Genomic DNA, 115,343 nt, shown 5'->3' on the forward strand with positions numbered 1-115,343 from the left:
CCGAACCGTCGTCTGCCCGCCGTCGCTCGCGCAGGCCGACCGCGACCGCCAGGAACGCGACGCTCGCACCGGCCGTGACGACGATCATCGGGTGCGCGGTGCCGTCCGACAGCCACGCCAGCACGCCGCCGCACGCGGCCGTGATCGCCATCTGGATAAAGAAGAACAGCCCGGACGCCGTCCCGGCGATCGCCGTGTACGGCTGCATCACCGCAAACTGGCAGGCCGGGATCGCGATCCCGACGGCGATCATCACGAAGAACATCGGGACGACCAGCGCCGCGACCGCCGTCGGCGCGATCGCACCACCGATCCACAACCCGGCGGCGCTGGCCAGATTGACGCCCGCCGCCGCCGCGATGACCGAATCGGCCTTCCAGCGGGTACCGGTCCGCGCGAACAGGTTCGAGCCGATCAGGTAGCCGAGCACGGTCAGGCCGAAGATCGCCGCATACACCGGGCCGGATACGCCGCGTTGCCGCTGGAACAGCGTCGACGATTCCGCGATGAACGGGTAGTACGTGCAGTACGCGAAACTGATGGCGAGCGAGTAGCGCAGGAAACTGCGCTCGCGCAGCAGGCCCGCGTACGTCCGCAGTAGCCCCGCGCCCGGTGCTGGCCGTGCGTCGCGTTCACGCGTCTCCGGCAGGTAGCGCAGCACCATCGCCATTGCGATCAGCCCGCCCCCGGCCAGCAGTCCGAATACGCCGCGCCAGCCGAGCCATTCGGCCACCGCGCTGCCGGCCAGCGGTGCAATCACCGGCGACAGCGCCATGCCCGCCGAGATCCGGCCCAGCATCGTGGCCTGCATCGCGGTCGGGAAGCGCTCGCGCACGATCACCCGTCCGATCACCGTTCCGCTGCAGCCGCCCAACGCCTGGAAGATGCGGGCGGCGACGATCGCCGTGATGCTGGCCGACCACGCGCAAGCGACGCTCGCGACCACGTAGAGACACAGGCCGCCGAGCAGGACGGGACGGCGGCCGTAACGGTCGGACAACGGCCCCGACACCAGCATCGACAGCGCATAGCCGACCATGTACAGGGTCAGCGTGAGCTGCAACTGGGCGTCGGTGCCGTGCAGCGCGTCCGCCATCGCCGGCAGCGACGGCAGGTACGCATCGATCGTGACCCGCGGCAGGCACACGACGAGCATCAACAGGAACAGCCAGCCCCACTGGGGTAATGAACGCGTTTTCATGCGGTGAGCCCGTCTCCGGTCGGATTGATGTGGTCGACAGCAATCTAAGGTCAAAGTGATATAAGCTGAAGGGCCATTAAATCCGCAACTGAATAGACCACTATGCCGCGAGGCAAAGCCGCGATTCCGCTTGATCTGCCGTGCCCGGCCGGGCTGTCCACGGGCAGTCCGCAGTCGAAGCAGGAGTGCATCGCCGACGCGCTGCGCGACGCGATCCTGAAGCGCCTGCTGCCCGGCGACAGCCCGCTGCCGTCCAGCCGCACGCTTGCCGCGCGCTGGGGCGTCGCGCGGGGGACCGTCGAAGCGGCGTACGACCGGCTGTGCTCCGAGGGCTACATCGCCCGCACGCAAGGGTCGGGGTCGCGGGTATGCGCGGTGGTGCCGGACAGCTACTTGCGCGCGGCCGCGCAATCGCGCGACACCAACGACCTTCCCCCTTCCGATGTGCGCCCTGCACCGGCGCGCACGACCGACGCCGCCGCGCCGGAACAAGGCGTGCGCCCGGGCGTCCCGTTCGTCGCGCGGCTTGCCGATCCCGGCCTGCTGCCGATGCAGCAGTGGAAGAAGGCACTCGGGGCCAGCCTGCTTGCCGCGACCGCGAACGACCTCGGAGCCACACCGGCACAAGGCGTCGAGAGCCTGCGCGACGAAATCGCCGCCTACCTGCGCGAATACCGCGGCATCCCGTGCGACGCCGGCGACATCTTCATCACGACCGGCATCCGCCATTCGATCGATCTCGTCGCGCGCACGCTGCTCGCGCCCGGCGCGACGGTGCTGATGGAGGATCCCGGCTATGCGTCGGCATGGCAGATCTTCACGATCGCGGGCGCGACGGTGATCGACGTGCCGGTCGATCGGGAAGGCATCGACACGGCGTCGCTGGACCGCTATCCCGACGCGCGCGCGGCCTACGTGACGCCCGCCCATCAGGCGCCGCTCGGCGTCACGATGTCGGTGTCGCGCCGGCTCGAACTGCTCGACTGGGCGCAGCGCACCCGCGCGTGGATCATCGAGGACGACTACGACGGCGAATTCAGCTACCAGACCGCCCCGCTGCCCGCGCTGAAATCGCTCGACGCGTGCGATCGCGTGATCTACTGCGGCTCGTTCAACAAGACGCTGTTCTCGGGGCTGCGCATCGGCTTCATGGTCGTGCCGGCGGAACTGCGGCCGGCGCTGTCGGCCGTGTGGCATGCGACCGCGCGCTCGGTCGGCGTGGCGCCGCAGCTGGCGCTGGCCCGCTTCATCGGCCACGGTGATTTTGCGAAGCACCTGCGTGCCGCGCGTCACACGTACCGCCAGCGGCGCGACCTCGTGCTCGACCAGCTGGCGAAACACGCGGGCGGGCGGTACGCGGTGTCCGGCGAGCACGCGGGCTTTCATTTCGTGCTGTGGCTGCCGCCCGGGATGGACGACGCGACGTATGTCGCACAAGCCCGGGCGGACGGCATCGAATTACAGCCGATCCGCGAATTCTGCCGAAGCGCCCGGTGCGAAGCGGGCGTCGTCGTCGGGTACGCCGCGTTGACGGCCGCGCAAGCGCGGCATGGCGGCCGGCTGCTCGGCAAGCTGCTCGCGCACCCCGCATAACCGCTCCTGTCATCGTTGCCGCACCCCGCGGCAACCCGCCGCGCTCCCTTGTCCGACCACGCCGCACGCTGCAAAACGCGCGGCCGCCGCCGCTTCGACCTCGGGAAATCCATGATACGAACGACGCGATTGTGAACAGAAATGAAAGCGGGCTGAAAGTGCGCCGCAATTAACATCCGCTCCACTCGAACAACACTGGACGTAACTGGAGGAAGACATGCCGTTTGCACCGAAGCACCTCGCCGCCGCGCTGGCGGTCGTTCTGGGCACTGCCGCCGGCAGCGCCGCCGCGCAGGTTCCGGCCGGCTACCCGGGGAACTACCAGGGCGTGATCGACGCCGCGAAGAAGGAAGGCAAGCTGATCGTCTACTCGACGACCGACACGGGCCTCGTGCGCCCGCTGATCAAGGACTTCGAAAGCCTGTACGGCGTGAAGGTCGAGTACAACGACATGAACAGCACCGAGCTGTACAACCGCTACATCAGCGAGAACGCGGCGAGCAGCACCAGCGCCGACGTGCTGTGGAGCTCGGCGATGGACCTGCAGGTCAAGCTCGTCAATGACGGCCTGATGGCGTCGTACGATTCGCCCGAGAGCGCGAACGTGCCGCAATGGGCGCAGTACCAGAAGCAGGCGTACGGCACGACGTTCGAGCCGCTGGCGATCGTCTACAACAAGCGCCTGATCCCCGAGAACGAAGTGCCCAAGACGCGCGCCGAGCTGATCAAGCTGCTCGCGTCGCAACCGGACAAGTTCAAGGGCAAGCTCACGACGTACGACGTCGAGAAATCCGGCGTCGGCTTCAACGCGCTGACGCAGGACGCGCACCTGAACGAGAAGGTCACATGGGAACTCGTGAAGGCGATCGGCGCGACCGGCCCGAAGCTGCAGTCGAGCACCGGCGCGATGATGGAGCGCATCTCGTCGGGCGAGAACCTGATCGGCTACAACATCATCGGTTCGTATGCGTACGCGAAGGCGAAGAAGGACAAGTCCATCGGCTACGTGTTTCCGAAGGACTACACACAGATCGTGAGCCGCCTCGCGACGATCTCGAAGAAGGCGAAAAACCCGAACGCCGCCAAGCTGTGGGTGGACTACCTGCTGTCGAAACGCGGCCAGACCATGATCGCAAACCAGGCGAACCTGTACGCGATCCGTACGGACGTGACCGGCGAGACGTCGGCCGCGAGCCTCACGAAGGAACTCGGCGATTCGCTGAAGCCGATCCAGATCGGCACCGGCCTGCTCGTCTATCTGGACCAGTCGAAGCGGCTCGCGTTCCTGAAGCAATGGCAGCAGGCGATCAAAAGCTGATCCGCTGATCGGCTTCGGCCGGCCAACGGCCGCCCGCCACGTCGCGCGGGCGGCCCCTTCCCCATACCGACTTCCTAGAGGCGGCCATCCGGATGGCCGCAGGGGCGAACTCATGCTTTCAACCAGCACACGCGGCACGGCACCGGCCGTTCCGCCCGCCACCGGCCCGCGCGACGCGATTTCCGCGCTACCGGTCAGCAGCCTGCAGCCGCTCGCCGGCATGCTGCGCTGGATCGTCGTCGCGGTACTGACCATCGCGGTCGCGCTGCCGCTCGGCTTCATCCTGTTCCAGAGCCTGCTGTCCGCGCCGTTTTTCGATGCGAACAAGACGCTCGGCATCGAGGGCTTCCGTTTCGTCTTCAGCGATCCCGATTTCTGGTCGGCCGTGAAGAACTCGTTCATCATCGCCGGCGGGATGCTGTTCATCTCGATCCCGCTCGGCGGCATCCTCGCGTTCCTGATGGTGCGCACCGACCTGCCCGGCCGCCGCTGGCTCGAACCGCTGCTGCTCACGCCCGTGTTCGTGTCACCGATGGTGCTCGCGTTCGGCTACGTGGTCGCGGCCGGCCCGGTCGGCTTCTACTCGGTGTGGTTCAAGGCACTGTTCGGGGTGCAAAGCGTGCCCTGGAACGTGTACTCGATCTTCGCGATCACGGTGATCGTCGGCCTCACGCACGTGCCGCACGTGTACCTGTACTCGTCGGCCGCGCTGCGCAACCTCGGTTCGGACGTCGAGGAAGCCGCCCGCGTGACGGGCGCCCGCCCGTTCCGCGTCGCGCTCGACGTCAGCCTGCCGATGACGATGCCCGCGCTGCTGTTCGCCGGCGTGCTCGTGTTCTTCCTCGGCTTCGAGGTGTTCGGGCTGCCGCTCGTACTCGGCGACCCGGAAGGCCACCTCGTGCTCGCGACCTACCTGTACAAGCTGACCAACAAGCTCGGCGTGCCGTCGTATCACCTGATGGCCGCGGTCGCGGTGTGCATCGTCGCGATCACGTTCCCGCTCGTGCTGCTGCAGCGCCGCCTGCTGAAGACCGCCAACCGCTTCGTCACCGTGAAGGGCAAGGCCGGCCGCGCGACGGTGCTGCCGCTTGGCGTATGGCGCTGGGTCGCGCTCGCGATCGTCGCGCTGTGGCTGATGCTGACGGTGATCGTGCCGATCTCGGGCATCGTGCTGCGCGCGTTCGTGACCAACTGGGGCGAAGGCGTCGCGCTCGCCGAGGTGCTGACGCTGTCGAACTTCATCGAACTGTTCGAGCAGGACAACCTGGTGCGCGCGATCATCAATACGCTCGGCATCGGCGTGATCGGCGGCGCGCTGGCGATCGGCCTCTACTCGCTCGTCGCGTTCGCCGGCCACCGCCGCCCCGACTGGGCCACCAAGCTGCTCGACTACCTCGTGCTGCTGCCGCGCGCGGTGCCCGGCTTGCTCGCCGGTCTCGCGTTCCTGTGGATCTTCCTGTTCGTCCCGGGTCTGCGCGAGCTGAAGAACTCGATGTGGAGCATCTGGATCGCGTACACGGTCGTGTGGCTCGCGTACGGGATGCGGCTCATCCAGAGCGCGCTGCTGCAGGTCGGCCCCGAGCTCGAGGAAGCCGGCCGCAGCGTCGGCGCGACGCGCAGCCGCGTGTCGCTCGATGTGACGCTGCCGCTCGTGCGTTTCGGCCTGCTCGCCGCGTGGCTCCTGATCTTCATGATCTTCGAGCGCGAATACTCGACGGCCGTCTACCTGCTGTCGCCCGGCACTGAAGTGATCGGCGCGCTGCTCGTGTCGCTGTGGGCGACCGGTGCCGTCGACCAGGTCGCCGCGCTTTCTGTCATCAACATTGCGATGGTCGGCGCCGGTCTCGGCGTGGCCCTGCGTTTCGGAGTGAAACTTCATGGATAAGCTCATCGTCGACGACCTGCACCTCAGCTACGGCACCAATCCGATCCTCAAGGGCGTGTCGTTCGAACTGAAGGCCGGCGAAGTCGTGTGCCTGCTCGGCGCATCGGGCAGCGGCAAGACCACGCTGCTGCGCGCGGTAGCCGGCCTCGAACAGCCGTCGGACGGCCGCATCCAGCTCGACGACCGCGTGTTCTTCGACGGCGCGCAGCGCGTTGACCTGCCCGTCGAGCAGCGCTCGCTCGGCCTCGTGTTCCAGTCGTACGCGCTGTGGCCGCACCGTACCGTCGCCGACAACGTCGGCTACGGGCTGAAGCTGCGCCGCGTCGCACCGGCCGAACAGAAGCGCCGCGTGCAGACCGCACTCGACCAGCTCGGCCTCGGCCATCTCGCGGAACGCTTCCCGCATCAGCTGTCGGGCGGCCAGCAGCAGCGCGTCGCGATTGCGCGCGCGCTCGTCTACAACCCGCCGGTGATCCTGCTCGACGAACCGCTGTCGAACCTCGACGCCAAGCTGCGCGAGGAAGCACGCGCGTGGCTGCGCGAACTGATCGTGTCGCTCGGGCTGTCGGCCCTGTGCGTGACGCACGACCAGACCGAAGCGATGGCGATGTCCGACCGCATCCTGCTGCTGCGCAACGGCCGCATCGAGCAGGAAGGCACGCCGGCCGAGCTGTACGGCGCGCCGCGCTCGCTGTATACGGCCGAGTTCATGGGCAGCAACAACCGGATCGATGCGCGCGTCGCGGCCATTGACGGCGAACGCGTGACGCTCGCCGGCGACGGCTGGGAACTGCAGGCGCTCGCCCGCGACACGTTCGCGCCGGGCCAGGACGCGCAGGCCGTGATCCGCCTCGAGCGCGTGCAGGTCGCCGACGGCCCGGGCGCGAACCGGCTGCAGGCCGATCTCGTCACGTCGATGTATCTCGGCGACCGCTGGGAATACCTGTTCCATTGCGGCGAGATGCGCCTGCGCGCATTCGGTCACGTGCCGCGCGCAGCGGGCAAGCACTGGATCGAATTCCCGACCAACGACTGCTGGGCGTTCGCGAAAGCGGGCTGACCCACGCGGCGCGCTCCGCCCCCCACTGCGCGCTTTCCGTCGTGTCACGACAGGCCTGTCCGGCGGACGTCTTCTGGCGTTCGCCGCGGCGTGCTGCGCGCCGCATTCGCTTTACCCCGTTTCACCCACTCACAAGAACCAAGGAGACACCGTCAATGAAGTCACGCGCAGAACGCTCCCTTCGCGCCGCAGTCCTGACCGGCTCGGCCGCCGTCGCCGGCCTCGCGGCAAGTGCCGCGCACGCGCAGTCGTCGGTCACGATGTACGGGATCATGGATGCCGGCATCGAGTTCGCCAACCACGCGGCGCCGCAAGGTGGCAATTCGTACAAGCTCAAGTCCGGCAACAAGAACACGTCGCGCTGGGGCTTGCGCGGCGTCGAGGATCTCGGCGGCGGGCTGAAGGCCGTGTTCCGCCTCGAAAGCGGGATCGACCTCGCGAACGGCGCGTCCGACGACGGCCCCGATTCGATCTTCGGGCGCCGCGCGACCGTCGGCCTGAAGGGCAAGTGGGGCGAGATCTCACTCGGCCGCACCTTCACCGTCACCTACGACTACATGCTGCCGTTCGACCCGATGGGGTATGCGCAGAACTACTCGTGGGCGACGTCGTCGATGGCGACCGGCGGCCGCAAGGACGGCATGTTCACACGCTCGTCGAATGCGGTGCGCTACGACGGCGAATTCAGCGGCTTCAAGTTCGGCGCGATGTACGGCTTCGGCAACGTGCCGGGCAGCGTGAAAACCAGCTCGAAGTACGACGCGGCGATCGGTTACGAGGGCGGCCCGTTCGCTGCGGTGGTCGCATTCGACCGGCAGAACGGTGCGTCCGACAGCGTGACGCCGGCCGATCCGGTCAACTACATCCAGGGGATTCATGCGGGCCTGAGCTACGACTTCGGTAACCTGAAGACGATGGCCGGCTACCGCAACTACAAGCGCACGTATCGCACGAGCGCCGCGAACCAGTTGAGCGACATGTACTGGGTCGGCGGTTCGTATCAGTTCACGCCGACATTCTCGTTGATCGGCGCCGTGTATCACCAGAACATCAAGGGCGGCACGGATGCCGATCCGACGCTCGTGTCGATGCGTGCGAATTACGCGCTGTCGAAGCGCACGGTGCTGTACGCGGCGGGTGCGTTTGCGATCGGGAAGCATGGGCAGAAGGTCGGTGTATCGCGCGATTTCAATGGATACGGCACCACGCAGGTCGGGGTGACGGCCGGGATTCAGCAGCGGTTCTGAGTCTGATGCGGCGGGTGGCGGCGGGCGCGTTGTGCGCCGCCGCCCGCCCGTTCGCCCGTTCGCGACGGGCCACCCTACCCTTGGTCGTTGCACGAACCGATTCGTAGGACCCGTCGGTATCCTGACGAGATCGTGTGCGCAAACGGCCCCAGCCGTGCGTGCGGACAGGCGGTGCGCTGCCTGTTCGTCATCCACCTTCGCGCATCGTGAACACCGGGCGCACGAGACTGTTCACATCGCCCCAGTGTTCGCTGACCGCCGACAGCGGCACCATGCGCGTCTCGATATCCAGGCGCGCCGGCCCTGCCGCGTCGAATACGCCGCCCACCGAGGCCAGCAGGCGTGGCAGCGACACACTGCCGAGGCCGCTGCCCATCAGCTCGATGGCCGTCGCCCGCAACACCGCGCCCGGCAACAGCACGTCCGCGCCGCCGATCGAGCCGATCTGCACGAAACGCAGCCGCCGGCCATCGGGGGTCGCCTTCGCGGCGGCAACCAGTAGCGTCTGCGCGCTGCGCCCCCACAGATAGTCGAGCACGACATCCACACCGGCGCGGAAATGCGGTTCGAGCGCGCGTGCCAGTTGCGCGTCGTCCTGCTGCAACGACACGACGGCATCCGCGCCCGCGTGCAGCAATGCTTGCAACGCCGCCGCGTTGCGGCCCGTCGCGATCACCTTCGCAGCGCCGAGATGCTTCGCGATCCGCACCGCCAGCCGCCCCGACGTACCCGTCGCGCCGTTGACGAGCACCGTCTCGCCCGCGACGAGCCGCGCACGTTCGGTCAACGCGGCCCACGACGACATCCCGGGAATCGCGATCGCCGCGGCCGTGACGTCGTCGAGCGCATCGGGCAGCGGCACGCACCGCGTATCGGGCACGATCGTGCGCTCGGCCATCGCGCCGAACGGTGCGGGTGCGCCGAAGAAATAGACGCGCTGCCCGTCGTCGAGGCGGCCGACGCCGTCGACGCCGACGACGAACGGATAACGCCCGTCCGATGAGTAATGCGTGCCTGACGCACGCCCCTGCGCGATCCGGCTCAGTGCGGACGCCGTCACGTCGATCAGGCGATGGCCCGGCATCGCGCGCGGCGCTTCGAATTCCATATGGACGGGACGCTCGCCGGCGCCCGTCACGACTGCTGCTTTCATGGTTGCTCCTTGAATCGGGGATCCCGATCGACAATGCATGTCATTGCGCGTCGAGCCACGTGCGCAGCGCGGGATCGCGTACGTCCAGCACGTCGAACAGCCCAAGCGCGCGCAACGCGGGTAATGCATCGATCGTGTCGGCTTCCGCGCGCGCCCGGTCGGCAGGCGCGGCGTTCGGGTCGGTCAGCACCCGCGCGTTGACCAGGAACGCGCCGACGGTGCCCTTGCGGATCGTCGTTCCGTCGGCCTCGATCCGGTCGGCATGGTCGGGAAGCATCTGTTCGGCTCGCATCGTGTCGTACTCCGGTTGTCATCGATGGACGCAGTGTAGGCGTGCGATTTCGGCCGATCTCCGGTATAACGGCCATTCGATACCGATATCCGGCCATGTCCGATCCACTCCTGCCCGCCCGATTCGTCACGTCCGACGACGGCCCGTTCGTCGTCGCGGCCGTCCTGTCGCAACGCGACCCGCGCGTGACGCCACCTCACTCGCACGGGCGCGGCCAGCTCGTCGGCGCGCTGAGCGGGCTGCTGACGATCGGTCTCGACGATCAGGATTGGGTCGTGCCGGCGATCCATGCGATCTGGATTCCGCCGCATTGCCGGCATTCGCTGCGCTCGTTCGGGCCCATTTCCGGCTGGTCGGCGTTCGTCGCGGAAGCACGCTGTGCGGCCCTGCCGGATACGCCGCGTGCGATCCGCACGACGCCGCTGCTGCGCGAAGCCGTGCAGCGCGCCGCGAGTTGGGAGGGTTCGGCGCTGGATGCCGCTCGGACGCGGATTGCCGACGTGATCCTCGATGAAATCGCGTCGTCGGAAGTCGAGGCGCTGGGGCTGGTGCGGCCGCAAGATCCGCGGTTGATGAAGATCACCGATGCGCTTGCCGCGGATCTCGCGGACAACCGGCGGCTGGAGGAATGGGCCGAATGGGCCGGCATCAGCGCGCGGACGATGAGCCGCCGCTTCGTCGCGGAGACCGGGTTGACGTTCGCGCAGTGGCGTCAGCAGGCCAGGCTGTTGCGGGCGCTGGAGCGCATTGCCGACGGCGTGCCCGTGACCACGATCGCGCTCGATCTCGGGTACGAAAACGTGAGCGCGTTCATCGACATGTTCCGGCGCGCGTTGGGGACGACGCCGGGGAGGTATATGGAAACAGGGCGCCGTGGAGAGGAATAAGCGTGGCGACTTGCAAATGTGAATCCGCCGTGCGGAAGGCTGGCGCCCGGTAGACGGAAAACGCCAGCTCCCGCCATTGGCTCAATACGTCCCATCCCCCTTCTTCACGGCTTCGCCACCCTTCCCCTTGAACAACGCAGCCAACCGCTCCGCACTCCTCGCCAGCAGCGTCGTATCGACACCGACCGCAACGAACGACGCCCCCGCCTCCAGATAGCGCCGCGCGGCTGCCTCATCCGCGCTCAGGATGCCCGGCGCCTTGCCGGCCGCCTTGATCGCCCGGATCGCGCCGTCGATCGCCGCCTGCACGTCCGGGTGCCCCGGATTGCCGAGATGCCCGAGATCAGCCGCGAGATCCGCTGGCCCGATGAACACGCCGTCCACACCTTCGACGCGCGCGATCGCGTCGATCGCATCAAGCCCCGCCCGCGTCTCGACCTGCACGAGCACGGCCATCTCGTCGTTCGCGCGATGCAAGTAATCACCGACGCGATTCCACCGCGACGCACGCGCCAGCGCGCTGCCCACGCCACGAATCCCATGCGGCGGATAACGCGTCGCCGCCACCGCCGCGCGCGCCTCGTCGGCACTCTGCACCATCGGCACGAGCAGCGTCTGCGCCCCGAGGTCGAGCACCTGCTTGACGATCACCGGATCGTTCCACGGCACGCGCACGACCGGATGCGACGGATACGGCGCGATCGCCTGCAGTTGCGCGAGGATCGTCGGCACCGTATTCGGCGCATGCTCGCCGTCGATCAGCAGCCAGTCGAAACCGGCGCTCGCGACCACTTCAGCGCTGTACGGATTCGCGAGCCCGAGCCACAGCCCGATCTGCGCATCGCCGCGCGCGAGCGCGGCCTTGAAGACATTCGAAGGCATCTGCATCGTTCGCTCACCTCATTCGAAGTAGCACTGGATCGTCCCGAGCGGGCCATAGTCGACGCTGAACGTGTCGCCCGGCCGCGCCGCGCACGGCCGCGTGAACGAGCCGCCGAGCACGATATGCCCCGGCTCCAGCGCGACGTCGAAGCGAGCCAGCCGGTTCGCGAGCCACGCAACCCCGTTGGCCGGATGGTTCAGCACGCCGGCCGCGACGCCCGTTTCCTCGACCACGCCATTACGCGACATGATCGCCGCGACCCAGCGCAGGTCGACATCCTGCGGCTTCACCGGCCGCCCGCCGATCACGACGCCCGCGTTCGCCGCGTTGTCGGCGATCGTGTCGAACACCTTGCGCGGCCGCTTTGTGTCGGGGTCGATCGACTGGCTGCGCGCGTCGATGATCTCGAGCGCCGGCACCACGTAGTCGACCGCGTCGTACACGTCGAAGATCGTGCAGTCCGGGCCGCTCAGCCGCTTGCCGAGCACGAACGCGAGCTCGACCTCGACGCGCGGCACGATGAAGCGGCCGGTGGGAATCGTGCCGCCGTCGGCGAAGAACATGTCGTCGAGCAGCGCGCCGTAGTCGGGCTCGTCGATCTGCGACGTGTTCTGCATCGCCTTCGACGTCAGGCCGATCTTGTGGCCCTTCAGCGTGCGGCCTTCCGCGAGCTTGAGGGCGACCCACGTGCGCTGGATCGCGTACGCGTCGTCGATCGTGATGTCGGGATGGTCGAGCGAGATCTGGCGGATCTGCTTGCGCTCGCGCTCGGCGTCGTGCAGACGCTGCGCGAGCTGGTCGATGATGGCGGGTTCGAGCATGGTCGGATCGGGAATGGGGTTCAGCCTGCCCGCTTGTAGCGGGCATGGATGTTGTTGTGCTTGTACGAGCCGCTTTCGCTGAACTCGGTCAGTTCCATCGACAGCGCCAGGTAGCGTTTCGCGTACAACGCCGCGAAATGCGCCTTGATCGCGTCGAACAGTGCGTCGCATGCAGCCTTTTTCTGCTCGTCGGTACGGCCCGAGCCGATCTTGAGCGTCACGTGGACGAACGCGTCGTCCTCCGTGCCGTCGGCCACGCAGTAGTCCTGCAGTTCGATCGCGCGTGAGCGGATGCCGCCCGTCGGGAACACGCCGCCCTGCGCGATCAGCGTGGCGTTGATCGTGCGCAGCAGCGCGGGAATGCGCGCGTCGTCGCGGATGTTCGCGGTGTATTCGACGACGATGTGTGGCATGGCTAGCCTCCTGTCGAATGCGTGGCGCAGCGCTCAGGACAACGGAAAGATCGCATTGATCTGCCCGGTGCCCGAACTCGCGAAATAGTCGGTGACGATCTCGACAGGCTTGTCGTAGCGATCCCAGCCGAGCAAGCCGAGCAGCATCGCCGTGTCGTGCATCCCGCCTTCGCCGTGGCAATGCGTGTTGTACTCGGGCAGCATCGCGCAGAAGGTCTTGAAATCGCCCTGCTTCCACAGCTCGACCACGCGCAGGTCGACCTGCCGGAAGAATTCGCGGCTGATCTCGTGGATCGATTCCTCGGGGCTGCCGTTGTCGTTGAAGCGGTGCGACAGCGACCCGCTCGCGAGGAACGCGACGTTCGAATCGCTTTTCTCGATCGCTTCGAGCAGCGCCTCGCCGAAGCGCCGGCTTTCGTCGAGCTGATGCCACATGCACCAGCCGGCGATCGACACGACCTTGAAGTGCTGGTCGGCGTTCATGTAGCGCATCGGCACGAGCGTGCCGTATTCGAGTTCGAGGCTGTCGATCTCGTGCGCGCGCGTCGCGATCCCGCGCTCGGTGGCCGTCTCGGCGATCAGCCGGCCGAGCGCCGGGTTGCCCGGATAGGCGTACTGCATGTCGCGGATGAAATGCGGCAGCTCGTTGCTCGTGTATGTGCCCGAGAACTGCGCATTGCAGTTCACGTGATAGCCGGCGTTGACGAGCCAGTGCACGTCCGACACGACGATCGTGTCGACGCCGAGCGCGCGGCAGCGTTCGCCGATCAGTTGGTGGCCGCGGATCGCTGCTTCGCGGCAGCCGTGGTGCCTGCCGGGCATTTCCGACAGGTACATCGACGGCACATGCGTGATCTTCGCGGCGAGGGACAGCTTGCCCATCGTTCAAGTCTCCGTATGGTTCTTTCGTACAGCCAGACGACCCGCGCCCGTTACACGCCCCAGCGCGGAATGTGGTGCGAACCCATCGAGATGCACACGTTCTTGATCTCCGCGAACACCTCGAAACTGTACTCGCCGCCCTCGCGCCCGGTCCCCGATTCCTTCACGCCGCCGAACGGCTGGCGCAGGTCGCGCACGTTCTGGCTGTTCACGAACACCATCCCGGCCTCGATGCCGCGCGCGAGGCGATGCACCTTGCCGACATCCTGCGTCCAGATGTACGAAGCCAGGCCGTACGACGTATCGTTCGCGAGCCGCAGCCCTTCTTCCTCGTCCTCGAACGGGATCAGGCACGCGACCGGCCCGAAGATCTCTTCCTGCGCGACGCGCATCCGGTTGTCGACGTCGGCCAGCACGGTCGGCCGCACGAAGTTGCCGTTGCGCAGATGGTCGGGCAGGCCCGCCGGCTTGTCCGCGCCACCCGCGACCACGCGCGCACCCTCCTGCTCGCCGATGCGGATGTAGCCCGTGACCTTCTCCCAGTGCTGGCGCGTGATCATCGCGCCGAGGTTCGTGGCCGGATCGGACGGATCGCCGACCACCAGGTTGTTCGCGCGGCGCGCGAATTCCTGCACGAAGCGGTCGTAGATCGTGCGCTGCACGAAGATCCGCGAGCCGGCCGTGCAGCGTTCGCCATTGATCGAGAAGATCGTGAACAGCGATGCATCGAGCGCGCGGTCGAAATCGGCATCGTCGAAAATCAGCACCGGCGACTTGCCGCCAAGCTCCATCGAATACTTCTTGAGACCGGCACGCTCCATGATCCGCTTTCCGGTGACGGTGCCGCCGGTGAACGACACCGCGCGCACGTCCGGATGGCGCACGAGTGCATCGCCGGCCGTCGCGCCATAACCCTGCACGACGTTGAGCACGCCCGGCGGGATACCGGCTTCGAGCGCGAGGCGGCCGAGCTGGTCCGCCGTCAGCGGCGACAGTTCCGACATCTTCAGCACGGCCGTGTTGCCGAGCGCGAGGCACGGCGCCGTCTTCCACGTCGCGGTCATGAACGGCACGTTCCACGGCGACACCAGCGCGCACACGCCGACCGGCTGGTACAGCGTGTAGTTCAGCATCTGGTCGTCGACCGGATAGGTGCGGCCGTTCATCTGCACGCACACTTCCGCGAAGAAGTTGAAGTTCTCGGACGCGCGCGGAATCAGCTGCTTGCTCGTCTGCGCGATCGGCAGTCCGGTGTCCTGCGTCTCCAGCGCCGCGAGCATCGGCACGTTCTTCTCGATCAGTTCGCCGAGCTTGCGCATCAGCTTCGCGCGCTCCTTGGCGGGCGTGTTCGCCCATTTCGGGAACGCTTCCTTCGCCGCGCGCACGGCCGCATCGACTTCGGCCTCGCCGCCCGATGCGACGTCGGTGATGACTTCGCCCGTCGCGGGATTCAGCGTCGTGAACGTCTCGCGGCTCTCGACTTCCCGGCCGTCGATCCAGTGCTTGATGGTCATGCTCTCTCCTTGGGCGACGGGCTCAGCCGGCGCGATAGTAGTCTGCTTCGCCGACGATCGTGTTCACGAGCCGGCCAATCCCTTCGATCTCGGTGACGACCTCGTCGCCCGGCTTCGTGTCCGCCAGCCCCTCGGGCGTGCCGGTCAGGATCAGGTCGCCCGGCGAGAGCGTCATGAAGCCGCTGATGTGCTCGATCAGCGCGGGCACGTCGAAGATCATGTCGCGCGTGCTGCCGCGTTGCGTCTCCTGGCCGTTCACCGTCGTGCGCAGCGTCAGGTCGCCCGCGTCGCCGATCTCGTCGCGGCTGACGAACCACGGCCCGAGCGGCGTGCAGGTGTCGCGGTTCTTCACGCGCAGGTTCGGGCGGTAGTAGTTCTCGAGATAGTCGCGGATCGCGTAGTCGTTCGCGACCGTGTAACCGGCCACGTAGTCGAGCGCCTGCGCGCGGCTCACGTTGCGCGCGGGCCGGCCGATCACGACGGCCAGCTCGCACTCGTAATGCATGTGGGTGGCATCCGCCGGGCGCACGGTGCGCGACCGGTGGCCGATGAACGTGTTCGGCCCCTTCAGGAAGATCAGCGGCTCGCTCGGCGCCTTGAACGCGAGCTCCTTCGCGTGGTCGGCGTAGTTGAGGCCGAGCGCGAACGTCGTGCGCGGCGCGACGGGCGGCAGCCATTCGACCCGCTCTTCCGCGACGATTCGCCCCGTATCGAGGCGGATCGCACCGTCGCCGGCCGGTTCGGCCGCATGCAGTGCGCCGTTGTAGATCACGCGCGCCGTCTTCATCGTGCCTCCTCTGCAATCAGCGTGTGCCGCAACGTGCCGATGCCGGCCGCGGCGATCTCGATCGTGCTGCCCGCGCGGGCGCGCGGGGCGCCGCCGGCAACACCGAGCAGCAGCACGTCGCCCGCGTCGAACGACATGAAGGCCGTCACGTCGGCGATCAGCTCGCGCACCGGGCGAATCAGCGTGGCCGTCGAAGCGGACACGGCCACCTCGCCATCGATCCGCACGGTCAGGCCGATCGCGTCGATATCGTCCAGCGCGGCCACCGGCACGATGACCGGGCCCAGCGGGCAGAAACCGTCGCGGCACTTGAAGCGCACGGCCGGACGGTAGTAATCGGGATGTGGCACCGACACGTCGCTCGCGAGCGTGAAGCCGTGAAGGTAGTCGAGCGCCTGCGCGGCCGGCACGCGCGTCGCGCGGCGGGCGAACACGACGGCCACCGACGCACCGATCTCCAGCGCATCGACGCCGGCCGGCACGACGACGGCCGCGCCGTCGCTCGCATGCGTGTTGGCGGGCTTGATGTACAGGATCGGCGCCTGCGGCGGGCGCCCGTAAGGCGGTGCGTTCACGGCGTCGCCGAGCGCGTCGAGCGCCGCGCGCTCGTTGAGCAGCGCACCGTAGACGGTACCGATGGCGACCGGCAACGGCGGCGCCGCGGCGGTCGTGCAAGACAGCTCCATGCGTCATTCCCCTGCCGCGCGTCGCGGCGCATCGTCAATAGTTAATATCTTAAGTAAACAATCGAACGCTGGCAACCTCGATTACCCTGATATGCGAAATTCACTCCCCGCGGCTGTTAAGATTGATGCGTCCCCGTCCTCTGCCCTCCCCGATGAACCGTACGCTCGACCACCGCAACCTGGCCATGCTGCTGCTCGAGGCCCGCGAAACGCTGATGGGTCTGTTTCGCCCCATTCTCAAGGAATTCGCGCTGACCGAACAGCAATGGCGGATCATCCGCGTGCTCGACGGCGAACCGGCGCAGGCGCTCGAAGCGGGACAGATCGCGCGACGCTGCTGCATCCTGAGCCCGAGCCTCACGGGCGTGCTGGAACGGATGGAGCGCGACGGCCTGATCACGCGCACGCGCGCGCAGGAAGATCAGCGCCGGCTGTTGGTCAGCCTGACGCCGCAAAGCAGGAAACTGGTCACGGAAATCGGTCCGCGGATCGACGAGCAGTACCGGCAGCTCGAATCACGGTTCGGCCAGGACGGCCTCGAAGACATCTATCGCGCGCTCGACCGGCTCATCGAGCTCGGCGGCAACACGTGAAAACGGCGCCCGTTCCCGCCAACCGCGGGAACGGGCGCCCGTGCGGCGCGGGCGGTCAGTGCGCCGTGCCGCGGATCAGCTCGGTCACGGCCACGCCGCGCGACGTGCGCATGCATTCCTCGACGTAATCGATGAACGGCAACGGCTCGAAATCGATTTCGTCGCGCACGCGGCGGTTGTCGAACACGCGATCGACCGTCGCGAATTCCCCGCAGCGCTGCAGTGCCCGGCCGATCACGCGTTCGAGTGCCGGATCGGTCCGCCCCAGCACATCGCGCACCACGAGCGGCAACTCGGCCGGCGCACACGCCGCATAGCGCGGCGCGCCCGTCATGCCCGCCGCCTCGTCCATCGCACGCACGATCTGCGCGACCTGCGGCGCCTCGTCGCCGGCCGACACGTGATACAGGTCGTGCGCGAGCGTCGGCTTGACGGCCAGCAGCATCGTCGCACGCGCCACGTCGTCCACCGACACGATGTCGATGCGCGTCATCGGCCGCGCGGTGAAGCGGCGCGCGGCATGCGCGAGCCGGAACATCCAGAACGAATTCGGCGCGGGCCGCGTACCGAGCACCGTGTGGCCGACCACATGCGACGGCCGCACCACGACGAGCGGCAGCCCGAGCGCCCGCAGGCGCTGCTCGGTCTCGGCCTTCGCATGCAGGTAGTCCGCCGCGAGCACCGCACCCGGCAGGCCTTCTTCGTCGCGCGCGACGTCGTTCGCCGCATCGGCCGCGGCTTCTTCCTGCACGATCCCGCCGCGGCCCGCATGCGCATAGGCCGTGCCGACGTACACGAAGCGCTGCAGGCGCGGCGCCCGGGCGAAGCGTTCAGCGAAGCGCACTGCATCGGCGATGTCGGCCCGCAGGTGCGCGCCGTCGGCCGGCGACGCATGGCCTGCGCAATGAATCACGTGCGTCGCGGCGGCGAGGCGCGGCGCGTCGGCGCCCTGCCACACGTCGCCGAGCGCACCGACGATCACGTTCGCATCGGTCAGGCGCGACGCCCAGTACGGCGCCAGCCCCGCGCGCAGCGCCGCTTCGCGCAGCCGCGCGACGGCGTGGCCGCGATCCTGCGCACGCACGACACAGACGATGCGGTCGAGCAGCCCCGCATTGACGAGCGCCGTCAGTACGGTACTGCCGATGAAGCCGGTTGCGCCGGTCAGCACCAGCCGCCCGACGTTCGCCGCCGCGACCGGTGCGCTGGCCGGCGACACGAGGCTCGTCCGCCAGTTGAGCGACAACGCGGTTTTCCAGATCAGCACGATAGTCTCCTTCGAAGAGTCGGCCGGGCGGCGCGACGCCCGCGGTTGCGGGCTGCGCACGGCTCACCGGCCGGGCCGGGGCCTGACGCGCGCCCCGGCAGTCCCGATCGGGCGTGCGGCCCGCGATCGCGTCGATCGCGTCTCTGGCACGAGGCGGCGGCAGCCGCCGAGGACGGGCGTCCGCGGCACTGGATCGGGAAGATCCCAGTGTGGGGCCCGACCGCAGGCAAGTCTGTCCCGAAAGTTTCGTGAAAGTGTGCCGATTTGTACGGGATTGTCGGAGTCTGTCGTCCCGGGCGCGCCGTCAAGACGCCGCAACCTCCGGTCGGGCCGCTTTTCGGCGGTGCGGTACCGCCTCGGATCGGCCCGGTTTCCGCAGCCGGCCGCACGCGACAGATCGACGCGCCTCGCGGCCATGTCATCCCATGTCTCGATGATCGGCCCTGCCCCCTCGGCACCGCGATCGCCGGTACGCGCGGGTTTGCGCACGCTACCGGAATAACCATGCATCATCAGACGTCGTTCCATCTGAAATCGAAATGGACTCAATATGAATTTATTGCGGATTATCACTTGCGTTTCACACCAGTCTATCTAGACTGATCAAGTCAAAACGGTCGAACGCGTCATTTTTATAGGAGACGATCACAATGCGCCTCACCATTCGGATTAATGGCAGCGAATCGGCAACCCGGAACGCCTTCGCGGTACTGTGGGTCGATACCGACGAGGGGCTGTGGTCGCGCGAAGCACACCAAGGCATGGATCTCCCGACCTGGGGCAAGGTCCGCGACGTCGAGGGCGCAATGGCGCTCTGCGCGGCCGACAGCGGGAATGCCGTGTGCCAGTTGAAGGGACTGTCGTTCGATGCGACGCAGCGCGAACAGGGCCCCGCGGTGCTCGCCGGCAATCACCCCGCCGCGTGGCGACTGCAGGCTGTCGACCGCTGCACGAGTGAGCCGGAATACCGGGAATTCATTTCCGTCGACCGATAGAAATTATCGATGCAATTCGTCTGCGGTTTTCGGGTTTATTCCGGTTTCAGCGATATTTATTTCGATATTCAGCATTAACGGCGCCCCGTTTCGGGGCGCTTTTCATTTTCCGGTTTAAAGAAATAACCGCGAACCGATCAATTGATCGCCCACCGGCGAGGATCAGCATCGATCCGGACCTGAAATCGCCAGCCCTCCGATTTACAGGTCCCGAATCGCCCGCCTTTAATCGTCCGCTGCTTCCGTGTAATGCCGCTTCCCGCGTGCCTTTTCCGGCCTGTGTCAGCGCGCCGATACCGGCTTTTTCTCGGGGCCGGAACATACTTTCCCCACACGGTGTTTACTCATTTATTACAATTGCATTATTCAGACTGACTCACCGCCCTCGGGCGGCCCGACCCGGCCATTGCATGAGCGTGAAAAAGAAGACCCACCCCGCCGATCCGTACGCGGCCGCGACCAAGAATCCGATGCTCGCGTCACGCCTGCCGATGTGGCGCTCGAAGCTGATCGTGATCATCGTGTTCCTCGCGTTCGCCGCGCTGATCGGCCGCGCCTTCTGGGTGCAGGTCGCGAACAAGGAGTTCTACGTCGGCCAGGGTCAGAAACGCTACCAGCGCACGATCGAGCTCGACGCGACGCGCGGGCGCATCGTCGACCGCAACGGCGCGATGCTCGCCGTCAGCCTGTCGACCTATGAAATCTGGGCGAACCCGAAACAGGTCGCCGACACCGACTACCCGCAGATCTCGAAGCTGCTCGACATGCCGCTCGCCGAGGTCAAGCGGCGCCTCGGCAACGACAAGACGTTCGTGCTGCTCAAGCGGCAGGTCGACGCGGACACCGCGGGCAAGCTGGACAAGCTCGCGATCGACGGCATCACGCAGATCGCCGATTCGAAGCGTTTCTACCCGGAAGGCGAATCGGCCGCGCACGTGGTGGGCTTCACGAACGTCGAGGACAAGGGCCAGGAAGGCGTCGAACTCGCCGCGAATGCGCGCCTGGTGGGCACGTCCGGGCAGCGCGAGGTGATCCGCGACCGGCTCGGCCGCATCGTGTCGGACACGCGCCCGCTCGTCCCGGCGCAGCACGGCGCCACGATCGAACTGACGATCGACCGCCGCATCCAGCAGCTCGCGTTCAGCCAGCTCAAGGCGGCCGTGGTCGAGAACAACGCCGTGGCCGGCAGCGTCGTGGTGCTCGACGCGCAGAACGGCGAGATCCTCGCGCTCGCGAACTATCCGACCTTCGACCCGAACGACCGCGCGCGCCTCACCGGCCAGCAGTTGCGCAATCGCGCGGTGATCGACACGTTCGAGCCGGGCTCGACGATCAAGCCGCTCGTCGTCGCGCTGTCGATCGACGAGCGCAAGGTCACGCCGAACACGATCATCAACACGTCGCCGGGCACCTACAAGATCGGCCCGGCCGTGATCCACGACACGTCGAATCACGGGTCTCTGACGGTGTCGCAGGCGCTGCAGAAGTCGAGCAACGTCGCGCTCGCGAAGCTCGCGCTGAACCTGCCCGCCGAAACGATCTGGAACAAATACCAGGAATACGGGATCGGCCGCGCGCCGGAACTCACGTTCCCGGGCGTCGCGTCGGGCCGGCTGCGCGGCTACAAGCGCTGGCGGCCGATCGAGCAGGCGACGATGGCATACGGCTACGGGCTGTCGATGTCGCTGCTGCAGATCGCGCAGACCTACACGGCCTATGCGGGCGACGGCACGCTGCACCCGGTGTCGCTGCTGAAGAACGGCACCGACCAGCAAACGATCGACGCGCATCGCGGCCACCGCGTGACGTCGCCACAGACGGCCGCGGCGATCCGTTCGATGCTCGAGATGGCGGTCGGCGAAGGCGGCACGGGGCGCCGCGCGCGCGTCGACGGCTACCGGATCGGCGGCAAGACCGGTACCGCGCGCAAGCAGGTCGGCGCAACCTATGCGAAGGGCAAGTACCGCGCGCTGTTCGCCGGGATGGCGCCGATGAGCAACCCGCGCCTGATCGTCGCGGTGATGATCGACGAGCCGCGCGGCAAGGGCTATTACGGCGGCACGGTGGCCGGCCCGGTGTTCGCGTCGGTCACGAGCGGCTCGCTGCAGTTGCTCGGCGTGCCGCCCGACGCACCGGTCGAGCCCGAGAAAAACCCGCCGGCGAAAGCCGTTGCGCCGCAGAAGACGGTGGCGGCACCGAAAGCGGCGGCGACGCCGGCCAGGACAGCCGCTGGGCCGAAAACCGCCGCATCGCTGAAGACTGCCGCGCCGTCGAGAACACCAGTGCAGGCAAACACGGCGGCGGGGTAATCGACCCAGCCCGAGCGACGCGCCGCCCCGGCGTGTCGCACCCCGACAACCTCGTCGCCGCCTCACACTTCCCCGCCATCGGGCACCGTCCCACCTTCTAGGAACGCCGCGCATCATTTGAGCGTTTCCGCTGCCTCCTCCTACAATTTTTTGCGCGCGTCGGGCAGCCCTGCCCACGTGCGCGACTACAACAAAGGAGAGAGACGCATGCGATTCCACTGGAAGACGCTCGCACTGGCCATCGCGAGCGCGGCACTGGTCGTCGGGGCGCCCGCCCATGCCGCCGACCCCGCCGACGTGAAAATCGGCTTCCTCGTCAAACAGCCGGACGATCCGTGGTTCCAGGACGAATGGCGCTTCGCCGAGCAGGCGGCGAAGGAACGGCACTTCACGCTGATCAAGATTGCGACGCCGAGCGGCGAAAAGGTGTCGACCGCGCTCGACAGCCTCGCCGCGCAAAAGGCGCAGGGCGTGATCATCTGCGCCCCCGACGTGAAGCTCGGTCCCGGCATCGCGGCGAAGGCGAAGCGCGCGGGGATCAAGCTGATGTCGGTCGACGACCAGCTCGTCGACGGCCGCGGCGCGGCGCTCCAGGGCGTGCCGCACATGGGCATCTCCGCGTACAAGATCGGCCAGCAGGTCGGCCAGGCGATCGCGGACGAGACGAAGCGGCGCGGCTGGAATCCGGCCGAGGTCGGCATCATCCGGATCGCATACGACCAGTTGCCGACCGCGAAAGAGCGCACGACCGGCGCGGTGGACGCGCTCAAGGCCGCCGGCTTCCCGGCCGCGAACGTGATCGACGCGCCCGAAATGACGGCCGACACCGAAGGCGCGTTCAACGCGGCGAACATCGCGCTCACCAAGCATGCGAATTTCAAGCGCTGGGTCGCATTCGGCTCGAACGACGACACGACGGTCGGCGCGGTGCGCGCCGCCGAGGGGCGCGGCATCGGCGCCGACGCGATGGTCGCGGTCGGCATCAACGGCAGCCAGGTCGCGCTCAACGAATTCGCGAAGCCGAAACCGACGGGCTTCTACGGCTCGATCCTGCTGAATCCGCGCCAGCACGGCTACCAGACGAGCATCAACATGGTCGACTGGATCACGAAGAACCAAGTGCCGCCGCCGCTCGTGCTGACGTCCGGCACGCTGATCACGCGCGACAACGAAAAGCAGGCGCGCGCCGCGCTCGGCCTGTGAGCCGGTACAAGGAGCCGACATGACACGCACCACCCTCGTGACGGGCGCCGCCGGCGGCATTGGCCAGGCGCTGTGCCGCACCTTCCTCGCCGCGGGCGACCGCGTGCTCGCGCTCGATCGCGACCGCGCGGCGCTCGACCGCTTCCTCGAAACGCTCGACGACGCGCACGCGACGCCGCTCGTCGACGACCTGACCGACGTCGAGCAGCTGCGTTCGCTGCTCGAATCGCAGCCGCCGGTCGACGTGCTCGTCGCGAACGCGGGCACGGCGGCGTCGACCACGCTGCGCGACACGACGCCCGCCACCTGGCGCACGGATCTCGACGCGAACCTGACGGCCACCTACGTGAGCGTCGAAGCCGTGCTGCCCGGCATGCGGGCGCGCGGGCGCGGCGCGATCGCGATCATCGGTTCGGTCAACGGCGTGCATGCGCTCGGGCATCCGGCGTACAGCGCGGCGAAGGCCGGGCTGATCAGCTATACGAAATCGCTCGCGATCGAATTCGGCCGCGACGGCGTGCGCGCGAACATCGTGCTGCCGGGCACCGTGAAGACACCCGCGTGGGAAGCGCGTGTGGCGCGCAACCCGCAGGTGTTCGAGGCGTTGAGGAAGTGGTATCCGCTCGACGATTTCGCGACACCCGACGACGTCGCGCAGGCCGCGCTGTTCCTGTGCTCGCCGGCTGCACGGATCATCACCGGTGTGGTGCTGCCCGTCGATGGCGGCCTGCTGGCCGGCAATCGCGTGATGGCGCAGGAACTGACGCTGGAGACGTTCTACTGAAACGGAAGCACGCAGGGCCGGCGGCCGCCCGGGCCGCCGCGCCCCGCCCGGCACGCGGCGCGATGCCGCGCGCCGTCAATGCGCGGCGGCCGCAGCCGGCTTCGTCATCCTGCCGAGCACGTGCTCGGTCATTCCGCGCGCGAGTTCGGTCTCGCCCATGAACACGGTGCCGATACCCTCGTTCGACAGCAGTGCGGCCTCGTCGCCGCTGTTCGTGCACAGCACGACCTCGAGCGCCGGATTCAAGGTGCGCGAGATCTCGACGATCTGCCGCACGTCGAACACATCGGGCAGCGTGACGACCAGCATCCCGGCGCGCGCGATATGCGCCTGCACGAGCACGATCGGCTCGATCGCGTCGCCCGACACGGCCGCAACACCTTCTTCACGCAGCTTCTCGACGAGTTCGCGATTCTGCTCGACGACGACATACGCGATGCCGCGCTCGTCCAGCGCGTGCGCGATGCGCGTGCCGACCTTGCCGTAGCCGACGATCACGACCTGCCCGGTCAGGTGCGTCTGCGGCGTCGACATCGGCAGCGCGGCGAGCGGATCGTCGCGGGCCTCGAGCTTGCGCGCGAACGCCGAATGCTTGCGAATCCACGCGAGCGCCGGATCGATCATAGCGAACAGCAGCGTGTTCATCGCGATCGAGATCAGCGCGACGGCCAGAATCAGGCTCTGCCCCTCGGCCGACAGCAGGCCGAGCGCGCGGCCGAGCCCGGCGAGGATGAACGAGAATTCGCCGATCTGCGCGAGACCCGCACCGACCGTCAGCGCGGTATTCAGCGGATAGCGGAACGCGATCACGAGCGCGACCGCCGCGAGCGTCTTGCCGATCACCACGATCGCCGCGACCTCGATCACGTGCAGCGGCTCCGCGAGCAGGATCTTCGGGTCGAACAGCATCCCGACCGAAATGAAGAACAGCACCGAGAACGCGTCGCGCAGCGGCAGCGTCTCGTCGGCCGCGCGCCGGCTGAACTCCGACTCGCGCATCATCATCCCGGCGAAGAACGCGCCGAGCGCGAACGACACGTCGAACAGCTTCGCCGCGCCGAACGCGATGCCGACCGCCGCGGCAATCATGCAAAGCGTGAACAATTCGCGTGAACCCGTGCGCGCGACGAGCCACAGAATGCGCGGGAACACGCGCTTGCCGACCACCAGCATCAGCGCAATGAACGCCGCGACCTTCAGCATCGTGACGCCGAGCGTGCCCCACACGCTGCCGCCGGCCGCATGCGCGTCGCCGGGCGGCGTACCGCCGAGCAGCCCCGCGACGGGCGGCAGCAGCACCAGCACGAGCACCATCACGAGATCCTCGACGACGAGCCAGCCGACCGCGATGCGCCCGTTGACCGTCTCGACCAGCCCGCGCCCTTCGAGCGCACGCAGCAGCACCACCGTGCTCGCGACCGACAGCGCGAGCCCGAACACGAGCGCCGCGCCGATGCTCCAGCCCCAGGTGAGCGCGAGCCCGCCGCCGAGCAGCGTGGCCACCGTAATCTGGACGATCGCGCCCGGCAGTGCGATCTTGCGCACCGCGAGCAGATCGCCGAGCGAGAAATGCAGGCCGACGCCGAACATCAGCAGCATCACGCCGACTTCGGCGAGCTGCTGCGCGAGCGACAGGTCGCCGACGAAGCCGGGCGTGCCGGGGCCGATCACGATCCCGGCGAGCAGATAGCCGACGAGCGGCGGCATTTTCAACAGCGACGCGAAATAACCGAAGACCATCGCGAGACCGAAACCGGCCGCGAGCAACGCAATCAGGCTGACGTCATGAGGCATCCCCCCTCCCGAAGTTCTTGTAACTATTTAGTAAGGTTCAAGAATGAAAGGATAAGGGATGAGGCGGAAAAATGGCGCGCCGCCGCGAAAAATTCACGCGGTGGCGCGCCTTTGCGGGGTGCAACCCCGGCGAAAAGAAAGGCGCCGCGCGGATGCGGCGGCGCCCTGAAGCCCATCGGACAGGCGGGGCTGGCGCCCCGCCGCCCCGTCAACGCGACGCTTGCGGGAACCGTGCGCCCGGCGGCGCTTCGGGCCGGGTCGACGGCACGCTCTTGCGCACCTTCGCGACCTGCGCGGCCGTCACGGCAGCACCCGTGTTGCCCCAGCTCGTGCGCACGAAGTTGGACACGTCCGCGACTTCCTGGTCCGACAGGCGCCAGCCGAACGGCGGCATCGTGAACGTCGACGGCGCGGTGCGCGTCCCCTGCAGCGCGCTGCCTTCCAGCACCACGTGGATCAGCGAGGTCGGATCGTCGCCCTGCACGACCGGGTTGCCGGCGAGCGCCGGGAACACGCGCGTGTAGCCGTGGCCGTCGCTGCGGTGGCAGGCCATGCAGTTGTCGCGATAGACGGCCGCGCCCGGCTTGCTCGCGTCGCCAGTCTGCAGCGCCTTCGCGGCGGCCGCGTCGTACACGTGCGGCTGTTCGCCCTGCACGCGCGGCGGCAGCGTCTTCAGGTAGCGCGCGATCGCGGTCAGGTCACCGTCGGTCATGTGCTGCATGCTGTGGCCGACCACGTCCGTCATCCCGCCGAACGCGGCCGTGCGCAGCGTGCGGCCCGTCTTCAGGAACTGCACGATCTCGGTTTCCGTCCACGTGCCGAGGCCCGTGCGCGGCTCGCCGCGCAGGCTCGTCGGCACCCAGCCGTCGATCGCCGCGCCGCCGGCCAGGAAGTCCTGGCCGTCCGCGTCGGTCAGCCCGCGCTCCTGCATGGTCGGCGCACGCGGCGTATGGCATGCGCCGCAGTGGCCGAGACCCTGCACGAGATACGCACCGCGCGCGACCACCGGATTGGTGTACGGCGCCGCGTCGAACGGCTTCGGCGTCGGCGCGAACATCTTGCGCCAGATCCCGAGCGGCCAGCGCATCGACAGCGGCCACACGATGTCGACCGCGCGGTTCTCATGCTCGACCGGCGCGACGCCGTGCATGAAGTACGCGTACAGCGCCTTCATGTCGTCGTCGGTCAGGCGCGCATAGGACGGGAACGGCATCGCCGGATACATCGTGTCGCCGTTCTTGCGCACGCCTTCGCGCACCGCGCGCGTGAAGTCCTCGACGGTCCAGCCGCCCAGGCCCGTTTTCGGGTCCGGCGTGATGTTCGTCGAGTAGATCCCGCCGATCGGCGTGTCGAATTTCAGCCCGCCCGCGAACGGCTTGCCGCCGCTCGCGGTGTGACATGCGATGCAGTCGCCTGCCCGCGCGAGGTATTCGCCGCGCTTGATCAGGGCCGCGTCGGCGGATGGGGCCGCGGGTGCGGCCGCCGGGCCGGAAGCCGCCGCGGGCGCTGCCGGCTGCGCCAATGCCGCCGTGCCCGCGAAGCCGAACGCGGCCCAGGCCGCACCGGCCGCCAGCGCGCGCGTCATCCGGCGCGCGACGTTGTGGTTCATCGTCCTCTTCATACGGTCACCAGCGGGGCGGGATTTTTCAGGTATTGCTCGCGGATCGCACGTGCCGACCAGTAGGCCAGCGCCGCGATGATCCCGGTCGGGTTGTAGCCGATGCCCTGCGGCAGCGCCGATGCGCCCATCACGAACACGTTGTGCACGTCCCAGCACTGCAGGTAGCGGTTCAGCACGCTCGTCTTCGGGTCGGTGCCCATGATCGCGCCGCCGACGAGGTGGGTCGTCTGGTACTGGCGCGAGTCGAAGTGCTTGCCGAACTCGCGCGTCGACACGCCGATCGCCTTCGGCCCCATTGCTTCCGCGATCTTCTTCATCTGCCCGGTCACGTACTGCGCCATCTTGATGTCGTTGTCCTTCCAGTCGAAGGTCATCCGCAACAGCGGCTGGCCGTACGAATCGCGATAGGTCGGATCGAGGTCGAGATACACGTCGCGGTACGACATGTTGGTGCCGTGCGCGTCCATCGAGATCGTGTGCGCGTAGTTGTCCTTGACCGCCTTCTTCCACGCCGAGCCCCACTGCGGCGTACCGGGCGGCGTCGCGATGCCGCTGATCGGTTTCACGCCGGCCTGGTTCACCCACAGCGGCGAGCCGCCGACGAAGCCGAGCGGGCCGTGGTCGAAGTTGTCCGCGTTGAAATCGTCCACCGCGACGCCGTTGCCGCCCGCGCCGATGAACGGATTCGTGTAGGTGTCCTTGTCGAAGTACGCCTTGATCGTCGACAGGTTCTGGTACGCGAAATTGCGCCCCACGACGCCTTCGCCCGAGATCGGGTCGTACGGCTTGCCGATGCCCGACAGCAGCAGCAGATGCACGTTGTGATACTGGAACGCGGCCACGATCACGAGATCGGCCGGCTGGTGCACTTCGCGCCCGGCCGGGTCGACGTAGGTCACGCCCGTCGCGCGCTTCTTCGTATCGTCGAGGTCGACGCGCAGCACGTGGCACTTCGAGCGCAGCTCGAAGTTCGGCGCCTGCTTCAGCGCAGGCAGGATGTTCAGGTTCGGCGACGCCTTCGAGTACATGTAGCACGCGTAACCGCTGCAGTAGCCGCAGAAGTTGCACGGGCCCATCTGCACGCCGTACGGGTTGGTGTACGGGCCCGACGTGTTCGCCGACGGCAGCCGGTACGGATGCAGGCCGAGCGACTTCGCCGCATCGGAGAAGCGCTGCGCCGAATAGGTATTGAGCTGCGCGGGCAGCGGGAAGTTGTCGCTGCGGTTCGCTTCGAACACGTTGCCGTCGCCAACCACCTTGCCGCCGACCTTGTACGCCTGCCCCGACGTGCCGAACACCTTCTCGGCGAAATCGAAATGCGGCTCGAGCTCCTCGTAGGTCACGCCCGTGTCCTGGATCGTCATCCCTTCGGGGATGAACTTCTTGCCGTAGCGCTCTTCATAGTGGCTGCGCAGGCGCAGCTCTTCCGGCGTGATCCGGAAATGCACGCCCGACCAGTGCAGCCCCGCGCCGCCGACGCCTTCGCCCGGCAGGAACGCGGCGAGCTGCCGGTACGGCAGCGCGGTGTCCTGCAGGCCATGACGGATCGACACGGTCGTCTTCGACAGGTCGAGGAACAGCTTCTTGCGGATGTTGTAGGTCAGCTCGTCGATCGTGTTCGGATACGCGCCGTCCGGATAGGTGTCGCGATACTCGCCGCGCTCGAGCGCGACGACGTTCAGGCCCGCTTCGGTCAGTTCCTTCGCGAGAATCGCGCCGGTCCAGCCGAAGCCGACGATCACCGCATCGACATGCGGCTTTTTCTCTGCGGCCATCAGCTGCGCTCCCCGTTGATCGAGACGGGGCCGTACGGATACGACTTGCCGTTCTGGTTGACGAAATCCATGAAGTCCGCGCGCGCGCCCGGAAAGCCGATCATCTTCCACGCGGCCATGTCGTGATTGCCGCCATGCACCGGATCGCAGAAGTACCCTTCGCGCGTGTTCTGCAGCAACTGACCGAAGAACACGCCGGGCGGCACGTCGTCGATCTGCGCACCGCCCTTCTCCAGCGCGCCGAGCACGGTGTCGCGCGTCGGCGCGTCGAGATCCGCGAACGCCTTGCCGTGGGTCTTCTCGCAATAACGGTTGACCGCCGCGATGCCGAGCCGGTAGATGTCGCGCGGCACCAGCTTCAGCTGGTAGCCGAGCTCGGGCACGCCTTGCTGGAACGGGCCCTGCATATACCAGGTGGCGCCGTGCGCATACGGCGTCTCCATCTGGCGGTCGATGAATTCGGGCACGCCCGATTCGAGCGCGCCGGGACCTTCGGCGTCGGCCGGAATCAGCCGGTCGACGGCGGCCTGGACGAACGCCCATTCCTTCGCATCGAAGAAGGTCGGCTTGTACGGAGCGCGTTCGGCGTTGGCCGATGCACCGGGCGCGTTGCCAGTCGTCGCGGAAGGCGACGACGAACGCAGGTCGCAGCCGGCGACCGACGCGATCGGCACGAGCGCGACCGACGTGCGCAGGAAACGGCGGCGCGAGTTGGGTTTGTCAGGTGGCGTGGACATGGTCGGATGTTGATCGTTGGGGCTCGGGGCCCGGACGCGCGCACTCCGCATGCGGCATGTCCGGTATGGCAGCCATGCCGCATGCGGCTGGCCGTCCTGTTCTTTCGTCTGTTGCGAACAACCTCGCTGCAGGCGCCGCCCGTGCCGAGCACGACAGCGCCTTCATGCAGTCGCGCATCGCGCCAATTCAGGTCGCGCTGCACGGATCGGCTTCTTTGCGAGCCTTATCGTCTGACAAATACCGGCATCTGCCTGCATCTGCCCTTCATCGCTCATGACCCTCATTCAACTTAGACGCCGCGTTTGCCGACAGCAAGCGCGACGTGCACGACCCTCTTTCGGGTCCGGCGACAAGTGCCGCGAATTATAAATGGAACCGGTTCCATTGAGTGTCGTATCAATGCAATTCAATGCATCGAAAATCGCAACAATTGAAAAATCCGGGAGTCGGAACCGACAAGAATCGCGTGATTCCCGACTGATGCGGGGCGTCACGTAGAGGATGGTTGTGTGGCGAGCGGCGCCGAAGGTTGTCTCTTTCCAGCCACGCGGGGTACCCGGGAGTGCCCTTTTGCGCGGTGCTCTGGTAGCCTCCGCGTCTCATGAAACCACACAAGAAGAATGAACTGCCGGCGACCGACGCGACCGGCATCAGCCGAATGCTCAGCTACCTGCTGCGCCACGCGCCGCAGTCGATCGGGCTGCAACTCGACCCGGAAGGCTGGGCCGACATCGACGAACTGATTACCGGCGCTGCTCGCCACGGGCACCGCCTCGATCGTGCGACGCTCGAAACCGTCTGCGCGACGAACGACAAGCAGCGCTTCGCCCTCTCCGACGACGGCCGCCGCATCCGTGCGGTACAAGGCCATTCGACGCCCGTCGTGCAACGCCGCTATCCGGCCGCGCAGCCGCCCGAGCGCCTGTATCACGGCACTGCGACGCGCTTCCTGGATTCGATTCGGGCGCAAGGGCTGAAACCCGGCGCCCGTCATCACGTGCATCTGTCGCCGGACATCGGGACGGCACTGGCCGTCGGCACGCGCTACGGCGTGCCCGTGATACTCGAGGTCGATGCGCAGCGCATGCATCGGCAAGGCCACACGTTCTTCGTCGCGGAAAACGGCGTATGGCTGACCGACGCCGTGCCGGCGGAATTCCTTAAAGAGATGGACGGGCCCGCGCGCTGAGACGTGCGCTCACCACGGCCAGAACATCGACGCGATGGACAGCGCCAGCGCCGCGCAAAGCGGCGAGTAATACAGCGTGTCCATGCGTGCGAAACGCGACCCGCGAATCCGCTTGAAGAAGCCGACGTAACGGAAATCGCCGACGGCCCGCACCGCGAAGATCAGTGCGAACGCAACGACCGCGAACGAGATCGTGCCGGGATACGTGTTCGGCCCCAGCCAGCCGGCACGCGCGGCAACCACGCACGCGCCGCCCAGCAATGCCACCGCGACCGCGAGCGTGCCGATGGCGGTCGGCCGCAATAGCGGCTCGCCGTCCTGCTCCGGAATGGCCGCCCCCTTGCCGCGCCGCCCGCCCAACGCCCAGTAGACGTGAACGAGCGCGATTGCGCAAAGCGTCGGCACGCTGAAATACGCTCCGGTCATGTCGGTCAGTGTCCTCGTGTCGTTGTCTCGTTATCTGGATGTGTTGCCGGCAGCGGTCCGGCACGCGGCCTCGGTCCGCGACACACGTGACGATACCGAAACCCGGCAACACGTGCATTGCGACCGCCGGTCGCAACCCGCCACCGTCACCCGCAGCAGCGCATGTTGCGATGCAGTGCGCGCGCCGGTACGCGCAGCCCGGCCGCTTGACTTCCCTTCGCGCACTACTACCCTGTTATTCCAGTACTGCGGTCGATACGCCCCTGCGCGATCGGCCGCACGGGCATCGTTCGCCGCATGGCGCACCTGCACGACAACGATAACGAAGGCCATGGAGGCGACTCATGCTGATCGGTGTGCCGAAAGAGATCAAGAACCACGAATATCGCGTGGGCCTCACGCCAGCCGGCGCGCGCGAACTGACGCGGCACGGCCATCGCGTATTGGTGCAGCGCGGCGCGGGCACGGCGATCGGCCTGCTCGACAACGACTACACGGCCGCGGGCGCATCGCTCTGCGACGGCGCCGACGAAGTCTTCGCGCGCGCCGACATGATCATCAAGGTCAAGGAGCCGCAGCCGGCGGAATGCGCGATGCTGCGGCGCGGGCAGATCCTCTACACGTACCTGCATCTCGCGCCCGATCCCGACCAGGCGGCCGCACTCGTGAAGTCGGGCGCCGTCTGCATCGCGTACGAAACCGTGACGGGCCCGGGCGGCGGCCTGCCGCTGCTCGCACCGATGAGCGAGGTGGCCGGGCGCATGTCGATCCAGGTCGCGGCGACCCACCTCGAAAGCCCGCGCGGCGGGCGCGGCCTGCTGATGGCCGGGGTGCCCGGCGTGCCGGCCGCGCATGTCGTCGTGCTCGGCGCGGGCGTGGTGGGCACCGGCGCCCTGCAGATGGCGGTCGGCCTCGGTGCGCGCGTCACCGTGCTCGATACCAACGTGAACCGGCTGCGCCAGCTCGACCTCGTCTTCGCCAACCGGATCGCGACCGTCTGCTCGAATGCACACACGATCGACGAAGCCGTGCGCGACGCCGACGTCGTGATCGGCGCCGTGCTCGTGCCGGGCGCATCGGCGCCGCGGCTCGTCACGCGCGACATGATCGCGACGATGCGCACGGGAGCAGTCGTCGTCGACGTCGCGATCGACCAGGGCGGATGCTTCGAGACCTCGCATGCGACGACGCACGCAGCCCCGACCTTCGTCGTCGACGGCGTCGTGCACTACTGCGTCGCGAACATGCCCGGCGCAGTCGCGCGTACGTCGACCTTCGCGCTGAACAACGCGACGCTCACCCATGCGCTCGCGCTCGCCGACAAGGGCTGGAAGCAGGCGATGACCGACGATCCGCATCTGCGCGCGGGCCTGAACGTGTGCGACGGACACATCACGTACGAAGCCGTCGCGCTGGCGCTCGGTCTGCCCTATGTGCCGGCGACCGGCGTACTGGTATGACGTGACCGCATTCATGACCGGCCAGCCGCCGACGGCACGCGCCGCCGGCTGCGTTCACGCGCCCTTCGCGCCGCCGCTGCGCTTCGACGCGCCGCCCGCTCCCATCGTGCGTGCAAGCAGCGGCCTCAATTGCGCGAGCGTGCGCGTGTTCAGCACGTCGGACCGCGTGAGCCAGCCACGTCGCGCCTGATCGACGCCGTACGCCAGATTGTCGAGTTCGTCCGCACTGCACGCATCCGAGCCGATCGCCACCGGCACGCCGGCCTTCGCGGCCTCGCGGCACCAGACGTCCGGCAGGTCGAGCCGCCGCGGCTGCGCATCGAGTTCGACGAAGCAGCCGCGCGCCGCGGCGTGCACGATCACGCGCGGCACGTCGAGTTCGCATGCATCGCGCTCGCCGAGCACGCGGCCCGTCGGGTGCGCGAGAATCGTGAAATGCGGATGGTCCATCGCGCGCAGCATGCGCGCGGTCTGCGCGTCGCGCGACAGTGCGAAGCCGTCGCGTACCGCACCGACCACGAGATCGAGCCGGCCGAGCATCGCATCGGGCACATCGAGGCTGCCATCCTCGCGAATGCTCGCCTCCACGCCCTTGAGCAGCACGAAACCGTCGAACGACGCGTTGAGGCGATCGATCTCGTCGAGCTGCCGGGCAAGCCAGTCGAAGTCGCTGCGGCTGCCGCCGGCATCCGGTGCCCGGTCGGTGATGGCCAGGTACGCGAACCCGCGTGCGCGTGCCGCATCGGCCATCGCACGCAGGCTGTCGCGGCCGGCCGACGCGTCGGTATGCGCATGCAGATCGCCGTGCATGTGCTTGCGCTCGACCAGTGCCGGCAGCTCGCCCACCCGCGCGGCGTCGATCTCGCCGCGATCCTCGCGCAGCTCGGGCGGCACGTCGTGCAACCCGATCGCCGCATAGACCGACGCCTCGGTCGCGCCGGCAATCCGTTCGTCGCCGCGAAACACGCCGTATTCGTTGATCTTCAGCCCGCCGGCCTGCGCGATCCTGCGCAACGCGATGTTGTGCGCCTTCGATCCCGTGAAGTAGACGAGCGCCGCGCCGAACGCATCGGCATCGACGACGCGCAGGTCGACCTGCAACCCGCTGGCGAGCACGACGCTCGACTTCGTCTTGCCGTGCGCGAGCACGCGCGCAACCTCGCCATAGCCGACGAACGCTTCGGCGACGGCCACCGGATCACGTGCGGTGACGAGGATGTCGAGATCGCCGACCGTCTCGCGCCGGCGGCGGAAACTGCCGGCCGCCACGACCTTGCCGACGCCCGCGATCGCGCGCAGGCGGTCGAGCAGCGGCAGCAGCGAGTGCGCCGCATCCGGCAGCAGGAAACGTTGGGGTTCGCGCTTCAGCCGGTCGTCGATCGCTTCGAGCAGATGCGCTTCGGTTTTCGGGCCGAAGCCCGGCAGCTCGCGCACGTGCCCGTTCTTCGCTTCCGCGCGAAGCTGCTCGAGCGAATCGACGTGCAGTGCGTCATGGAGCGCCTTCACACGCTTCGCGCCGAGCCCCGGCACGTCGAGCAGCTCGACGATCGCGCCCGGCAGCGCGTGGCGCAGCGTTTGCTGTAGTTCGCAGGTACCGGTCGCGGCGATCTCGCGCAGCTTCGACGCGAGATCGGGCCCGATCGACGGGATCTTCCCGAGATCGTCGCCGTTCGCGATCATCGTCGGGATATCGCGCCCGTAGTCGGCAATCGTCCGTGCTGCGTTGCGGTAGGCACGCACCCGGAACGGATTGGCACCCTGGATCTCGAGCATGTCGGCAATCTCGGCGAACACGGCCGCGCATCCGGCATTGTGGATCGGCATGATCGGCGTGACTCCCTTCCACGTGGATGACGCCGCGCGCATGCGCGACGGCGTCTGCCCGCCCGGCGCCGCATGCTGACGTCGCCGGGCGCCCGTTCATCATCGTACGCCGGCCGCGCCGCGCGTGCAGCGCCGCGATGGCGACGACGTCAGCGTCAGAGGGAGGCGCGCGGCGTCGTGGCGTATTGCCGCTCGTAGATCGACTGGCAATGCGTGCAGCGTTCGGCGGCCGGGCGCGCCAGCAAGCGCTCGTAGCCGACCGAGCCGTCGCAGTCGATGCACTCGCCGTAGCTGCCGTCGCGCATCCGCTGCTGGGCACGGCCGATCGCGCGCAGCTCGGTCAGTTTCATGCCGATCAACGCATGATCGACGTCGACGAACAGATCCGCATTGGCCTCGTCACCCTCGTCCGGCGCCGCGCCGGCGAGGTCTGCGTAGGACTCCGACGCGCGCTGGTCTTCGCTGGTGCGGATCTCCGCTCGCAACGTCTGCTCGCTCTCGTTCAGCCGCTGTTTCAGCGTCTGCCGTTGTTGTGGGTCGAGCGCCATGGCCGTCTCTCCTGTTCCGGGTTCCGCGCGGAGCATTGCGGCGCGCGGTGTCGCGCCGGTGCGCGGCGGGCCGGCGTCACCGCCTGCCACCGTGTCCGGATGGGCGCCCGGCGACACGCAGTGCCGGACGCATTCGACGCAGGATAAACCCATTGAACACGCGTGTGTTGACCGGAATCAGCGTGCGCTGCAGCGCTCGCCCGATGCGCGCCGGAACTGGGGACGGACGGTAAATCGCGACATCGTCGAATGCGGTTATCGCAGACGCCGCCGGCGTCGCCCGACCCGTCTGCAACGTTGCGTCATCGCACGTCAAGCATCGGCACGGACGATGTCGATCAACGTGCGCGCCGAGCGCTGCCAGCTGTACCGGTGCGCGTGCTCGCGGCCCAGCGTGCGCAGCCGTGCCCGCAGTTCCGGATCGTCCATGACGCGGGCGATCGCCGCGGCGATATCCGGTGGTGAATACGCATCGCAGAACAACGCTGCACCGCCGCAGACTTCGGGCAGCGCCCCTTCGTGCGACACGATGACCGGGCAGCCACATCGCATCGCCTCGAGCGGCGGCAATCCGAATCCTTCGTAAAGCGACGGAAACACGAAGCAGCCTGCATGCTCGTACAGCGCCTTCAGCTCGCCGTCGGTCACGTAACCGGCCCATGTGACGTACGGATCGTCTTCGCGCAGGCCCGCCGCGCGTGCGCCGAAGACCTTCGCATTGGCGCCCCCCGCGATCACGAAGCGCAACGTCGGGTGCGACTCGCGCATCAGCGCCACCGCAGCCAGTGCGCGCACGAGATTCTTGCCGGGCGCAAGCGACCCGACGAACAACACGTAGCGGTCCGTCTCGAGATTCAGGCGTGACAGCACGCCGGGATCGGCATCGATGCGGTCGATATGATCGACCGCCCCCGGCACGACCGACAGGCGCGCCGGCGGCACGCCAAGCCGCGCGGCCAGCCGCGCCCGCGAAAAATGCGAGACCGTCACGATATGGCGCGCACGTCGCTTCATGATCGAGAACGCGAAGCGGTACCAGAGGCGGAACGCCATCGAATAGCCGGCCGGCAGATCGAAAATCGCCGCGTCATGAATCATCAGCAACTGATCGCGCTTGACCAGCGGGCCAATGTTGCAAAGGCTCAGCAAGGTCCGGCCGCGCGTCGTGCGCGGCAGCGTCCATTGTTCCCACAACGTGCCGTGCCGGCGCCCGGACGTCAGCGATCGCGCGCCGGCCGGCATGGCCGCCGGATCGTGATCGGACGGCACGACGAGCGACGGCGCATCGTCGGCGTTCGCGATCCGCGCGAGCTCGGCCGTCAGTTCGTATGCCACGCGCTGAACGCCCGTCATGCGCTGCGCGGTGAATTTTCCGTTGATTGCGAGCCGGCGCGGCCGCGCGGCATGCGCGGCCGTGCCGGCGCCCCGCTCCGCGCGCGCTTCCTGCAATACCGATGCGCTTCGCTCTCGAATCGACGTTGACATGATCGTGACCATTCCGATGGCTGCGGCGCGCCGTTGCGCCGCCGGACACCCCGTTGCGCGGGATGCTGCTGTGCCGTCAGTGTGTCCGTCACCTGCACTCCGGTCGGTACGTTCGATCGCACAACGCGCCGCTTTCCGGATGATTTGACATCCTTAGAATGCATTGCGTCCGATGAATCCCCGAACGATCGTCAACAGGATGATCTTCATGTCGAACCAGAAGCTCCAGTTCTGCATGTAGAACAGATCGAACTTCACACGCGCTTCCATCGCCTCGACCTTGCGCGTCTCGCCGCGATAGCCGTTCACCTGCGCCCATCCGGTGATGCCGGGCCGCACGCGGTAGCGGTACATGTAGCAGTCGATCAGTTGCCGGTAGAAGTCGTCGTGTTCGATCGCGTGGGGGCGTGGGCCGACGACCGACATCTGCCCGAACAGCACGTTGAAGAACTGCGGCAGTTCGTCGAGCGACGTCCGCCGCAGGAACGCGCCGACGCGTGTGATCCGCGAATCGTTGCGCGACGCCTGTCGCACGACGCCCGGTTGGTCGCGATGCACGCGCATCGTCCGGAACTTGAGAATGTCGAACTCCCGGCCGTCGACACCCTTGCGGCGCTGCCTGAACAGCACGGGCCCCGGCGACGACAGCTTGACCGCGATCGCCAGCATCGACAGCAGCGGCAGCAACGGAATCAGCACGCCGAATGCGAACAGCCGGTCGAACGCGAACTTCGCCCACAGCTCCGGCGCCGAGCGCGGCGTGGTCGCGAGGTTGATGGCCGGCATGCCGAGCACGTCGGTCGCCGAGCGATCGACCACCGCCATCTGCCGCACGTCGGGCAACAGCCGCAGCTCCACGAACTCGTCGCGCAACTCGCGGACGATGCGCTGGATCCGCCACTCGTGCGACATCGGCAGCGTGAGCCATACCTCGTCGATCTCGCCGCCGCGAATCAGGTCGCGCAACGCGTTCCAGTCGTCGATCACCGGCACGCCGCCGATGCCGCCGGACGCAGCCTGCGCGTCGTCGTCGAATACGCACGCCGCCACGAAAGGCCCCTGCGGCGCAAGCTGCATCCGCTCGACCGCGACCCGCCCGTACGCCGTTGCGCCGACCACCGCGACGCGGCGCTGCCGCGCGCGCGGGTCGTCACGCGTCAGCGCGAGCGCCAGCAGCGCGGCACGGCCGAGCAGCAATGCGGCGTCGCCGGCCAGCACCGTGCGCACGATCCAGTGCGTCGTGATCGTGCCGCCGCGGTTCATGATCCACATCGCGGCAGTCACCGTCAGCACGCTCGCGCAGACGAGCGCCACCATCGTCTGCGTCAGTGCATGCGTGCCGCCTTGCGGCGCCACGCTGCCGCGCACGGTGCGCAGGTCGCGCGGCAGCAAGGCCACGGTCAGCACGCACAGCAGCGCGATCGTGCCGCGCTGCGCGTCGGACAGCGCGTGCCACGCGAGGCCCGACGCCGCCTGCGCGGCGAGCGCGCCTGCCAGCACGAGCACGACGTCGGCAACTGCGATCACAGAACGCCGCATGGAATTCGTCCCACCGGACGTCGATTGCATCTTCACGCACCTTGTGCCGGGAACCCGCGATGCGCGTCCGGCATGCGGGGCCGAACCGGTGTCGGCCTCGCCGTCCCGCGCGTGCCGAGCAGCCTGCGATAGTCCGCGCGAATCAGGTTGTAGCATTCACACGCGTGATGTTCGAGGCCGTCGCGGTCGAGCACCGTGATGCGGCCGCGGCGCTGCCGGATCAGCCCGGCTTCCTGCAGGTTGCCCGCCGCTTCCGTCACGCCTTCGCGGCGCACGCCGAGCATGTTCGCGATCGTCTGCTGCGTGACGGCCAGTTCGTCGCCGTCGATGCGGTCATGCGCAAGCAGCAGCCAGCGGCTGAGCTGCTCGCTGACCGAGTGATGCCGGTTGCACAGCGCGCTGCGCGAGATCTGCGCCATCGCCGCCTGGCAGTAGTTGAGCAGCAGCCGGTAGGTTTCGGGCGAGCGCTCGAATTCGGCGCGCATCACGCAGCTCGGCACGCGATAGGCCATCCCGCCGATGCGGACCTCGACCCGGTGCGACGCCGCGGCGCCACCGACCATCGTCGCCAGCCCGACCACGCCCTCGCGGCCGACCTGCGCCACCTCGACCATCGCGCCGTCCTCCATCAGATGCTGCACCGACATCATCGACGTCGTCGGGAAATGCACGTGGCGCATCGGCTCGCCGACCCGGTCAAGCATCCCGGCCTTGATCCTGACCAGTTCGAGATGCGGTGCGATGGTGCGGATGCTGTCCTCGGGGAGGGCATCGAGGATGGCGTTCGCCGAGTAGCTCGAGTGAAGATGAAGCATGTCTGTATCCCTTTTATCGTCCGCGCCGCCTGCAGCCGCGTACACGGAACTCGTTATCGCGATGCGTGCTCGGACTGACCGTGGTTGCGGCCACAACCCTGATTCCGACTGACCATCGGCTTATCGCCCGGATCGAGTCGGCCGTCCCGTTTCGACACGCCAGCCCGAATAAGCGATTTACGTGCCAAACCATGCCCGTCCTTAATATATGAATCACGCCTGATTTAGATCGCCCGAATAACCGGCCCAAAAACAAAAAAAGCGTCTCATTTCCGGACACTCTTCCGTGCGGCGGACACCGCATGCGATTCGACTGATCAATTCACCTGCATCGGGCCGAGACAGGCGAACCGGTGCCACTCGGCTTGTCGGTCATATACTTACAGTCGATTTTCAATTGTTTCCATGATGTTCCGGACAGCACTCCGCTACGGCGTCGCGCCTCACACGGTCGTTTGAAACTGTCTCAAATTTGAATCGGCACACTAATTTACGGCTCTGTCATCCATCGCACAGTTCAGCCACAACCATTTGATTTACATAGAACTTCTTGCGCGCATCATTTATTTGTCAAACAATGTTCAATATTCACCCGGCACTTTTCCCATGCGAGGCGCGCCCCAACCTGATTGATTCGCGGCCGACATGGAATGAATGTCCGAAGTTGCATTCAATTTCCGGATGATTAATTTCACGGAAATGAATCATTAAATCCGGATAACGTTTGCATGCAACAAAATCGTCAAACATTGTGAAATGACACAATGTGCAATTGATCGATTTCAATAGCGTGCTAGCCTTTTCGCCAGTATCGTCACTCTGGTTTTGACGAACACAAGTCCGCACGATCGTGCGAATTCCCAATTTTCGGGATATCGCCGGGACGACGCGTGACCGCCACCCTACGAGGATGCGCCGTGACTCACCAGGCCCCTGACGCCGTCGCGTACGCGAACGGCATGATCGAGCTGCCCCACAGCTTCGACGCGAACCGCTTTCTCGCGGCCATCGACCGCGACGAGCTCGCGACGCTGGTCCCCCACCTTCAACTCGTCCACCTGAAATCCGGGCAAGTGCTCTGCGAACCCGGCGAAATGCTCGCCGCGGTCTACCTGCCCGTCACGACCGCGATTTCGCTGCAGTACGTGTCGTCCGGCGGCATGACGCTGGAAGTCGCGGAGATCGGCAGCGAGAGCGTGGTGTGCGACGACGTGATCGGCGGCAGCGGCCGGATGCCCTGCCGCGCCGTGGCTTGCCGCGACGGTTTCGTCTACCAGCTCGACCGGCGCGTGTTCGCCGCCGCGTTCGACGCATCGCCGGTGATCCGCCATCTCGTGTTCATCTGCGTGCGGCTGCTGATGGCGCAGGTCTCGCAGATCACGTTCTGCAGCCGTCATCACGTGCTCAAACATCAGTTATGCAGATGGTTCCTGCTCGCGTACGACCGGACCCGCAGCATCGAGATCCAGGTGACGCACAGCATGCTGGCGCAGATGCTCGGCGTACGGCGCGAAACGGTCACCGATGCCGCCGGCGAAATCCAGAAGCTGGGCCTGATCCGCCAGTACCGGAGCTCGATCGAGCTCGCCGACCTCGACGGCCTCGAAAAAATGTCGTGTGGTTGCCGCGCAATCGTGCGCGACGAGATGAAGCGCATCCTGTCGGCCGATTCGGGCGTGCCGGCCGCGTCGCGCACCTGATCGGCATGCCGCATCGGAGCCGCACGTGCGATCCGGTGCCTGCCGGGTCAGCTGTTTGTAGGGTGACGAACAGAACGACGTGTCTGCCAATGGTCTACTGATGCCGGACTGCCGGGGGGACGTCAGCGCGTGTCGCGCGTCTGCCCGAGCGGACGACACCACGCACGCCGGAGCAGCACGTGAAAAACGAAATCAGAACCATCCTGAAGCACGTCGCCCATCTCGAAGCCGCGATCGATTCGATCGGCGACGGGGACGACCTCTACGAAGCGGGCCTTTCGTCACTCGACACGATCCAGCTGATGCTCGCGATCGAGAAGCAGTTTAACATCGAGATTCCCGACGAGATGCTGAACCGCAACCTGTTCCGCAGCATCGACGCGCTCGCGGACACGATCACCACGCTGCAACGCACCGAGCATTCGGCATGAGCGCGCTGCTTCCCGAACTCGCGGCCGACAGCGATGCGCGTCGGCTCGACGAGGCCGCGCATGCCGTCGCGCAGATCGCCGCGCAGCACGCGGACGCGGTCGACCGCGACGCGCGCTGCCCCGTCGAGGCGATCGAGGCAATGCGCGCGCGCCGCCTGCTCGGCGCGATGGTGCCGACCCATCTCGGCGGTGTGGGCGCGTCGCTGGAAGACATCGCATCGGCCTGCTCGATTCTCGGCCAGGCCTGCGCATCGTCGGCGATGGTGTTCGCGATGCACCAGATCCAGGTCGCCTGCATCGTCGATCACGCCGCCGACCAGGGCTGGCACAAGCTGTTCCTGCAGCAGCTCGTGCGCCACCAGTGGCTGCTCGCATCGGCCACGTCGGAAGACGGTGTCGGCGGCAACCTGCGCGCGAGCCAGTGTGCGCTCGAAACCAGCGGCGGCGAGTTCCGGCTGCGCAAATCCGCGCCGACGATCTCGTATGGCGACTACGCGGACGGCATCCTCGCGACCGCACGACGCGATGCGGACGCGCCGGCTTCCGAGCAGGTGCTCGTCACGCTGCTGCGCGACGGCTACACGCTCACGCGCCGCGGCGAATGGGACACGCTCGGGATGCGCGGCACCTGCAGCAACGGCTTCGAGCTCGATGCGCAAGGCGCCGCCGTCCAGTGCCTGCCGGTCCCGTTCGCGAAGATCGCCGAGGACACGATGGTGCCGGTGTCGCACATCCTGTGGGCCGCGGTATGGATCGGCGTGGCCGGCGACGCGTTCCACCGCGCGCACCAGTTCTTCCGCGCCCAGGCGCGCCAGACCGACGGCGCACCGTCGCCCGCGTCGCGGCGCATCGCCGAATCGCTCGCGCTGATGCAGGCGATGCAGGCCCGCGTCGACACCGTGCTGCGCCTTCATGCGAATCCGGCGTCCCGCTCGTGGTCGGCCGGCATGGCCCGGGCCGCCGAGATCAACACGCTGAAGACCTACGTGTCGACGACCGCGCTGGAAGTCGCGCACCAGGCCATGATGATCTGCGGGATGGCCGGCTACAAGCAGGGCACGCCGTTCAGCATCGGCCGCCACATTCGCGACCTGCTCGCGGCGCCGCTGATGATCAGCAACGACCGCATTGCCGTCAACACCTCGAACCTGCTGCTCGCGCTGCGTCCTGCGACGCTGGAGAAACATACGTGAACGATCGCCTTGCCGTGCCCTCCGCCGCCTCCGCTCCCGCCGATGCACCGATCGACCGCGCGGGCGTCAACCCGCTGCGCGACGAACTGATCGACGCGGGCCTGCTGGTCTCGACCGGCATCCAGGGCCTGTTCGGCCGCAGCGAACGGTTCGAGCGCGTGGTCGAAGCGCTCGACGCGTTCGTCACGCGCCTCGGCGCCGACCAGCACGCCGAAGTGCTGCGCTTCCCGCCGGCGATGAGCCGCACCGAGTTCGAGCGCAGCGAATACATGAAGAGCTTCCCGCAGCTCGCGGGCAGCGTGCACGCATTCTGCGGCGACGAACACCAGCACCAGCGCGTACTGCAGTGCCTCGATCGCGGCGACGACTGGACGGAAAGCCAGAAGCCGACCTACGTCGTGATGACGCCCGCCGCGTGCTACCCGGTCTACCCTGTCGTCGCACGCGCGGGTGCGCTGCCGGCCGACGGCCGGATCGTCGACGTCTTCTCGTACTGCTTCCGTCACGAGCCGTCGCTCGACCCGACCCGCATGCAGTTGTTCCGGATGCGCGAATACGTGCGGATCGGCACGCCCGCGCAGATCGTGTCGTTCCGCGAGACCTGGATCGAACGCGGCACGCGGATGATCGAGGCGCTGCGCCTGCCCAACGCGATCGACCTCGCGAACGATCCGTTCTTCGGGCGCGGCGGCAAGATCGTCGCGCACAGCCAGCGCGAGCAGAACCTGAAGTTCGAGCTGCTGATCCCGATCGAGCACGACGATCGCCAGACCGCGTGCCTGAGCTTCAACTACCACATGGACCATTTCGGGCTGCTGTGGGACATCCGCACCGCGACGGACGACGTCGCGCACACGGGCTGCGTCGGCTTCGGCCTCGAACGGCTCACGCTCGCGCTGTTCCGCCATCACGGCTTCGACATCGACGCATGGCCGCGCGAAGTCCGCGACGTGCTGTGGGGCACGCCATGAGATTCGTGTCCCGCGACGGCGAAGACGCGTCGTTCGAGGATGTGCGCCACCGCGCGCGCCACTACCGGCCGCATCCGCTGCATAGCCAGGAGATGGTCTGGAAGCAGACCAACTGCTACGTCGACATGTGGCTCGAGGTGCTCCGGTGGTGGGGCTTCAATCCATATGCGGCGCTGCCGTTTACGATCGCGCTCGATTTCGAGGGTGACCAGTTCACGTTTTTCAAGTTTCCGCACGACGAACTGGAGCGGCTGTACGGCATCGTCGTGCAGGAGCACTCGATCTACGAACCGCTCGACCAGCACATCGAGACGCAGGTTGCGCGCGGCCACCTGATGATCGTCGAGGTCGACGCGTGGTTCCTGCCCGATACGCGCGGCAGCAGCTACCGCACGCAGCACACGAAAACGACGATCGGCATCGATGCGATCGACCGCGCGAAGCGCCAGATCGGCTACTTCCACAACAGCGGCTATTACGTGGCCGAGGATTTCGACTACAACGGGCTCGTCGGCGGCAACTCGCCGATGACGCTGCCGCCGTACGTGGAATGCGCGAAGCGGCGGTTTGCGCCGCTCGACGAGCGCGAGCTGTGCGAAACGTCGCTCGCCGCGCTGCAGCGCCACCTGCGGCGCCTGCCGGTCGTCAACCCGATCGCCGCGTTCCGGCGGCAGTTGCAGACCGACGCGCGGACGCTCGCCGATTCACCGCTCGAGCACTTCCACGCGTACTCGTTCAACTCGGTGCGGCAGCTCGGCGCGAATTTCGAGCTGTTCGGCCATTACTCGCGCTGGCTGCAGGCCAGCGGCTGCGTCGGGCCGTTCGCCGAGATCCGGGCCGCGTGCGACCGCATCGCGTCCGAAGCGATGGTGCTCGAATTCCGGCTCGCCCGCGCCTGCGCGCGCGGCAAGGAGGAGCGCGGCGACTCGACGCTCGAAGCCATCCAGGCCGCCTATTCGGATGTGGTCGCCTGTGCGCGGCAGATCGGCTTGCCGCTGCGGCACCCGACGCCCGTGCGCAGCGAGCGCAACGACATCGCGGCACCCGTGCCGGTCATGCGGTGACGCGCCCGCGTGCCCTGCCCGCGTGGTCGATGCTGGCGACGGCCGCGGGGGTCGCACGGGAACCGCGCGACCTCCCCGCCGGCGGCGACGGGTGGATTCCGGCGACCGTGCCCGGCACGGTCGCGCAGTCGCTCGCGCTTGCGGGCCGGCTCGACGAAGCCGCATCGCTCGACGAGCGCGACCACTGGTACCGGATCGAGCTGCGCGGACACGGGCCGCGCGTGCTGCGCTTTCACGGTCTCGCGACGCTCGCGCAAGTGTGGCTCGACGACACGCCGATCCTTCGCTCCGACAGCATGTTCGTCGCACACGATGTATCCGTGTTGCTCGACGGTACGCACCGGCTGACCCTCTGTTTCCGGGCGCTCGCCCCGCACCTGCGCGACACGCGCGCGCCGCGCCGGGCACGCTGGCGCACGCGGCTCGCGGAGCCGGCGACACTGCGCACGATCCGCACGTCGCTGTTCGGACACATGCCGGGCTGGTTTCCGCCGCATGTGCCGACCGGCCCGTGGCGCCCCGTGGACGTGCTCGATCCGGCCGACGGGCCCATTCTCGTCGATTGCGACCTGCACGCGCGCATCGAAGGCGACACGGGCTGGCTCGACGCGGAACTGACGTTCGCCGCGCCGCTGCCCGACGCGCTCGCCGCACGGCTGTCGTGCGGCCAGCACCACGCCACGCTCGAACGTGCCGGCCCCGACCGTCTGCGCGCGAGCGTCGCGGTGCCCAGCGTGTGCCGCTGGTGGCCGCATACGCACGGCGAGCCGGTGCTCTACGACGTCGCACTGCATCTCGGCGACGCGTTGCGACCGCTCGGTGCAACGGGTTTCCGCACGATCGAAGTCGACGCCGGTGCCGACGGCAAGGGCTTCGGGCTGCGCATCAACGGCGTGCCCGTGTTCGCGCGCGGCGCATGCTGGAGCAGCGCCGCGCCGCGCACGCTGCACACGGACGATGCCACCTACGCCCGCCTGCTCGGGCTCGCGCGCGACGCCGGCTTCAACATGATCCGCGTCGGCGGCACCATGACCTACGAGGCCGATGCCTTTCACGCGTGGTGCGACCGGCTCGGGCTGCTGGTCTGGCAGGATTTCATGTTCGCGAACTTCGACTATGCGCTCGACGATCCCGCATTCGCGGACAACGTCGATCGCGAAGCCCGGCAGTTCCTGTCACGTCACAGCGCGTCGCCGTCGCTGGCCGTACTGTGCGGCGGCAGCGAGCTCGCACAACAGGCCGCGATGTCCGGGCTCGGGCCGAAGCAGCGCTTCCTCGAGCTGACCGCCGACCGGCTGGCCGGCCACGCGGCCGCATGCCGGCCCGACGTCCCGTACGTGCCCGATTCGCCCGACGGCGGCGTGCTGCCGTTCGCCCCGCGCGAACGGGTGTCGCACTACTACGGCGTCGGTGCGTACCTGCGCCCGCTCGACGACGCGCGCCGCGCGGACGTGCGCTTCGCGAGCGAATGCCTCGCGTTCTCGAACGTGCCGTGCGACGCGACGCTCGCCGAACTCGGCTGGCCCGGCGTGCACGAGCCGCGCTGGAAGGCAGCCGTGCCGCGCGACCCCGGCACGTCGTGGGATTTCGAGGACATTCGCGACCACTATCTGCAGACGCTCTACGACGTCGTGCCCAACCGGCTGCGGCGCGAGGATCCGGCGCGCTACTTCGAGCTGTCGCGCGCGGTGATCGCGGACCTGATGCGCGAAACGTTTTCCGAATGGCGGCGCACCGGCTCGCGCTGCGCCGGCGCACTCGTCTGGCAGTTCCAGGACGTGATGCCGGGCGCCGGCTGGGGGCTGATCGACGCCGCGCACCGGCCGAAATCGGCGTGGCATGCGTTGCGCCAGGTCCTGCAGCCCGTGCAGGTGCTGCTGGTCGACGAAGGCTTGAACGGTCTCGACGTGCATGTCGTCAACGAGCGCCCCGCGCCGCTGTCGGCCGCGCTCGAGCTGGTCGCGCTGCGCGACGGCCGCACGCCCGTCGCACGGGCCGGCTGCCCGATGCGAATCGCCGCGCACGACACGGTGCGGATCGGCTCGGCCGAGCTGCTCGGCCGGTTCTTCGACTGGACCTACGCGTACCGGTTCGGGCCCTGCGAACACGACACCGTCGTCGCAACGCTCCGCGCCGACGACGGCACGCTGCTGTCGCAGGCGTTCCATTTCCCGTCCCGCACGCATCCGGCCGTGCTGGCGCGTCGTGAACTCGGGCTGGAAGCGTGCGTGTCGCGCACCGGTGATACGTGGCACGTCGACATCGATACACGGCGCGTCGCGCGTCATGTACAGATCGATGCGCCGGGCTACGTGCCGCGCGACGACTGGTTCCATCTCGCGCCCGGCACGCCGGCGCGCGTCGCGCTCGTTCCGCTTGAAATGATCGGGAAGAATGGCGCCGCGGCCGACGTGCCGCCGACCGTGGAAATCCGGGCCGTGAACGCCGCGCGCACGGTGCGCGCCACGCAGGCCGGTTGACGCGACGCGCGCGGCTTTCGGCAGCCGCGCGCGTCGCCTTGTCGAATCTCAGTCGGACGAGCCCGTGCCGCGCGGCCGCTCGATCCCGTAGGCCTCCATCCAGCGATACAGCGTCGCGCGCGACACACCGAGCTCGCGGGCCGACGCCGCGACGCGCCCGCGCGTGCGCAACAGGGCGGTTTCGATCGCCTCGCGCTCGATCGACTTGCGGATGTCGGCCACCGACGGTGACGCCGCATCGAGACAGTATTCGAGTTCGAGATCCTGCGCCGTAATCAGGCGCCCTTCCGTCATCACGACCGCGCGGCGCACGCGGTTGATCAGCTCGCGGACATTGCCCGGCCAGTCGTGCTTGTAGAGTGCCGTGATCGCATCCGTCGAGAAGCCGCGCACGCGATGGCGCGCGTCGCCGCGAAAGCGTTCGAGCATGTGATGCGCGAGCAGCTCGATGTCCTTGCCGCGCGCGCGCAGCGGTGGCTGGTCGATGCGCATCACGCACAGACGGTGGAACAGGTCAGGCCGAAAGCGCCCTTCTTCCATCGCCTCGCGCAGGTCGACGTGCGTCGCCGACACGATCCGGACATCGACCGGCACCGGATCACTGCCGCCCAAGCGATGAATCGCGCGCTCCTGCAGAAAGCGCAGCAGGCTCGCCTGGCTCTCGTGCGGCAGGTCGCCGATCTCGTCGAGCAGCAGCGTGCCGCCGTTCGCCGCTTCGACATAGCCGATCTTGCGCGCATTCGCGCCGGTAAATGCGCCGCGCTCATAGCCGAACAGTTCGGATTGCAGCAGATGCGAGGGAATGGCGCCGCAGTTGACCGCAACGAACGGGCCATTGCGGCGCTCCGAATGGCGATGGATCGCGACGGCCGTCAGCTCCTTGCCGGTCCCCGTTTCGCCGAACACGAACACCGGTGCGTCCGTACGCGCGAAACGCCGCACCGTATCGAACAGCCGCAGCATTGCACTGCAGGTGCCGACGATGCCTTTTTCCTCCGATTCGAGCCGTTCGCGGTCGCGCGCGAACAGGCATTCCATGCCGTACGCGTGGCCGACCGTATCGGCGATCCGCTGGTGCGACGCGGGCAACGTGACGTAATCGAAACAATAGTCGCGCAACAGCGCTCGCACGTTCGGCGAAGCCGTCTGGCCGACGTCGACGAGCGCGACCCAGACGACGTCGCGCATCGACGCGCAGGTCGACGCGATGCTGCCGATCGCGTCGGCATGGCCGCCGCTCAGGTCGAGGATGCCGCAGGTGATTTCGCCGGACGTGTCGCGCAGCTCGCTCGCCTGCGCGACGATCGACACTTTCCAGTCGCGCCGCGCCAGTTCCTTTCGCAGCATGACGGACGGCGACTGCGTCCAGTAAATCAGCGGACGCTGCCCGCTACCACTCCCCGCATCGGCGCTCTTATCGCGCGTTATTGGCATATTCATAACGAACCATCACTTTCTCCACTCCGCGAACCGTTCGCGTGCGCTGGGGCCGGCGGCGCATGGCCACCTTTCCGCGCTGCGTTTCCGCAGCCTTGGCGAATATCGAAACTGCACACGGCGAGAACCCCCGGAGGTCGAGCCGGATGTCATCCGGCCTCGTTGTCATCGAACTCGAAGGAAACGCGCGGCTGCGGGAGCCGCGACGTTCCCGCTTTGACGCGCCGCGCCGGCAGGCGGAGCACGTCGGCAAACGGAACATCCGTCCGCATGTGCGTTGCGTCGTACACGACGAGCGCGCCCGATGCTGAACCGGATGGCGGCCAACCCACAAGCGGAATGACCGTCATACTTCATCCGTTCCTGAATTTACACCCCGTTTCAAGATGGTCTTGTTACCAAAAGATAATCCTGAATCAGCCGGTTACGCAGCCGGTCGCCCCGCGCGACACACCTTTGGCTACTGAGATTTGATTCTCTCTCAACATTCGCGTCAATCAGTGCCAAATACTACATTTCCGCCAGATAGGCTCCCTGGATTGCGCGTGATTTTCACCGAAATCCTTTAAAAAGACCCGCACCACACGCCACCCGCCGCATAATCGCGCGCGGCGCCGGCCGGCTGCGCCGTCCCGGCACGGCGCACGGTCCGCCCGGCGGTTACATTCCGTAATCAACGGGCGCGATCGTCGCTCAGGTTCGCAGCGCCGTCTCGCCCTCCCGGACCGGCCGGTCGCCCATGCCGTCCTCGATCGACGCATCGTCGTGCGGCGTGAAACCGGCGGGCGCGGCCATCTCCGCCTGCAACGCGGCATAGCCATCCATTACGAAGCGCGTGAACGCGTCCCGAAAGCGCGCCGAGCTGAAGCACTCGGCATTCGCGCGACACGCACGCGGATCGATCGCCCCGCGCGGCAGCGCTTCGAATCGGGCAAGCGCATCGACCAGTGCATCGACCGTCTGCGCGCGGTAGAACAGGCCCGTTGCGCCGGAGACCGGCCACGCGCGCACCGACTCGCGCACGCCGCCCTTCCCGTACGCGATCACGGGCGTGCCGCATGCCTGCGCCTCGACCGGCGAAATGCCGAAGTCCTCTTCCGCGGCGAACACGAATGCGCGCGCACGCTCCAGGTGGTCGTGCAGCACGTCGAACGGCTGGTAACCGAGCAGCGTGACGTTCGGCCCGGCCAGCGCGCGGATCTTCGCCATCTCCGGCCCGTCGCCGATCACGACGAGGCGGCGTTCCGGCGTACGCGAGAACGCGTCGACGATCAGGTCGATCCGCTTGTACGGCACGAGCCGCGACGCGGTCAGGTAGAACGCCTCCTTGTCCGGGCGCAGCGACAGGTGGTCGACGTCGACCGGCGGATAGATCACGGTCGCATCGCGCCGGTAGGTCTTGCGGATGCGGCGTGCGATGAAGTGCGAATTGGCGGCCACGCGATCGACGCCGTTCGCCGAACGCGCATCCCAGTTGCGGATGTAATGCAGCAGCGCGCGCGCGATTGCCGATTTTGGCCCGCGTGCGAGGCCGGCCTCGTTCAGGTACTGGTGTTGCAGGTCCCACGCATAGCGCACCGGCGAATGCACGTAGCTGGCGTGGAACTGGTCCGGGCCGCTGAGCACGCCCTTCGCAACCGCGTACGAGCTCGACAGCACGACATCGTACGCCGACAGGTCGAACTGTTCGATGGCCAGCGGAAACAACGGCAGATAGCTGCGGTAGCGCGTGCGCGCGAACGGCAGCTTCTGGATGAAGGACGTGCGCACCGCGCGGCCGCGCAGGCAGTCCCGATCCTCGAGGAAATCGACGAGGCTGTAGACATCGGCCTGCGGAAAGCAGTCGATCATGTGCGCCAGCACGCGTTCGGCGCCGCCAGGCACGACCAGCCAGTCGTGAACGATCGCAATCTTCAAGTACCGCTCCCGATTCTCCAATGACGTTCGACAGGGGTGAGCCGCGCAACGCGGCCACCACGCCATGGCAATTATCGGAAAGCACCGGCACCGCCGATGTGTGCTAGCGGACACTACGACGCTGTTGGCACACGACACCTCGCTCGCGCGAACCCCGAGCATGGGTAAGCTTTCGAACAGACCGGCGCGCGCCGTATCCGCATCATGATCATTGCCGCTTCGCACGGGACGAACGTATTCGTGCGACAGCGCGTGCTGAAGGTTTCACACGAGGACCGCATCATGGAATGGCATTGTTGTGAATTCGAACATCTGAGCGCCGTCGATCTCTATGCAATCCTGCGCGCACGCAACACCGTGCTGGTCGTCGAGGATGCGCATACCCATCTCGATATCGACGGCAAGGACGCAGGCGCATTGCATGTCTATGCAACCGTGCGCAACGGCGACGCGGCGGAAGTCGCGGCCTACGCACGGCTCCTGCCGGGCGACGACATCGATCCGGACGTCGTGATCGACAAGGTACTGACGAGCGAAGCGTGCCGCGACGGCGATACGCTCGAACACCTGCTCGAACGGGCACTGACCGCCGCGCTGGCCGCCTGGCCGGATGCCGCGCTGCGCATGCACGTTCCCGCGCCGCGCCAGGCGTTCTACAAACGCTTCGGATTCCGCAAGGCGTACGGACCGTATCTCGAACAGGGTGCGCCGTTCGTCGGCATGATCCGGCCGGCCGACCGCACCGCCGGCGCGCTGCGCCAGCTGCTGTCCCGGACCGTTTCGACGACCCGGCTCAGGAATGAAGACGCGCGTGCCGACGGACGCGTACACAACCGGCTGCCCGCCGATACCGGAGCCAACCGATGACACGCACCCTACGCCCCGTTCCCGCACCCGACCTTCCACGCATCCTGCCGGTCATCCTCGCCGGCGGTTCCGGCACACGCCTCTGGCCGCTGTCGCGCGAACAGTATCCGAAGCAGCTGATCGAGCTGACCTCGAACGAATCGCCGTTGTCGGCGACGGCGCGTCGCCTGAACGGCATCGCGAACGCGGTGCTGGGCGACAAGCTGTTGCTGGTGTGCGGCGAACAGCATCGCATCATGAGCGCCGCGCAGGTGGTCGACCGTGCGGCGCCCGCCCGTATCCTGCTCGAACCCGCTGCGCGCAACACGGCACCGGCGCTCACGCTTGCCGCGCTCGACGCCAGCGTGCTCGAGGACGACCCCGTGCTCGCGGTGATGCCGGCCGATCACGTGATCGCCGATGTCGGCGCGTTCCAGGACGCGATCGCGCGCGCGGCACGTTATGCGCAGGAAGGCGCGATCGTGACGCTCGGTGTGCTGCCGCGCCGGGCGGAAACGGGCTACGGCTATATCCGGGTCGGCGAGCCGCGGACGAGCCGCCACGGCGGACAAGGCGGTTATTCGATCGGACGCTTCGTCGAGAAACCCGACGCGGCGCTCGCCGAGCGCTACCTGCAGTCGGGCGACTACTGGTGGAACAGCGGCATTTTCGTCACGCGCGCCTCGGTCTGGCTGAAGGCGATCCACGCGCTGGCGCCCGAGATCCATGCGGCCTGCGAGTCGGCGTGGCGCGCGGGCGTCGCCGATGATCCGTTCTTCCGGATCGACGCCGTCGCCTTCGACGCCTGCCCGTCCGACTCGATCGACTATGCGGTCATGGAGCGCCTCGCCGACAGCAGCGAACTCGGCATCGAAGGCATCGTGGTGCCGCTTTCGGCCGGCTGGTCGGACGTCGGCACGTGGGACGCGATCTGGGAAATCATGCCGAAGGATGACCACGGCAACGTCGCCCGCGGCCCGATCGTGTTCGAGGACACGCAGGACAGCCTCGTGCGTTCGGAGGGTCGTCTCATCGCGTGCGTCGGGATGAAGGATGTCGTCGTGATCGAAACGCCCGATGCGGTACTCGTCGCGAACAAGCACGACGTGCAGCGCGTGAAGAACATCGTCGCGCGCCTGAAGAGCGACCGGCGCCCGCAGGCGAGCGAACACCGCAAGGTGCAGCGTCCCTGGGGGCATTACGATTCGATCGATCTCGGTGAGCGGTTCCAGGTGAAGCGGATCGTCGTCGAACCGGGCAAGCGGCTGTCGCTGCAGATGCACTATCACCGCGCCGAGCACTGGATCGTCGTGCGCGGCACCGCGAAGGTGACGCGCGGCAACGAGACCTTTCTGCTCAGCGAGAACGAGTCGACGTATATCGCCGTCGGCGAGGTCCATCGCCTCGAGAATCCCGGCCGCATTCCGCTCGAAATCATTGAAGTGCAATCGGGCAACTATCTCGGCGAAGACGATATCGTGCGCTTCGACGACCAGTACGGGCGCCCGGTCGTCGACACGCTGCCGGACAAGCACGCGGTGCCGCTCACTGCTCGGGAACCGCACGTGCCGGTGGTAGAGGGGGACGTCGTGCGCTAATCGCGTACCGCGCACGCCGGCGCGAGCATCGATTCGTCAGTCGATGCCGCGCTGCCGCGGGCACGCCTGCCTGAGCGCTTCGCGCACTTGCGGCAACGCCGACGTGTCGGCCCCGACCGCGTCGATCGACGCGGGCTGCGCGACCGGCATCCTGCACTGCGCGGCATTCGTGCCACCCGGGAGACAGCCTCCGGCCCCGCCCACCTGTACCGGCATCCCGCCGATCGCGGACAACCGGTTATCCGCGATCCGGTACTGCGACACGTTTCCCCAGACGCGAATGCCGGCAAACCGCGCGCGCGACACGCGGTTGCCGATCACGACCACGCGCGTCACCGAGCCCGACCACGTACTGACGTCGATCGCGGCCTGCTGGGTCAGCGGGCGCGGATCGGTCCGGGCGGCCGCGGTCTGGATGGACGACACCACGTTGTTCTCGACCCGGACGTCGGACGCGTCGTAGGTTCGGTAACTGTCTTCCTGCGCGACGAGGATTCCCGCGCTGACCTGCACGTCGCGCACGATGTTGTTCGAGATCGTCACGTCCGTGCCGCCGACCACCGTGATTCCGCGCCCCCACGCGTTGCCTTCGAGCGAGTTGCCGGTAATCAGCACGTTGCGGCTCACCACCCCGTCAGCCAGGTAGCTCACCACGGCAATCATGTCGTCGCCGGTACCGCGCACGACATTGCCCTGAACCAGCACATTGCGTGCGCCGTGCGTCATGTGAATGCCATCGGCGAGCGTCGACCGCACCTGATTGCCGATGATCGCGACGTCCGATCCGCCAAACACGAATATGCCCGCGCTGGCGCCGCCGTCGATGACGTTGTCGAGCACTTGCACGTCGCGCCCCGTCACGTCGACCTTGGTCGACTCCGGCGTGTCGAGACGTGTCGCACCGGTTCCCTTGATATGAAACCCGACGAGCGTCGTACCGTCGCCCCGCATCTCGATCGTCTGATTGCCGGGAACGGTCGCCATCAGCGTTGCGCCGAAACCCGACAGCACGACATGCCGCTGCCGCACGATCAACGAACGACCGACGACATAGCGTCCGGGCATGAACACCAACCGCTGGCCCGGTTGCAGCCCGTCCAGCGCGCGTTGCAGCGCATCAGCCTGATCGGCCGCATCCGGGGCGGGATGAATGTACACATCCGGTATGTCGGCATGAACTGCAGCCGGTGCGGGTGCGCCGGATACGGCCTCGACGAAGCCCGGCCACGACAGCCCGCCAGCCATCATCAGGCCGGCTATACCGACGCATACGCGAGGCAGGCATTGCGATCCGCGCATATCGAATCATTTCCATGGAACGAGCGAACACACACGTCCGGGAATCAGCCGGTCGCATCACCCGATGCGAACACGCGGCTTCCGCGGCGCGACGTGAGCGTACGCGCAAGCTTCACGAACGGCGCTTCACAGAGTCGGTAGCCGGCCCACGACAATGGAATCAAAGGCACCATCGGGACGATCATGTAAAGACCAAGCGGCCATCCAGTAATGTGGAAACGCTGACACAACCAGAACGCCACGAACAGCGGAAGACTGTGCAACAGGTAGATCGAGTAACTGATCTTGCCGATCCATGAAAGCAGACGGATACGAAGCTTCAGCAAGGTTGCCAGTATCGCGAAGGTCGCGATGCCGATCATGTAAGCGAGCGAGATAGGAAGATGAAACGCGTTGTGATGTCGCCAATCCTCGATGGCCCCCGCCAGCGCAATGCCGACGACCGGGATCGTCACACAGGCGACCGCCGACCTATAAGTCAGCGATAGTCGGGACAGCACACCGCTTCCGGCCAATCTGACACGCAGCAGCTGCGAAGGATTGTCATAGGCCATGCGAAAGCAGGCGCCCCAGAACATGATGCCGAGATGATACGGCATGGTCTTGTACTGACTGAGCAGATCGGCCGGGAAGAGCTGCAACTTGAGCGTCAACACGAATAGTCCGCATAGCCCGATCGTGACGAGGCACAGATGGAGCATCCGGTGAAGCGCCCCGCACCAGAACAGGATCAGGCACAACCCGTAGAAATACAGTTCGGTTTCCAGCGTCCAGCCATGAGGCAGGATCAGACTTTCCCCAAACGCCACCGGAATCATGGTCACATTGGCCAGAACGCCATGGATGTCCATTCTTTTGTCGAACAAATACCAGTGAACGAAATACCCTGCAGGAAGCGCCAGCCAATAGGCGGGATACAGTCGAAAGAATCGTCGAATGAGGAAGCGCTTCGTGCCCGCGCCGATCTCGCCGTGCAGGCTGGTTGGAATCAGCATGCCGCTGATCGCGAAGAAAAGGACGACTCCGATTCTTCCGAAATTCACGGAGCGTTGCAGGGAGTCAAGCACATACTGTGAGCCGGCAAGGGGGACGAACCGCTCAGCATAGTGCGTCCAGATGACGAGGATCACCGCAACGGCACGCATCGCGTCGATATGGTCAAACCGCTCCGAATGCTTCGCTTTTGACATGACGGGAATGATGATGACTCAAGACACAAGGCTGCTCGCATACGCGATCGGAAACGCCGTTTCCGACATTGATGAAGCAGACAGAGACGCATTGCACCGGCTCGCAAACGAGCGAGGGCCGAGCGTGCGTCGACAACCTTCTCGCGGCCCACACCGGTGAACGACGACAACACACGCTTGACGAAAGGCCTCGGAATAACCTGGCGCGGTTCATTCGAGGTTTGAATGCTTCGCATCGACCCAATACCACCAGGCGAGCGCGAGAAGCGCATAAAAAACCGTACGCGAGCCAAACATCATCCAGTATTCGCCTTGCTGGACGGCGAACGTCGCATATGAAAAGACCTTCGCCATCAGCCATAGCATCACGACCCCGCCGCGCATCGCAACGACGATCTGCAGCGCACCGAGCGCGCCGTACACCAGACCGGTCATCGCGACAAAGAGAGCGCCCCCGGCGTAGCCGAACCAGTACACGGGCACGGCCATATTCCCCATCGTGAAGGTGACGTCATCGAACATGTAGGCCCGGAGAACGCTCGGTTCGGTGTACGACTTCATCAAGTCACGCAAGCCGCTCGGTTCGGATTCGTCGAAAAACGTCGGCATGGTCCAGGAACCGAGCGAGTTCACGAAACGCCAGAATGCATCCGTGCCGCCGAGCCTCGGTGCCGTGAACAGTTGGGCATCGTTGTCGACCACGTACCACGGCTGGCCCTGCAGCAGGAAGCGCGAAGAGAGCATATCGGCCACTTCAAGCCCCTGCCCCCTGTAGGAGTAGACAATGGAGACGGCGCCCAGCAATAGCGCCAGGCCCGCACCGATACCCAGATAACGAACAACCGGCTTGCCGTTCATCGCGTGAATCGAAATAAACGGGGCAAGCGAGCACAGCCCGATGTGCAGCACTGCCATGAATTGCTCGCCATGCATCACATTGAGCGCCAGGTCGACCGCCATCGTCAGGATCGCCGCCACCCGGATGCGCTTGTCGGAACTGGTGGCGATGGTGCCCAGCAGAAAACCCATGAACGACTGATTGTTCAGGAACAGGTTGAACATCATCCCGTTCGATGAATCATTCCGCAGCGCATATCGATTAATGCCGGAAAACAACGAGAACCCTGACGTCAGACCGGCGATCACACCGATCGCGATAATCGTCGCCGCGAGCCCGAACCCCATCGCGATGCTGATCGGTTGCAAGGCTATCCGCGCCTTGATCGACGCTCGGACCGGGCGCTCGTCCAGAAATCGACTGAAGGCAACGAGCGCACAGACGACAAAAATCAGGTAGAACGACAGGAGCCGACTGAACGCCCCGGTCGCGTCACCGATGACATCGGTTTCCGTCAGGTAGCCGCCGTCCTCCAAGCCCACGCCTGCAAGGAATGCGGTCATTCCGATCGCCAGCACGTAAAGCATCGACACGGCGAACACCGGACGCGACTTGACCAGGCCGACGAGGCCGAGTGTTGCCAACAGCAACGTACACAAGGCGCTCGATTTCGCCATTCCGAGCGCCGGCATCACCGCGTTGAACAGCAATGCCAGCGTGAATAACGTCAATACGATCACGCCGGTAGCGGATACGAAGCCGCCGTTGCCGCCTAATGTTCCCGTCACCTTACCCATCGTGCCGCAACCCGAAATTCGTTCCTTCCTTCACGCACCTGCACCATGCAGCTGCGAGCCGATCAATCGATATCACGCAGCGTTCTTGAGCAGTTCCTTTCTTACTCGCGCCCATGCCCTGAACAAAAACGTCTCGGATGGGACATGACGAGGATTGCTCTGCGTCCGGGTTTCCTTCGCAGGTCGACGCGCGTTCGCGTAATAGCCGTAGCGGAACGGTGAAGGCTCGAAGCCGTTGAACACCAGGCCATCCACATCCGCGCCGAACTTCTTCAGGTTCTCGATCGCCTCCTCCACGCCGGCGTAGCTGACCGAGCCTTGCCGCACCACCATCAACGTGATGTCGGCGAACCTCGACAACATGGCGACGTTTGCGGCCGGATGGGCCAATGGCGCGTCCACGATGATCAGGTCGTATGCGCCTCGCAGTGAAGTGAACAGCGCCTCCAGCTTCTCGGTGCCGTACAGGTTCCGCAAAGGCTTGCCCTCTGCTCCGGCGGGCAGCACGTCAAGATTGTCATGAACGCGCGAGATCACCTTCTTGAGATCGAGCGAGCCTTTCAGCACATCCGACAAACACTTCTCGACTTTCACCGGCAAGCATCGCTCGATGCTTGCCTGGCCTGCATGGGCACGCACAAGCAAGGTCTTGACGCCGCTGTCCGCGGACAGACAGGCAAGATTGGCGGCGATCATCGACTTGCCCTGCCCCGGCTCGGGAGACGTAATCAGAACGGTCTTTGCGCCGCCGCGCCCGGTGGTCGTCTTGCAATGCAACAGCAAGGCCAGATCTGCGATCGCTTCGGCAAACGGCGTATCGGGGTGCTCCCTCACGGCCATGAAAGCAGGCCTGCCGTTCGAGTCGGCCTCGATCTGTTGAGGCGATGACGGGACTACGCCAAGCAGCGGAACGCCCACCATCGATTCCAGATGCTTCGGATCACGAACACGCGCGAAACACAATGCATAGCCTTGTGCCACGGCAACGCCCAGTATCAGTCCGACCACCGCGCCCAACACGATCACGAGCATTCGCTTCGGGCGAATCGGCTTGTCGCTCACATCGGCCTTGTCGATGATGGACGCGTTGCCGACCGTGCCTGCTTTCGCAATCTGCAACTGCTGCGTGTTGTTCAGCAAGCCGACATATAGCTGGTTATTGACTTCGACGTCCCGCGCCAAACGCAAATACGTCTGCTGCTGCGACGGCAAGTGCGCCACTTTGCTTTTCAGTTCGGCCGACTGCTGATCGAGCGTCTTCAGCTTGTTGACGACGGCCGCGAGCTGGGGTTGTCCGGCAACATACTTGGATGACAGGTCCTGATACTCGAGCTTGGCTTCGAGCCGCGCCTTGTCGACAAGCGCCAATTGATCAATGAGCAGCCTGACATCGCCCTGCGAATCGATCGACCCTTGCGCATTGCGGAACGTGTTCAGCGCCTGCTCCGCCTGTTCCAGCCGCGCCTTCACGGCCGGCAGTTGCGCGTCGAGGAATGCCTGGCTGCGCTCGGCATCCTCCGAACGCCTCTTCGCGTTGACATCCAGATAAGCCGCGGCAATGGCGTTGAGCAGTCGCGCAGCAAACACCGGATCGGGATCCTCGAGATTGAGCTGCATGATGCCCGACTGGCGTTTCGTTTCCGCCCCGGTCAACTTGGTCAGGATGGCGTCGAGTCGCACGGGCGTGGCAACCCGCCGTACACGGAACTCCGTACCGGCGCGCGCCACGATCCGCGACACATTCACGCGATAACCGTTACCTTCGCTCGGCGTGCCGATTACCCCCTTCAACACCTCTTGACCATCGCTGTCTTTCAACACGAATCGATCGCCGTCGAGATAATCGAACTCCAACTTCTTGCCGAGCTGTGCATCCGGGACGTCGAACCTGGTGAATTCGATGCGTTCACCGCCCCACGCCCAGAACGGGGTATTGAACAACGGAATGACGAGGCCATTCGCATCTTTCGACAGGATCGAACCAAGCAAACCCGCGACGAGCGGAATCCGATTACTGACTGAAACTTCCGCCTGCGCCGCGGTTGCCTCGATCGCCTGGGTGACAACCGTGCGCGAGCGGGCGATATCGATTTCGCCGACTACGGCAGAATTCTGAATATCCAATGCGTTCGAAATCTCGGAGAGCGAACCCAGCGCACTATGCTTGTTTTCCTGGACCTGTATCAGCGTGTCAACAGAGTAAATCGGCGTCGCCGAAATGGCATATAAAAATGCCAGCAGCAGACACCCCAGAAAAACGGAAATAAACGCCCGTCGATAATAAAATACGTTTTCGAGCAATTCGGCCAGTGTAAAGCGGGACGCGTCGCGAGAAATATTTCCCGCTCCGTCCCGGTACCCATTAGGCGAAGGTCGATCCAATGCCATGCAAAAACTCCCAAATTGCCACCTTGCCAGGCTTCGCGTGGCGGCGCGTGCGCTCGGCCATGCGTGCCGCGCGACGCTTACCAGGTCGTGCCATCCCGCGCGCCTGCCCTGCTGCCGACCACAGGTCGGTAGAAAGTACGTCACTGAACCGTTGCCGCAGGAACACCAATGATTCTGCTTGTCGCGATCACTATGCGATAAATGCCCGGCGCGCTAAGTGCGATGGCTTACATTAATAAGCACTGGCGGTGCGAATCACTGGGTTGCCAACCTGTCTCGTGCTATGTTGAGTAGGCGCTGTTTCCGCTTCCGGCAATCCATGACAATACTGTGGCTTGACGGCGCAATCAGACATATGACGTGAGCACGTCTTTTCATGTCATTCATCGCGCCACCTCGTTTTGACGATCTTTATCAAAAAAGGCGACACGGAACCATCGATATCGGGGTGTCGAGATGAAAAATCTTCTGATCTGGAAGGACGACGAGTATCAAATTTATTTAAATTGTTTCTAAATACAGGACTATCCCGCCGGCCGAACGGCCGGCTTACCATGTTGAATGACGATATGAACAGCCCCCTGCTATTCGATGCGCTCGCGCTGAAACAGAACGACCGTGCGGTGCGTCGAATGCGCGCCGCGCTCTCCCTGGCGATGGCCACCCTGCTTTCGGCGTGTGCGTTTGCGCCCGGCCAGCACATGGCAGAGCGGGCTGCATTGCCGGTCACGACCAACGACGATGGCGACGTGACCAGTGACATGAAGGTCCCGGTCAAGCAGATCGATCTGACGCTGATCAACCAGATTCACACGGAGCAGAAGCACCGTACCCCGTGGTCGGTCCCGGGCAATTTGCTCGGCAAGCCGAGTAGCTACAAACTTGGTCCGGGTGACGTGCTGCAAATCACGGTGTGGGACCACCCCGAATTTGCTGCCGCGGTCGGCCAGCCGACGCAGAACACGAAGGCCTCCGACGCAGCGCCTGGTTTCGTTGTGGATAGCGACGGCAACGTGCAGTTTCCCTACGTGACCCGACCGATCCGTGCGGCCGGAAAGACCGCGGCGCAGGTCCAGCGGGAACTCGATGCCGAACTCCGGAAGGTGTTCGTCAAACCGCAAGTGACCGTTCGTGTGGCATCGTTCCGTGCCGAGCAAGTGTATGTCGATGGCGAAGTACGCGCCCCCGGCTCGCAGACGATCAACGATATTCCGATGACCCTGGTCGAAGCGGTCAATCGCGCGGGGGGCTTTGCGCCGACCGCGGATCAGAGTCGCGTGACGGTCACTCGCAACGGCGAGATCTATCCGGTGAATGTCGCGCAGATGATGAAGACCGGCAAAAGTCCCGCCACCATCATGCTGCAGCCTGGCGACCTGTTGCATGTGGGTGCTCGCGACGACAATCCCGTCTACGTCATGGGTGAAGTGAACAAGCCGCTGGCCGTGCCACCCCAACGCGACGGCTCGCTCACATTGAGTGCGGCGCTTTCGGAGGCCGGCCAGCTCAACCAGCAGACATCGAACGCCCAGCAGGTTTTCGTGCTGCGCAAGGCCGGCGACAGCGAGCCGGTCATCTTTCACCTCGACCTGAAGTCGCCCGTCTCGATGCTGCTCGCGAATCAGTTTCCGCTCGCGTCGAAGGATATCGTGTACGTCGACAACACCGGGCTGGTCCGCGCGAGCCGCGTGCTGAACCTGTTGCTGCCGGCGATCAGCGCGGGATTGACCGGGGCACTTGTCACCAAGTAATCGGCATTTCGGCAGGACGGCAACGGCGACGCCTGTCGACTCGCCTCTCACACTGGCAGCGGCGTGGAAGGATGGCGAGTCCAACGCGCCACGCTGCCATCGCCGCCGCGACAGCGCGCGAATCGCGTCAGCCCGAACGCGCCGACAGATTGATCAGGCCGACCCGGTCACGACAGAGCACATACGCGAGCGCGACAGCGACGGCCGTTTCGGCGATCAACACCGCAATAGCCGCCCCGCGCTCCGCGAACAGCATGGCAAGCGGCGGCAGCAGTGTCACGTTCAACACGCCGGACGAGATCAGGATGATGCTGAAGGCGCGCTTCATGCCCATCGGCAACATGGTTTGAACACCGAACAGATCCGTCATGCATGCCATGAACGGCACCAGCGCCAGGCAACGCAGTACGCCGACCGTCGGCGCAAACGAGCTGCCGTACAGGATCCGAACGACGAACGGCGCGCAAGCGTAAATCGTTGCCGACATGGCCAGCACCAACGCGCCCTGCAGGACGATCAGCTTTCGCAAGAACGCAAACGCGTCGTCACGGGCGTGATGCATCAGGTATGTCACGTGTGGATAGGTTGCGGCTCTCAGCGGTTGAAGCAGACCGACTGCGGCCCGAATCAACTTGTCACCCGCGGCAAAATAGCCGGCGGCGACACTACCAGAGACGATACTCAGCAGAACGGTATTGGTCGACGCGTAGAACGAGATCGACGTCGATGCCAGAAATACCTGCGAGCCGCCTTTCAGGGCGGCCGCGATGTCGGCGAACCGTACGCGGACACTTTCGACCTCGCGACGGAAGAACAGGTACGCAAGCAGTGTCACCCCGCACAGCAACGGCACCGCCGCGTTGATGGCAACCGCGTGCAGGAGATCGTCCGGCGTACGCACCCACATGAAGAAGGCAACGACACTGCATCCACGGTATACGACCACCGTGGCGCTGTAGACGCTCAACTTCTGGATTCCCTGAAAGTACCAGCCCGGCGTGAGCGCGGCACCCACCGCCATCCCGAACGCGATCAGCAGGGCCGTGCGTTCTGCCGCGAAATGCGGGATGAGCAGGGTCAGGACGACGAGTACGGCGAAGCCGGCGATCGTGATCGCCCATTGGGCGCACACAGTTGCCCAGAAAATCCGGGATCGTTCCACCCTGCTGTCCGCCAGCGCGACACGGGGCGTCGCGGTCAGGTCGAAGCTGTAATTGGCCAGATTGATGAAATACGTTGTCACCGCCAGCACGAACGACAACCGCCCGTATTGCAGGGGGCCGAGCACGCGCGTCAACAGGGGCAACGTGACGAGCGGCACGACGTACGTCGAGATTTGCAATGCGAACAACAAGGCGAAATTTTTTCGGACAGCGGTCATCGTGCTTTCTGGGCTGAGAGTAAACAGTGTGCCGCGGCTGTCAATGTGCCCACGTTCACGGTACACCCCTACCGATGCCGAGTACGGCACGCAGCGACGACGCGTAGCGTTCGACCGAGTAACGCGACCAGTCGTAGTGACGATTGTCGCTATCGAGATGCGCGCGCAGTTCGGCGAGCGCGCGCGCGATGCCTTCGGACGTGCTCCGGTAGAGAATCTTGTTGCCGATCTCGTCGCCAAAGGTCGATAGGCTTCCGATGTCGTGCACGAGCGCCGGCAGGCCGAGCATCGCCGCCTCGACGATCACGAGGGGGGCATTTTCCACCCAGATCGACGGCAACACGAGCGCATCGTGCCTGGGTAGCGCGGCGAACAACGTTGCATGATCGAGGCGCCCGGCGAAACGCAGCCGCCCCGACCCGACGAGTGTCGCGTACTGTTTCTCCAGGTCGGCCCGCTCCGCTCCGTCGCCGTAGACGGTCAGCGACGCAATCGCATCGCCGGCCGCTTCGCTCATGAGCGCGAGAAACCGACCGAGGCCCTTGTCCGCGTCCACACGACCGACGAACGCCAGATCAAGGCGATCGCCCCGGACGGGTTTGGGCGGATGGGGAATCAGCGTCGAGTCGATCGGATTCGGCACCAGTGTCGCGCGTGTTCGGCCACACTGCGCAATGAGGTCGCGCATGAACGGACTCGGACAGAGAATCTCGTCGAACAGGCCAAGCGGATCGAAAAGCGCATTGACCGCATGCCAGTGCAGCTTCTTCGCGACATCGTGAAGAAAACCGCGCGGGCTCGCCGCAAGCGCGATGCGCCGGCCGCGATGCAGCTGGTCGATCGGCAACGGTTGCGCGCGTCCGCGGGGATAGATCAGCAGGCTCGGGTTGTAGAACAACAAATGGTAATCGTGCGCGGTCATGAACAGACCGCATCCCGAGTGCCGCTTGTAGCGAGCGAGCACGGGCAGAATCGCGCTCGACAGCAGGTTGTGGTAATTGTGCACGAGGATGCGTTGCGGGCGAAATCGATCGAGCAGCGTGAGGAGCGCACGTGCGGCGGAACGTGACCATGCGCGTGCGCGCCCGCTGCCGCCGACATCGGGCAATGCACGCTCGTCGAAGGTTTCGACCACGACGCCGTGGCAAGCACGAAGCACGTCGACGGACACCCGGTACACTTCCTCGCCGCCGCCCTTCCGAACGAAGTCGTTGATCACCAGCACATGCATCACGATCGACCTCGGTGGACGCAATGTCGCGAGTGCGTTACCCGCTGGCGGTGATGCCTGCCCCACTTTCGATGTGCCCGACACGCTTGCTTCATTGTCATTCCTGGATGGAGTCGCGATGGCGCTTGCGAACTGGCAACCCCACGAAAACTCGACACCGTCAGGATAAGGTGACCGAAGCGGCGGATCTGTTCGTCCGGTTACGTTAGCGGGAGACTTTGGCAACACCACCAGCGGCCGACGCCCCGGAGCCGCGCTCCCGAGACGCTCGCCCGGGAGAGCGCGGCGATCGCCGCCCTGTCGCACCTGCATGCGACGTCTGCGCGAACGTCATGAAGGCGCGTGTTCCGGTTGCGCGGGTACCGCGAATTCGGCCGGCGCGTACCAGCCGGCAAGCAGCTCGGCGCAACGGGTGACGACGTACTGCGCAGCGGCGTTGCCGTACAACGAATGGTCGAGCGCGTCCTGCATGTCGACGGATACGTTCGGCCAACGCGCGAACGCACGGGATGCGGGGCCAAAATGCCGAACGAGCGCGTCGACGCCCGTATCGAATGTGCCGTAGATGAGATGGGTACGGATGCCGCCGGCCGACATGTCATGCAGCAATCCCCGAGGCGTCTCGTGACCCGGCCGCCAGCCGAAATGCTCGCCGGCACGCTTGACGGGCACGGTCATGACGCCCGCGACCAAACGAAACACGGCACGCAGGACCGGCCGCAGGTCGCGCCCTTCGAGCAGCAGTCGACGCAGCTTGTGGCGGCTGCGCAGCGATGCCCAATAGCCGCGCATCGAGTTTGTCTGGTTATTGACGACATTCGCGAGCGTTTCTCCGCGTGGCCATATAAAAACAGGAAGATTGACCGCAATCACGCCAGCGAAATGCTCGCGCGCGGCGGCATGAAGCGACGCGTACGCGCCAGAGCAAATCCCGAACGCAACGATCTCGCGATGCCCCTGCTCCTTCAGCCAGTCCGCTGCGGATGCGATATCGACAATCACCTGATCCGAATACGGAATGTCCGACTGATCGTCTCTCGCACGCGGACCGCTGTCACCGATGCCGCTCGAATCGATACGCAGGCTGCTGATACCCGATGCCGCGAGCGACCGCGCAAGTCGAACCGCAAAACGACCGTCGGCGACATGCGGATTGGCCGCCGTATTGGTAATCAACAGGGTCGGCGCGGCAGCGCGTCGGGTGCTGCCGGCCGGTTCGCACAGCACACCGACCAAGCGCCCTGGCCCCACGGAGATCATCCGTTCGATACTGCCCTCCCCGGTCAGCGTCACGGCTGGCTCGGCATCCCGCACGGAAACGCGAACGGCCGCATCGGAACCGTCGTCGATCCAGTTCGCAACCGTGTCGAGCAATCCGTCGGGTAGCCGCGACCACACCGGCTCCCTCATGAGGCCGCCCCAATCGGCGCAGGTCCGAACATCGACCGAAACAGCGCGTGCCTGCAGCGCGTCCGACAGGGCAGGCGCGTCGCCGTACGGCGCATCGACGAGCAACGCGCGCGCCGGCAATGCCTGAAATCGTTCCGCAGACTCGCACAGGTTGATGCCTCGGAGTGCCGCGACGAGATCATCGGGATACGCGTGTCCGAGCACGTGGAGAGGCTGCTCCTCCCGAATCGCATCCCGCACGGCCGGCGGCACATTATCGAGCCAGCGTTGCGCGACGAGAGAAAGCTCGCGCAGGTAGCCGCGGCCGCGCACCACTGGCGCCAGCGCGACGAAGCGCGTGAACCCGGGGATGCCGTCCGCGGCGAGGAGCGCCAATGCGGCACCGGCGCGCACGCCGACGAGCGTCAGCGTGTCCGACGCGACACGCTCGCGCAACGCATCGACGGCATGCCGAACGCTCGCGAGCATGTGTTCGAAGCGGTCAGCGTCGTGTTCGTCGCCCAGCGAGTCGCCGCTCGCCGGATAGTGGAATCGCAGCACCGGAAAGCCGCGATCGGCGAGATGCTCGGCGAGCGCGCGCACGAGTTTGTGAAGCCAGAGCGCCTCGTGACCGAGCGGCTCGCAAATCACGATGCCGTGCGGGCGATGGCCTGCGTGAAACCAGCCGACACATCCGTTGAACTGAATGGGTGTCATGATCCGGTCCTTGCGCTGTACACCTGATGGCCCGATGCGCTGCTGGATGCCTGCCGCATGCCGCGAAGCAGGCATCCGGGTACCGGAAACGACTGCACGTGCGTCCGGACGAACGTCAACTTGCGGCCACTACGAGGCTGCAGGTGCGCTCGGCCGCATAAAGCCAATCGGGAACGACTGACGTTGCGACGATGCGAGCCGATTCCCCGTAACCGGCTCCGTCCTTGCGTATCGATTTGGGTTCCCACGAAAACGCCTGTATGTGAAAACACCCGCATGCCCGACCGGGTCCGGCGAGTGCCTGTCGAGGATCGCCTGACCGGCAAGCGCCTCTGGGTTGAGTTTGGTCTTGGTAATTTTTTGGTCGGATGACGTTACATTTCCGTTCCTTCCCCGCGGATCAGCTTGGCACGCCAGACACGGCGGCCCGCTCGAATATCGACGATTAGGCCACTCAATCCCGACATATTTCGTACGGCACATTACATTTACCAAACGCACCTTCCCGGACTTGCGGCGCCACGGCCACGCAAGGTTTGCCGCCGATCGTGCTCGGCCGCCCTGCCTGACCGCGCGACTCGCGTGAACGATGCTGACGCGCGCCCGTCGACGTGTAGACCCGCACTCGGCTACCGGGCCCGCGGCGCCCCGCACGGATCCGCCGTGTATCCAACGCCACCCGCGTGGCCAGGCGCTTCGCCAGGATTCATTGTTCGTCGGTCAAGGGAAGCGTCGCCGGACGGGGCACTTCGCCCGGCACGAATACCTTCGTCTCGGTTGCCGCATGTACACGCACCCGCGCCCCGGTCGCGAACCCATCCGGTCGATCGCATCCGGTAGCGTCATCGGTACACGATTCGCGCATGACGATCACAGCGGGACAACGCGCACGGCAATACTCGATTGAACACCGTCCGGCACGGTAGATATGTGATCAACCTTACTCAACACCTCGCACGAGTGCGGGCCCGCCGCGTTGGACTCGGCACGGCCCCTATTTCCCCAGCCTCGGAATCAAAGCGGCATTCTCGACAAACAATGCTCGAAATGATCGAAGCCCGGTTAGATGCGTACGCAACGAAACGGAACATGCGCGTCACCACATGACCGTGCAAAAGCGCTTGCTCCCAGGTACTTCTTACCCGACCACACCCCCGCCATCGGGAACGTTGACCGTCTTCCCACCCCCACAGCGCGCCCCTGCCGAAGAAAGATCGGACATATCGGTAGAAACACCGATGCTGTAGTCAAACTACATTTGTACGATTGGTCGCTGCAGAGAATCGCTACATCCGATTCGGCAGCGCCGGGCGGTCCGCGTCGCCGTCCTCGATGTTCGATCGGGCCCAACCGGCCGTAACGATTCCCCGCCTGGCCCGGCATGCCGACGCGCAACCACCCAGCATTGCCAGCCAATTGCGTCCGGTGCGAATCCACCGGACGTGCGCAGCTCCAGACATCATCCGAACAACCGGCAATACGATCATGGAGAGCAACATGCGGGACACACTCTGGCCGGCCGTCGTGCTGGCAGCGACCCTCTGCACCAGCGCCTACGCGGGCGACGCCGATTTCAACGCGCAGGGCGACGCGACCGATGCGTTCGCGTCCGCCGCGGCGGTTCGGCGCGCTGACCTGCTCGTGCACAAGATGACGCTCGACGAAAAGCTTCAATTCATTCATTCGCAATACGAAATGTCAAAGGTGCCGGGCGGTGGCGCCGGCTACATCCAGGGCGTGCCGCGGCTCGGCATTCCCGACCTGAACATGGTCGATTCGGCCACCGGTTCCGGCAGCACGTCGCAGGCCAGCACGACCTTCCCCGCGACGATCGCCGTCGCCGCGAGCTGGGATCGCCGTCTGTCGTACGACTACGGCAAGCAGGTCGCGATCCAGTTGCGCGCGCAAGGATTCGGCATGGGCCTCGCCGGCGGCACCAACCTCGCGCGCGAGCCGCGCGGCGGCCGCCTGTTCGAGTATCTCGGCGAGGATCCGCTGCTGGCCGGCGACCTGCTCGCCGAACGCACGCTCGCCACGCAGCGGCAGAAAGTCATCGCGACCATCAAGCACTACGCCGGCAACGAGCAGGAGCACGGCCGGATGGGCGGCAACACGCAGATCGACGAACGCACGCTGCGCGAGCTCTACCTGCTGCCCTTCGAAATCGCCGCGAAGCGCGGGCGGCCCGGCAGCGTGATGTGCAGCTACAACCGCCTGAACGGCGCGTATGCCTGCGAGAACCCTCACCTGCTGAACGACGTGCTGAAGAACGAATGGGGCTTCCAGGGCCAGGTGCAATCCGACTGGGGCGCGACGCACAGCACCGCCGCCGCGATCAACGCCGGGCTCGACGAGGAGGAAGACGTCGGATCGACCGTGTACCTCACACCAGCGGCCGTCAAGCAGGCCATCGCGAACGGCTCGGTGTCGACCGCGCGCCTCGACGACATGGTGCGGCGCAAGCTCGCGGTGATGATCCGCGTCGGCGTGATGGACGATCCGGCCAAGGGCGGCGGCACGATCGATTTCAGCGCCGCGAACCGGTTCGCGCAGGCCGCGTCCGAGCAGTCGATCGTGCTGCTGAAGAACGACGGCAACCAGTTGCCGCTCGCCGCGTCGGCACTGTCGCGTATCGCCGTGATCGGCGGCCATGCCGATGCGGCCGTGCTGTCCGGCGGCGGCTCGGGCAACACGCGCGACCCCGTATCGGGATCGTTCGCGGGGTGCGGCGGCCTGACGTTCGGGTCATCGACGGGGTGCAGCTGGTGGCGCAATCCGTGGCTGAAGGTGGACGTGCCGATCGTCGCGGCGATCCGTGCGCTCGCGCCGGCCGCGCAGGTCTCGTATGCCGACAACAGCGACCAGCAGTCGCCGTTCCGCGCGTACACGCAGCAGGAGATCGACCAGGCCGCGGCACTCGCGGGCCGTTCCGACGTCGCGATCGTCGTGGTCGCGCAGCCGGCCGGCGAGGATTTCGGTGATCTCCAGAGCCTGAGCCTCGCGAACCCGTCGAACCAGGATGCGCTCGTCGAAGCCGTCGCGCGCGCGAACCCGCACACGATCGTCGTCGTCCAGAGCGGCAACCCGGTGCTGATGCCGTGGAAGGACCAGGTCTCCGCGATCGTCGAGGCGTGGTATCCGGGCGAAGCCGGCGGCAAGGCGATCGCGAACGTGCTGTTCGGCGCGGTCAATCCGTCCGGCAAGCTGCCCGTCACGTTCCCCGCGCGCGATCAGGATTCGCCGGCCTGGGGGCAAAACGGCGCGTTCGACAACGATCCCGTCTATGCGGAAAAGCTGAACATGGGCTATCGCTGGTATGACGCGCACAACATCAAGCCGATGTTCGAGTTCGGCTACGGGCTGTCGTACACGCACTTCGCGTATTCGGGGCTGTCGGTGTCGAAGCAATGGGACGGATCGCTGAGCGTCGCGTTCACGGTGCGTAACGACGGGCGCGTTGCCGGCGCGGAAACGCCGCAGGTCTATCTCGGCGTGCCGTACAAGGACGAACCGCCGAAGCGGCTGGTCGGCTGGGAGAAGATCCGGCTGAATCCGGGCGAGACGCGGCGTGTGCGCGTCACCGTGTCGCCGCGCATGCAGAGCGTGTGGGATACGTCGCGTAACGGCTGGCGCGTGGTGCCGGGCGGGACGGTGTACGTCGGTGCGTCGTCGCGGGATATCCGGTTGCAGGGGCACTGAGCGGTCATCACCCGACGGAAGCGCCGCGTGCGTCGTGCGCGGCGCTTCCGTATTCACTCATCCGCAAAGGCGCCCCTTACCGGAACAACAGCGCCAGCACCGTCGCGAGCGCGGCAATCGCGGCGATCCCCGCTGCCATCCCGGCCAGATGCGCGGCGGCCACCAGGCGGGCCGGCAATCGCGCGGATGCCGGGCCGCTTGCCCCACCCGCCGGCCCGGCCCGCGATCGAAACGTAACGCCGGCCATCACACCCCGCTCCCTTCGAGCGTATCGAGCAACGGCCTGGCCAGATGCAGGATCTGGTACACCGTGCCCGCGCCGCGGTCGTCCGGCTCGCGCTCCGAGACGTGTACTCGTGTCAGCCGCCAGCGCAGCGGATCGAGGCTGACGGCGGCCGCGACCGTACCCTGCCGCGCCGCCACGTCGCGATTGCGCTCGACCTCTTGTGCCAGCGTCGCATCGAGGTCGGCGTCCGCCGGAATGTCGATGGCTTCCAGCCGCACGAAGCGCCCCGTCGACGCACTGCCCTTGCGCGCATCGAGCGCGACCTGCACGTCGATCGGCGCGCGTCCGAAACTGTCCGTCACGACCCGGTAGCGGCCGTCCGTGACGAACCCGGCGAACGCCTGTTCATTGCGCCACAGATAAAACGATGCATAGCCGTTTTCCGTCGCACCGTAGCGGCCTGTCTCGCGCAGCAGAAACCCCTTGAACACGAGATCCGGCGTGTCGTCCCAGAGCCGGCCGCGCTCGCGCACGCGATTGCGGATGATGTCGAGGTCGTAGTCCGCCGGCAGGCGGTGCACGTAGTACGCGGTCAGCATGATCGACTCCTGGGATTGAACAGGGAGATTCCGAACGGCTCGAGAACAGCGTAGAAGACCTTGAATCATTTGAAAAGACGATGGCAGAATATTTCAATGATTCATTTCTGTAATGGATGAATGCGCGATGAAAACGCTCGACATCGAAGCCGTGCAGGCGTTCGTGCTGACCGCCGACCTCAAGAGCTTCACGCGGGCCGCCGAGGCGATGGACACGACGCAGTCCGCGGTGAGCCTGAAGATCAAGCGGCTGGAAGACGGCCTCGGCCGCCGTTTGCTGGAACGCACGCCTCGGCAGGTTCGCCTGTCGGCCGACGGCACCGCGTTCCTGGAACCCGCGCGCGAACTCGTGGCTGCCCACCAGGGTGCGGTCGGCGCGTTCGGCGCCGGCCAGCGGCGGCTGGTGATCGGCGTGAGCCATCATGTCGTCGGCGCCGATCTGCCGATGCTGCTTCGGCGCATGAGCGAAGCGGAACCGGGGCTCGTGCTGGAGATCCGGGTCGCGGCGTCGCGCGACGTGCTCGATGCGTTCGACCGCGGCCAGCTCGACGCCGCCGTCGCACTGCAGCACGACAGCCGGCGGCTCGACGGGGAAACCCTTCTGTCGGAGTCGTTCGGCTGGATGGCCGCGACCGATTTCGACTACCATCCGCCGCAACCGCTGCGGCTCGCGACGCAGGCCGAGCCGTGCAGCGTGCGCCGCATGGCGATCGGCGCGCTGGACGAAGCCGGTGTCGCCTGGACGGAAGTATTCGTCGGCGGCGGCGTGGCGACGATCGGTGCGGCGGTGTCCGCGGGGCTGGCCGTCGCCGCGCTCGGACATCGCGTGGCGCCTGCCGGGACGGTCGACGTGGGCGCGCGATACGGGCTGCCGCCCTTGCCGGCGCGCGACGTAGTGCTCTACTCGAACCTGACCGATGCGCGGGCCCGGCAGGCGCTGCGCACGCTCGGTGCGGCGCTGCGGTCGTCGGTCGGCGCACGGTGAGGTTGCGCGCCGCATGGATGAATCAGGCCCGCCGGAGGCCGGACGGCCGTCCGTTCGCAGCACGTTTCGCCGCCCGCCTGCCTCGCACGCGGTATGCTTCGGGGCCCGCCGCGCATCCGCAGCGGCCGATACAGACAACACCCGGAATATGGGCGCGCGATCGCATCGATCGCGCTTGCCCCTGACGATCGACGTGACTTACACCCTATCCGCCCCTCGTACGACCGAACTCGAGATCCGCAAGAGCCGCTTCATCGCGTACGCGATTCCCGTCGACGACCGCGACGCGGCCATGCAGGCGGTGCAACGCCTGCGCGACGAACATCCAGCAGCCACGCACGTGTGCTGGGCACTGCTGGCGGGCGGCCAGTCGGGGATGTCGGACGACGGCGAGCCATCGGGCACGGCAGGCCGCCCGATTCTCGAAGTGCTGCGCCATCACGATCTCGACGGTGTGCTCGGCGCGGTCGTGCGTTACTACGGCGGCGTGAAGCTCGGTGCGGGCGGGTTGGTGCGCGCGTACACCGATGCGATCGCGTCGGCGCTGCTCGATGCCGAGCGCGTCGAGCGCATCCGCTACACGCGGCTCGCGATCGAGATCGGCTATCCCGAGGAGGCGCGCGTGCGCCGCTGGATCGACCAGGCGGGTTATGAACTGGTGGACAGCGCGTACGGGATGACGGTCAAGCTCGTGATCAAGCTGCCCGAGACCGCCGCCGCGAACGCGCGGACCGAGCTGTTCGACCTGACGCAAGGGCGATCGGGCTTTCCCGATCTGTAACGAGCGGCCGCTATCGTCCTCGCCCCGCCCCCCGCTGCCTGCAAATTCCGCCAAAAAATCAGATACGTCCGATAGAAAAACCGCACGCCGCCACTTAATCTCACCGGGTTCCCGGCGACTCGCGCCGCATACGTTTTATCGGCAGGCCGGCACAGGCAGCACGCAACCGCCACCGGCCGAGTCGGCACGCCAAGGCCGGGCGTGCCGACGTGCGGTTCGTCACGCGTCGCCAATAATCAAAATTCAGCTACGGGATAACGGACGCATGCATCAAGTGCACACACTGCAAGCCCAGCTTGCGGAACTCGATCGGCGCATCAAGGCGGCTCGGCGCCGCGAACGCAATGCGGTGCTGGCGCAGGTACGCGAACTCGTCACGAGCTACGCGCTGACCGCGCGGGAAATCTTCGGGCAGGGTTACAGCGATCGCGCGAAGCTGTTCACCGTCGGCGTGAAGTATCGCGACCCGGCAACCGGCGCGACATGGAGCGGCCGCGGCCGTGCACCCGCTTGGATCGTCGGGCGCGACCGCACCGCGTTTTTGATCCGGGAGTAATGCGCGCCGCGTTGCGCGGCGCGTCCCTTCATCGCATCGAATCCGCGCCGGCCGCTCAGTAAGTGTCCGGCACGATCATGTTGTCCGGCACAGGTCGACGGATGTAATCCTCGTGATGCTCGCGCGGCGGCAGGTCGATCGGCGCGTGCGGCACCTCGTGATACGGCACTTGCTGCAGCAGGTGGTGAATGCAGTTCAGCCGTGCGCGCTTCTTGTCGACGGCCTGCACGACCCACCACGGCGCTTCCGGAATGTGGGTGCGCTGCAGCATCTCTTCCTTCGCGGCGGTGTAGGCTTCCCAGCGGCGGCGGCTCTCGAGATCCATCGGGCTCAGCTTCCACTGCTTGAGCGGATCCTGGATCCGGCTCTGGAAGCGCACTTCCTGCTCGTGATCGGTGATCGAGAACCAGTACTTGACGATCTGGATCCCGCTGCGCACCAGCATCTTCTCGAACTCGGGCACCGAACGGAAAAACTCCTCGTATTCGTCGTCGGTACAGAAGTTCATCACGCGCTCGACGCCCGCGCGGTTGTACCAGCTGCGGTCGAACAGCACGATCTCGCCGCCGGCCGGCAGATGCGCGACATAGCGCTGGAAATACCATTGCGTGCGTTCGCGGTTGTTCGGCGCCGGGAGCGCCGCCACGCGGCATACGCGCGGGTTCAGCCGCTGCGTGATGCGCTTGATCGCCCCGCCCTTGCCGGCCGCGTCGCGCCCCTCGAAAATGACGACGAGCCGGTGCCCGGTGCTCACGACCCAGTCCTGCAGCTTCACGAGTTCGCCCTGCAGGCGGAACAGTTCGCGGAAATATTGCTTGCGCGCCTCGCGGCGCTCCTGCGAAAACAGCAGGTCGTCGCTGTCGTCGAAGCGGCGATCGTCGAGCTCCATCTCGAGCTCTTCGTCGTAGGCGTCGACCAGATCCTCCTCGAAGCGGCGCTGGCGCGCTTCCATCGATTCCATATCGGTGCGGTCGTCGGTCTCGGTGCGGGTATCGTTGTCGCCCATGGGGCCTCCTTCCATCATTGACGCAGCCAAACTCCAACATTATCCCAGTGTCGCGGGTCAAATTCATGAAAAAAGGGCCGGCGCGCCGGTCAGAAGCGGAACGCGAGCAGCACGCTGGCCAGCACGGGGTTCGCGGAAATATCGAACGTGTTCGACGCGAGCTGCCGGTTCGGCTGGTCGATGTCCAGCGTAATCTTCGTCCGTAACGGGATATAGGTCACCATGCCGGTGATCCAGAACTGGCGCGTGATCTGGTAGCTCGCGCCGACGGTGAACACCGGCTCCCACACGCTCTTCACCTTTGCGGAGACATTGGTCTTGCCCGCCAGCAGCAGGTCGCCGCCGGCATCCCAGATGCGCTGGAACAGTGACGGGTCGAGCAGCAGCGACTGCAGGCTGCCGATGTCCGCGCCCGCCGCGAGCAGCCCGCCGAGCGACGCGAGCTTGCGTCGACCTCGTGATTCTCACGGTCAGGCCCGACCTGCTGCACCTGTCGATCCCGTGGCTGGAAGACGACGCACGGCCGCCGCTCATCGCGGTCACGACCTACGAAAGCCCGACGATCCTCGAACTGATGCTACGCATCGATGCGCAAAGCGGGGGGACGACGCCGGTGCGCTCGTTCGGCCGGTTGAGCGCGATGGCGCTCGCGTGTCACCAGAGCCGCCGGCATGACGAATACCGGCGTCGCATCGCGCAGCTCGAACAGCGCGTGATGTCCGCGCGCACGCTGCAGGAAGCGAAGACGCTGCTGATGCAGCACAACGCGATCAGCGAGGAAGAGGCCTACCAGCAGATCCGTTCGCAGGCGATGGAGCGGCGCATCTCGATCAACCAGCTCGCCGAGCAGGTCGTGCAGGCGCATGCGCTGCTGAAGCGGTAACTCAGCTGCGATCGGCCACGCGTCAATCCGGCGGCGGCAACACGACCGTGTCCTCCGGCCCGAGCACGCGCCCGTCCTGCGAACGTAGTTCGAGCTTCCTGACCGGCAACCCGCTCTTCCGGTCGACGAGCAGCACGTGCGCCTCGTCCGGTTCGAAGAAGAAATCCTCGCCCCACTGCCGCAGCGCGACGAGCAGCGGAAACAGGCCGCGCCCTTTCTCGGTCAGCACATATTCGTGATGCGCGCCGCCGTCCGCGGCCGGCACGATGTCCATGATCCCGTGCGCGACCAGGTTGCGCAGACGCGCGGCCAGGATGTTCTTGGCCAGCCCGAGATTCTTCTGGAATTCACCGAAGCGGCGCAGCCCGTCGAACGCATCGCGGACGATCAGCAGCGACCACCAGTCGCCGATCGCGTCCAGCGGGCGGGCAACGCCACAGGGGGAATCCTCGTGCGTGGTTCGTCTGTTCATCGATGCTTGGGGCGATGCCGTTCCCGGAGTGCGGGTAGAACGGCGGTCGTTTCCGGTGAAATGAATGGTTGCAATATAAAACTCATCGAGCGAAAGATCAATCGCGCGACGCCCGACTGTTCGCGATCGACGAACGGAATGGTCGATCCAGGCCATATTGGCACTTCAACGCCTATTTCCAGCCGATAAATTCCGGCACTCCTCCCTTCCGATGGGCATCACGCACCCACGCCTCGGTCATTCGGCGGTTATCCCGGCCATCTTTTAGGTTGCAAATTGAAACCGAATATCCTACGCTTCGACTCGGTTTCAACTTGAAACCAAACTGTCCGACTATCCGAAAGGAGCGTTCGATGATCCGGTCCGATGCCACGTTCGACGGCACCTTTCCATTCGCCCCGCATTTCGACGACGCATCCGGCTTCCGGATGCACTACGTGGACGAAGGTCCACACGACGGCGAAACCATCCTGTGCCTGCATGGCGAGCCCACTTGGGGTTATCTGTTCCGGCATCTGATTGCCGCGCTGCGTCCGACGCACCGCGTCGTCGCCCCCGATCACATGGGCTTCGGCAAAAGCGCGACGCCGCAGAACCGCAGCTACTGGCTACAGGACCACGTCGACAACCTGGAGCGCTTCGTGCTCGCGCGCGGTCTCGATCGCATCACGCTCGTGATGCACGACTTCGGCGGCCCGGTCGGCATGGGGCTGGCCGCGCGGCATCCGGATCGCATCCGGCGGATCGTGGCCGCGAACGGGCCGACGCCGTTCGGCCAGCCCGATCTGGTCGAGCGACTGAACGCGAACGGTCGCGATGCGCCGTGGTTCCAGTGGATCGCGCGCGCGGCGGCGGACGATACGCTGGAGACGGTGCTCGGTCAGCTCGGCTTCAATATCCTGAGCACGCTGAAGCTGAACGGGTTCGAAAATCACGCGGTTATCAACGACACGTGGATCGCCGCATATGGTGCGCCGTTCGCGCAGCCGGCCGACTGCGCCGGCGCAATCGGATGGGCCCGCGGATTTGCCGCCGGCGCGCACCGGTTCGAGGCGCCCGATGCGGCGGCACTGCGCGCGATACGCGAAAAGCCCGCGCTCGCGATCTGGGGAGACGCCGACCGAACGCTCGGCGCCGAACACTTCCTGCCGCTCTTCACGGCACTGTTTCCGTCCGCGCCCGTCGAACGGCTGGCGGGCGTCGGACACTACTGCTTCGAGGATGCGCCCGACGCCATCGCGGCACGCATCGCCGAATTCATCCGGACCACCGGTTGAGTGCGTTCCGCAGCCGGCGACACGACGCCCGGCTGCGGAACGCGGCGTGCGCATTCGCCTTCGCAACCGCGCACGCCCCACTTCACGTCAGTGAATGATCCGCGTCACGCCTCGCCCGCGCGGGTCAGCCATCGCCTCCGGCGTCTTGCCGTCGATCTTGATCACCTGGATGTCACCGCTGAAATCCTGCCCCTTCAGCGTATAGCCACGCGCCTCGATCTGCTTCGCGAGTTCGCCTTCGATCGGGTGGTACGGCTCCCAGAAGATCGTGTTCGGCGGCAGCAACTGGTGATGGAAGCGCATCGCGCCGACGGCCTCCTTCAACGGCATCTTGAAGTCGTAGATGTTGTTGATCACCTGGAAGATCGACGTGAAGATGCGCGAGCCGCCCGGCGTGCCGATCACGAGCGACACCTTGCCGTCCTTGGTCATGATCGTCGGCGACATCGACGACAGCGGGCGCTTCTTCGGTTCGATCGCGTTCGCGTCGCTGCCGACCACGCCGAACATGTTCGCGACGCCCGGCTTCGCGGAGAAGTCGTCCATCTCGTCGTTCAGCACGATGCCGGTGCCGTCGGCGATCACGCCCGAGCCGAAATAGCCGTTGACCGTGTACGTGTTCGACACCGCGTTGCCCCACTTGTCGACCACCGAGAAGTGCGTCGTTTCAGCCTTCTCCGGCATCGTCGTGCCGAGGCCCGGCTGCACGCTCTTCGTATCCGACGGCTCCTTCGGGTTGACTTCACCTGCCCGTTTCGCGATGTACGCGTCGTCGGTCAGCTGCGCGATCGGCACCTTGTAGAAATCCGGATCGCCGAGATACTGCGCACGATCGGCGAACACGCGCTTCTCGATTTCCGCGACGAGGTGGATGTACTGCGGCGAGTTGAGCTTCACGCCCTCGAAGTCCTGCTTGAGGTCGGCCTTCATCTTCAGCAGCTGCACGAGGCCGATGCCGCCCGAACTCGGAGGCGGCGCGGTGATCACGTCATAACCGTTCCACTTCGCCTGCACCGGCTGGCGCCACACCGCCCGGTACTGCGCGAGATCCTCGGTGGTGATCAGCCCGTTGCCGTCGCCGGTCTTCATCGACGCGGCGATCAGCTCGGCCGTCTTGCCCTTGTAGAAACCTTCCGCGCCGTCGTTCGCGACGCGCGTGAGCACGTCGGCAAGATCCGGCTGCTTGAAGTTCACACCGGCCTTCAGCCCGGAGAAATACTTGTCGAAGTTGGTCTTGCCGCCGAACTCCTTCGATGCGTCGACGCCGCGCTGCGCGAGCTGCTCGTCGACGACGAAGCCGTCGCGCGCATAGTGGATCGCCGGCGCGAGCACCTGCTTCCACTTCAGCTTGCCGAAGCGCTTCTGCGCTTCCCACATGCCCGCGACCGTGCCCGGCACGCCGACCGCGCGCGGGCCGTACAGGCTCATGCCCTTGACGACGTTGCCGTCCTTGTCGAGATACATGTCCTTCGTCGCGGCGAGCGGCGCGCGCTCGCGATAGTCGATGAAGTACGGCTTGCCGTCCTTGTAGATCGTCATGAAGCCGCCGCCGCCGATGTTGCCGGCTTCCGGATACGTGACGGCGAGCGTGAATGCGATCGCGACGGCCGCGTCGATCGCGTTGCCGCCTTCCTTGAAGATCCGCTCCGCGGCATCCGCGCTGTACTTGTCGGCCACCGCAACGGCCGAACTCGTCAGGACGGCCGGCTGCGGCCCCTTCGCATAGACGGGCGCGTTCGGCAGGAAACCGATGCCGGCCACCGTCGCGAGCACGACAGCGGATGATTTGAAGCGATTCAGCGTAGTCATTGCATGTCCCCCATGTGGATCTCCTTCAGGCAGGAAAAGCACCTGTTCCGCTCATGGCCGCTGGCGCGCCGACGGCCACATCCGGTTTCGTAGTATAGGGGGACAAAAAGGGTCGAACACGTGACGTGCAACGAAAGCGTATTCGTCATATGCGCAAGGTCATGTCGAGGCTTCCGAACAGGGATACGGATCGGTCGAAATTGCACGCGGACACGTCATCACGCAACGCACAAAAAACCGAAAGTTGCGAACCGCGCGGAAAGCCACGCGGCACGTGCAAAAAAATCCGCAAACGTCCCTCCCGCTGCATGGGCCGATCTGCGAAGATAGCGCCCCGCTTTCGCGGTGCATCATTTTTCGTGCACGCATCGCTTCACGTTTCTTCGTCTCGCTTCCTATGGCATCACACAATGCGCATCATGCGTCCGGCTTCGCGGCCGGTGTCGCCGCCGCCGTCCTCGTCGCACAAACCGGGGCAACCGGCCCGTGGCATTCGGGTCTGTTCGCCGCATTCGCGGCCGGCGTCGCGGGCGGCACCGCGCCCGACTGGCTCGAAGTCGCATGGTGGAGCCGCAAGCGCCGCCTGTGGATCACGCATCGCACCGTCACGCACTGGGGCATCGGCTGGATCGCGCTGCTGGCGCTCGGGTGGCACGGGCTCATCCATCATCCGCATCCGCTGTGGGCCGCGCCGCTGTTCGGCTTCGCATGCGGTGGCGTGATGCACCTGCTCGCCGACTGGCCGAACCCGCTCGGCGTGCCGTGGATCTGGCGGCGGCACTCGCTCAACCTGTGGAACAGCGGGCATTGCGACCTGATCGTCGTGGCCGCCGCCTGGGGCGGCACGCTGTGGCTCGCGCAGTCGCTGTGGTCGCGTGCGCCGCTGCTCGAGCACTGGCTCGGCTGGCTGAATCGCGTTTAGTTGCAATTCGACGCAATTCGGCACGCGATCGGCGTGCCGACGCGCATGCAACTTTCCGTTCGTTGAAAGTGCGGTGACGGCCCCCATCTGAATTCGAATCGTCGCCACCCGTGCCCGGCACGCACGCGCGACGTCTGGCACACTGACGATTCGATTCGCAAGCGCGCCCTCCGCGCGCTTGCACCCCATTTCAACGCTCCGATGGACGTCACCGCTACCCGCCCTGCCGCCAGTGCGCTCGACGTGTTCCACCCGGCCGTCGCCGCGTGGTTCCGGCGCACGTTCGCCGCGCCCACCGGCGCGCAGGCCCTCGCGTGGCCGCACATCAAGGCCGGCCGCTCGACGCTCGTGGCGGCACCGACCGGCTCCGGCAAGACGCTCACCGCCTTCCTGTGCGCGCTCGACGATCTGGTGCGCGATGCGCTGGCGCACGAAGGCACGCTGCCCGACGCGACGCTCGTCGTGTACGTATCGCCGCTGAAGGCGCTGTCGAACGACATCCACGTGAACCTCGATGCGCCGCTTGCCGGCATCGCCGAATCGCTCGCGCAACTCGGCCTGCCAGTGCCGGCGATCCGCACCGCCGTGCGCACCGGCGACACGACGCAGGCCGAGCGCGCCGCGCTGCGCAAGCGCGCGCCGCACATCCTCGTGACGACGCCCGAATCGCTGTACGTGCTGCTGTCGTCCACGTCGGGGCGGCAGATGCTGTCGAACGTGCGCTCGGTCATCGTCGACGAAATCCATGCGCTCGCATCATCGAAGCGCGGCAGCCATCTCGCGTTGTCGCTCGAACGTCTCGACGCGCTGGCCGGCCATGCGCTGCCGCGCATCGGGCTGTCGGCGACGCAAAAGCCGATCGACGCGGTCGCGCGCTTCCTGGTCGGCGGCCCGGCTGACGCGCCGCGCGACTGCACGATCGTCGACACCGGTCACACACGCGAGCGCGACCTCGCACTCGAACTGCCGAACGTGCCGCTCGAACCCGTGATGGCAACCGACGTGTGGGAACAGGTGTACGACCGCATCGCCGGCCTCGCGGCCGCGCATCGCACGACGCTGGTGTTCGTCAACACACGGCGCACCGCCGAGCGCATGGCGCGCCATCTCGCCGACCGGCTCGGCAAGGAAGCGATCGCCGCGCATCACGGCAGTCTCGCGAAGGAGCACCGCTTCGACGCCGAGCAGCGCCTGAAGCGCGGCGAGCTGAAGCTGCTCGTCGCCACCGCGTCGCTCGAACTCGGTATCGATATCGGCGACGTCGATCTCGTCTGCCAGGTCGGCTCGCCGCGCGGGATCGCCCCGTTCCTGCAGCGTGTCGGCCGCTCGGGGCACCATGTCGGCGGCGTGCCGAAGGGCCGGCTGTTCCCGCTGTCGCGTGACGAACTCGTCGAATGCGCGGCGCTGCTCGATTGCGTGCAGCGCGGCGAGCTCGACACGCTGCGCATTCCCGAAGCGCCGCTCGACGTGCTCGCGCAGCAGATCGTCGCCGAAGTGGCGTGCACGGAATGGCAGGAAGACGCGCTGTATGCGAGCTTCACGCGCGCGGCGCCGTACGCGCGGCTGACGCGCGAGCGCTTCGACGAAGTGATGAAGATGCTCGCCGAAGGCTTCACGAGCCGGCGCGGCGTGCGCGGCGCGTACCTGCATCGCGACGTGGTCGGCGGCACCGTGCGCGGGCGCCGCAACGCGATGATGACCGCCACCACGTCGGGCGGCACAATCCCCGACATGGCCGACTACGCGGTGCTCCTCGAACCGCAGGGTATCCAGGTCGGCACGGTCAACGAGGATTTCGCGATCGAGAGCCTGGCCGGCGACGTGTTCCAGCTGGGCAACCAGTCGTACCGGATCATTCGCGTGGAAACGGGCCGCGTGCGTGTCGAGGACGCGCAGGGCCAGTCGCCGAGCATTCCGTTCTGGCTCGGCGAGGGGCTCGGGCGCAGCGACGAGTTGTCGGCGGCCGTCGGCCGGCTGCGCGCGCGGCTCGACGGACTGTTCGCCGATGGCGACCGGCAGGCACAGGCCGATGCCGGTGAACGCGCTGACGTCGATACCGGCGGGAAGACCGCGACTGCAGTCAAGGCTGCGCCCCAAGCCAAGGCCAAGATCGGCGCAAAATCGACGCCACGCGTCGAAGCCGAAGCCGAAGCCGAAGCCGAAGCCGAAGCCGAAGCCGAAGCCGTGATCAGTGTGCGAAACAGCATCGCCCCTGCCAGCCCGGCCAGCGGCCGCCTCGCGCCGGCATTGCGCTGGCTAATCGACGATCTGCACCTGTCGCCCGACGCCGCGCACCAGATCGCCGACTATCTCGCGCGCACGCGCGCCGCGCTCGGCGCGCTGCCGACGCAGGACACGCTCGTGATGGAGCGCTTCTTCGACGAATCGGGCGGCACGCAGCTCGTGATCCATTCGCCGTTCGGCAGCCGCATCAACCGCGCGTGGGGGCTCGCGCTGCGCAAGCGCTTCTGCCGCAGTTTCAACTTCGAACTGCAGGCAGCCGCGACCGACGACGCGATCATCCTGTCGCTGTCGCTCGCGCACAGCTTCGCGCTCGACGAAGTGTGGCGCTACTTGCGTTCGGCCAGCGCCGAGCACGTGCTGGTGCAGGCCCTGCTCGACGCGCCGATGTTCGGCGTGCGCTGGCGCTGGAACGCGACGACCGCGCTTGCATTGCCGCGCTTCACCGGCGGCAAGCGCACCGCGCCGCAACTGCAGCGGATGAAGAGCGACGATCTGCTCGCGACCGTGTTCCCCGATCAGGTCGCGTGCCTCGAGAACGTCGTCGGCGAGCGCGAGATTCCGCATCACCCGCTCGTCGACCAGACGCTCGACGACTGCCTGCACGATGCGATGGACACCGAGGGCTGGCTTGCGCTGCTGCGCCGGATCGAAAGCGGCGCGATCGAGCTCGTCGCGCGCGACCTGCCCGCGCCGTCGCCGCTCGCGGCCGAGATCCTGAACGCGAAACCCTACGCGTTCCTCGACGATGCACCGCTCGAGGAACGCCGCACGCAGGCCGTGCAGTCGCGCCGCTGGAGCGATCCCGAATCGGCCGACGATCTCGGCGCGCTCGACGCCGATGCGATCGATGCGGTGCGCGACGAAGCCTGGCCACTCGTGCGCGACGCCGACGAAATGCACGACGCGCTGCTCACGCTCGCGTGCATCGCCGATCGCGAAGCACGCGAACGCGAAGGCTGGCTCGACCGGCTCGCGGAACTCGCCGAACGCCGCCGTGCGACGAAACTCGTCGCGCCGGACGGCGCCGCGCTGTGGGTGCCGGTCGAACGACTCGTGTGCCTGCGTGCACTGCATCCCGACGCGCGCGTCGCGCCGGCGCTCAAGGTGCCGGCCGCCTGCGCGCAGCCGTGGGAAGCCGACGCCGCACTCGTCGACGTGATCCGCGCGCGGCTCACCGGCTTCGGGCCGCTTGCGCTCGACGCGATCGCGACACCGCTCGGGCTGCCGCCTGCGTCGATCGCGACGGCACTCGCGGCGCTGGAGCGCGAAGGCTATGTGATGCGCGGCCGGTTCACACCGGGCACGACGGTGGACGAATGGTGCGAACGCCATCTGCTTGCGCGCATTCATCGCTATACGGTGAAGCGCTTGCGCCGCGAGATCGAGCCGGTCGAGCGCGCCGATTTCATGCGCTTCCTGTTCCACTGGCAACACCTGACGCCCGACACGCGCGGCACGGGCCGCGATGCACTCGCGGCCGTGGTCGAACAGCTCGAAGGCTATGAGGCCGCGGCGAGCGCATGGGAAGACGCGCTACTGCCCGCGCGGCTCACCGACTACATGGCGGGCGGGCTCGACGAGCTGTGCCGCTCGGGCAAGCTCGTGTGGACGCGCATCGGCGCGCCGGCGCGCGCAGCCGGCACACCCGTGAAGACGACGCCGATCGTGCTGCTGCCGCGCCGCCACCTCTCGGCCTGGCAGGCGCTGCGCGATCCCGATGCGCAACCGGCGCTGTCCGCGCGGGCCACGCAGGTACGCGACGCCCTCGCCGCGCACGGCGCGATGTTCTTCGATGCGCTGCTCGACGACCTGCATATGCTGCCCGTCGAACTCGAACAGGCGCTCGGCGAACTCGTGTCGGCCGGCCTCGTGAATGCGGACAGCTACGCGGGCCTGCGTGCGCTGTTGAAGCCCGCCGTCAAGCGCAGCGCGACCTATGCGCCACGCACCCGGCGCGGCGGTGCGCTGATCGGTGGGATGGACGACGCGGGCCGCTGGGCGCTCGTGCAACGTCATGCGCCGCCGGACGACGACGCGCCCGCACCAAAACGCGGCCTCGCCACGACCGACCCCGACGCGCTCGAACACATCGCATGGACGCTGTTGCGCCGTTACGGCGTCGTGTTCTGGCGGCTGCTCGAACGCGAAGCCGACTGGCTGCCGAGCTGGCGCGAACTCGTGCGGGTACTGCAGCGCCTCGAAGCGCGCGGCGAGATTCGCGGCGGACGCTTCGTCGCCGGGCTCGCGGGCGAACAGTTCGCGCTGCCCGAAGCGATTCCGATCCTGCGCGAAATGCGGCGGCAACCAGGCGACGGACAGTACGTGTGCGTGACGGGCGCCGATCCGCTGAATCTTGCCGGCACGCTGCTGCCCGGTGACAAGGTGCCGGCGCTGGCCGGCAATCGCGTGCTGTTCCGCGACGGCGTGCCCGTTGCGTCGCTGGTTTCGGGAACGTTCCACTACGCACCCGAGCTGTCGCCCGCCGCGCGCGAGGATGCCCGCCTGCGGCTCGCACGCCACTGCTGACATCGGCTGACACGCAACACCGCACGGACTACTGATCGCCGGGCCGCGCGGCCGCCGTCGTTCGGGTAGCATCGAACGATTTTCCGCGCGGGCGCCCGCGCTCGAACACGACAAGACTTCCGGAGACTGCTGTCCATGCCCTCGCATGCCGATTCGCCCGCTGCTCATCACGCGGGCTCGCTGACCATTTTCCAGGGCGCCGCGCTCTATATCGGCGCCGTGCTCGGCACAGGCGTGATCGCGCTGCCCGCACTGGCCGCCGAGGTCGCGGGCCCGGCCTCGCTGCTCGCATGGGCCGCGCTGGTCGTGCTGTCCGGACCGCTCGCGGCCACCTTCGCCGCACTCGGCGCGCGCTATCCCGATGCAGGCGGCGTATCGACCTACGCGCGGCGCGCATTCGGGCCGAAAGCTGCGGCTATCGTCGGATGGTGTTTCTACTTCGCGGTACCAGCCGGCGCACCAGCCGCCGCGATGTTCGGTGGCGCATACGTCGCGGCCGTCACGGGCGGCGGGCAGACGACGGTCATCGTCACCGCTGCCGCGCTGATCGCGACCGTGTCGGCCGCGAATGCTTTCGGCGTCACCGTTTCGGGCCGCATGCAGCTCGTGTTGTCGGCACTGCTCGTCACGCTGCTGCTCGCCGCGGTGCTCGCCTCCGCGCCGCATGCGCGCACCGCGAACCTGCATCCGTTCGCGCCGCACGGCTGGCTCGCGGTCGGCCAGGCTGCCGCGCTGCTCGTGTGGAGTTTCGCCGGCTGGGAAGCGATCACGCATCTCGCGGCCGAATTCCGCCGGCCCGCACACGACATGCCGCGCTCGGCGGGAATCGCGGTCGTGGTGGTCGGGTTCCTGTATCTGTCGGTTGCTGCCGCGAGCGTGACGGTGCTCGGACCGTCCGCGGGTGGATCGGGTGCGCCGCTCGCCGAATTGATCGCGGGCGGCATCGGCGGCCATGCGCAGGTGCTGGCCGCCGCGGCCGCACTGTTGCTCACGCTCGGTACGATGAACGCGTATTTCGCGGGTGCGGCCAAGCTCGGCGCGGCGCTCGGACGCGACGGCGCATTGCCCGCATGGCTCGCGCAAGGCAGCCAGGTCGGCGGCGTGCCGCGCCGCAGCCTCGGCGTGATCGCCCTGCTCGCAGTGGTCGCACTGGCTGCGACGACGCTGTCGGACGTCGGGCCGAAGCCGCTCGTGCTCGTCACCTCCGGGTGCTTCGTGATGGTGTACGGGCTCGGCGCGGCCGCCGCGCTGAAACTGCTGCCGCGCGGCGGCATCGCGCACCGTTGTGCGTGGATTTCGCTGGTCGCGGTGGCCGGACTGTTCCTGACGACCGGCTGGTACATTCTGTGCCCGCTGCTGCTCGCGGGCGGGGCACTGCTCTATCTGCAGGTGGCCGGGCCTCGTCGGTGACCCGGCAGCTACGCGCCGGCCGACACTCGCCTGCTTGCGACGCCGCGCGGGCCGATCATCACCGAACCGCTGGCCGGATTGCCTGCCACTCCGCCGCACGCACCACGCGTAGGGCCGCCGCCTCGGCCGTCCGTCGATTCTTCGCGCCCGTCAGGCGGGCACCAGCTCGAAGCTGAGCCGTTTGCCGAGCGCGGTGGCCGCGCTCGCGAGCGTCGCCAGCGTGAGGCTCGTGTCGGTTTCGTCGAGCAGACGGTTGAGCGCGGCGCGGCTGGTTTTCATCCGCGCGGCCATCGCGGTTTTCGTGATGTGCTGCGCCTTCATTTCCTGCCCGATCTGCCAGGCGATCACGCGCTTGATCGCGGTGGCGGTGGCCGCTTCGAGATTGCCGTCCTCCTCGAGAAAGGTATCGAAATCGCTGCCGATATGCGGATTGTTCGTGGTCGTCATGGGTACTCCAGTGCATGGCGTTGCCGGCGGCCCGACCGTCGTAGACGGTGCGTTCCGGCGCAACCGGGGAATTCAGATGGCGCGCATCAGCGCTTTCAGGCGCGCGACGGTGACATCGAGATCATCCGACGGCGTGGCCCGCGACTGCTTGAAGAAGCCGTGCAGCAGGACCATCGTGTCGCCGACGACCGTAAACAGCACGCGGGCGCTTCGCCCCGGCAACATCACACGGATTTCCCACAGATCCTGCGCCATCTTCCGGACCAGCGGCATGCCGAGCGGCCAGCCGAGTTGAACGGTCTTGATCTCTTCGCCGATCGCCCTTCGCTCCGCTTGCCCGAGCGCCTTCAGCCATTCGCGCACCGGCTCGTTGCCACGGGCCGTCTGGAAGAACCGCACGCCGAGCGTGACCTGGATCTGCTGTCTCGTCATCGTCTTGACACCAATCGTACCAAAATCGGTACGATATGCCAAGCACCACGAGGCCGGCTACTGACCGGATGGCCAGTCCGGCAGCCGGGAACGGGGGGCGGCCCGGCGGCTCAATCGTCGCGACGAGCCGGCTTGCGCGCCGCGCGTGACGTCCCGCGTTCACGCGTCTCGCCGAACCGCGACCGCGCGATGTCGCGCACGGCGTCGATCAGCGTCCGCGCGACCGGCGACGGCTGCGCATCGGTGCGCAGCACCAGCCCGACCGGCTCGTCGGTGCCTGCCGACGGCAGCGGCAGGCGTGCCAGCGCCCCGGCCGACAGGTCATATTCGGCCGCATAGAGCGGCACGAACCAGACCGCGTCGTTCTCGAGCGCCAGCGCACGTGCGACCGACACCGACAACACCTCGATGAACGAATCCAGCGGCGGCACGCCGCAAGCGCCGAGCAGTTGCTCCGCCGACTGGCGGATCAGCGTGCCGAATGGCGGCAGCACGACCGGATAGCGCGCAAGCTCGGCCGCCGGCGCCGCATTCGAGAGCAGCGGATGCCCGGCGCGCACGACGGCGACGAGCGGCTCGTTGTACAACTGCTCGAACGCGAGCCCGATCATCCGCTCCGGCTCCGACAGCCGCCCGATCGCGCACTCGATCGCGCCGGACTTCAGGCGCTCGAGCAGATCGGCGTTCGCGGCCGTCGCGATCCGCACGACGACGCGCGGCCAGCGCTCGGCGAGCGCCTTCATCAGCGCGGGCGCGAGCGATGCCGCGACGGTCGGCAGCATGCCGATTTCCAGCGTCGCGGCGGCGGCCCCGCCTTCGCGCGCAAGCAGCCCGACACCTTGCCGCAGCGCCAGCACGCACGCGTTCGCGTGCGGCATGAACAGTTGCGCCTCGCGGGTCGGCTGCGCGCCCTGCCGGCCGCGCTCGAACAGCTTCACGCCGAGGATCGCCTCCAGCTCGGCGATCGTCTTCGAAACCGCCGGCTGCGTGATCGACAGGCTTTCGGCCGCCTTCTGCACGCCGCCCAACTGGGCGACCGCGAGAAAGCACTGCAGATGCCGGAATTTGACGCGGCCGTCGGCGATACGGTTATTCATAACGGGTGGTTATGCAATTGACGATGAAATGCCATTTTGCATAACTTTCTGGATAACCCCAAGCGCTCGACGATACGTCACGCGTCACGCGTTGCGCCGCAGTGCCTGGAAACCGGCCGGCTCCCACATCCGCTTCGCGATCAGCAAGCTTGTGCCGTGCTTCTGCGCGAGCGGTGCGGACGACGATTCCGCATGCAGCGCAGCCGCCTTGCTGCGCAGCCGGCGCAATTCCAGTTCGAGCTCGGCGGAGGCAGCCTCCGTCAGCATCCCCTGCGAGAACGTCATCGTCTCGCCTTCCCCGTCGAAGCGGCTGTCGAGGAAATCGCCGAGCGCGTGTGCATGGAAGTAACGGCGAATCGGCCCACCGGGCAGCCAGTCGAAGTCGCGCGCGACGCGCACGCGAATCCGGTCGCCCGGCAACAGCGCGACGACGTTCATCCGGTCGAGCATCAGCAGGTATTTCACGCACTCGGCCTTCGTCACCTGATAGGCCGACACGATGTCCTGCACCGTCCAGTAGTTGATCGCGCAGACGGCGACGAGCAGCAGTTTTTCGTCGGACACGAGCAGCGCCTCCTGCTGCTCGGTCAGCACGTGCAGCCTCGGCGCCGACGCGGACGCCTCCTGCACGAGCTCGGCCAGCGTATAGCCGAGCAGCTGAGCGATCTCCACGACGCGCTCCAGCGTGAACCGGCCGCTGGCGAACAGCCGCTTCACGCTGGTCTCGGAAACGTCGAGCGCACGCGCGACGTCGCGGTAGGTCATGCCCTGCGCCTTCAGCTGGCGCTTCAGCGTGTCGATGAGTTGGGCGGTTTCGGTCATTTTGGTATCGAAAAATGATGCTCCAGGTCAGATATTAGGCTACCTTCGCACACAGAAGAACACTTTCGGATACTTGTCTGCATAATCCGCTCCGTGCTGTCACTGAACGACGGAGCCGACATGACCACCCGAACCGAAACCGCCGCCTACGAATCGCATCACACCGCCCCGCGCGATGCCCGCGACACGGATCGCACGATGCCGCTCGCCACGGTCCGCACGCTGGCCACCAGCGCGCATGTCGGGGATCTCGTGTTCATCCGCGTGCCGGCGAATGCGCCGCGCGACGCGGCAGGCGCGACGGGCTCGACGGGTGCGTGGGCCAATCGCTTCGGCATCGTCGTCGACACGTCGGGTGACGAGCCCGTGATCGCCGAATCCGCGTTTGCGTGGACGAAGCTCACGCCGCTGTCGCGCTTCGTCGCCCGGACCGACGGCGGACGCATCGCGCTGGCCCGTCGCGTCGCGGCGCCGACCGCCGATGCGCAGCGCCAGGTGCACGCAACCGCCGAACAACGGATCGACGCACTGCTCGGCAACGGCTTCAACCTGCGGACGCGGCGCGGGTTCTGCGCGAGCTACGTGAGCGACGTGCTCGGTGCCGACCGGGATGCGACGCCGGCCGCACTGCTGCGCAGCGGCACGCTGTCACTCGAATTCGACGGGATCGTGTTCGATCCCGGCCGCCAGTCATAACAGGCGCTCAGGGAGACCGGATAACAACAAGAACGACAACACAAAAAAAGCGGCGACGGGCTGGCTGGAGGGCCGTGCACGGGGTCGTCACCGACGACGCGAAGCCCGATCGCTTTTTCCGCCGGACAGGCATCCTGTCCGGCGGAATTTTCATTGGCGCATCGAACATAACGAACGGTTATGCGATTCGCGAAAAAAGGTCATTTTGCATAACTTTCCGGATTGGCTACAGTCGTGCCATCCACTTCGCGAAATACCTATCAGGAGACGCCCGATGGATTCCCCCACGATCCTCACGCCGCGCGACTGGCCGTCGCATCCGGCCTATGTCCACCCCGAGTACCGTTCGTCCGTGAAGCGCGGCCCGACGCGCCCGCTGATCCCGCTGAAGGAGAAGCTCCGCGACCAGTACGCGCCCGTCTACGGCGCCGAAGATCTCGGTGCGCTCGACCATGACCTGACGAAGAACGCCGTGAAGAACGGCGAGCCGCTCGGCGAACGCATGGTCGTCACGGGCCGCGTGCTCGACGAAGGCGGCAAGCCCGTGCGCAACACGCTCGTCGAGGTGTGGCAGGCGAACGCAGCCGGCCGCTACGTGCACAAGGTCGACCAGCACGACGCGCCGCTCGACCCAAACTTCCTCGGCGCCGGCCGCTGCCTGACCGACGACGAAGGCCGCTACCGCTTCCTGACGATCAAGCCCGGCGCATACCCGTGGGGCAACCATCCGAACGCGTGGCGCCCGAATCACATCCACTTCTCGCTGTTCGGCGATTACTTCGGCTCGCGTCTCGTCACGCAGATGTACTTCCCCGGCGACCCGCTGCTCGCGTACGACCCGATCTTCCAGGGCACGCCCGAGGCCGCGCGCGATCGCCTGATCTCGCGCTTCTCGATGGACATCACCGAAGAAGGCTATGCGCTCGGCTACGAATTCGACATCGTGCTGCGCGGCCGCGACGCTACCCCGATGGAGCGCTGAACCATGACGACGCTGAAGCAAACCCCTTCGCAGACGGTCGGCCCGTACTTCGCGTACGGCCTGTGCCCGCAGCAATACGACTACGACCTGAAGAGCTTGTTCACGCCGACGATCGCCGCGGCACACGCCGAAGGCGAGCACGTGCTGCTGGTCGGCCAGGTGTTCGACGGTGACGGCAACGTCGTCGGCGACGCAGTGCTCGAATTCACGCAGGTGGACAGCGCGGGCCGCTACCCCGCGTCGCGCGACGACATCGCGAAATCCGGCTTCACGGGCTTCGCGCGGGTCGGCACCGGCACCGATGCACAGCAGCGCTTCGTCGTCGAGACGGTGAAGCCGGGCCGCATCGCCGCCGGCGAAGCGCCGCACATCAACGTGACCGTGATGATGCGCGGGATCCTCACCCATGCATTCACACGCGTGTACTTCGACGACGAAGCGGCCGCGAATGCAACCGACCCCGTGCTGAACGCCGTGCCGGCCGAACGCCGCGCGACGCTCGTCGCAAAACGCGACGCGCAGCCGGGCCGCCCGGTCGTCTACCGTTTCGACATCCGCATGCAGGGGCCGGACGAAACCGTGTTCTTCGACGTGTGACGCGCGGGCCGGCGCACGCCGGCTTCGCTCGCTACCGCACCGCCGCGTGGCGCGATACCAACAGGCATCGCGCCACGCGGCGTTTCTTATCCCCCGTCTCGATTATTCGATGTTGCAATGCAGCATGTCATGTCGCGAGTGCCGATGGCCTTGTGACGGGCCTTCAGCCCCGGTATCGAATGTGCGATTGAAACGCATGCTGCGACCGCACACAAGTCGTCGGTCCGGCAGGATATCGTTTGCGCGTTATGCGGCGTATTCTTCGTTATCCGCAATGAGGCAACGAGATTGAATCGCAATAGGCAACAATTACGCATGTAATGCGCGGCACTGTCCGGCCGGCTGTGCGCGCATTTTTCTGACCGAGTGCCTTTAAACGCGTCTGACCGAAGTTGGCAGGCGCGTATTTTTTGGCGGTAGCCGGCGGGCGCCGATTCCTTCCGGTCAGCGCCGAATCTCCAGATACCGGCTCGGTGTATCGCCCAGAATGCGGCGGAATGCCGACGTGAACGCGCTTGCGCTCGCATATCCGAGATCGAGCGCGACCCGCGTCACCGGCTGCCCGTCGCTCAGGCGCGCGATCGCCGCGAGCATGCACACCTGCTGGCGCCATACGGCAAAACTCACGCCCGTCTGCGCACGGAACTGCCGCGTGAACGTGCGGCGGCTCAAGCCCGCGTCCGCGGCCACCTGGTCGAGATCGGCCGCGATCGACGGCGATGCGAGCAGATGCCGGCACACCTTCGCCAGCCGTGCGTCGGCCGGCAGTGGCGCATGCAGCGACAGGCGCGGCATCGTCGCGATTTCCGCGACCAGCAGCGCCATCAGCTTGCCCGCGCGCCCGTCGACGTCGTACAGGGCCGGCAGGTCGATCGCATCGTCGATCAGTTGCCGCAGCAGCGCCGATACGCCATACACACCGCACTGCTCGGGCAGCCCCGCCTCCTGCGCCGCGTCGCCGGACACGAACGTGTTGAGCATCGTGACCGGCCCGGTCATCGTCATTTCGTGCCGCACGCCGGCCGGCACCCAGAACGCGCGCTGCGGCGGCACCAGCCAGCGCCCGTGCGGCGTCGACACGCTGATCGTGCCGCGCGACGCGAACGCGAATTGCCCGCGCCCGTGCGCGTGTTCCGGAAACGTCGTGCCCGCCGCATAGTCGTTCGCGGTCACGACCACGCTTCGCGGAATGTTTTCGTAGGGATCTAGCAGCGTATTTCTCACGGCCCGAATTCCATCATCAATGACCCGATATCGAAGGCGGGTCTCCTTCGCGCGATCTACGATCCGCTCCACCCTTGCGCGACCTGACGGCCGCAAGACCCGTCGGCCTGATCGGCCGGATTACCACTGCATCGGAGCGGACATGCCGAATACGTTTCATCGCGTGGGGGACGGCCCCCACCCTGTTCTTGTACTGCCCGGCTGGTTCGGCGACGCCCACGCGTTCGAACCCGTCGAAGCGTGGCTGTCGCGTGAACACTTCAGCTATGTATTCATGGACTACCGAGGTTACGGCCGCATGCGCGACGCAGCGGGCCACTATACGATCGACGAGATCGCCGCCGACGCGCTCGCGCTGGCCGACGCGCTCGATTTCGCGACCTTCAGCATCGCCGGCCATTCGATGGGTGCGATGGCGGCCGAGAAAGTCGCCGTCATGGCGCCCGAACGCGTGCGCGCGCTGGTACCGATCACGCCCGTGCCTTGCGGCGGCCTGCCGTTCGACGCGGAGAAGCGTGCGCTATTCGAGCGCGCCGCCGACCACGTCGCCGATCGCCGGACCATCATCGATCGCAGCACCGGCGGCCGGCTGCCCGCCGCCTGGGTCGAGTGGAAAGCGGCGTATTCGGCAGCCCGTTCTTCGTCGCCTGCGTTCGGCGCGTACTTCCGCGCGTGGGCCGATACGGATTTCGGCGACGAGATCGCCGGCATCCATCCGGTGAAAGTGCTGATCGGCGAGCACGATCCGGCGTTCGACGCGGCACTGATGGCCCGCACCTACCTGCGGCGTTATCCGCTCGCCACCGTCGACGTGCTGCGCAATGCGGGCCACTACCCGATGAACGAGACGCCGCTCGCGCTGGTCGCGGCGATGGAAGCGTTCCTGCTCGCCGTGACGGCGAACCCGGTCGGCAACCCCTGACGACGCGCGGCGCGCAAACAACATGGCGGTCACGCGCATCACCGCAGCATGAACGACATCGCCGACAAGCTGTTCAGCGTGCGCACCACATGCTCGACCGAGGGCCCGTCGAAGCGCAGCGTCACCGCATCGACGCGCTCCAGCGACGGCAGCACGCAGAACAGGTCGGCCAGCGCCGCCGTCTGCACGCGTAGCGTGCACGCGGCCGGCGCGGGCCGATGGGCGCCGGCGCGCACGCCGGCCGACAGCGCGTGCGCAACCGCTTCGCGCGCCGCCGCTGCGATCCGCGCGCATGACGCAGCGGGCGTGAGCGTATCGCCGCTCGATGCGCCGCCGGCCGTCTTGACCGTCTCGAAATGCGCATCCGGAAACAGCGGCTGCGTTTCCTCCGCGAACACGTCGTCGCCCGTGGCCAGCGCGACATGCGCGCCGTATTCGCGTGCCAGCGCACCGTACAGCCCGGCTTCGCCGAGCTCGACGCCGTTCAGCCATACCTGCGTGAACGCAAAGCTGTTGATCGTGTGCGCGAGCACGCCGCGCGTTTGCGATTTCGCGTGATAGCCGATCATGAACACGAGATCGGGCTGCTGTTCGAGGCCCGTCATCAATCCGAGCGTGCGCGGCTTGCCGAGCACGACGCGCGCACGCGCATCGAGCCCGTCGGGCAGCAGGTTGCGGAAACCGCCGTGCGAATCGTTGACCCACACCGCCTGCGCGCCGCCCATGAACGCGCCTTCGATCGCCGCGTTCGCCTCGGCGGTCATCCAGCGGCGCGCGCGCTCGTATTCCGGATTGCCGGCACGCGTCTGCTCGGTGGCGAATACGCCGGCGACACCTTCGATGTCGGTCGAAATCAGGATCTTCATGACTGGGTAAGACGTCCTTCGTGGCCTTCGTTGAACAGGCGATCGAGATCGGGCACCGCATCGCGCAGCGATTGCCGCACGTGGCCGTCGCGCCCAACCACCGTCACGGCCTGCAGCAGCGCGTCGGCGATCGCATGCTCGACGCTTTCGGCCGCGGCCATGAACAGCGGATCGAGCGCCGCATCGGCAACGAGGGCCGGCAGCGCGAGAGTCGATGCGTCGTGCGCGATCGTGTATGCGGTGGAGAATGCGAGCGCGATGTCGCCGCTGCCGTGCCCGTAGACCGAGCCTGTGCGGGCCAGCCCCGCCCCGGCGCGGCGCGCGAGCCGTGACAGTTGCCGCGCATCGAGCGGCGCGTCGGTAGCCAGCAACAGGATGATCGATCCTTGCTCCGGCGGCGCCGCATGCGCGGCCCCGGCCGCACGCCGTTGCGCGACGATGCGCCCGAGCGGCACGCCGCCGAGCGTGAGCATCGGCAGCCGGCCGAAATTCGCGAGCACGAGCGCGCCGACCGTATAGGGCCGCCCTGCCGCGACGGCGACGCGCGATGCCGAACCGATCCCGCCCTTCAGGTCGAAGCTCGCCATCCCGCGCCCGGCACCCACCGCGCCGCGTGCGACGTCACGCGATGCCGCGCGGCACGCGTCGTCGTAATGCGCGGCCGTGACCGCGAACGCCTGGATGTCGTTCAGATAGCCGTCGTTGCACTCGAATACGAGCGGGTTGACGGTCGACCAGTCGCGGCCGATCTGCGGATTCGCCGCGATCGCCGCGCGAATCTGCGCCTGCGCGACCGCGCCGACGCCGAACGTATTGGTCAGCGCGATCGGCGTCTCGAGCGTGCCGAGTTCGTCGACCTGCACGAGCCCGACACTCTTGCCGAAGCCGTTGATCACCGCAGCCCCCGCCGGCACCTTGCTGCGGTACACGTCGCCCGGATGCGGCTTCACGACGGTCACGCCCGTCTGCACGCTGCCGGCATCGAGCGTGCAATGGCCGACCGTCACGCCCGGCACGTCGGCGATCGTGCCACGCGGCCCGGCCGGCAGCGTCGCCGCCCACATCGGTGCATGGCGCATCAGCGACGCTCCAGCTTCGGATCGAGCGCGTCGCGCAGCCCGTCGCCGAGCAGGTTGAACGCGAGCACGGTCAGGAAGATCGCCAGGCTCGGGAAGATCGCGATGTGCGGCGCCGTCACCATGTCCGCCCGCGCCTCGTTGAGCATCGCGCCCCACTCCGGCGTCGGCGGCTGCGCGCCGAGCCCGAGGAACGACAGGCTCGCGGCCGTGATGATCGACGTGCCGATCCGCATCGTGAAGTAGACGACGACCGACGACACGGTGCCCGGCAGGATGTGCCGCATGATGATCGTCCAGTCGGATGCGCCGATGCTGCGCGCGGCCTCGACGTACGTCATGTGCTTGAGCATCAGCGTGTTGCCGCGCACGAGCCGCGCGAACGCCGGGATGCTGAAGATCGCGACCGCGCAGATCACGTTGACCATCCCGTTGCCGAGGATCGCGACCACGCCGATCGCGAGCAGGATGCCCGGGAACGCGAACAGCACGTCGGCCACGCGCATCGTGATGCGATCCCACCAGCCTTCGTAGTAGCCGGCGAGCAGCCCGAAGAACGTGCCGACCACCGCGCCGAGCGCGACCGAGAAGAAGCCGGCCGCGAGCGAGATGCGCGTACCCGTGATGATCCGGCTGAAGATGTCGCGGCCGAGCGAATCGACGCCGAACCAGTGCACGGCCGACGGCCCCGCGTTCAGCGCGTCGTAGTCGAAATAGTTCTCCGGATCGAACGGCACGATGTGCGGGCCGACGAACGCCAGCACGACGAGCGCCAGCACGAAGCCGCCCGCGACGAGCGCGACGGTCTGCTTGCGGAACTTGCGCCAGAATTCGCGCCACGGCGTGCGGATCGCGGTCGATGCGGCCGGCGCCGCGGGCTGGACTGTCGCGTTCATGCGCGCCTCACTTGAACCGGATGGTCGGGTTGATGACCGCATACAGCACGTCGACGGTCAGGTTGATCAGGATGAACTCGAGCGAAAACAGCAACACGATCGCCTGGATCACTGGGTAGTCGCGCATCGTCACCGCGTCGACGAGCAGGCGGCCGAGCCCCGGCCAGTTGAACACGACCTCGACGACGATCGAGCCGCCGAGCAGGAAGCCGAACTGCAGCCCCATCATCGTGACGACCGGGATCATCGCGTTGCGCAGGCAGTGCTTGAGCACCACCTTCGGCTCGTGCACGCCTTTCGCACGCGCGGTGCGCACGAAATCCTCGTTCAGCACCTCGACGAACGACGCGCGGGTGAAGCGCGCCATCACGGCCGCGACCGCGGCGCCGAGCGTCAGCGACGGCAGCACGTAGCTCTTCCACGAACCGTCCGGCACGACCGGCAGCCAGCCGAGCTTCACCGAGAAGACTTCCATCAGCAGCATGCCGAGCGCGAACGCGGGAAACGAGATGCCCGACACCGCGAGCGTCATGCCGAGGCGATCGGGCCAGCGGTTGCGCCACACTGCCGACGCGATGCCGATCGCCATCCCGAAGGCCGTCGCCCACACCATGCTGACGAGCGTCAGCAGCAGCGTCGGCATGAAGCGTTCGCCGATCTCGGTCGAGACCGGCCGCTTGCTGCGCGTCGACATGCCGAAATCGCCGTGTGCGATCTTCGTGAAGAAGTTCACGAACTGCGCGGGCAGCGGCCGGTCGAGCCCGAGATCGGCACGCACGAGCGCGATCGTCGCATCGTCGGCTTCGGGGCCGGCCGCGAGCCGCGCCGGGTCGCCCGGCAGCAGGTGGACGAACAGGAACACCAGCACCGCGACGATCGCGAGCGTGGGCAGCAGGCCGAACAGGCGTTTGACGAGAAAATTCAGCATGGGGCACCGATCGAATCAGCGTGCCGGCGGCTTGCGCCGCCGGCACCGCATGGCGGACGAACCGCCGTCATCACCACTGTCATTTCAGCGAGATTTCGTCGAAGTTGAACGAACCGTCCGGCATCACGTATGCACCCTGCAGCCGCTTGCTGCGCGCATACACTATCTTCTCCTGCACGAGGAAGATCCACGGTGCATCGGTCCAGATCTGCTTCTGCGCATCGGCGTAGAGGTCGGTCTTCTTCGCGCGATCGACCGTCTCGAGCGCCTTCGTCAGATCGCCGTCGACCGTGTCGTTCTTGTAGTACGCGGTGTTGACGAGCTTCGGCGGCGCCGACGCACCGGCGAGCAGCGGCGTGATCGCCCAGTTCGCTTCGCCGGTCGACGACGACCAGCCGATGTAGTACATCCGCACCGGCGCCTTCGCCGGATCCGGCGCGCTCTCGACCTTCGCGACGCGCTCGCCGGCCTCCAGCGCCTGCACCTGCACCTTCACGCCGACCTGTGCGAGCTGCTGCTGCACGAACTGGATCGCCTTCTGCGACGTCGAGTTGTTATACGCGGACCACAGCGTCGTCTCGAAGCCGTTCGGATAGCCGGCCTCCTTCAGCAGCGCGCGCGCCTTCGCCGGGTCGTACGGCCACGGGCCCAGCTTCGTCGCGTATTCGACACCCTGCGGCACCACGCCGGTGGACGGCGTCGCGAAGCCGGAGAACGCGACCTTCGCGAGCGCTTCCTTGTTCACCGCGTAGTTCAGCGCCTGGCGCACCTTCGGGTTGTCGAACGGCTTCTGCAGCATGTTCAGCGACACGTAGCGCTGCACGATCGACGGCCGCTCCACGATGTCGACCTTCGGGTTGCCCTTCAGGTCGACCGCCTGCTCGAACGGGATGCGGAACGCGAAATCGGCTTCGCCGGTCTTGATCAGCGCTGCACGCGTGTTGTTGTCGACCACCGGCTTCCAGTCGATCGCGTCGATCTTCGGATAGCCCTTCTTCCAGTAGCCGGCGAACTTCTTCACCTTCAGGTCGTCGGTCTGCTTCCATTCGACGAACTCGAACGGGCCGGTGCCGACCGGATGCAGCGCGATGTCGCGGCCCCACTTCTTCAGCGCGGCCGGCGAGATCATCACGGCCGACGGGTGCGCAAGCGTGTTGATCAGCGCCGAGAACGGCTCGCGCAGCGTGATCTTCACCGTGTACGGATCGACCACTTCGGTCTTCTCGATCACGCGGAACATGTTGTAGCGCTTCAGGTGGTTCGCGGGATCGGTCACGCGGTCGAAGTTCGCCTTCACGGCCGCCGCGTTGAAATCGGTGCCATCGTGGAACTTCACGCCCTGGCGCAGCTTGATCGTGTACGTCTTCGCATCGGGGCTCGCGTCGTAGCTGGTCGCCAGCACGTTGACGAGCTTCATGTCCTTGTCGAAGCCGAACAGCCCCTGGTAGAACGACTTCACGACGGCCTGCGACACCGTGTCGTTCGCGTCGTACGGGTCCATCGTCGTGAACGTCGAATCCACCGCCATCACCGCGGTCTGCTGCGCGAACGCGGGCACCGCGGCCGACAGCGCGAACGCGCCGGCAAGCGCGACGAAACACGCGCGCGGACGAAACATCGGGAACGGATGCTGCTTGGTCATTTTGCTGGGCTCCTATCGGTGAATCGGTGACGCCTCACGGGCGTTTCGGTTTCGACTTCCTGTACGCTCGCGCATCGCCGTCGCGATGCATTGCTTCAGTACGCGCCGCCGACGCGATGCGTCGCGACGTAATGATCGGGGCCGACCGCGACGAGCGGCGCGACGGCGGGCTCGTCGCCGACCGCGCGGATCGGGCTCGGAATCTCGTCCGCCGCCAGCTGGCGCGGCGCATGCCTGCGTGCCGGATCGGCCACCGGTACCGCGCTCATCAGCTTCTTCGTGTACGGGTGCTGCGGCGCCTCGAACACCGCGCGGCGCGGGCCGATCTCGACGATCTGGCCGAGATACATCACCGCGACGCGATGGCTGATGCGCTCGACCACCGCCATGTCGTGCGAGATGAACAGGTACGCGACGCCGAGCTCGCGCTGCAGGTCGAGCATCAGGTTGACGATCTGCGCCTGCACCGATACGTCGAGCGCCGACACCGATTCGTCGGCGATCACGACCTTCGGGTTCAGCGCGAGTGCGCGCGCGATCGCGATCCGCTGGCGCTGGCCGCCCGAGAATTCATGCGGATAGCGGCGCGCGGCCTCGGGCGGCAGGCCGACCTTGTCGAGCAGCCAGTCGACGCGCGCCTGCGCTTCGCGGCCGCTCGCGACGCCGTGCACGAGCAACGGCTCCATGATCGAGAAGCCGACGGTCAGGCGCGGGTTCAGCGACGCGAACGGATCCTGGAAGATGAACTGGATGTTCCGGCGCAGCGCCTGCAGGTCCGGGCCCTTCAGCGCACTGATGTCGCGGCCGTCGAACTCGATCGAGCCGCTCTGCGATTCGACAAGGCGCAGCAGAGAGCGGCCGGTGGTCGACTTGCCGCAGCCCGATTCGCCGACCAGCGCGAGCGTCTCGCCCGCGCGCAGTTCGAAGCTCACCCGTTCCACCGCATGCACGTATTGCGACACGCGGCCGAACACGCCGCTCTTCACCGGGAAGCGCGTCACGAGATCGCGCACGCGCAGGATCGGCGACGCGGACTGATCGACGGGCCGCTGCGCGGCGTCGTTCGCCGCGGGTGCGGGCGACGCCGCCGGTGCGGCCGCGTTTGCGCCGTCAACCTTCAGCAGCGGGAATTTCTCGGGCGCATCGGTGCCCTGCATCGAGCCGAGTTTCGGCACGGCCGCGAGCAACGCGCGCGTGTAGCGATGCTCAGGCGTCGCGAAGATGCGATCCGATTCGCCCTCCTCGACCTTCTCGCCGCGATACATCACGAGCACGCGGTCGGCCACTTCGGCCACCACGCCCATGTCGTGCGTGATGAAGATCACGCCCATGTTCATTTCGTCCTGCAGCCCGCGCACCAGCTGCAGGATCTGCGCCTGGATCGTCACGTCGAGCGCGGTCGTCGGCTCGTCCGCGATCAGCAGCGACGGCCGGCACGACAGCGCCATCGCGATCATCACCCGCTGCCGCATCCCGCCCGACAACTGGTGCGGATAGCGCGCGAACACGCGGCGCGCCTCCGGGATACGCACGAGTTCGAGCAGCCGCAGCGTTTCCGCGCGCGCTTCCGACAGGCTTTTCGACTGATGCAGCGCGATCGCCTCGCTGATCTGGTCGCCGACGGTGAACACCGGGTTCAGCGACGTCATCGGCTCCTGGAAGATCATCGCGATATCCGCTCCGCGAATGCCGCGCATCGTCGCGCCGCTGGCCTGCGCAAGATCGACAATCGCGCCGCCGCGACGGCGGAACGCGATCCGGCCGTTCGTGATCGCGCCGCCGCCGTGCTCGACGAGCCGCATCAGCGCGAGCGACGTGACCGACTTGCCCGAGCCCGATTCGCCGACGATCGCGAGCGTCTCGCCGCGGTCGACGTGAAACGACACGTTGCGCACCGCGTCGAACGTCGCGCCTTCGCGGCGGAACGTGACCGACAGGTCGTCGACGGCCACCACGCGCTGCTCGGGCAGCACCAGGCCGGACGGGTTACGGCTCGAAGTCATCGTGGGTCTCCTCCTCGTGCGGTCCGGAATCAGGCCGTGTCGTCGTCGCGATAGATGCCGACCACCGGCGCTTCACCGACGCGCGCATAGCCGCGGTACATCCCTTCGGTGTTGAACGGCATCGCGACGTTGCCCTGCGCATCGACCGCGATGATCCCGCCGCGGCCCGCGAGTCGCGGCAGCTTGTTCATCACGACGTCGTGCGCGGCGTCGGCGAGCGATGCGCCGCGATACGCGATCTGCGCGGCGACGTCATGCGCGGTCGCGAGCCGGATGAACATCTCGCCGGTGCCCGTCGACGACACCGCGCACGTTGCGTCATCCGCGTAGCAGCCCGCGCCGATGATCGGCGAATCGCCGACACGCCCCGGCTGCTTGTTCGTGATGCCGCCCGTCGACGTCGCCGCCGCGATGTGGCCGTGCTGGTCGCATGCGACCGCGCCGACCGTGCCGTGCTTGCGGTCCGGATCGAGCGGTTCGGCCGGCTGCTGCCGCGACGGTGATGCACCGAACGTGAACGTCGCCGCGTCGTGGTCGAGCATGACGCCCGCCGCTGCGCGCGCCTTGACCCACTGCGCGCGACGCGCCTCGGTGTCGAAGTAGCCCGGTTCCGCGAGTTCGAGCCCCTGCGCGGCCGCGAACGCATCGGCGCCCTCACCGGCGAACAGTACGTGCTCGCTGGCTTCCATCACGCGCCGGGCGGCCAGCACCGGATTGCGCACGCGCGTCGCGCAGCAGATCGCGCCGGCGCCGAGCGTCGCGCCATCCATCACCGCCGCGTCGAGTTCGTGCTTGCCTTCGGCCGTATAGACGGCGCCGCGCCCGGCGTTGAACAGCGGACAATCCTCGAGCAATCGCACCGCGACGGTGACGGCGTCGAGCGCGCTGCCGCCATCGGCCAGCACCTTCTGCGCGGCCGCCAGGATGGCGGTCAGTTCGGCACGGTACTGACGTTCGGTGTCGGAATCCATCGCCTCGCGCAGGATCGTGCCTGCGCCGCCGTGAATCGCAACGATCGCGGGTGAAGTCATGTTTTTTTTGGACGGTGAGTAGAAGGGTTGGCGGCCGGTAGCATCGCTTGCGGCTGGACGAGCCACGGCAGCAGGAATTCGGTCATCTCGGCCGCGGATTTCGCGGACCGGTGCGTGCGCAGCGCGACCGCGTCGATCAGCGCCTCGATCATCGCGAGCACGGCCGCTTCCGACGTCGCCGCGAAGCGCCGCTCGGCCGTGACGTACAGGTTCAGCGACGCGATCGGCGCAAGCGGCGATTGCGGGCCGTCGGAGATACCCAGTACACGTGCACCGCGCGCTGCCGCGCGCCGGGCCAGTTCGATCGTGTCCTTCACGTAGCGCGGAAACGCGAGCGCGATCACGAGATCGCGCGAGTCGGCCGTATACAGCCGCCGCGCCGCGTGCGACGGGCCGCCGAGCAACGCGAGCGACTGCACGTTGTCATGGCAGACGGACAGCCCATGCTCCATCAGTCCGGTCAGAAACGCGCTCGATCCCGCACCGAGGATCAGCACGCGCCGCGCGCCGACGATCGCCTCGACCGCGGCCTCGACATCGGCTGCGTCCAGTTGCGCACGCGTGTTCTCGATGTTCGCGACGGCCTGGTCGAATACCGCGTCGATCCACGCCGCACCACGTACGCCGGGCTCCTGCTCCTGCGCGGAACGCAACCGCTCGACCGGCCCGAGCGTCGCCTCGAAGCCACGCACGAGCGCCGCGCGCATCGCCGGATAGCCGTCGAAACCGAGCGCCTTCGCAAAGCGGTTCGCGGTCGCGATCGACGCGTTCACGGCCTGCGCGAGTTCGTCGATGCGCATCGTCGCCGCGCGGAACGGATTCGCGAGCACGAATTCGCCCATGCGGCGGTGGATCGGCGTCATCAACGGCATCGCCGACGCGATCCGCTCGGCGATCGCGGGTTCGTCGTAACTGGCGTCGTGCGGAACGAGAGGCGTCATGCGAAGGGTTGTTGCAAGGATGATGAAAATGAATTTACACAACTCCCGTCTCGAAAAGAAATAAATTTTCATCAGGGTTGTCACGCTCCGTCCCGCGCCTTTCGATCACCCGACGCTCGCACAGCCCCGCCGCACGGGCCTTCAGCGCGTGATCGCCGTGCGTCGCCCTGCACGCCGCGTGACCTCGCTCATCGGGAAAACCCCGAGCAAGTTCGTTCGAATGCAATTTCACGTTGACCGGATTCGAATTCGAACATAGGATGTTCGAAAATGATCAGTCGTCAGATAACATGCAGCCTCAACGACGACGAAATGTTCGCTTGAACGCCACGATTCCGATGCAATCCGGGAAAAATGGCGTCCATCAAGATCGGACATCGTACAAATAAAGCGAAACAGGCCATCCCGAACGGATGGTCGTCATGGATCGGACCGGCGCCACACGCCGGCCCTGCCCGACAGGAGACAGCAGTGAAGACAGTCAAGGCGTTGCGCTGGTGGATCATCGTGCTCGTATGTCTCGGCACGATCCTCAACTACCTCGCACGGAATTCCCTCGCGGTGCTCGCCCCCGAGCTGAAGCAGGTCTTTTCGATCTCGACGCAGCAGTATTCGTACATCGTCGGCGCGTTCCAGATCGGTTACACGATCATGCAGCCCGTGTGCGGCTTCGTCGTCGACCTGATCGGGCTGCGGCTCGGGTTCGCGCTGTTCGCGATGCTGTGGTCGGTGGTCGGCGTCGCGCACGGCTTCGCGTCGGGCTGGCTGTCGCTCGGCATCTTGCGCGGCTTTCTCGGCCTGTTCGAAGCCGCCGCGATTCCGTCGGGGATGAAGGCGGTTGCCGAATGGTTTCCCGATCGCGAGAAATCCGTCGCGGTCGGCTATTTCAACGCGGGCACGTCGCTCGGCGCCGCGATCGCACCGCCGCTCGTCGTGTTCCTGTCGATGCGGTTCGGCTGGCAGGCCGCGTTCATGGCCACCGGCGCGCTCGGCTTCGTGTGGGCCGCGCTCTGGTACGCGCAGTACCGGTCGCCGGCCGACCATCCGCGCATCACGCCGCAGGAGCGCGCGCTGATCCGCGACGGCCAGGCGACGATGCCGCCCGTGTCGAAGCGTCGTATTCGCGACGTCGTCACCGCGCGGCGCTTCTGGGCCATCGCGCTGCCGCGCTTCTTCGCCGAACCCGCGTGGCAGACCTTCAGCTTCTGGATTCCGCTGTATCTCGCGACCGAGCGCCACATGGAACTCAAGCAGATCGCGATCTTCGCGTGGATGCCGTTTCTCGCGGCCGACCTCGGCGGCATCGCGGGCGGCTACCTGTCGCCGTATCTCGCGAAGCGGTTCGAGCTGCCGCTCGTATGGTCGCGTGTCGCGGGCATCGCGCTCGGCGCGGTGCTGATGCTCGGGCCCGCGATGATCGGGCTCGTCGCATCGCCGTACACGGCCATCGCGCTGTTCTGCGTCGGCGGCTTCGCGCACCAGATGATCTCCGCGCTCGTCAACACGCTGTCGGCCGACGTGTTCGATCCCGAGGAAGTCGGCACCGCGAGCGGCTTCGCCGGGATGGCCGCGTGGATCGGCGGGCTCGGTTTCTCGCTGCTGGTCGGCGCGCTCGCCGACAAGATCGGCTATGCGCCGCTGTTCGCGTGCCTCGGCCTGTTCGACATCATCGGCGTCACGCTGCTCGCGGTGCTGATCCGCGGGCAGTCGAAGCAGGAACGCCTGCTCGCCCGGCACGCCTGACCTTCGCCCTTACCAGGAATCGCATTCATGACTTCGCTTCTTCATCCGCCCGTGTTCCGCGTCGCCGGCCAGCACGCGAACCGTGTGCTGCTCGCGTCCGAGGCGGGCGCAACCGTCGAGATCTTCGTGCTCGAGGACGACATCGTGCGGGTGCGTGTGCTGCCCGATGCGACGGCACGCAACCCGCGCACGTGGTCGATCGCGCCGGGCCTCGACGACGTGCCGCTCGACGGGCGCGACCGCCTCGATCTCGACGGCTTCGCGCTGCCCGCCTATACGCTCGTCGAAGACGACGATGCCGTGTGCATCGAGACCGCGCAGATTCGCGTCGCGGTCCGCCGGCAAGGCGGCCATTGCACGTGGTCGATGCGCGGCGCGGACGGCACGTGGCGCGTCGCACTCGCCGACCGTGCGACGCAGGCGTACAACTTCGGCTGGTGGGACGATCGCGCGTATCACTACGTCGCCCGCGAGCGCGGCGACAAGGTGTTCGGCCTCGGCGAACGCGCGGGCGAGCTCGACCGCACCGGCGCGCGCTTCGAGATGCGCAACATCGACGCGATGGGCTACAGCGCGAAGCACACCGACCCGCTGTACAAGCACATTCCGTTCTACATCACATGGTCGCCCGCTGCCTGCCAGGGGTTCGGGCTGTTCTACGACACGCTGTCGGACTGCACGTTCGACATGGGCCGCGAGCTCGACAACTATCACGGCCCGTACCGCTATTTCGTCGCCGAGCACGGCGATCTCGACTACTACTTCATCGCGTCGCCCGACACGCCGCTCGCGGCCGCGCGGCGCTTCACGTGGCTCACCGGGCGCCCCGCGCGCACGCCGAAATGGGGGCTCGGCTATTCGGGCTCGACGATGAGCTACACCGATGCGCCGGACGCGCAGCAGCAGATGAACCAGTTCGTCGAGCAATGCGACACGCACGACATCCTGTGCGATTCGTTCCACCTGTCGTCGGGCTATACGTCGATCGGCGCGAAGCGCTACGTGTTCAACTGGAACCGCGACAAGTTTCCGGACGCGAAGGGCTTCGTGAAGCATTACCGCAACCACGGCATCCGCCTGTGCGCGAACATCAAGCCGTGCCTGCTGCGCGACCATCCCGCATTCGAAGACGCGGCCACGCGCGGGCTGCTGATCCGCTCGGCGTCCGGCGAGCCGGCATGGGTGCAGTTCTGGGACGAGGTCGGCGCGTATCTCGACTTCACGCAGCCCGACGCGTACCGCTGGTGGCGCGAGCAGGTCACGTCGGCGCTGCTCGAATACGGGATCGAGTCGACCTGGAATGACAACAACGAGTACGAGATCTGGTCGCCCGACGCGATCGCGCACGGCTTCGGCCAGCCGTTTCCCGCGCGCGAGGCGAAGGTGCTGCAGACGATACTGATGATGCGCGCGTCGCGCGACGCGCAGCGCGCGCATGCGCCGGCGCGGCGGCCGTTCCTCGTGTCGCGCTCCGGCGGCGCCGGCATGCAGCGCTACGTGCAGACCTGGTCCGGCGACAACTATACGTCGTGGGAAACCCTGCGCTACAACCTGAAGATGGGCCTCGGGCTCGCACTGTCGGGCGTGTCGAACATCGGTCACGACATCGGCGGCTTCTCCGGGCCCGCGCCGTCGCCGGAACTGCTGCTGCGCTGGGTGCAGTTCGGCATCTTCATGCCGCGCTTCAGCATCCACTCGTGGAACGACGACGGCACCGTCAACGAACCGTGGATGTATCCGGAGATCACCGCGCAGATCGCGTCGCTGATCAAGCAGCGCTACCGGCTGCTGCCCTACCTCTATCACCTGCTGTGGCTGTCGACGACGCGCTACGAGCCCGTGCTGCGGCCGACCTTCGCCGATTTCCCCGGCGATGCGCGCTGCTACGACGAATGTGACGACATGATGCTCGGCGACGCGCTGCTCGTCGCGCCGGTCGTCGACCCCGGCCTGACGGCGCGCACCGTCTACCTGCCGTCGGGCGCGCGCTGGATGTGCTGCGCGAGCGCGCAAGCGTTCGACGGCGGCGCGAGCGTGACGCTGCCCGCGCCGCTCGACTCGCCGGTGATGCTGCTGCGCGAGGGCCGCGTGCTGCCGCTGAACGTCGCGGAACAGCATTTCGGCGCGCGTGCCGACACGCGCGGCTTCCTCGTCGCGCCGCGCATCGAGGACGGCGTCGCCTACGGCGAATGCGTCGAGGACGACGGCGAGACGGAAGCATGGCGCGACGGCGAATACGGGCTGTGGCGCATCGAGACCGGCCGCGAAGCGTCGGGCGCGCTCGGCGTATCGGTGCGCTGGGACGGCCGCCCGGCACGCCCGGCCGACCGCGTCGAGATCCTGTTGCCCGCGTCGCTGCAAGGCCCGGTCGCCGTACGCGGCGCGCACGTCGAGCTGGATGCGCAGGATGGCGCATGGCGCCGCCTCGTCGTCGCATTCGACAGCTGAACCGCGTCACCCACGCAAGACGGGCCGTTCACGCGGCCCGCCGCCCGCCACAGAGGAGGCGACCGAGCCTCCCGCCCACCTTGAAAAGATGAAGAGATCTGGAGATCGTCAATGAAAGCACCCGCCAATCGATATGCAATCCTGATTTTATCGGCCGCGTCACTCGGCACGACCGCCGCCCACGCGCAGAGCAGCGTGACGCTGTACGGCGTCGTCGACGATTCGCTCGCGTACGTGAACAACCAGCAGGGCCACTCGAACGTCTACATGCGCGACGGCAACCTGTATGCGTCGAAGTTCGGGCTGCGCGGCGACGAGGATCTCGGCGGCGGCACGCATGCGATCTTCGACCTGCAGTCCGGCTTCAACCTGAACAACGGCGCGCAATCCGCTGCCGGCCTGATCTTCAATCGCCAGGCGTTCGTCGGCCTGCGCAACGATCGCTACGGCACGATGACGGCCGGCCGCCAGTACACGCCGTACTTCCTGTTCGTCGGCCCGTACGCGTCGAGCAGCTGGCTGACCGGCGCGACGGGCGCGCATCCGGGCGACATCGACGGCCTCGACACGACGATCCGCGTGAACAATTCGGTTACCTATACGTCGCCGACCTTCGCCGGGCTGACCGCGAGCGCGATGTATGCATTCGGCGGCATTGCCGGCGCGACCGGCAAGGGCAACACGTTCAGCGCCGCGCTGCGTTATGCGAACGGGCCGATCGGCATCGCGGCCGGCTACCTGCGCATCAACAGCTCGGGCTCGTCGGCGGGCTTTCTGAATCCGGCGACCGCCGCGTCGGGCAGCTTCGCGGTATCCGTGCTGAACCAGGGCTACCTGACCGCGAAGGCCGTCGAGCAGGTCGCGGCGGCCGGCAACTACACGCTCGGCGACCTGACGATGGGTCTCAACTACTCGAACGTGAAGTACCTGCCCGGCAACGGCTCCGCGTTCACGGATAGAGCCGTGTTCAACACCTACGGCGCGCTCGCCGCGTACCGCTTCACGCCGGTATTCTCGGTGGCCGGCGCGTTCGCGTACACGCTCGCGTCGAAGGCGAACGGCATCAACCGTGCGGCCCGCTACCAGCAGGTTTCGCTGAAGGAGTCGTACAGCCTGTCGAAGCGCACGACGCTCTATGCGCTGCAGGCGTACACGCATTCGAGCGGACAGACGCTCGGTGCGCAAGGCGCCGGCCACGTGATCGACGCGGCACCGATCGTCGGCGATTCGCAGCAGCTCACGCCGTCGACGACGCACGGCCAGTTCGTCGGCATGGCCGGGATCGCCGTCACGTTCTGAACCCTCGCGGCAGCGCCTTCGGCGCGCTGCCCCTGCCCCGGGCGACACGCATTTCGCGCATTCCACGCGTGCTGCCCGGGCGCCCGGCACACGGCAGTCGTCGTTTTAAGCGGCTCGTCCGCCCGCCGTGCGAACCGCGCGGGTTTCCTCGGCCCCTTCGATACCTTACAATTCGTCAGGTTCATCTCTTCTGCATGCCCCTTCTTGCAGTCCTGACACCGCGGTACACTCGACGCACGCCGTATCAGGGTCCGACGCGCGACACGCGCGCCGGGCGGCGTCGCGCCTCGTTGCGCCCACAACTGGATGCCAGTCATGCCAGATTCCCGTCCCTCGCCCCGCACGACGTTCAAGCCGCAGGTCGTCCTGCCCGCGCTCGCGGTCATCGGCGCACTGCTCGTCGTGTGCGCGCTGCACCCGAGCGAAGCCGGCGCGCTGTTCTCCTCCGGCCAGCAATGGGTCATCGCACGCTTCGACTGGTTCTACGTGCTCGCCGTCACCGGCTTCCTCGTGTTTCTCGTGCTGATCGCCGCCAGCGACTTCGGCAACATCCGGCTCGGCCCCGACGACGCCGAACCTGAATTCAGCTTCGTGTCGTGGACGGCGATGCTGTTCGCGGCCGGCATGGGCATCGGCCTCATGTACTTCGGCGTCGGTGAGCCGATGCAGCATTTCCTGAAGCCGCCGACCGTCGACCCCGGCACGCCCGCCGCCGCGCGCGAGGCGATGCTGATGACGTTCTTCCACTGGGGCTTCCATGCGTGGGCGATCTACGGGCTGATGGGGCTCGTGCTCGCGTATTTCGGGTTCCGCTACAACCTGCCGCTGACGCTGCGCTCGGGGCTGTATCCGGTGCTGCGCGAGCGCATCAACGGCTGGATCGGCCACACGGTCGACGCGTTCGCACTGGTCGGCACGGTCGCCGGCATCGCGACGACGCTCGGCTACGGCGTAATGCAGATCAGCGCCGGCCTGCACACGGTCGTGGGCTGGGACACCAGCGGCAACGCGTTCCGCATCGGGCTGGTCGTGCTGGTCGTGCTGCTCGCGGGTGCTTCCGCCGCGAGTGGCCTCGACAAGGGCGTGCGGCGGCTATCCGAGCTGAACCTGCTGCTCGCGTTCCTGTTGCTCGCATTCGTGGTCGTCGCGGGACCGACGTCGTTCCTGCTGCGCGCGCTCGGCGACAACATCGGCCAGTACCTGTCGCATCTCGTCGACCTGTCGTTCCGCACCTATGCGTACGCGTCGCCGCGCGAGGAAGGCTGGTTCGGCGGCTGGACGATCCTCTACTGGGCGTGGTGGGTGTCGTGGTCGCCGTTCGTCGGCATGTTCATCGCGCGCATCTCGCGCGGCCGCACGATCCGCCAGTTCGTGATCGGCGTACTGCTCGTGCCGACCGCGTTCAACCTCGTGTGGATGACCGTGTTCGGCAACAGCGCGATCTGGCTCGATACGCACGGCGCGGCCGGCGCGCTCGCGCAGACGGCCACCAACGTCGACGCGCTGCTGTTCCGCTTCTTCGACTTCCTGCCGCTATCGCAAGGACTGTCGATCGTCGCGATCGTGCTGATCGCGGTGTTCTTCGTCACGTCCGCCGATTCGGGCGCGTTCGTGCTCGACCAGATCGCGACGCGCGGCAACGCGCACTCGCCCGTGTGGCAACGGCTGTTCTGGGCCGCGCTGCTCGGCGTGACGGCCGCGGTGCTGCTCGTCGCCGGCGGGCTCGGCGCGTTGCAGGCGATGACGCTGATCGCCGCGCTTCCCGTGGCGATCATCATGCTCGCGCTCTGCTACGGGCTGTGGCGCGGGCTCGCGGCCGACCGCGTGCACTATTCGCAGGACGTCGCGCCCGCGACGAGCTTCTGGACCGGCCAGCACTGGCGCCACCGCCTGACGCACATCCTGCGGCAGACGACCGAAGCCGAAGCGCGCCAGTTCGTCGCCGAGACGGTCGAGCCCGCGTTGCGCAAGGTCGCCGACGAGCTGCGCGCGAGCGGTGTCGATGCGAACGTGCAGCGCGACAGCGACGATGCCGTCCGGCTCACCGTGCCGACCGCCGACCACCGCGATTTCGTGTACGGCGCGCGCGTGACCGTGAAATCCGCGGCCGCGTTCCTGGTGCGCGAGGCAGCCGAGCCGGAAGCGGAACGGGCACACGTGTACGGGATCGTCACGTTCTTCGAGGACGGGCGGCTCGGCTATGACGTCGAATACCTGCGCGGCGACGAAGTGATTGCCGATGTGCTGCGCCAGTACGAACGCTACGTGTCGCTCGCGGCCGACAAGCGTACGCATCTGCTGAGCCGCGCGCCGGGGCATGCGACGGAGGCCGAATGAACGCCGCCCTTGCCACGCCGGGGCGGTTCGCCATCCACGATGGAGCCGCACCATGACCGGACTCCTGCAAAGCCGCGCCTCCGACGTCATCGCGCTCGGCACGCTCGCCGTGCTCTACCTCGGCGGCGCCGGCATCGCGCTGTGGCGAATCCGGGCCGCGGCGCCACGCGGCAAGGTCTACTGGATCGTCTGCGCGGCGCTGCTCGCCGGCGGCGCCATCGCGATGGGCATCAACCTGTCGCCGATGCCGGACACCGGAGACATGCCGCCCGGGTTTGCACTCGGCGTCGAAGCCGTCCTCCTCGGTCTCGCCTTGGTCGCCGGCGGTTGCGCGTGGTTGATGCTGCGCGCGCGGCGACACTGACGCGCGTGCGTCACGCGGCCCGGTTTCGTCCCGCGCGAACGGCCACGCGCGGGGCAAACCGGCCGGCCCTTCCTTGACCCACCGCTCTACCGCAACGCGTTACGCGGACGGTGCCCGCGCCGTCACGAGCCAGCATGCTGCGTCGAAGCGCACATCGGCACCCTCCACGTAAGGCGCGAACGCCGCACGCATCGTGTCGACCACGCGCCGCCGCGTTGCCTCGTCCACCTCCAGCAACGCCAGCCCGACCGGGCCCAGCCGCGAAATGTAGTCGTCCAGCGCGGAAGCAGGCAGCGCGCACGCCGGATCGACCGGCTCGATCGCAACGTCCGCCCAGCCGCTGTCCGACAGCACCGACGCAATTCGCTGCTGGTCGCCGAACGCGAATTGTCCCGGCGCGCCGGGCCGCCGTGCGGGCAGGTTCGGCAGCAACGGCGCGGCGGCCCGCTCGGCAATCGTCATGAACGGATTGTCGGCCGCGCTGCGCCATGCGATGAACCGCATCTGCGCATTCGGCCGCGCCGCATGCCGCAGATTCGCGAACGCCCTGACCGGATCGTCGAAGAACATCACACCCAGGCGCGACACGATCAGGTCGACGCTCGCGGGCTCGAACGCGTGGGTCTGCACATCCGCGCGCACGAAACTGACGTGAACGCCGCTGCGTTCGGCGCGCGCCTGCGCGGCGTCGATCATCCGAGCCGAGATATCGATGCCCGTGCATTTCACATCTGCACCGAGCCGCCGCGCGATCGCGAGCGTGACCGCGCCCGTGCCGCAGCCGACGTCGAGCACGCTGCGCGCGGACGACGTGGCCGCCGCATCCACGAGCAAGTTCTCCAGCGGCTCGAACATCCGGTCGATCGGCGCCTGCGTGTCGACCCAGGCACGCCCCGACGGGCCGTTCCAGAGCGCGGATTGTTCGTCATTGGGCTGGCTGGTTTCCATCGTCGAATCCCCCTTCTGGTTCTTTGATCGTGCCTCGCACTTTGCTGCTTCAAGCCGGCTTGAAGTCAAGGCCCTCCGGCCGCGACCTGCCATCGCGATGTCGACGCCCGGCCCGTATGCAAGCGCCCCCGTCTTTTCATATTTCTTACATTCGCGCTGCGTATCGTTGACGACTTTCCTACGGTGCCTCCCATGCGACGACTCCTCACGCGCACGCTGCTCGTGCGCTGCGCTCCCCTTGCTGCCCTCGCCGTGCTGTCAGCGTGCTCGAACCACATCGATTCGCCGGCCGATCCGGCGAGTGCGTCGGTCAACATCCAGGCCGCATGGGTCGAGATCGGCGAGTCGAACCAGGCGATCGCGCGCGTCATCACGAACTACACGCCCGCGTCGGCCGGCGATCCGCTGTGCCCGCAACTGACCGTCGACGGCAAGCTGTCGCGCATGTCCGTGCGCGCGGGCGCCGCGACCCTCGCCCAGCGGCCGACCGCCAGCGATCCGTCCGATTCGAAGCCGTCGAGCTTCCCGGTGTCCGTCTGCGAGATGACGCTGCCGGCCGGCGCGCAGGCGGCAAGCGTCGCGGGCCGCACGCTGCCGCTGCCGAAGGCGCAGCCGCAACGCATCGCGATCATCGCCGACACCGGCTGCCGCATGAAGAAAGCCGACAACGCGTGGCAGGCGTGCAACGACGCATCGGTGTGGCCGTTCGACACGATCGCGGCCAGCGTCGCGAAGCTGTCGCCCGACCTCGTGATGCACATCGGCGACTACCACTATCGCGAGAACGCGTGCCCGCCGGACATCGCCGGCTGCAAGGACAGCCCGTGGGGCTATGGCTGGGATACGTGGCAGGCCGACCTGTTCCGTCCGGCCGCCCCGCTGCTCGCGAAGGCGCCGTGGGTCGTCGTGCGCGGCAATCACGAGGAATGCGCGCGGGCGGGTCAAGGCTGGTTCCGCTTCCTCGATCCGCGCCCGTATTCGGCCGCGCGCTCGTGCGACGATCCGGCCAACGACAACAACGCGAACTATTCGGAACCCTATGCGGTATCGCTCGGCGGCGGCTCGCAGGTGATCGTGTTCGACACCGCGAAGGTCGGCCGCACGCCGCTCAAGACGACCGACGCGCAATTCGGCATCTACCAGAAGCAGTTCCAGACGGTCGCCGCGCTCGCGTCGAAGGCCGGCATGACGACGACGATCTTCACGAACCACCATCCGATCCTCGCGTTCGCGCCGATCGCCGGCAGCACGCCCGCGCCGGGCAACCTCGCGCTGCAGTCGGTGATGTCGAGCCTCAACGCGCAGGCGTACTACCCGCCCGGCGTGCACGTCGCGCTGCATGGCCACGTGCACGACTTCCAGGCGATCAACTTCTCGTCCGGGCATCCGGCGACGATCGTGTCCGGCAACGGCGGCGACAATCTCGACGTCGCGCTGCCCGACCCGTTCCCGGCCGGCCTGACGCCCGCACCGGGCGCCGTGATCGAACGGCTGTCGCACAACAACAGCTTCGGTTTCCTGATCATGGAACGTCGCGCCGCCCCGGCGACCGGCTGGGTGTTCCACGCATACTCGGCAGCCGGCAAGCTGCTCGCGTCGTGCAACCAGTCGGGCACGACGCTCGCCTGCGACAAGACGGGATTCATTGCGCCGTGAGTGAAGTGGTTCGATGTGACGGCCGCCATGCGCGCGGCCTGCAAACGCTGCGCACGCTGGCCACGACGGCCGTATTCGCGGGCCTGGCGCTCACGGCCCACGCCGCACCGGCCGAAACGGTCCTGCTCCCCGGCGCGCCGCCTTCGCGAGTCGTCGACACGATCGGCAACCGCACGCCGCAGGTGACGGGCAAGATCGATGCGGCGACCGCGCGCTTCGCGCCCGACCCGACGCTCGTCGCGCTCGGCCGCCGGATCTTCTTCGATCCGCGGCTGTCCGAGCCGCGCGGCATGTCGTGCGCGGGCTGCCACGATCCGGGCCGCGCGTTCGCGCCGACGCTGTCGGCCGCCTCGCTCGCGGGGCCCGGTGTGCCGGAAGGCAGCCGGCCCGGGCGTTTCAGCCAGCGCAACGCACCGTCGCTGCTCTATGTGCGTTACGTGCCGCGCCGCCACTTCTACCAGGATGACGACGCGCCTGCGCCGTCGCCGTTCGGCGGCCTGTTCAGCGACGGCCGCGCGGATACGCTCGCCGAGCAGATCCGCGGGCCGCTGTTCGATCCGAACGAGATGAACAACCGGTCGCCGGCCGCGCTGCTGCGCAAGGTCGACGCGACCGAACTCGCGCCCGATCTCGCCGCACGTTTCGGCGCGCCGGTGCGGCGCGATCCCGAGCAACTGGTGCGTGCGCTGGGCGTGGCCGTCGAGGCCTATCTGCAGAGCGACGAAATGGCGCCGTTCACGTCGCGCTTCGATGTGTTCCTGCGCACGCGCAAACCGCTCGCGCCGGCCGAGATGCGCGGCCTCGCGCTGTTCCGGAATCCCGACAAGGGCAACTGCATGAGCTGCCATACGCTGTCGGAGACGTCGAACCGCCCGGAACGTTCGCTCTTCACCGATTTCGGCTACGACGCGATCGCCGTGCCGCGCAACCGCGCGCTGCCGGCGAACCGCGATCCGCGCCATTTCGACAACGGGCTGTGCGACACCGCACGGCGGCTGCGCTGGCCCGAGCCGACGCAATGGTGCGGCTACCTGCGCACGCCGGGGCTGCGCAACGTCGCGATCAAACAGACGTTCATGCACAACGGCGTGTTCTCGACGCTGCGCGACGCGGTCGCGTTCTACAACACGCGCTCGACCGACCCGGGCTTCTGGTATCACGGGGCCAGAACGTTCGACGACGTGCCGGCCGCCTACCGCGGCAACATCAACGTCAACTCGACGCCGATGAACCGCCGGCCGGGCACGCCGCCCGCGCTGAGCGACGCGGAAATCGACGACATCGTCGCGTTCCTCGGCACGCTGACCGACGCGCGCTATACGAAGGTTGCTGCCCCTGTTGCACCCGCTGCCCCTGCTGGCCGGATCACGCGAACCGCCGTGCCGGCTCGCTGACCTGGCCGAACGGCCAGCCTGGACGCATCCGCTTGCGGTCGCCGCAAACGCTGGTTATATTTACAGTACTGTATTTATGAACAGTGAGGTGCGCGATGGAACATCTGGTCCGTATCGTCAACGAAGCCGATCGCCAAGTGCTGGCGTGGCTCCGCGCTCAGGTCGGTGATGCCCGCGTCGAGCGCGCGGCTCGCCAGCTCGGGCATACGCGCAAGCCCTTCCCGTCGGCCGTATGCCGGTATCTGGGCATGAGCGCACCGGCCACGCTGCGCCAGGCCGACAGGCCGCGCGCCGCACGCGATTTCTCGGTCGGCGATCGTTACCTGTCGTTGATCCGCCAGCACCTCGCCACGCACTCGGCCAGCCGATGAAATGGCGGCGGCTGGCCGTGTCGGTGGCCCGGAAAGCCGGGGGCCTTGCGAATTCGCAAGCCCGGCCGGTCGCCACCACGCTTACGTGGCCGCCATGGCTTCCCGTACGAGGCGGCCGAGCGTTTCGAACGCCGCTTCGTGCGCCGCATCGAACACGCGCGTGCAAGCGAGCCGGATATAGCCGTCGAAGCGGTCGGAATTCGAGAAGATCGAGCCGGGCGCGATCCTGACTCCGTGCGTCAACGCGGCGTCGAACAGCGCCTCGGAGCGCACGCCGTCCGGCAGCGCGATCCACAGCAGCATCCCGCCCGGCGGCTGGTTCATCCGGGTTCCGGCCGGGAAATGCCGCGCAATCGCATCGATCGTCACGTCGCGCTGCACGCGCAACTGTTCGCGAAACCGATGCAGATGGCGATCGAACGCGCCCGAGCCGACGAATTCGGCGGCAACGGCCTGCAGCAACGCGGCGTTGTGCCGGCTGTGCGCGAACTTCAGCATCTTCACGCGTGCGTGCCAGCGCCCCGCGCTTATCCAGCCCAGCCGCATCCCGGGGGCCAGCACCTTGTTGAACGACGGGCAGTAGATCACCGTGCCGTCGCGGTCCCATGCCTTCACCGGCTTGACCGGCTGCGGCGCCTCGACGAGCTCGCGATAAGGCTCGTCCTCGATCACGGCCACGCCATGGCGCGAGCAGAGCGAGACAAGCGCCGCCTTGCGCTCGTCGGGCATCACGCAGCCGAGCGGGTTCTGCAGGTTCGGCACGACGACCACGGCCCGAATGTCCGGGTACGCGGTCAGCGCCACTTCGAGCGCCTCGATCGACAGGCCGGTCGTCGGGCTGGCCGGGATTTCGAGCGCGCGCAGGCCGAGACTTTCGAGCAACTGGATCAAGCCGAAGAAAGCCGGCGATTCGATCGCGATCGTGTCGCCGGGGCGCGCGACCGCGCGCAACGCGAGATTCACGGCATCGACGCCGCCGCTCGTCGACATCACGTCGTCCAGCGTCACCGTCACGCCATACGACAGCGCGCGCTTGGCCATCGTCTGCCGGAATTCGGGCGAACCGCCGACGGGCCCCGCGTCGGTCAGCAAGGTGGGCTTGCGCCGCAACAGCCGGATTGCGAGCGCCTGCAGGCGCTCGGCCGGATACAGCGTGGCCAGCGCGGACGCGCCACCAAGGT

General features: G+C 66.9%; 94 protein-coding genes (1 of these 94 running past the window's edge). 43 read left to right on the top strand and 51 right to left on the bottom strand.

Annotated features, from left to right (window positions below):
- The coding region (locus F3J15_RS08305) for a multidrug effflux MFS transporter (RefSeq protein ID WP_166889645.1) at window positions 1-1,201 on the bottom strand (1,201 nt) is incomplete at its 3' end.
- 102 nt (window positions 1,202-1,303) lie between these two features.
- Between F3J15_RS08305 and F3J15_RS08310 the strand changes: the two genes are divergently transcribed.
- From F3J15_RS08310 to F3J15_RS08330, 5 genes are all read left to right on the top strand, one after another.
- On the top strand, window positions 1,304-2,794 hold the full coding sequence (locus tag F3J15_RS08310; protein ID WP_166889648.1) for a PLP-dependent aminotransferase family protein: 1,491 nt from the start codon (window positions 1,304-1,306) through the stop codon (window positions 2,792-2,794).
- Window positions 2,795-3,011: 217 nt separating this feature from the next.
- Window positions 3,012-4,112, top strand: a complete 1,101-nt coding sequence (locus F3J15_RS08315; protein WP_166889651.1) for an ABC transporter substrate-binding protein — start codon at window positions 3,012-3,014, stop codon at window positions 4,110-4,112.
- A 112-nt stretch (window positions 4,113-4,224) separates the two neighbouring features.
- Entirely contained in the window at window positions 4,225-5,997 is a 1,773-nt protein-coding gene (locus F3J15_RS08320; RefSeq protein WP_166889653.1) for an iron ABC transporter permease, read from the top strand.
- A complete protein-coding gene (locus F3J15_RS08325; protein WP_089447513.1) occupies window positions 5,990-7,057 on the top strand; it encodes an ABC transporter ATP-binding protein in 1,068 nt (355 codons plus the stop codon). The genes F3J15_RS08320 and F3J15_RS08325 overlap by 8 nt, the downstream gene beginning before the upstream one ends.
- Before the next feature lie 155 nt (window positions 7,058-7,212).
- The gene (locus F3J15_RS08330; RefSeq protein WP_166889655.1) at window positions 7,213-8,304 is read left to right on the top strand and encodes a porin; all 1,092 of its coding nucleotides are present in this window, start codon (window positions 7,213-7,215) and stop codon (window positions 8,302-8,304) included.
- Window positions 8,305-8,491: 187 nt separating this feature from the next.
- On the opposite strand, the gene F3J15_RS08335 is transcribed toward F3J15_RS08330, so the two are convergent.
- The gene (locus F3J15_RS08335; protein WP_166889658.1) at window positions 8,492-9,457 is read right to left on the bottom strand and encodes a zinc-binding alcohol dehydrogenase family protein; all 966 of its coding nucleotides are present in this window, start codon (window positions 9,455-9,457) and stop codon (window positions 8,492-8,494) included.
- Window positions 9,458-9,497: 40 nt separating this feature from the next.
- Window positions 9,498-9,749 carry a hypothetical protein gene (locus tag F3J15_RS08340; RefSeq protein ID WP_089447510.1) on the bottom strand — a complete coding sequence of 84 codons (252 nt, stop codon included), beginning with the start codon at window positions 9,747-9,749 and terminating at the stop codon, window positions 9,498-9,500.
- A 95-nt stretch (window positions 9,750-9,844) separates the two neighbouring features.
- Here F3J15_RS08340 and F3J15_RS08345 point away from each other — a divergent pair, with 95 nt between their 5' ends.
- Entirely contained in the window at window positions 9,845-10,636 is a 792-nt protein-coding gene (locus tag F3J15_RS08345; RefSeq protein WP_166889662.1) for a helix-turn-helix transcriptional regulator, read from the top strand.
- Window positions 10,637-10,717: 81 nt separating this feature from the next.
- Here F3J15_RS08345 and hpaI read toward each other — a convergent pair whose 3' ends face one another.
- From hpaI to F3J15_RS08380, 7 genes are read right to left on the bottom strand one after another with little or no spacing between them, the layout of a single operon-like run.
- Entirely contained in the window at window positions 10,718-11,524 is an 807-nt protein-coding gene (gene hpaI / locus F3J15_RS08350) for a 4-hydroxy-2-oxoheptanedioate aldolase (RefSeq protein ID WP_166889664.1), read from the bottom strand.
- Between the two features lie 12 nt (window positions 11,525-11,536).
- Window positions 11,537-12,340, bottom strand: coding sequence for a 2-oxo-hept-4-ene-1,7-dioate hydratase (gene hpaH / locus F3J15_RS08355; protein ID WP_166889667.1), 804 nt, complete (start codon window positions 12,338-12,340; stop codon window positions 11,537-11,539).
- Between the two features lie 20 nt (window positions 12,341-12,360).
- Window positions 12,361-12,753: a 5-carboxymethyl-2-hydroxymuconate Delta-isomerase gene (locus tag F3J15_RS08360; RefSeq protein ID WP_039356869.1), complete on the bottom strand. Its 393-nt coding sequence runs from the start codon at window positions 12,751-12,753 to the stop codon at window positions 12,361-12,363.
- Between the two features lie 33 nt (window positions 12,754-12,786).
- Complete coding sequence (hpaD, locus tag F3J15_RS08365; protein WP_046547658.1) at window positions 12,787-13,635, bottom strand: 3,4-dihydroxyphenylacetate 2,3-dioxygenase; 849 nt, start codon at window positions 13,633-13,635, stop codon at window positions 12,787-12,789.
- Between the two features lie 50 nt (window positions 13,636-13,685).
- Complete coding sequence (gene hpaE, locus F3J15_RS08370; RefSeq protein WP_059696297.1) at window positions 13,686-15,149, bottom strand: 5-carboxymethyl-2-hydroxymuconate semialdehyde dehydrogenase; 1,464 nt, start codon at window positions 15,147-15,149, stop codon at window positions 13,686-13,688.
- Window positions 15,150-15,171: 22 nt separating this feature from the next.
- Window positions 15,172-15,936 (bottom strand): fumarylacetoacetate hydrolase family protein, encoded by a 765-nt coding sequence (locus F3J15_RS08375; protein ID WP_124577721.1) that lies wholly within the window; start codon window positions 15,934-15,936, stop codon window positions 15,172-15,174.
- On the bottom strand, window positions 15,933-16,622 hold the full coding sequence (locus tag F3J15_RS08380) for a fumarylacetoacetate hydrolase family protein (protein WP_166889670.1): 690 nt from the start codon (window positions 16,620-16,622) through the stop codon (window positions 15,933-15,935). The genes F3J15_RS08375 and F3J15_RS08380 overlap by 4 nt, the downstream gene beginning before the upstream one ends.
- 152 nt (window positions 16,623-16,774) lie before the next feature.
- On the opposite strand from F3J15_RS08380, the gene hpaR reads away from it, so the two are divergent.
- Window positions 16,775-17,215: a homoprotocatechuate degradation operon regulator HpaR gene (hpaR, locus tag F3J15_RS08385; protein ID WP_039356885.1), complete on the top strand. Its 441-nt coding sequence runs from the start codon at window positions 16,775-16,777 to the stop codon at window positions 17,213-17,215.
- A gap of 55 nt (window positions 17,216-17,270) precedes the next feature.
- Here hpaR and F3J15_RS08390 read toward each other — a convergent pair whose 3' ends face one another.
- The gene (locus F3J15_RS08390) at window positions 17,271-18,482 is read right to left on the bottom strand and encodes an SDR family oxidoreductase (protein WP_166889673.1); all 1,212 of its coding nucleotides are present in this window, start codon (window positions 18,480-18,482) and stop codon (window positions 17,271-17,273) included.
- 650 nt (window positions 18,483-19,132) lie between these two features.
- Here F3J15_RS08390 and F3J15_RS08395 point away from each other — a divergent pair.
- The 4 genes from F3J15_RS08395 to F3J15_RS08410 all read left to right on the top strand — a co-directional run bounded on the left by F3J15_RS08395 (window position 19,133) and on the right by F3J15_RS08410 (window position 23,773).
- Window positions 19,133-19,477 carry a DUF3564 family protein gene (locus F3J15_RS08395; RefSeq protein ID WP_069251422.1) on the top strand — a complete coding sequence of 115 codons (345 nt, stop codon included), beginning with the start codon at window positions 19,133-19,135 and terminating at the stop codon, window positions 19,475-19,477.
- Between the two features lie 410 nt (window positions 19,478-19,887).
- Window positions 19,888-21,786: a penicillin-binding protein 2 gene (locus F3J15_RS08400; protein ID WP_166889676.1), complete on the top strand. Its 1,899-nt coding sequence runs from the start codon at window positions 19,888-19,890 to the stop codon at window positions 21,784-21,786.
- 207 nt (window positions 21,787-21,993) lie between these two features.
- The gene (locus tag F3J15_RS08405) at window positions 21,994-22,989 is read left to right on the top strand and encodes an arabinose ABC transporter substrate-binding protein (RefSeq protein ID WP_166889678.1); all 996 of its coding nucleotides are present in this window, start codon (window positions 21,994-21,996) and stop codon (window positions 22,987-22,989) included.
- A 19-nt stretch (window positions 22,990-23,008) separates the two neighbouring features.
- Entirely contained in the window at window positions 23,009-23,773 is a 765-nt protein-coding gene (locus F3J15_RS08410; protein ID WP_166889681.1) for an SDR family oxidoreductase, read from the top strand.
- Between the two features lie 75 nt (window positions 23,774-23,848).
- On the opposite strand, the gene F3J15_RS08415 is transcribed toward F3J15_RS08410, so the two are convergent.
- From F3J15_RS08415 to F3J15_RS08430, 4 genes are all read right to left on the bottom strand, one after another.
- Entirely contained in the window at window positions 23,849-25,567 is a 1,719-nt protein-coding gene (locus tag F3J15_RS08415; RefSeq protein WP_166889684.1) for a cation:proton antiporter, read from the bottom strand.
- Between the two features lie 208 nt (window positions 25,568-25,775).
- On the bottom strand, window positions 25,776-27,188 hold the full coding sequence (locus F3J15_RS08420; protein ID WP_166889687.1) for a cytochrome c: 1,413 nt from the start codon (window positions 27,186-27,188) through the stop codon (window positions 25,776-25,778).
- Window positions 27,185-28,963 (bottom strand): GMC family oxidoreductase, encoded by a 1,779-nt coding sequence (locus tag F3J15_RS08425; RefSeq protein WP_069251417.1) that lies wholly within the window; start codon window positions 28,961-28,963, stop codon window positions 27,185-27,187. Before F3J15_RS08425 ends, F3J15_RS08420 begins: the two co-directional genes overlap by 4 nt.
- On the bottom strand, window positions 28,963-29,700 hold the full coding sequence (locus F3J15_RS08430) for a gluconate 2-dehydrogenase subunit 3 family protein (protein ID WP_039356908.1): 738 nt from the start codon (window positions 29,698-29,700) through the stop codon (window positions 28,963-28,965). Before F3J15_RS08430 ends, F3J15_RS08425 begins: the two co-directional genes overlap by 1 nt.
- Before the next feature lie 602 nt (window positions 29,701-30,302).
- Between F3J15_RS08430 and F3J15_RS08435 the strand changes: the two genes are divergently transcribed.
- Entirely contained in the window at window positions 30,303-30,890 is a 588-nt protein-coding gene (locus F3J15_RS08435; protein WP_166889690.1) for an RNA 2'-phosphotransferase, read from the top strand.
- 9 nt (window positions 30,891-30,899) lie between these two features.
- Here F3J15_RS08435 and F3J15_RS08440 read toward each other — a convergent pair whose 3' ends face one another.
- Window positions 30,900-31,316 carry a DUF3995 domain-containing protein gene (locus F3J15_RS08440; protein ID WP_089458066.1) on the bottom strand — a complete coding sequence of 139 codons (417 nt, stop codon included), beginning with the start codon at window positions 31,314-31,316 and terminating at the stop codon, window positions 30,900-30,902.
- A 344-nt stretch (window positions 31,317-31,660) separates the two neighbouring features.
- Here F3J15_RS08440 and ald point away from each other — a divergent pair, with 344 nt between their 5' ends.
- Entirely contained in the window at window positions 31,661-32,776 is a 1,116-nt protein-coding gene (ald, locus tag F3J15_RS08445) for an alanine dehydrogenase (RefSeq protein WP_166889693.1), read from the top strand.
- Between the two features lie 54 nt (window positions 32,777-32,830).
- On the opposite strand, the gene polX is transcribed toward ald, so the two are convergent.
- From polX to F3J15_RS08470, 5 genes are all read right to left on the bottom strand, one after another.
- On the bottom strand, window positions 32,831-34,600 hold the full coding sequence (gene polX, locus F3J15_RS08450; RefSeq protein ID WP_166889696.1) for a DNA polymerase/3'-5' exonuclease PolX: 1,770 nt from the start codon (window positions 34,598-34,600) through the stop codon (window positions 32,831-32,833).
- A gap of 155 nt (window positions 34,601-34,755) precedes the next feature.
- Entirely contained in the window at window positions 34,756-35,148 is a 393-nt protein-coding gene (locus F3J15_RS08455) for a TraR/DksA family transcriptional regulator (RefSeq protein ID WP_039357354.1), read from the bottom strand.
- 312 nt (window positions 35,149-35,460) lie between these two features.
- Window positions 35,461-36,633: a glycosyltransferase family 1 protein gene (locus F3J15_RS08460; protein WP_166889699.1), complete on the bottom strand. Its 1,173-nt coding sequence runs from the start codon at window positions 36,631-36,633 to the stop codon at window positions 35,461-35,463.
- Between the two features lie 153 nt (window positions 36,634-36,786).
- Window positions 36,787-38,172: an undecaprenyl-phosphate glucose phosphotransferase gene (locus tag F3J15_RS08465; protein WP_089485942.1), complete on the bottom strand. Its 1,386-nt coding sequence runs from the start codon at window positions 38,170-38,172 to the stop codon at window positions 36,787-36,789.
- 32 nt (window positions 38,173-38,204) lie between these two features.
- Entirely contained in the window at window positions 38,205-38,987 is a 783-nt protein-coding gene (locus F3J15_RS08470; RefSeq protein WP_069251409.1) for a Crp/Fnr family transcriptional regulator, read from the bottom strand.
- 917 nt (window positions 38,988-39,904) lie between these two features.
- Between F3J15_RS08470 and F3J15_RS08475 the strand changes: the two genes are divergently transcribed.
- The 6 genes from F3J15_RS08475 (at window position 39,905) to F3J15_RS08500 (ending at window position 46,826) form a co-directional block, all read left to right on the top strand.
- Entirely contained in the window at window positions 39,905-40,687 is a 783-nt protein-coding gene (locus F3J15_RS08475) for a Crp/Fnr family transcriptional regulator (protein WP_345891601.1), read from the top strand.
- Between the two features lie 179 nt (window positions 40,688-40,866).
- Window positions 40,867-41,118, top strand: coding sequence for an acyl carrier protein (locus F3J15_RS08480; protein WP_046547642.1), 252 nt, complete (start codon window positions 40,867-40,869; stop codon window positions 41,116-41,118).
- Window positions 41,115-42,311 (top strand): acyl-CoA dehydrogenase family protein, encoded by a 1,197-nt coding sequence (locus F3J15_RS08485; protein ID WP_166889702.1) that lies wholly within the window; start codon window positions 41,115-41,117, stop codon window positions 42,309-42,311. Before F3J15_RS08480 ends, F3J15_RS08485 begins: the two co-directional genes overlap by 4 nt.
- Complete coding sequence (locus F3J15_RS08490; RefSeq protein WP_166889704.1) at window positions 42,308-43,282, top strand: amino acid--[acyl-carrier-protein] ligase; 975 nt, start codon at window positions 42,308-42,310, stop codon at window positions 43,280-43,282. The genes F3J15_RS08485 and F3J15_RS08490 overlap by 4 nt, the downstream gene beginning before the upstream one ends.
- Entirely contained in the window at window positions 43,279-44,346 is a 1,068-nt protein-coding gene (locus tag F3J15_RS08495) for a DUF1839 family protein (RefSeq protein WP_089485946.1), read from the top strand. The genes F3J15_RS08490 and F3J15_RS08495 overlap by 4 nt, the downstream gene beginning before the upstream one ends.
- Window positions 44,343-46,826 carry a glycoside hydrolase family 2 protein gene (locus F3J15_RS08500; protein WP_166889707.1) on the top strand — a complete coding sequence of 828 codons (2,484 nt, stop codon included), beginning with the start codon at window positions 44,343-44,345 and terminating at the stop codon, window positions 46,824-46,826. Before F3J15_RS08495 ends, F3J15_RS08500 begins: the two co-directional genes overlap by 4 nt.
- A gap of 48 nt (window positions 46,827-46,874) precedes the next feature.
- On the opposite strand, the gene F3J15_RS08505 is transcribed toward F3J15_RS08500, so the two are convergent.
- From F3J15_RS08505 to F3J15_RS08515, 3 genes are all read right to left on the bottom strand, one after another.
- The gene (locus F3J15_RS08505; RefSeq protein WP_069251404.1) at window positions 46,875-48,266 is read right to left on the bottom strand and encodes a sigma-54 dependent transcriptional regulator; all 1,392 of its coding nucleotides are present in this window, start codon (window positions 48,264-48,266) and stop codon (window positions 46,875-46,877) included.
- A gap of 146 nt (window positions 48,267-48,412) precedes the next feature.
- Window positions 48,413-48,613, bottom strand: a complete 201-nt coding sequence (locus F3J15_RS08510) for a hypothetical protein (RefSeq protein WP_166889710.1) — start codon at window positions 48,611-48,613, stop codon at window positions 48,413-48,415.
- A 343-nt stretch (window positions 48,614-48,956) separates the two neighbouring features.
- The gene (locus tag F3J15_RS08515; RefSeq protein WP_240158808.1) at window positions 48,957-50,180 is read right to left on the bottom strand and encodes a glycosyltransferase family 4 protein; all 1,224 of its coding nucleotides are present in this window, start codon (window positions 50,178-50,180) and stop codon (window positions 48,957-48,959) included.
- A gap of 204 nt (window positions 50,181-50,384) precedes the next feature.
- On the opposite strand from F3J15_RS08515, the gene F3J15_RS08520 reads away from it, so the two are divergent.
- Entirely contained in the window at window positions 50,385-51,047 is a 663-nt protein-coding gene (locus F3J15_RS08520) for a drug:proton antiporter (protein WP_166889716.1), read from the top strand.
- Window positions 51,044-52,624 (top strand): mannose-1-phosphate guanylyltransferase/mannose-6-phosphate isomerase, encoded by a 1,581-nt coding sequence (locus F3J15_RS08525; RefSeq protein WP_166889719.1) that lies wholly within the window; start codon window positions 51,044-51,046, stop codon window positions 52,622-52,624. The genes F3J15_RS08520 and F3J15_RS08525 overlap by 4 nt, the downstream gene beginning before the upstream one ends.
- A gap of 36 nt (window positions 52,625-52,660) precedes the next feature.
- Here the strand turns inward: F3J15_RS08525 and F3J15_RS08530 are convergent, their stop codons facing one another.
- From F3J15_RS08530 to F3J15_RS08545, 4 genes are all read right to left on the bottom strand, one after another.
- Complete coding sequence (locus F3J15_RS08530) at window positions 52,661-53,923, bottom strand: right-handed parallel beta-helix repeat-containing protein (protein WP_166889722.1); 1,263 nt, start codon at window positions 53,921-53,923, stop codon at window positions 52,661-52,663.
- Window positions 53,924-53,967: 44 nt separating this feature from the next.
- Window positions 53,968-55,113: an acyltransferase gene (locus F3J15_RS08535; RefSeq protein WP_166889725.1), complete on the bottom strand. Its 1,146-nt coding sequence runs from the start codon at window positions 55,111-55,113 to the stop codon at window positions 53,968-53,970.
- 210 nt (window positions 55,114-55,323) lie between these two features.
- Window positions 55,324-56,748: a DUF6418 domain-containing protein gene (locus tag F3J15_RS08540; RefSeq protein WP_166889728.1), complete on the bottom strand. Its 1,425-nt coding sequence runs from the start codon at window positions 56,746-56,748 to the stop codon at window positions 55,324-55,326.
- Between the two features lie 72 nt (window positions 56,749-56,820).
- Window positions 56,821-59,136: a GNVR domain-containing protein gene (locus tag F3J15_RS08545; RefSeq protein WP_166889732.1), complete on the bottom strand. Its 2,316-nt coding sequence runs from the start codon at window positions 59,134-59,136 to the stop codon at window positions 56,821-56,823.
- Between the two features lie 569 nt (window positions 59,137-59,705).
- On the opposite strand from F3J15_RS08545, the gene F3J15_RS08550 reads away from it, so the two are divergent.
- Window positions 59,706-60,887: a polysaccharide biosynthesis/export family protein gene (locus F3J15_RS08550; protein WP_166889735.1), complete on the top strand. Its 1,182-nt coding sequence runs from the start codon at window positions 59,706-59,708 to the stop codon at window positions 60,885-60,887.
- Window positions 60,888-61,014: 127 nt separating this feature from the next.
- Here F3J15_RS08550 and F3J15_RS08555 read toward each other — a convergent pair whose 3' ends face one another.
- From F3J15_RS08555 to F3J15_RS08565, 3 genes are all read right to left on the bottom strand, one after another.
- Window positions 61,015-62,268, bottom strand: a complete 1,254-nt coding sequence (locus F3J15_RS08555) for a flippase (protein ID WP_089447493.1) — start codon at window positions 62,266-62,268, stop codon at window positions 61,015-61,017.
- Between the two features lie 55 nt (window positions 62,269-62,323).
- The gene (locus F3J15_RS08560) at window positions 62,324-63,499 is read right to left on the bottom strand and encodes a glycosyltransferase family 4 protein (RefSeq protein ID WP_166889841.1); all 1,176 of its coding nucleotides are present in this window, start codon (window positions 63,497-63,499) and stop codon (window positions 62,324-62,326) included.
- Window positions 63,500-63,829: 330 nt separating this feature from the next.
- Window positions 63,830-65,605, bottom strand: coding sequence for an alpha/beta hydrolase (locus tag F3J15_RS08565; RefSeq protein WP_166889738.1), 1,776 nt, complete (start codon window positions 65,603-65,605; stop codon window positions 63,830-63,832).
- Between the two features lie 1,497 nt (window positions 65,606-67,102).
- On the opposite strand from F3J15_RS08565, the gene F3J15_RS08570 reads away from it, so the two are divergent.
- Window positions 67,103-69,304 carry a glycoside hydrolase family 3 C-terminal domain-containing protein gene (locus tag F3J15_RS08570; protein WP_166889740.1) on the top strand — a complete coding sequence of 734 codons (2,202 nt, stop codon included), beginning with the start codon at window positions 67,103-67,105 and terminating at the stop codon, window positions 69,302-69,304.
- Between the two features lie 246 nt (window positions 69,305-69,550).
- Here the strand turns inward: F3J15_RS08570 and F3J15_RS08575 are convergent, their stop codons facing one another.
- Window positions 69,551-70,129: a DUF4865 family protein gene (locus F3J15_RS08575; protein ID WP_205190739.1), complete on the bottom strand. Its 579-nt coding sequence runs from the start codon at window positions 70,127-70,129 to the stop codon at window positions 69,551-69,553.
- Window positions 70,130-70,256: 127 nt separating this feature from the next.
- Here F3J15_RS08575 and F3J15_RS08580 point away from each other — a divergent pair, with 127 nt between their 5' ends.
- From F3J15_RS08580 to F3J15_RS08590, 3 genes are all read left to right on the top strand, one after another.
- On the top strand, window positions 70,257-71,114 hold the full coding sequence (locus tag F3J15_RS08580; RefSeq protein WP_166889746.1) for a LysR family transcriptional regulator: 858 nt from the start codon (window positions 70,257-70,259) through the stop codon (window positions 71,112-71,114).
- 193 nt (window positions 71,115-71,307) lie between these two features.
- Window positions 71,308-71,895 carry a YigZ family protein gene (locus F3J15_RS08585; protein ID WP_166889749.1) on the top strand — a complete coding sequence of 196 codons (588 nt, stop codon included), beginning with the start codon at window positions 71,308-71,310 and terminating at the stop codon, window positions 71,893-71,895.
- Window positions 71,896-72,160: 265 nt separating this feature from the next.
- Window positions 72,161-72,451 carry an H-NS histone family protein gene (locus F3J15_RS08590; protein WP_166889752.1) on the top strand — a complete coding sequence of 97 codons (291 nt, stop codon included), beginning with the start codon at window positions 72,161-72,163 and terminating at the stop codon, window positions 72,449-72,451.
- 55 nt (window positions 72,452-72,506) lie between these two features.
- Here F3J15_RS08590 and ppk2 read toward each other — a convergent pair whose 3' ends face one another.
- The gene (ppk2, locus tag F3J15_RS08595; protein ID WP_166889755.1) at window positions 72,507-73,457 is read right to left on the bottom strand and encodes a polyphosphate kinase 2; all 951 of its coding nucleotides are present in this window, start codon (window positions 73,455-73,457) and stop codon (window positions 72,507-72,509) included.
- Window positions 73,458-73,546: 89 nt separating this feature from the next.
- Complete coding sequence (locus F3J15_RS37725) at window positions 73,547-73,747, bottom strand: hypothetical protein (RefSeq protein WP_240160127.1); 201 nt, start codon at window positions 73,745-73,747, stop codon at window positions 73,547-73,549.
- Between the two features lie 167 nt (window positions 73,748-73,914).
- Between F3J15_RS37725 and F3J15_RS38205 the strand changes: the two genes are divergently transcribed.
- The gene (locus F3J15_RS38205; protein WP_345891505.1) at window positions 73,915-74,340 is read left to right on the top strand and encodes an ANTAR domain-containing protein; all 426 of its coding nucleotides are present in this window, start codon (window positions 73,915-73,917) and stop codon (window positions 74,338-74,340) included.
- 22 nt (window positions 74,341-74,362) lie between these two features.
- On the opposite strand, the gene F3J15_RS08610 is transcribed toward F3J15_RS38205, so the two are convergent.
- Complete coding sequence (locus tag F3J15_RS08610; RefSeq protein ID WP_069251376.1) at window positions 74,363-74,812, bottom strand: helix-turn-helix domain-containing protein; 450 nt, start codon at window positions 74,810-74,812, stop codon at window positions 74,363-74,365.
- Between the two features lie 353 nt (window positions 74,813-75,165).
- Here F3J15_RS08610 and F3J15_RS08615 point away from each other — a divergent pair, with 353 nt between their 5' ends.
- Window positions 75,166-76,089 (top strand): alpha/beta fold hydrolase, encoded by a 924-nt coding sequence (locus F3J15_RS08615; protein WP_166889845.1) that lies wholly within the window; start codon window positions 75,166-75,168, stop codon window positions 76,087-76,089.
- 87 nt (window positions 76,090-76,176) lie between these two features.
- Here the strand turns inward: F3J15_RS08615 and ggt are convergent, their stop codons facing one another.
- Window positions 76,177-77,898, bottom strand: coding sequence for a gamma-glutamyltransferase (gene ggt / locus F3J15_RS08620; RefSeq protein ID WP_069251374.1), 1,722 nt, complete (start codon window positions 77,896-77,898; stop codon window positions 76,177-76,179).
- 397 nt (window positions 77,899-78,295) lie between these two features.
- Here ggt and F3J15_RS08625 point away from each other — a divergent pair, with 397 nt between their 5' ends.
- The 3 genes from F3J15_RS08625 to F3J15_RS08635 all read left to right on the top strand — a co-directional run bounded on the left by F3J15_RS08625 (window position 78,296) and on the right by F3J15_RS08635 (window position 85,000).
- Window positions 78,296-78,820: a metal-dependent hydrolase gene (locus tag F3J15_RS08625; protein ID WP_069251373.1), complete on the top strand. Its 525-nt coding sequence runs from the start codon at window positions 78,296-78,298 to the stop codon at window positions 78,818-78,820.
- A 201-nt stretch (window positions 78,821-79,021) separates the two neighbouring features.
- Window positions 79,022-83,590 carry a DEAD/DEAH box helicase gene (locus F3J15_RS08630; RefSeq protein WP_166889758.1) on the top strand — a complete coding sequence of 1,523 codons (4,569 nt, stop codon included), beginning with the start codon at window positions 79,022-79,024 and terminating at the stop codon, window positions 83,588-83,590.
- Window positions 83,591-83,725: 135 nt separating this feature from the next.
- A complete protein-coding gene (locus F3J15_RS08635) occupies window positions 83,726-85,000 on the top strand; it encodes an amino acid permease (RefSeq protein WP_069251371.1) in 1,275 nt (424 codons plus the stop codon).
- 150 nt (window positions 85,001-85,150) lie between these two features.
- On the opposite strand, the gene F3J15_RS08640 is transcribed toward F3J15_RS08635, so the two are convergent.
- The 4 genes from F3J15_RS08640 to F3J15_RS08655 form a co-directional block, all read right to left on the bottom strand.
- Window positions 85,151-85,447, bottom strand: a complete 297-nt coding sequence (locus tag F3J15_RS08640; protein WP_011658604.1) for an XRE family transcriptional regulator — start codon at window positions 85,445-85,447, stop codon at window positions 85,151-85,153.
- A 72-nt stretch (window positions 85,448-85,519) separates the two neighbouring features.
- Complete coding sequence (locus F3J15_RS08645; protein ID WP_011355455.1) at window positions 85,520-85,879, bottom strand: type II toxin-antitoxin system RelE/ParE family toxin; 360 nt, start codon at window positions 85,877-85,879, stop codon at window positions 85,520-85,522.
- 110 nt (window positions 85,880-85,989) lie between these two features.
- A complete protein-coding gene (gene pcaQ, locus F3J15_RS08650; protein ID WP_069251370.1) occupies window positions 85,990-86,976 on the bottom strand; it encodes a pca operon transcription factor PcaQ in 987 nt (328 codons plus the stop codon).
- A gap of 84 nt (window positions 86,977-87,060) precedes the next feature.
- The gene (locus F3J15_RS08655) at window positions 87,061-87,798 is read right to left on the bottom strand and encodes a helix-turn-helix transcriptional regulator (RefSeq protein ID WP_166889761.1); all 738 of its coding nucleotides are present in this window, start codon (window positions 87,796-87,798) and stop codon (window positions 87,061-87,063) included.
- Between the two features lie 120 nt (window positions 87,799-87,918).
- Between F3J15_RS08655 and F3J15_RS08660 the strand changes: the two genes are divergently transcribed.
- The 3 genes from F3J15_RS08660 (at window position 87,919) to pcaG (ending at window position 90,073) form a co-directional block, all read left to right on the top strand.
- Window positions 87,919-88,494, top strand: a complete 576-nt coding sequence (locus F3J15_RS08660; protein ID WP_166889764.1) for a YiiX/YebB-like N1pC/P60 family cysteine hydrolase — start codon at window positions 87,919-87,921, stop codon at window positions 88,492-88,494.
- 274 nt (window positions 88,495-88,768) lie between these two features.
- The gene (pcaH, locus tag F3J15_RS08665) at window positions 88,769-89,476 is read left to right on the top strand and encodes a protocatechuate 3,4-dioxygenase subunit beta (protein ID WP_006489685.1); all 708 of its coding nucleotides are present in this window, start codon (window positions 88,769-88,771) and stop codon (window positions 89,474-89,476) included.
- A 3-nt stretch (window positions 89,477-89,479) separates the two neighbouring features.
- Window positions 89,480-90,073 carry a protocatechuate 3,4-dioxygenase subunit alpha gene (pcaG, locus tag F3J15_RS08670; protein WP_069251368.1) on the top strand — a complete coding sequence of 198 codons (594 nt, stop codon included), beginning with the start codon at window positions 89,480-89,482 and terminating at the stop codon, window positions 90,071-90,073.
- Window positions 90,074-90,517: 444 nt separating this feature from the next.
- On the opposite strand, the gene F3J15_RS08675 is transcribed toward pcaG, so the two are convergent.
- Window positions 90,518-91,297 carry a helix-turn-helix transcriptional regulator gene (locus tag F3J15_RS08675; protein WP_166889766.1) on the bottom strand — a complete coding sequence of 260 codons (780 nt, stop codon included), beginning with the start codon at window positions 91,295-91,297 and terminating at the stop codon, window positions 90,518-90,520.
- Between the two features lie 142 nt (window positions 91,298-91,439).
- On the opposite strand from F3J15_RS08675, the gene F3J15_RS08680 reads away from it, so the two are divergent.
- Complete coding sequence (locus F3J15_RS08680; protein WP_166889769.1) at window positions 91,440-92,219, top strand: alpha/beta hydrolase; 780 nt, start codon at window positions 91,440-91,442, stop codon at window positions 92,217-92,219.
- A 38-nt stretch (window positions 92,220-92,257) separates the two neighbouring features.
- Here the strand turns inward: F3J15_RS08680 and F3J15_RS08685 are convergent, their stop codons facing one another.
- The 8 genes from F3J15_RS08685 to F3J15_RS08720 all read right to left on the bottom strand — a co-directional run bounded on the left by F3J15_RS08685 (window position 92,258) and on the right by F3J15_RS08720 (window position 101,602).
- On the bottom strand, window positions 92,258-93,085 hold the full coding sequence (locus F3J15_RS08685; RefSeq protein ID WP_124577619.1) for a M55 family metallopeptidase: 828 nt from the start codon (window positions 93,083-93,085) through the stop codon (window positions 92,258-92,260).
- Window positions 93,082-94,164 carry a P1 family peptidase gene (locus F3J15_RS08690; protein WP_166889772.1) on the bottom strand — a complete coding sequence of 361 codons (1,083 nt, stop codon included), beginning with the start codon at window positions 94,162-94,164 and terminating at the stop codon, window positions 93,082-93,084. The genes F3J15_RS08685 and F3J15_RS08690 overlap by 4 nt, the downstream gene beginning before the upstream one ends.
- Window positions 94,164-95,057: a glutathione ABC transporter permease GsiD gene (gene gsiD / locus F3J15_RS08695; RefSeq protein ID WP_166889775.1), complete on the bottom strand. Its 894-nt coding sequence runs from the start codon at window positions 95,055-95,057 to the stop codon at window positions 94,164-94,166. Before gsiD ends, F3J15_RS08690 begins: the two co-directional genes overlap by 1 nt.
- 7 nt (window positions 95,058-95,064) lie before the next feature.
- Window positions 95,065-95,985, bottom strand: a complete 921-nt coding sequence (gsiC, locus tag F3J15_RS08700) for a glutathione ABC transporter permease GsiC (RefSeq protein WP_166889777.1) — start codon at window positions 95,983-95,985, stop codon at window positions 95,065-95,067.
- Between the two features lie 79 nt (window positions 95,986-96,064).
- On the bottom strand, window positions 96,065-97,627 hold the full coding sequence (gsiB, locus tag F3J15_RS08705; RefSeq protein WP_089447484.1) for a glutathione ABC transporter substrate-binding protein GsiB: 1,563 nt from the start codon (window positions 97,625-97,627) through the stop codon (window positions 96,065-96,067).
- 95 nt (window positions 97,628-97,722) lie between these two features.
- Window positions 97,723-99,630 (bottom strand): dipeptide ABC transporter ATP-binding protein, encoded by a 1,908-nt coding sequence (locus F3J15_RS08710; RefSeq protein WP_166889780.1) that lies wholly within the window; start codon window positions 99,628-99,630, stop codon window positions 97,723-97,725.
- A gap of 29 nt (window positions 99,631-99,659) precedes the next feature.
- A complete protein-coding gene (locus F3J15_RS08715; protein WP_166889783.1) occupies window positions 99,660-100,661 on the bottom strand; it encodes an isoaspartyl peptidase/L-asparaginase in 1,002 nt (333 codons plus the stop codon).
- A complete protein-coding gene (locus F3J15_RS08720; protein WP_166889787.1) occupies window positions 100,658-101,602 on the bottom strand; it encodes a MurR/RpiR family transcriptional regulator in 945 nt (314 codons plus the stop codon). Before F3J15_RS08720 ends, F3J15_RS08715 begins: the two co-directional genes overlap by 4 nt.
- Window positions 101,603-102,073: 471 nt before the next feature.
- On the opposite strand from F3J15_RS08720, the gene F3J15_RS08725 reads away from it, so the two are divergent.
- The 5 genes from F3J15_RS08725 to F3J15_RS08745 all read left to right on the top strand — a co-directional run bounded on the left by F3J15_RS08725 (window position 102,074) and on the right by F3J15_RS08745 (window position 109,793).
- Complete coding sequence (locus F3J15_RS08725; RefSeq protein ID WP_069251358.1) at window positions 102,074-103,345, top strand: MFS transporter; 1,272 nt, start codon at window positions 102,074-102,076, stop codon at window positions 103,343-103,345.
- 27 nt (window positions 103,346-103,372) lie between these two features.
- Window positions 103,373-105,793, top strand: a complete 2,421-nt coding sequence (locus tag F3J15_RS08730; RefSeq protein ID WP_166889790.1) for a glycoside hydrolase family 31 protein — start codon at window positions 103,373-103,375, stop codon at window positions 105,791-105,793.
- 111 nt (window positions 105,794-105,904) lie between these two features.
- Window positions 105,905-107,092: a porin gene (locus F3J15_RS08735; protein ID WP_166889793.1), complete on the top strand. Its 1,188-nt coding sequence runs from the start codon at window positions 105,905-105,907 to the stop codon at window positions 107,090-107,092.
- 315 nt (window positions 107,093-107,407) lie between these two features.
- Window positions 107,408-109,429 (top strand): BCCT family transporter, encoded by a 2,022-nt coding sequence (locus F3J15_RS08740; RefSeq protein WP_166889796.1) that lies wholly within the window; start codon window positions 107,408-107,410, stop codon window positions 109,427-109,429.
- Window positions 109,430-109,481: 52 nt separating this feature from the next.
- Window positions 109,482-109,793 carry a hypothetical protein gene (locus F3J15_RS08745; protein WP_166889799.1) on the top strand — a complete coding sequence of 104 codons (312 nt, stop codon included), beginning with the start codon at window positions 109,482-109,484 and terminating at the stop codon, window positions 109,791-109,793.
- A 99-nt stretch (window positions 109,794-109,892) separates the two neighbouring features.
- On the opposite strand, the gene F3J15_RS08750 is transcribed toward F3J15_RS08745, so the two are convergent.
- Window positions 109,893-110,741, bottom strand: coding sequence for a class I SAM-dependent methyltransferase (locus F3J15_RS08750; protein WP_166889800.1), 849 nt, complete (start codon window positions 110,739-110,741; stop codon window positions 109,893-109,895).
- A 192-nt stretch (window positions 110,742-110,933) separates the two neighbouring features.
- Here F3J15_RS08750 and F3J15_RS08755 point away from each other — a divergent pair, with 192 nt between their 5' ends.
- From F3J15_RS08755 to F3J15_RS08765, 3 genes are all read left to right on the top strand, one after another.
- Entirely contained in the window at window positions 110,934-112,397 is a 1,464-nt protein-coding gene (locus tag F3J15_RS08755; RefSeq protein ID WP_166889803.1) for a metallophosphoesterase, read from the top strand.
- 56 nt (window positions 112,398-112,453) lie between these two features.
- On the top strand, window positions 112,454-113,791 hold the full coding sequence (locus F3J15_RS08760; RefSeq protein ID WP_240158813.1) for a cytochrome c peroxidase: 1,338 nt from the start codon (window positions 112,454-112,456) through the stop codon (window positions 113,789-113,791).
- 95 nt (window positions 113,792-113,886) lie between these two features.
- The gene (locus F3J15_RS08765) at window positions 113,887-114,162 is read left to right on the top strand and encodes a hypothetical protein (RefSeq protein ID WP_034191604.1); all 276 of its coding nucleotides are present in this window, start codon (window positions 113,887-113,889) and stop codon (window positions 114,160-114,162) included.
- An 81-nt stretch (window positions 114,163-114,243) separates the two neighbouring features.
- Here the strand turns inward: F3J15_RS08765 and F3J15_RS08770 are convergent, their stop codons facing one another.
- Window positions 114,244-115,343 carry the 3' portion of a PLP-dependent aminotransferase family protein gene (locus tag F3J15_RS08770; RefSeq protein ID WP_166889806.1) on the bottom strand. The gene runs 385 nt beyond the window's last position, so the window shows 1,100 of its 1,485 coding nt (coding positions 386-1,485); its start codon lies beyond the right edge, outside the window; the stop codon is at window positions 114,244-114,246.

Origin of the sequence: Burkholderia sp. Ap-955 (genome assembly GCF_011753045.1) — a bacterium.
Classification (GTDB): Bacteria; Pseudomonadota; Gammaproteobacteria; order Burkholderiales; family Burkholderiaceae; genus Burkholderia; species Burkholderia lata_D.

Coding starts and splice junctions, on each gene's coding strand:
- F3J15_RS08310 (WP_166889648.1), top strand. CDS start 1,304: ATGCCGCGAGGCAAAGCCGCGATTCCGCTTGATCTGCCGTGCCCGGCC.
- F3J15_RS08315 (WP_166889651.1), top strand. CDS start 3,012: ATGCCGTTTGCACCGAAGCACCTCGCCGCCGCGCTGGCGGTCGTTCTG.
- F3J15_RS08320 (WP_166889653.1), top strand. CDS start 4,225: ATGCTTTCAACCAGCACACGCGGCACGGCACCGGCCGTTCCGCCCGCC.
- F3J15_RS08325 (WP_089447513.1), top strand. CDS start 5,990: ATGGATAAGCTCATCGTCGACGACCTGCACCTCAGCTACGGCACCAAT.
- F3J15_RS08330 (WP_166889655.1), top strand. CDS start 7,213: ATGAAGTCACGCGCAGAACGCTCCCTTCGCGCCGCAGTCCTGACCGGC.
- F3J15_RS08335 (WP_166889658.1), bottom strand. CDS start 9,457: ATGAAAGCAGCAGTCGTGACGGGCGCCGGCGAGCGTCCCGTCCATATG.
- F3J15_RS08340 (WP_089447510.1), bottom strand. CDS start 9,749: ATGCGAGCCGAACAGATGCTTCCCGACCATGCCGACCGGATCGAGGCC.
- F3J15_RS08345 (WP_166889662.1), top strand. CDS start 9,845: ATGTCCGATCCACTCCTGCCCGCCCGATTCGTCACGTCCGACGACGGC.
- hpaI (WP_166889664.1), bottom strand. CDS start 11,524: ATGCAGATGCCTTCGAATGTCTTCAAGGCCGCGCTCGCGCGCGGCGAT.
- hpaH (WP_166889667.1), bottom strand. CDS start 12,340: ATGCTCGAACCCGCCATCATCGACCAGCTCGCGCAGCGTCTGCACGAC.
- F3J15_RS08360 (WP_039356869.1), bottom strand. CDS start 12,753: ATGCCACACATCGTCGTCGAATACACCGCGAACATCCGCGACGACGCG.
- hpaD (WP_046547658.1), bottom strand. CDS start 13,635: ATGGGCAAGCTGTCCCTCGCCGCGAAGATCACGCATGTGCCGTCGATG.
- hpaE (WP_059696297.1), bottom strand. CDS start 15,149: ATGACCATCAAGCACTGGATCGACGGCCGGGAAGTCGAGAGCCGCGAG.
- F3J15_RS08375 (WP_124577721.1), bottom strand. CDS start 15,936: ATGAAGACGGCGCGCGTGATCTACAACGGCGCACTGCATGCGGCCGAA.
- F3J15_RS08380 (WP_166889670.1), bottom strand. CDS start 16,622: ATGGAGCTGTCTTGCACGACCGCCGCGGCGCCGCCGTTGCCGGTCGCC.
- hpaR (WP_039356885.1), top strand. CDS start 16,775: ATGAACCGTACGCTCGACCACCGCAACCTGGCCATGCTGCTGCTCGAG.
- F3J15_RS08395 (WP_069251422.1), top strand. CDS start 19,133: ATGCGCCTCACCATTCGGATTAATGGCAGCGAATCGGCAACCCGGAAC.
- F3J15_RS08400 (WP_166889676.1), top strand. CDS start 19,888: ATGAGCGTGAAAAAGAAGACCCACCCCGCCGATCCGTACGCGGCCGCG.
- F3J15_RS08405 (WP_166889678.1), top strand. CDS start 21,994: ATGCGATTCCACTGGAAGACGCTCGCACTGGCCATCGCGAGCGCGGCA.
- F3J15_RS08410 (WP_166889681.1), top strand. CDS start 23,009: ATGACACGCACCACCCTCGTGACGGGCGCCGCCGGCGGCATTGGCCAG.
- F3J15_RS08415 (WP_166889684.1), bottom strand. CDS start 25,567: ATGCCTCATGACGTCAGCCTGATTGCGTTGCTCGCGGCCGGTTTCGGT.
- F3J15_RS08420 (WP_166889687.1), bottom strand. CDS start 27,188: ATGAAGAGGACGATGAACCACAACGTCGCGCGCCGGATGACGCGCGCG.
- F3J15_RS08425 (WP_069251417.1), bottom strand. CDS start 28,963: ATGGCCGCAGAGAAAAAGCCGCATGTCGATGCGGTGATCGTCGGCTTC.
- F3J15_RS08430 (WP_039356908.1), bottom strand. CDS start 29,700: ATGTCCACGCCACCTGACAAACCCAACTCGCGCCGCCGTTTCCTGCGC.
- F3J15_RS08435 (WP_166889690.1), top strand. CDS start 30,303: ATGAAACCACACAAGAAGAATGAACTGCCGGCGACCGACGCGACCGGC.
- F3J15_RS08440 (WP_089458066.1), bottom strand. CDS start 31,316: ATGACCGGAGCGTATTTCAGCGTGCCGACGCTTTGCGCAATCGCGCTC.
- ald (WP_166889693.1), top strand. CDS start 31,661: ATGCTGATCGGTGTGCCGAAAGAGATCAAGAACCACGAATATCGCGTG.
- polX (WP_166889696.1), bottom strand. CDS start 34,600: ATGCCGATCCACAATGCCGGATGCGCGGCCGTGTTCGCCGAGATTGCC.
- F3J15_RS08455 (WP_039357354.1), bottom strand. CDS start 35,148: ATGGCGCTCGACCCACAACAACGGCAGACGCTGAAACAGCGGCTGAAC.
- F3J15_RS08460 (WP_166889699.1), bottom strand. CDS start 36,633: ATGTCAACGTCGATTCGAGAGCGAAGCGCATCGGTATTGCAGGAAGCG.
- F3J15_RS08465 (WP_089485942.1), bottom strand. CDS start 38,172: ATGCGGCGTTCTGTGATCGCAGTTGCCGACGTCGTGCTCGTGCTGGCA.
- F3J15_RS08470 (WP_069251409.1), bottom strand. CDS start 38,987: ATGCTTCATCTTCACTCGAGCTACTCGGCGAACGCCATCCTCGATGCC.
- F3J15_RS08485 (WP_166889702.1), top strand. CDS start 41,115: ATGAGCGCGCTGCTTCCCGAACTCGCGGCCGACAGCGATGCGCGTCGG.
- F3J15_RS08495 (WP_089485946.1), top strand. CDS start 43,279: ATGAGATTCGTGTCCCGCGACGGCGAAGACGCGTCGTTCGAGGATGTG.
- F3J15_RS08505 (WP_069251404.1), bottom strand. CDS start 48,266: ATGAATATGCCAATAACGCGCGATAAGAGCGCCGATGCGGGGAGTGGT.
- F3J15_RS08510 (WP_166889710.1), bottom strand. CDS start 48,613: ATGACGGTCATTCCGCTTGTGGGTTGGCCGCCATCCGGTTCAGCATCG.
- F3J15_RS08520 (WP_166889716.1), top strand. CDS start 50,385: ATGATCATTGCCGCTTCGCACGGGACGAACGTATTCGTGCGACAGCGC.
- F3J15_RS08525 (WP_166889719.1), top strand. CDS start 51,044: ATGACACGCACCCTACGCCCCGTTCCCGCACCCGACCTTCCACGCATC.
- F3J15_RS08530 (WP_166889722.1), bottom strand. CDS start 53,923: ATGCGCGGATCGCAATGCCTGCCTCGCGTATGCGTCGGTATAGCCGGC.
- F3J15_RS08535 (WP_166889725.1), bottom strand. CDS start 55,113: ATGTCAAAAGCGAAGCATTCGGAGCGGTTTGACCATATCGACGCGATG.
- F3J15_RS08540 (WP_166889728.1), bottom strand. CDS start 56,748: ATGGGTAAGGTGACGGGAACATTAGGCGGCAACGGCGGCTTCGTATCC.
- F3J15_RS08545 (WP_166889732.1), bottom strand. CDS start 59,136: ATGGCATTGGATCGACCTTCGCCTAATGGGTACCGGGACGGAGCGGGA.
- F3J15_RS08550 (WP_166889735.1), top strand. CDS start 59,706: ATGAACAGCCCCCTGCTATTCGATGCGCTCGCGCTGAAACAGAACGAC.
- F3J15_RS08555 (WP_089447493.1), bottom strand. CDS start 62,268: ATGACCGCTGTCCGAAAAAATTTCGCCTTGTTGTTCGCATTGCAAATC.
- F3J15_RS08560 (WP_166889841.1), bottom strand. CDS start 63,499: ATGCATGTGCTGGTGATCAACGACTTCGTTCGGAAGGGCGGCGGCGAG.
- F3J15_RS08565 (WP_166889738.1), bottom strand. CDS start 65,605: ATGACACCCATTCAGTTCAACGGATGTGTCGGCTGGTTTCACGCAGGC.
- F3J15_RS08570 (WP_166889740.1), top strand. CDS start 67,103: ATGCGGGACACACTCTGGCCGGCCGTCGTGCTGGCAGCGACCCTCTGC.
- F3J15_RS08575 (WP_205190739.1), bottom strand. CDS start 70,129: ATGCTGACCGCGTACTACGTGCACCGCCTGCCGGCGGACTACGACCTC.
- F3J15_RS08580 (WP_166889746.1), top strand. CDS start 70,257: ATGAAAACGCTCGACATCGAAGCCGTGCAGGCGTTCGTGCTGACCGCC.
- F3J15_RS08590 (WP_166889752.1), top strand. CDS start 72,161: ATGCATCAAGTGCACACACTGCAAGCCCAGCTTGCGGAACTCGATCGG.
- ppk2 (WP_166889755.1), bottom strand. CDS start 73,457: ATGGGCGACAACGATACCCGCACCGAGACCGACGACCGCACCGATATG.
- F3J15_RS08610 (WP_069251376.1), bottom strand. CDS start 74,812: ATGAACAGACGAACCACGCACGAGGATTCCCCCTGTGGCGTTGCCCGC.
- F3J15_RS08615 (WP_166889845.1), top strand. CDS start 75,166: ATGATCCGGTCCGATGCCACGTTCGACGGCACCTTTCCATTCGCCCCG.
- ggt (WP_069251374.1), bottom strand. CDS start 77,898: ATGACTACGCTGAATCGCTTCAAATCATCCGCTGTCGTGCTCGCGACG.
- F3J15_RS08625 (WP_069251373.1), top strand. CDS start 78,296: ATGGCATCACACAATGCGCATCATGCGTCCGGCTTCGCGGCCGGTGTC.
- F3J15_RS08630 (WP_166889758.1), top strand. CDS start 79,022: ATGGACGTCACCGCTACCCGCCCTGCCGCCAGTGCGCTCGACGTGTTC.
- F3J15_RS08635 (WP_069251371.1), top strand. CDS start 83,726: ATGCCCTCGCATGCCGATTCGCCCGCTGCTCATCACGCGGGCTCGCTG.
- F3J15_RS08640 (WP_011658604.1), bottom strand. CDS start 85,447: ATGACGACCACGAACAATCCGCATATCGGCAGCGATTTCGATACCTTT.
- F3J15_RS08645 (WP_011355455.1), bottom strand. CDS start 85,879: ATGACGAGACAGCAGATCCAGGTCACGCTCGGCGTGCGGTTCTTCCAG.
- pcaQ (WP_069251370.1), bottom strand. CDS start 86,976: ATGAATAACCGTATCGCCGACGGCCGCGTCAAATTCCGGCATCTGCAG.
- F3J15_RS08655 (WP_166889761.1), bottom strand. CDS start 87,798: ATGACCGAAACCGCCCAACTCATCGACACGCTGAAGCGCCAGCTGAAG.
- F3J15_RS08660 (WP_166889764.1), top strand. CDS start 87,919: ATGACCACCCGAACCGAAACCGCCGCCTACGAATCGCATCACACCGCC.
- pcaH (WP_006489685.1), top strand. CDS start 88,769: ATGGATTCCCCCACGATCCTCACGCCGCGCGACTGGCCGTCGCATCCG.
- pcaG (WP_069251368.1), top strand. CDS start 89,480: ATGACGACGCTGAAGCAAACCCCTTCGCAGACGGTCGGCCCGTACTTC.
- F3J15_RS08680 (WP_166889769.1), top strand. CDS start 91,440: ATGCCGAATACGTTTCATCGCGTGGGGGACGGCCCCCACCCTGTTCTT.
- F3J15_RS08685 (WP_124577619.1), bottom strand. CDS start 93,085: ATGAAGATCCTGATTTCGACCGACATCGAAGGTGTCGCCGGCGTATTC.
- F3J15_RS08690 (WP_166889772.1), bottom strand. CDS start 94,164: ATGCGCCATGCACCGATGTGGGCGGCGACGCTGCCGGCCGGGCCGCGT.
- gsiD (WP_166889775.1), bottom strand. CDS start 95,057: ATGAACGCGACAGTCCAGCCCGCGGCGCCGGCCGCATCGACCGCGATC.
- gsiC (WP_166889777.1), bottom strand. CDS start 95,985: ATGCTGAATTTTCTCGTCAAACGCCTGTTCGGCCTGCTGCCCACGCTC.
- gsiB (WP_089447484.1), bottom strand. CDS start 97,627: ATGACCAAGCAGCATCCGTTCCCGATGTTTCGTCCGCGCGCGTGTTTC.
- F3J15_RS08710 (WP_166889780.1), bottom strand. CDS start 99,630: ATGACTTCGAGCCGTAACCCGTCCGGCCTGGTGCTGCCCGAGCAGCGC.
- F3J15_RS08715 (WP_166889783.1), bottom strand. CDS start 100,661: ATGACTTCACCCGCGATCGTTGCGATTCACGGCGGCGCAGGCACGATC.
- F3J15_RS08720 (WP_166889787.1), bottom strand. CDS start 101,602: ATGACGCCTCTCGTTCCGCACGACGCCAGTTACGACGAACCCGCGATC.
- F3J15_RS08730 (WP_166889790.1), top strand. CDS start 103,373: ATGACTTCGCTTCTTCATCCGCCCGTGTTCCGCGTCGCCGGCCAGCAC.
- F3J15_RS08735 (WP_166889793.1), top strand. CDS start 105,905: ATGAAAGCACCCGCCAATCGATATGCAATCCTGATTTTATCGGCCGCG.
- F3J15_RS08740 (WP_166889796.1), top strand. CDS start 107,408: ATGCCAGATTCCCGTCCCTCGCCCCGCACGACGTTCAAGCCGCAGGTC.
- F3J15_RS08745 (WP_166889799.1), top strand. CDS start 109,482: ATGACCGGACTCCTGCAAAGCCGCGCCTCCGACGTCATCGCGCTCGGC.
- F3J15_RS08750 (WP_166889800.1), bottom strand. CDS start 110,741: ATGGAAACCAGCCAGCCCAATGACGAACAATCCGCGCTCTGGAACGGC.
- F3J15_RS08755 (WP_166889803.1), top strand. CDS start 110,934: ATGCGACGACTCCTCACGCGCACGCTGCTCGTGCGCTGCGCTCCCCTT.
- F3J15_RS08765 (WP_034191604.1), top strand. CDS start 113,887: ATGGAACATCTGGTCCGTATCGTCAACGAAGCCGATCGCCAAGTGCTG.